The following is an 81,806-nucleotide window of genomic DNA, read 5'->3' on the forward strand; positions in this document are numbered from 1 at the left end:
GCAAGCCATCTGAAACGCCCTGGCGACAGGGAATGTGCCAGAAAGTATAGACCCGTCAGGCTGGTTAGACCTCATTAGTAAGGCCAGCGTTAAGTGTAAAAGTGTGAGCTGACAGGCAGAGTCAGGAGGCAGTTTTGCGGCGGCGCTTTTTCTCAGGCAGTAACTGCGTCACCTGGCTTTCAACCCAGCCATCATCAAGACGGGTACGGAGCAGGTCGCCGCTCTGGAGCTGTGCGGTTTTCTTCACCACCTGTCCGGCAGTGTCGGTGGTCACGCTAAAACCGCGCGCCAGCGTCGCCAGCGGGCTGACGCCTTCCAGCTGCGCCACCAACTGACCAAAGTGCTGTTTGCTGGTGCTCAGCTGTTTTGTCATGCTCTGCTGCAGGCGGTAGTGCCAGCTTTGCAGCTGTTTTTGCGCATCGAACAGCCGCTGCTGAGGCTGCTGGGCATTGAGTCGATGCGACAGGCGATCCTGCTGACGCGAGGCCTGACGCAGGCGGGTTTCCATCGCTTCTCCCAGTCGCTGCTGCAGGCGGAACAGGGCGGTCTGCTGACGGGCCAGACGCAGCTGCGGATGCTGCTGTTGCAGACGATGTTCAAGGCGGGAGTAAAGCCGCTGCTGACGTGCCAGGTAGTAATCCATCGCCATCTCCAGCCGCTGTTGCTGTGACTGCAACTGACGCAGCAACTCCAGCTGGTTACGGCTGACAATTTCAGCCGCGGCGGAAGGGGTGGGTGCACGTAAATCGGCAACGAAGTCGGCAATGGTGACATCGGTTTCATGACCCACCGCGCTGACGATGGGAATGCGGCTGGCAAAAATGGCGCGCGCCACGCGTTCATCGTTAAAGCCCCACAAATCTTCCAGCGAACCGCCGCCGCGTCCGACAATTAAGACGTCGCACTCGTTGCGCAGGTTGGCGATTTCAATTGCGCGGACGATAGCCGCTGGCGCATCGACGCCCTGAACCACGGTCGGGTAGATGACCACGGGCAGGGAGGGATCACGGCGATGCAGCACGCGTAACACATCGTGCAGCGCCGCGCCGGTGGAAGAGGTGATTACCCCGACCTGACGCGCTGGTTCCGGCAGCGGTTGCTTATGCTGCGGATCAAACAGTCCTTCGGTGGCCAGTTTTGCTTTCAGCAGTTCAAACTGCTGCTGCAGCAAGCCTTCACCCGCCGGATGCATACTTTCGGCAATCAGCTGATAGTCACCGCGTGGCTCATAGAGAGTGATGTTGGCGCGCACCAGCACCTGCTGACCATGCTGCGGACGGAAGGTGACGCGTCGGTTACTGTTGCGGAACATAGCACAGCGAACCTGAGCGCCATCATCTTTCAGCGTGAAGTACCAGTGACCGGATGCCGGTTGCGTGAAGTTGGAGATCTCGGCGCTGATCCAGACCAGGCCCATCTCTTTCTCCAGCAGCTGACGCACTGTCGTATTGAGACGGCTGACGGTAAAAATATTGGCGATGGGTGGCAGCGACATGTGACGAAGATCAAATTCCAAATCAGCAGGTTAATTCATCGATACTACAGGGCTGCCAGTGCGGATCAAGAGTTTTTCGTAAATAATGCTGGAGGCAATCGATTACGGCCTGTATAATGCCGCGGCAATATTTTATCTATTCTCAATCACCCGAGGTGGAGTATTGCCATGTTAAGAATCGCTAAAGAAGCACTCACTTTTGACGACGTTCTGCTCGTCCCTGCACACTCCACCGTCCTGCCGAATACGGCCGATCTCAGCACTCAGCTGACCAAAAATATCCGTTTAAATATTCCTATGCTCTCCGCTGCCATGGACACCGTGACCGAGTCGGGTCTGGCGATTGCGCTGGCACAGGAAGGCGGCCTTGGCTTCATCCATAAAAATATGTCAATCGAACGCCAGGCGGACGAAGTGCGCAAGGTGAAGAAACATGAAAGCGGCGTGGTGACTGAACCACAGACCGTCCTGCCAACCACCCCACTGGCTGACGTCAAAGCGCTGACCGAGCGCAACGGCTTTGCGGGCTATCCGGTGGTTAACCGCGACAACGAACTGGTGGGTATTATCACCGGTCGTGACGTGCGCTTTGTCACTGACCTTTCACAGCCTGTCTCTGCAGTCATGACCCCGAAAGATCGTCTGGTGACGGTGAAAGAGGGCGAAGCGCGCGATGTGGTGCTGCACAGGATGCATGAAAAGCGCGTTGAGAAAGCGCTGGTGGTAGATGACAGCTTCCATCTGCTGGGCATGATCACCGTTAAAGATTTCCAAAAAGCTGAACGTAAACCTAACGCCTGTAAAGATGAGCAGGGCCGTCTGCGTGTCGGTGCGGCAGTTGGCGCAGGTGCAGGTAACGAAGAGCGTATCGATGCGCTGGTTGCAGCGGGCGTTGACGTGCTGCTGATTGACTCTTCACACGGCCATTCTGAAGGCGTTCTGTCACGTATCCGTGAAACCCGTGCCAAATACCCGGACCTTGAAATCGTCGGCGGCAACGTAGCCACCGGTGCCGGCGCACTGGCGCTGGTTGCGGCAGGTGTCAGCGCCGTTAAAGTGGGTATCGGCCCGGGCTCTATCTGTACTACCCGTATCGTGACCGGCGTTGGTGTTCCGCAGATCACTGCCGTCTCTGACGCAGTCACCGCGCTGGAAGGCACCGGTATTCCGGTGATTGCTGATGGCGGTATCCGTTTCTCCGGTGACATCGCGAAAGCGATCGCCGCCGGTGCGTCCTGTGTCATGGTCGGTTCGATGCTGGCGGGGACCGAAGAGTCACCGGGCGAGATCGAACTCTATCAGGGCCGTTCGTTCAAATCCTATCGCGGTATGGGTTCACTGGGCGCGATGTCTAAAGGCTCTTCTGACCGCTACTTCCAGACCGATAACGCCGCTGACAAACTGGTGCCGGAAGGTATCGAAGGTCGCGTGGCCTATAAAGGCCGTCTGAAAGAGATCGTGCATCAGCAGATGGGCGGCCTGCGCTCGTGCATGGGCCTGACCGGTTGCCCGACCATTGATGACCTGCGCACTAAGGCGGAGTTTGTCCGCATCAGCGGCGCCGGCATCAATGAGAGCCACGTGCATGATGTGACCATCACCAAAGAGTCACCGAACTACCGCATGGGTTCATAATCCCGATTTCCCGCCCGGCTTCAGCCGGGCGCTTTTATTGATCAAGTCACCGTTCTGGAAAACCCTCAATGACGACGGAAAATATCCATAAGCATCGCATTCTGATTCTCGATTTCGGCTCACAATATACTCAGCTGGTTGCACGTCGCGTGCGCGAGCTGGGCGTTTACTGTGAACTCTGGGCATGGGATGTCACCGAAGAGCAGATTCGCCAGTTCAATCCAAGCGGCATCATCCTTTCCGGTGGCCCGGAAAGCACCACCGAACTGAACAGCCCGCGTGCGCCTGAATATGTCTTCAGCGCTGGCGTGCCGGTGCTGGGTGTCTGCTACGGTATGCAGACGATGGCGATGCAGCTGGGCGGCACCGTTGCTGGCTCAACCGAGCGTGAGTTTGGTTATGCGCAGGTTGAAGTGACGACGCCAAGCGCCCTGGTTCGCGATATTGAAGATGCGATCAGCGCCGCTGGCAAACCGCTGCTGGATGTCTGGATGAGCCATGGCGACAAAGTCACGGCGATCCCGGCTGACTTCGTGACCGTTGCCAGCACAGAAACCTGTCCGTTCGCCATCATGGCTAACGAAGAGAAGCGTTTCTACGGCGTGCAGTTCCACCCGGAAGTGACCCATACCCGCCAGGGCCTGCGGATGCTTGAGCGCTTCGTTATCGACATCTGTGAATGTGAAGCCCTGTGGACGCCAGCCAAAATTATTGAAGATGCGGTTGAACGCCTGCGTGTGCAGGTCGGCAACGACAAAGTGATCCTTGGCCTGTCAGGTGGTGTTGACTCCTCCGTGACGGCAATGCTGCTGCATCGCGCCATTGGCGACCGTCTGACCTGTGTGTTCGTAGATAACGGCCTGCTGCGCCTGAACGAAGCACAACAGGTTATGGATATGTTTGGCGACCACTTCGGCCTCAACATTATTCACGTTGAAGGCGAAGCGCGCTTCCTCGACGCGCTGGCAGGTGAGAATGAGCCGGAAGCGAAACGTAAAATTATCGGTCGCGTCTTTGTGGAAGTCTTCGACGAAGAAGCGCTGAAGCTGCAGGACGTTAAGTGGCTGGCACAGGGCACCATCTATCCGGATGTTATTGAGTCTGCGGCCTCTGCAACCGGTAAGGCGCACGTCATCAAATCGCATCACAACGTCGGCGGCCTGCCGAAAGAGATGAAGATGGGCCTGGTTGAGCCGCTGCGTGAGCTGTTCAAAGATGAAGTGCGTAAGATTGGTCTGGAGCTGGGCCTGCCTTACGACATGCTCTACCGCCATCCGTTCCCGGGTCCAGGTCTGGGCGTGCGCGTGCTGGGCGAAGTGAAGAAAGAGTATTGCGACCTGCTGCGCCGTGCCGATGCCATCTTCATTGAAGAGCTGCATAAAGCGGATCTCTATAACAAAGTCAGCCAGGCGTTCACCGTCTTCCTGCCGGTACGTTCAGTCGGCGTGATGGGTGATGGCCGTAAATATGACTGGGTTGTCTCGCTGCGTGCGGTGGAAACCATCGACTTTATGACCGCACACTGGGCGCACCTGCCATATGATTTCCTGGGTCGTGTCTCTAACCGCATCATCAATGAAGTCGACGGCATCTCCCGCGTGGTGTATGACATCAGCGGTAAGCCACCAGCGACGATTGAGTGGGAATAACCTGGCCTCAGCCAGTTAATCCCTGATAAGTCTGCAGCCCGCTCCTCAGCGGGCTTTTTTTATTGCTCTGACCGTGCGCAGACTCGCCGTTTTAACTTTTCAGCGCATCCCGCCTCGCCGCTGGCGTTTTATTATTCACTTTGCCGGAAATTACGCTATCCTCCATGCAGTAAAAGCCCGCAACTGACGTCAGTTGTGTCCCGCTTTTATCCGCCGCTTCATCGATCGTCCGTATCCCAAAGCCGCCGCTTACTGAAACCGCCTGCTGAACAGGCGTTTCGCGATTCTTACGTCACCAGGAATGTTGTCATGCTCTCACTTAAAGTGTTCAGCCTGTTTTTTGTTGCCGTACTGCTGCTATCGCTGGGAGCCAGCATCGCGCAGGCGACGCGTCACAGCGATACCACAGAGCAGGGCGGCTGGTGGTCGGCCCGGCGCGATTCAGCCGGAATAGCGCCCGACCCGCGCGCTTTATATAGCCTGGCTATTGTGCAGGTTTATGCCGCGCCGACTTACGGCTGGAAAGGGGCGGTGGCGGTGCATCCGTGGATCATCTTCAAGCGCGCCGGTGAAACGCGTTTCACTCGCTACGAAGTGATTAGCTGGGGCAGCGGCGATAAAGTCCGGCGCAACACCAACCTGCCTGATGGCTACTGGTATGGTGCAAAACCGCGGCTGCTGGTGGAACATCGCGGACCGGAAGCAGAAGCGATGATCCCGCAGATTGAAGCCGCCATTAAATCCTATCCGTGGCCGACAACCTATCGCGCCTGGCCTGGACCAAACAGCAACACCTTCCTGGCGCATATTGGCCGCGAAGTACCCGCTTTAAGGCTTGATCTGCCCGCTAACGCGCTGGGAAAAGATTACCGGCCACTGTGGCGTCCGGTCGGGCTGCCGCCATCCGGGCGCGGCCTGCAGGTGTCGATTCTGGGCGTGGCAGGAGTGACGCTGGGTGCAGAAGAGGGATTTGAAGTCAATCTGCTGGGTCTGAACATGGGAGTCGATTTCACACCGTTCCGGCTGCGTCTGCCGTTTATTGGCGGCCTGGGAAATGACAACCTTCAGCAGGATAAGCCCTGACAGTCTGGCCCCGTCAGGGGCCGTTTCACCTCAGCACACGCCAAAGTCACCCTCTTCGTGATAGAGATTGACGCTCTCTGCTTTCACTTCGATCTCTTTTCTCGCCGCATCATCAACGCGTGCACACCATAAGGTATCGCCTTCTACGCGCAGCACCTGCATTTTCGGGCCGCCGGTTTTCGACTGAACAAAATCCTCTGCTTTAAACATATTGCCTCCGTTGATTATCGTTTCGGCTACCAGATGACTTCTGGCGCTGATCGTTTTTTGTGTGACGTTTTCCAGTTTATACCCTGACTGTTTTACTGCGAGAAAAAGTCTGCGCATGCTGAGCCGCACTAAGATAATTTCATCAGGTTGTCAGTTGACAACTTATCAATTCGGCGTCAGGATAGGGAAAAACATGGCAAGGAAGCGGCATCCCAACAAAGAGATCGAAACGGCGTTACGTTACGCCGAATCCCATGGCTGGCTGGTCGTCACGGGAGGCCATCACGCCTGGGGCAAAATGTACTGTCCGAAAAATCTGTTGATGTGCCGATGCGGGGAGTTTTGTCTGACCTGTATCTGGAGCACACCAAAAAACGCACATCAGCATGCCCGCGCGCTGCGACGCGTGGTCGACAACTGTCACTATCTGAAGTCCTGATGCAGCACAAGGAGAAGCATATGGAATATTGTTTCACATTACGGTTCAGCCTGCCGGAAGGGCATGCGCCGGTGGATGAACTGCTGGAAACGCTGGCAGCGGCAGGCTGTGATGATGCGCTAATCGGACTGGGCATGCCGGGCAGAATTGCACTGGAGTTCACCCGCGAGTCCGACTCTGCAACGGATGTATTGAAGCAGGCAGAAGAGGATGTGCTGCGTGCGATACCGGGTGCCACGCTGGTGGAAGCCGCACCCGATTTTGTGGGATTGACGGATGTTGCGGAGATCATCGGCATGACGCGTCAGAATATGCGTAAGCTGATGCTCAGCCACCGCCCGCCGTTTCCGCTGCCGGTGCATGACGGTAAAACCGCCATCTGGCACTTAGCGGATGTGCTGGAGTGGCTGAGTCAGCGAGGTAACTATACGCTGCCTGCGGCGACCCGAGAGCTGGCACAGGTAACGCGGCAGCGCAATCTTAACGGGTCGCTGCAACGTTACGGTCTGCAAGCCTGACGATCAGTGCGGCAGCAGGAAGATCGTCGCCAGCCCCAGGAAAATAAAGAAGCCGCCGGTGTCAGTAAGGGCGGTGATTAATACGCTGGAGCCGACGGCGGGATCGCGATTCATTTTAGTCATGACCAGCGGCACCAGCACGCCCATCAGCGCGGCCAGCAGCAGATTAAGCGCCATAGCCAGCATCATAACGCCGCCCAGCGCCATATTGTCATACATCATCCAGGTGATGCCGCCCATGATGCCGCCCCAGAACAGGCCGTTGATCAGCGCCACGCCAAGCTCGCGGACGATCAAAAACGAAAAGTTGCCCGGTTCAACCTGGTGTAAGGCCAGCGCCCGCACAATCATGGTGATGGTCTGATTACCGGTATTGCCGCCGATACCCGCGACGATCGGCATCAGCGTGGCCAGCGCCACGATTTGCGAAATCGTCCCTTCAAACAGCCCGATAACCCGGGAGGCGACAAAGGCGGTACAAAGGTTAATGGCCAGCCAGGCCCAGCGTTTACGTACCGATTTACGCACCGGCGCGAACACATCCTCTTCCTGGCTGATACCCCCCATTTTACGAATGTTGCTTTCGTTTTCGGCATTCACCAGGTCGATGATGTCTTCAATAGTCACGCGGCCAATCAGCTTGCCCCTGGCGTCGGTGACGGCGGCTGAAATGAGGTTATAACGTTCAAAGGCGCTGGCAGCGTCTTCGGCCTTATCATTGAGCTGGAAGGTGGTAGGGCGGGCGTTCATCACGTCGCTCACCAGGGTTTTGGGTTTGTTAAGCAGGATGTCCGTCAGCAGCAGTTCGCCCAGCAGCTGATTATCTTTATTGGTGATAAAGAGTTTATCGGTACCGCCCGGCATGCTTTTGCGCTTGCGCAGAAAGCGTTGCACCGTTGCAAGCGTGACATCTTCACGCACCGTCAGGATATTGAAATCCATCACCCGGCCTACGCGGTCACGGTCAAGCTGCACCATATCGAGCATGCGGGCGCGCAGGGCGGGCTCCACCGTTGCCAGCAGGCGTCCGGTCAGGTCACGTGGCAGATAACGCGCCAGCCAGACCTGATCGTCGATATCCAGCGGCTGGATAGCGCGCAGGATATCGCGGTCGCTCATCTCTTCGGTGAGGCTGGCCCAGACCGTTTCAGACGCTTCAACCAGCACATGGCCGCGCCGCTCGTTCGGCACCAGCCGCCACAGCGCCTGACGTTCTTCTTCGGGCAGGGCTTCGAGAATATCCGCGAGGTCAGCGGCATGCAGTTGCAGAATGTCCTGCTCCAGCGCGTCACGCTGGGCCGCATTTTCACGTTGCTGTTCAGGATTGAGATCGCCCGATTTCTCCAGCAGGGCATCAACCAGATCGTGCTCGCTGAGCAGCAGCGTCAGAATGCGATGACGTATTTCACTTAAACGTTGAGAGTGAGAGGCAGACACATTGGATCCCTTAAGTCTGAAAGCACCAGCACGAAGTGTAGCGTTTCGCCTGAAAAAGGGATGCAAAAAAGAGTCCAGTTATCTGGATAACGTTTAAGTTTCAGGTGCGTTTCAGGCGAAATGTCGTTATTGGTTATTCGCTATCGCGTATCGCCTGATGTTATGGCAACCGGTTCAGGAATAGCTTTCTGTTGCTGATGATGCTCGAAGGCAGCAGGCAGGATAAAAATCAGGCGACTAAAAAGAATGATAAAACTAATCAGCAACACAATGCGGGTCATGGTGCCGGTTTTTTGACGTCTTCGGGGAGAAATAGCGCTGTTCACGCGGGGTGGTTCCTGTAATGACCCCATCTGGGGCGACTGCAATATTTAGTCACAGTCGCCTGATGAAATCAATCGCTGTTGAAAAAAACAGCAGATAAAGATCAGTAACTCGCTTTTTGCGCCAGCAGCGTCGCGAACCGACAGGCGATGCGGTTGCCATTTTCATCTGTGCGATGCAGCTGACCGGGGTGCTCGTTGTACTTCACGATGTGCCAGTTGCGGTAGTAGTGGCTGAGCTCACCTGATTTAAACGCAAAGGAGAAATCAGCCGGGCAGGGCATATCGTCCGTGTTCATCGCCGCCACGATCAGGTTAAAACCGTCTCTGACCGTACAGGCCTGCATGTCGGCAATCAGCTGCGGAATAGTCTGCGGCTGCAGGAACATCATCACCACGGTCGACAGCACAAAGTTAAAGCCGCCATTAAAGCGCGTGTTGTTCAGGTCGCGCTGCTCGGTATGTATGCCGCTGAGATTTTCCTGCGCAATAATCTCCTGCAGGCGCGCCAGGCTTTGCGGATTATGATCCCACGCCGTGACGTCAAAACCGTGCTGATTCAGAAACAGCGTATTGCGTCCCACGCCACAGCCAAGGTCAAGCGCCTTGCCGACGTTGAGCTGGGGCAGCGCCGCAACCACTTCGGAGTGGGGCGGCGTTAAACCATAGGTTTCGGCAAAATAGTTTTCGCCTGAAAGTGGTGCGGTTGGTTGTGTCATATTCATCATTTCAGTTAAACGGGCGCCAGGCGCCCGTGTTGTCAGACTTCTTCTTCGAGGATCAGTTTCCATCCCGTGACGTCATTCCAGTAAACCTGCTCCCGTTCAAGATCGAGCTGAACCAGGTTGTTCTGCGTGAAATAGCCCGCCGGGAAGGTCAGCGTCCAGTGGCCGTCATCGCATTTCAGGGTTAACGCCTCCGGACGCGTGGTGGCCTGTCGCTGATTATTCAACAGGGTACCCAGGCGAAGCAGGAAGATCAGCGGCACAAACTGCTTTTTCTTGAACAGCGTCACGCGCGGCAGCTCATCAAGCTTTATCGCTTTACGATGGAATCTGACCAGCGCCGCCAGCAGCATCTGCTGATCCTGATTGAAGCCCGGCAGGTTGGTGTTTTGCAGAATATAGGCTGAATGGCGTTGCAGGCCGCTGTGATTGATGGTCAGGCCCACTTCGTGCAGCATCGCCGCCCATTTCAACAGCGCGGCCAGTTGTGGATTCGCCAGTTTCTGATTCTGCTCGCGCCACTGCAGATAAAGCTGCTCGGTGGTGTCGAGCACGCGTCGTGCCTGATCGCTGTCGATAGCGTAATGGTTCGCCAGACTCTGTGCCGTACGGCTGCGAATATCCTGATGGCGGAAACGGCCCTCCATCTCATAGAGCACGCCTTCACGGAGCGCACCGTCGGAGAGGCGCAATTCGCGAATGGCCAGCGCATCAAATACGCCGCACAGAATCGCCAGCCCGGGTACAAACACACCTTTACGCTCTTCCGACAGACCCGGCAGGCTGAGTGCAGCAAAGGATTTGTGTTTCATCACCTCGTCATAAAGCTTTTCGAGGCGCTCAGGCGTAATCAGCTTCTCTTTTTCATCCATCGCCAGCAGCACTTCGCAGGCGGCTTTGATGGTGCCGGACGCGCCCAGCGCATATTGCCAGCCATGCAGACGATATTGCCACGCCAGCGTTTCCAGCTTCTGCGCGGCCGCTAAACGGGCGCGACGGAAGTTTTCACGGCTGATTTCACCTTTCGGGAAATAGAGCTGGGCGAAACTGACGCAACCCATGCGTCGGCTCTCAACCAGTTGCGGTTCAAAATCCTCGCCAATGACCAGCTCGGTTGATCCGCCGCCGATATCGATCACCAGCTTGCGGCCTTTCTCCGGCTGGGTATGTTCAACGCCCATAAAGATCAGGCGAGCCTCTTCATGGCCCGAAATCACCTCGATCGGATAGGGGATCACCTCGGCCGCACGTTGCAGGAAGGTTTCGGCGTTGACCGCCTCGCGCAGCGTGTGGGTACCGACAATCGTCACGTTGCTCGGACTGAACCCCTGCAGGCGCTCGGCGAACAGGGCCAGGCAGGCTAACCCTCGCTCCATCGCTTCCTCGCTGAGGTTGTGCCGGGCATCCAGCCCGTCAGCCAGATGGACGCGCTGCTTAAGGCGGCCCAGTACCTGCATCGCACCATCGACAACCCGCGCAATCACCATATGGAAACTGTTCGAGCCCAGGTCAATCGCCGCAAACTCCTGGGGTTTTGGCGTACTTTTATGAGAAATTGGCATAGGATTTATTCAGGTTGTTCCAGTTTCTTGATGTAATCATAAATGGCCAGCTGCGATCGCACTTTACGACGATTGCCGCGCTGGACGTAATGGTTACTCAACTCTTTATCGACGATGCGGGCTTTCACCGTATCACTCAACTGAATAGCAATAATGTCGAGTATGCGCTGCCGGATGTGGGGATCGAGAATCGCCACTGCCACTTCGATACGGTAATCAATGTTACGTGTCATCCAGTCAGCGGAGGAGAGGAACACCTTCTTATCGCCGCCATTCTCAAAAATATAGACGCGATCGTGTTCCAGATAACGGTCAACAATACTGATGACACGAATATTTTCACTGATCCCGGGCAAGTCAGGGATTAATGAGCACATTCCGCGCACCAGAAGATTGACCTTCACCCCTACGCTGGAGGCTGTATAAAGCCGATCAACCAGACCTTTGTCCACCAGATTGTTGATTTTCAGAGTAATGCCGCAGGGCTTATTCTGCTGCGCATTAGCAATTTCGGTGTCGATTAGCTCATACAGCATCCGGCGCGAGTTCTGCGGCGAGACCATCAGATGATCGAACGTCACGGGCCGATAGGGATTCTCAATAAAGTTGAACACCCGACGCACTTCATTGGTGATGCGCGCATCCGCGGTCAGCAACGAGTAATCCGTATAGAGACGCGCGGTTTTCTCGTTAAAGTTGCCGGTACCGATATGCGCGTAGCGCACAATCTCTTCGCCTTCGCGGCGTGAAATCAGGAACAGCTTGGCGTGGATCTTCAGGCCTGGTGCGGAGAAAATGACATGCACGCCCGCTTCAGTCAGGCGTTTCGCCCAGTAAATATTGGCTTCTTCATCAAAGCGCGCCTGCAGCTCCACCACCACCGTGACTTTTTTACCGTTATAGGCGGCATGGATCATCGCATCCATGATGCGGGAATGTTTCGCGACGCGATAGATGTTGATTTTTATCGCCAGCACGCTGGGGTCGAACGACGCCTGACGCAGCAGCTCCAGCACATGCTCAAAGGTGTGGTACGGGTAGTAGAGCAGCACGTCGCGATTGCGAATCGCATCAAAGCCGTTGCGGAAGCCATCAAAGCCGATGTGGCGAATCTGCGGCAGCGGGCGGTTCACCAGGTTATTTTTGCCGACGTTAGGGAAGCCGATAAAGTCTTTGAAGTTGTGGTAGCGGCCGCCTGGCAGGATGGAGTCCAGGTTTGAGATGGAAAGCTTGTGGCACAGCAGCGACACCATCGTGTCGGGCATATCGCGCTGGTAGACGAAACGCACCGGTTCCGCCGTCAATCGCTGCTTCAGACTGGAGGACATCAGCTCCAGCAGGCTCGACTCCATCTCCGTGACCAGGTCGTACTCGGCGTCACGCGTCATTTTCATTGAATAGGCGTTGAGCGCGTCGTAGTCGTAGAAACCTTTAAAAATGTCATCCAGGCAGTAGCGCAGAATGTTATCCAGCAGGATCATTGGCTTACGGCGGCGCGGTGGCTCAGCCGGTAAATTGATGAAACGCGGGACTTTGTCGGACGGAATTTCCAGCAGCGCATACTGAATATTGTCACCGCGAATGATCTCTACCGCCAGATAGGTGTAGTCATCTTTAAGGAATTCGGTCAGATCCGTTTCATGGGTGATCAGAATCGGCGAGATATGCTGACGCAGCTCGTGCTTGAAGTAGTGGCGCAGCCACGCCTGCTGATTGGATGAGAGCTGACGTTCGTTGATCAGGAAGATCTGGTTACGTGCCATCTCCAGCAGCAGATCGTTATATAACGCATCAAACTCCTGATCGGACTTCATTACCCGCTGCTGAATTTTCTTAAACAGATGGCGTGGCGTACTGGCGGAACCCTGCTCTTCACCAATCAGAATGCGGCGTTTGAGGTCGGCGAAACGCACTTTATAGAATTCGTCGAGATTGTTGGAGTAGATACCCAGAAAGCGCATCCGCTCAATCAGTGGATTGCTTTTGTCTGCTGCTTCCTGCAAAACCCGTTCATTAAAGGATAACCAGCTTAATTCTTTTTCAATATAAAGCTTTACCTGACCCATTCTCACTCCATTTAGCGGTTGCAGGACTGAAGATCCAGTATCCACCAACATTATGGCGAGAGTATGGCAGCGTTGTCCAACGCCAGGAGTTGTCTTATCAATCGGCTACGGGCAACATAGCGGCTTATTTTGGCCTGCTAGCGGAACCGCATGAGCGCAAACCACATTCCTGTCCAATTCAGCGATCGTAAGCGTCGTGCCGTTGACCGTCTGACACGGCGACTGGTCACCTGCTGTGGCGTGGCGATCCTGCTATTGATGCTGCTGCTCTTCTGCTGGCTGATTGGCGTGGTATTACCGCTGTTTAATGCGCCGGGCCTGCAGATTGCGGCCAGCCAGCAACTCTGGGATCGTGCGCCAGCCTTAGCGATTGGCAATCAGGGGAAGGTCGGCTGGCGCATCAGCGAGCGCGGTGCGGCGCGTTTTATTCCGCTGGATGGTCAGCCTGCGGAACCGGCACTGGCGCTGACCCCGCCGCCCGGGGAGATAGTGCGGAGTGCCGATGAGCAGACGCTACTGCTGAATATGCAGGGTGCGCTGACACTGATGCAGCCAACCGCCGACCAGCAGTGGCGTTTTCCGCTGGGCGATAAACCTTTTCATCTGCCTGATGGCGCAGTGACGAAGATGGCGCTGGCGACGCGCCATGCGGGTCAGTGGCGTATAGCCGCACTTACTGAGGCCGGACTCCGGGTGCTGACGCTCGGCACCGATCGCCAGGCCTCGGTTATCCCGCTGCCGCAACGCCAGCTGGATCTGCTGGCGCTCTCGCCGGCCGGCGATCTGCTCTACACCACCGAAGGCAATCTGCTACGAGTCTGGCAACTTGACGATGACCGTGCACTATTGCGCGAAACGCACACCCTGCCGCAGCGGCCAAAAAGTCTGCATCTGCTGGTGGGCGGCAGAAGCCTGCTGATCCAGGATGGCAGCGGCGTCACACAGTGGTTTGCTATCGCCAGCGAACAGGGGCCGCGCCTGCAGCGTATCCGTACTTTTGCCAGCAGCGACGGCGAGACCATTCTGGTGACGGAATCACAACGCCGCGTGTTTGCGACGCTCAGCAAACAGGGGATGCTGCGGCTGTTTGCCAGCAAGCAGAATGGCCCGATACTGCAGCGTCAGCTGGAACCTGGCATTGTGCAGGCGCAGTTTTCGCCACGTGGCGACAGCCTGCTGATTGAACGGGCGGGAAGCTGGCAGACCCTGCGGCTTGATAATCCGTGGCCGGACGTCACCTGGCGCAATTTCTGGCAAAAAATCTGGTATGAAAATTACCCCGGACCGGACTGGATCTGGCAATCGACCGCGGCGGGTGACAGTTATCAGGCCAAGTTCAGCCTGATGCCGATGGTGATGGGTACGCTGAAAGCGGCGAGTTTAGCGCTGCTGTTTGCCACACCGCTGGCGCTGGCGGCGGCGATGTACACCGCCTGGTTTATGGCGCCAGGCCTGCGACGCTGGGTCAAACCGGCCATTGAGATGATGGGTGCGCTGCCAAGCGTAGTGGTGGGGCTGATTGCCGGGATCTGGCTCGCGCCGCATATTGGTCAGGCGCTGGTGGGTGTGCTGCTGCTGCCGCTGACGCTGGCGGGCACGCTGCTGCTGTGCGGCGTGTTCAGCGCGCGTTTACCGCCGCGCTGGCGTCAGCCGGGTCATGAAGTGCTGATTCTGCTGCCGCTGTTGCTGCTGGTCACGCTGCTGTCGCTGTGGCTGCCCACGCTGTTGATACCGGATGCGGGCGACTGGCTGCCGCATTACGAACAGCGCAATCTGCTGGTGGCCGCGCTGGCGATGGGCTTTGCGCTGGTACCGCTGATCTTTACCCTCTCTGAGGATGCGCTGTTCAGCGTGCCTGCTGCACTGGGGCAGGGCTCGCTGGCACTGGGCGCGACGCCGTGGCAAACCCTGACCCGCGTCGTGCTGCCGGGTGCTTCCGCCGGTATTTTTGCCGCCCTGATGATTGGTCTGGGGCGTGCCGTAGGAGAAACCATGATTTTGCTGATGGCGACCGGCAACACGCCGCAAAGTGAAGGTGGCCTGTTCAGCGGCCTGCGCGCGCTGTCCGCCAATATCGCCATTGAGATGCCGGAAGCGGCGGCGGGGAGTGCCCATTATCGCGTGCTGTTTCTTAGCGCCCTGATGCTGCTGCTGTTTACGCTGGTGATCAACACGGTTGCCGAGCTGATCCGTCAGCGGCTGCGCCAGCGCTACAGCAAGCAAGAGGAGCAGGCATGAAAGCGATGCGACAGAACGATCGCTGGCGCTGGCTAACCGCCGGTGCCGTAGCCGTCTGCCTGCTGGCCTTTACGCTGCTGATTGGGTTACTGGCCTGGCAGGGCGTGCGCGCTTTCTGGCCGCAGCGCGTCGATCTCTACACGTTTAGCCAGCCTGAAGGGGGCGAGACGCGGCTGCTGGGTGAAACCCTGGAACATCAGCGGCGCTTTCCGGCCCCGGCAGATGAGCAGGGCAACAGCGGCGGACAGGTTAATCGCTATCTGATTAAAACCGGTAACCGTGACTGGGACGCACCCGATTTCCGGGTGGTTTACAGTCGCACGGCGGCGCAGGTCAGCCAGCCAGCGGACATCATGGTGCTGCAGCGCCGCAGCCACGGTCAGGCATACGGCTGGTTTGTCGGCCTGCGTGAGGATAATGAAGAGCTGACTGCGCAGGATCCCGATGCACTGCTGCATCAGCGGCTCGGACAGGTGCAGATGCTGGTGCGGCAGGCTAATCAGATTCGCCGGGTCGATATGGCGCGCCTCAACAGCCAGCGTGAGCAGCTTGATGAGCAGGCGGCCACAAACCGTGCTGCCGGGCGCTTTGATCTGCAGGCCGAGTCAGAATATCAGGCCAATCAGGCCGCTTTGCAGCGCCGGTTTAATCAGCTGAGCGAGACACTGGCTTCGCTGCAACAGCAGAGTCAGCGCGATCTGTTAATCCTGCGGGATGTGCATGGCACCGAACATGCGATCCCGCTGACCGAAATCGTTGACAGCTGGAAGCCGAACGCGATGACGCTGACCGGCAAAACGCTGCATTTTCTGCATCAGCTGTGGCGTTTCGTCAGTGATTCACCCGCTGAAGGCGAGAGTGAATCCGGGGCGTTCCCGGCGATCTTTGGCACCGTGCTGATGGTGCTGCTGATGTCGGTGGTCGTGATGCCGCTGGGTGTCATCGCCGCCATCTGGCTGCATGAATATGCCGGACGCAATGCGCTGACCAGACTGGTGCGCATCGCGGTGGTCAATCTGGCAGGCGTTCCTTCAATCGTCTATGGCGTATTTGGTCTGGGCTTCTTTGTCTGGCTGGTGGGCGGCACGATAGACCAGCTCTTCTTCGCCAGCGCGCTGCCCAATCCCACCTTCGGGACACCTGGTTTGCTGTGGGCGTCGCTGACTCTGGCGTTACTAACGCTGCCGGTGGTGATTGTGGCGACCGAAGAGGGACTATCCCGCATTCCCAACAGCCTGCGGCAGGGTTCGCTGGCGCTGGGCGCGACTCAGGCGGAAACCCTGTGGAACGTGGTGCTGCCGATGGCGGTGCCTGCCATGCTGACCGGCCTGATTCTGGCGGTGGCGCGTGCCGCTGGTGAAACCGCGCCGCTGATGCTGGTTGGCGTGGTAAAAATGGTGCCGGAACTGCCCGTCGACGCGGTGTTTCCTTATCTGCATCTGGATCGCAAATTTATGCATCTGGGCTTCCAGATTTACGATCTGGCGTTTCAGAGTCCGAATATTGAAGCTGACCGGCCGCTGGTGTTCGCCACCGCGCTGCTGCTGGTGCTGATTATTCTGTCGCTTAATCTGCTGGCGATGGGCCTGCGTCACCGTCTGCGTGAACGCTATCGCCTTATGACTCAATAACAGGCTATGACTATGACGTCCGACACGGATATCGCGCTGACCGTTAACCAGCTATCGCTGTGGTATGGCGAGCGCCAGGCGCTGCAGGCTATTTCGCTGCAGGTGCCGAAAAACAAGATTACCGCGCTGATTGGTCCCTCCGGCTGTGGCAAATCGACGCTGCTGCGCTGCTTTAATCGCATGAATGATGTGATTGATCATTGCCGGGTCGAGGGTGAGGTGTTGCTGGGATCGCAGCCGATCCTGCGACCTGAGCAGGATCTCTCGGCGCTGCGTCGTCGGGTCGGCATGGTGTTTCAGCGCCCCAATCCTTTTCCAAAATCGATCTATGAAAATGTGGTCTACGGGCTGCGTTTACAGGGTGTACGCGATCGGCGGGTGCTGAACGAAGCCTGTGAACGTGCGCTGCGCGCGGCGGCGCTGTGGAGTGAGGTCAAAGATCAGCTGTCACAGAATGCGCTGACGCTCTCTACCGGACAGCAGCAGCGGCTGGTGATTGCCCGCGCCATTGCGATTGAACCGGAAGTTCTGCTGCTGGATGAGCCGACCTCCGCGCTCGATCCCATCTCAACGCTGGTGATTGAAGAGCTGATGACTACGCTCAAGCAGCATTTCACACTGGTGCTGGTGACGCACAACATGCAGCAGGCTTCTCGCGTGTCAGATTACACCGCGTTTATGCATCAGGGCGCGTTAGTGGAGTTTGATGAGACTGACCGTATCTTTACCGCGCCAAAACAGCGACGGACCGAAGATTATATTACGGGGCGCTACGGTTAAGTCAGTAACGGGAGCAGAGCAGGTTGTTATGTCAGACGGCTCAAAGGCTCCCTGAGCCTTTACCCCGACCGCCAGCACTTCAGGGGAAGCCCCGGCTTCCCCTGTCGGGTCAGTCGTTAGCATAACCCTGCGGCGGCAGCGGTTCGCCATCCAGCCAGGCCTTGCCGTCACGCATCGCCAGACGACCCTCAACAAACCAGCCGATTACCATCGGATAGATGGCATGCTCCTGATGCTGCACCCGCTCCGTAATCTCCGCTTCGCTGTCGCCAGGAAAAACCGGGACTTTGGCCTGCAGGATCACCGGACCCCCATCCAGCTCGTCAGTGACGAAATGCACGGAGGTGCCATGTTCGCTATCACCATTTTCCAGCGCCTGACGATGCGTATGCAGACCCGGATATTTCGGCAACAGGGAAGGGTGGATATTCAGCAGGCGATCGTGAAAATGGGCCACGAACGCGCTGCTGAGAATGCGCATATATCCTGCCAGGACAATCAGGTCTGGACTGTAGGCTTCGATTTCAGCGATGAGCTGGCGATCGAAGGCTTCGCGGTCAGTGAAGTCGCTGGCGGCAAGCGAGTGGGCAGGAATACCCGCCTCCTGCGCCCGCGTCAGGCCATAAGCGGCGGCGCGGTTGCTGAACACGGCAGCCACGCTGCCGTGAATCCGCCCGCTTGCACAGGCGTCAAGGATGGACTGAAGGTTACTTCCGTTGCTGGAAATCAGTACAACCAGCTTTTTCATCCGTTGATGACCACACGCTCTTCGGCATCAGACGCTTTAATCACGCCGAGCTTCCAGGCTTTCTCGCCCGCTGCCTGCATCAGCGCAATCGCGTTGTCCGCGTCTGCCTGACTCAGGGCGATGATCATGCCGACGCCGCAGTTAAAGGTACGGTACATCTCGAAACGGCTGACGTTGCCCGCCTGCTGTAACCAGCTGAAGACGGCCGGCCACTGCCAGCTCTTCTCGTCGATGACGGCCTGAGTGTTGTCGGGCAGCACGCGCGGAATATTCTCCCAGAAGCCGCCGCCGGTCAGGTGTGCGATAGCGTGCACATCGACCTGCTCAATCAGGCTCAGGATATTTTTCACGTAGATGCGGGTCGGTTCCAGCAGATGATCGGCCAGCGGTTTGCCTTCCAGCTGTTCAGCCAGCGGATCGGTGTTGCTGAATTCCAGAATCTTACGCACCAGCGAATAGCCGTTGGAGTGCGGGCCACTGGAGCCGAGAGCGATAAGTACATCGCCATCCTGCACCTTGCTGCCATCAATGATCTCTGACTTTTCCACCACGCCAACACAGAAACCGGCCACGTCGTAATCTTCGCCGTGATACATGCCTGGCATCTCAGCGGTTTCACCGCCCACCAGCGCACAACCCGACTGCAGACAACCTTCGGCGATGCCGGTGATCACCGCAGAGGCGGTATCCACATCCAGTTTGCCGGTAGCGTAGTAGTCGAGGAAGAAGAGGGGCTCGGCGCCCTGTACTACCAGGTCGTTGACGCACATCGCCACCAGGTCAACACCAATGGCATCGTGACGTTTGAGATCCATCGCCAGACGCAGCTTGGTGCCAACGCCATCGGTGCCGGAGACCAGCACCGGTTCACGGTATTTTTGCGGCAGCGCGCAAAGCGCACCAAAACCGCCCAGTCCACCCATCACTTCCGGGCGACGCGTCTTTTTCACTACGCCTTTAATACGGTCAACCAGAGCGTTACCAGCATCAATATCAACACCGGCGTCTTTGTAACTGAGAGAGGTTTTGTCGGTCACTGCGAGGTCCCCACGCGAGTTGCGGTTGGTGGTTTAAAATAAAGCGCGGCAATTCTATCAGTGCAGGCAAACGTTTGCGAGTCCGGGATTGCGCATCGGGCGATTTTCATTAATCCTCTATTTGTCCCGGTAAAACCCGCGGCTTTGCGCAAGAGCAGGTGGCGTGGAGCGCAAAAGGCGGTATAATCCCGCGATTTTTTTTAGCTCAACTCATTCCGGGAGAACACCAATGAAGATCGTGGAAGTCAGACACCCGCTGGTCAAACATAAACTGGGCTTGATGCGTGAGCATGATATCAGTACAAAGCGTTTTCGCGAGCTGGCGTCTGAAGTGGGCAGCCTGCTGACCTACGAAGCGACCGCCGATCTGGAAACAGAGCGCGTAACCATTGAGGGCTGGAATGGCCCGGTAGAGATCGATCAGATCAAAGGCAAAAAAATCACGGTGGTGCCGATTCTGCGTGCCGGTCTTGGCATGATGGAAGGGGTGCTGGAGCACGTTCCCAGCGCCCGTATCAGCGTGGTGGGTGTTTACCGTGATGAAGAGACACTGGAGCCGGTTCCCTATTTCCAGAAGCTGGTCTCTAACATCGAAGAGCGCCTGGCGCTGGTCGTCGATCCTATGCTGGCGACTGGCGGTTCCATGATTGCCACCATCGACCTGCTGAAGAAAGCGGGCTGCACCAGCATTAAAGTGCTGGTACTGGTTGCCGCACCAGAAGGGATTGCCGCGCTGGAGAAAGCGCATCCTGACGTTGAGCTTTACACCGCGTCAGTGGATCAGGGACTGAATGAGAAGGGTTACATCATTCCCGGGCTCGGCGATGCCGGGGACAAGATTTTCGGAACCAAATAAATCGCATAGCCGACCAGAGAGTCGGCTTTTTTTTGGCAAAAAAAAGATCCCCGAACGGGTTTGGTGTGGCTGCGAGGCTCACCGGCTTGCCTGCTGCTGTGCCAGAGGCGCGCGCCCTGGGGGATAAATAACACAAGGGGATAAATGATGACTCGTCGCGCCATTGGCGTCAGTGAACGACCGCCGTTACTGCAAACCATTCCACTCAGCCTGCAACACCTGTTCGCCATGTTTGGTGCCACGGTACTGGTACCGATTCTGTTCCACATCAACCCGGCGACGGTGCTGTTATTCAACGGCGTAGGCACGCTGATCTACCTCTTTATCTGTAAAGGCAAAATTCCCGCTTACCTCGGTTCCAGTTTTGCCTTTATCTCGCCAGTACTGCTATTGCTGCCGCTGGGTTATGAGGTCGCGCTGGGCGGATTTATCCTGTGCGGCGTGCTGTTCTGTCTGGTGGCGCTGATTGTCAAACGCGCGGGCACCGGCTGGCTCGATGTGATGTTTCCCCCGGCGGCGATGGGCGCGATTGTCGCCGTCATCGGTCTGGAGCTGGCGGGTGTTGCCGCAAATATGGCAGGTCTGCTGCCCGCGGAAGGCAGTGCGCCCGACAGTACAACCGTGCTGATTTCGCTGGTCACGCTGGCAGTGACGGTATTCGGTTCCGTGCTGTTTCGTGGCTTCCTGGCGATCATCCCGATTCTGGTCGGGGTGGTGGCGGGTTATCTGCTCTCTGCATTTATGGGCATCGTTGACTGGAGCGGCGTGGTCAAAGCCCCCTGGTTTGCGCTGCCAACCTTCTATACCCCGCGCTTTGAGTGGGTGGCGATGCTGACGATCCTGCCTGCGGCGCTGGTGGTGATTGCCGAGCATATCGGTCATCTGGTGGTCACCGCCAACATCGTAAAGAAAGATCTGATTCGCGACCCTGGCCTGCATCGTTCGATGTTCGCCAACGGCTTATCAACGGTCATCTCCGGCTTCTTTGGTTCAACGCCTAACACCACCTACGGCGAAAACATCGGTGTGATGGCAATTACCCGCGTCTACAGTACCTGGGTGATTGGCGGCGCGGCGATTCTGGCAATCCTGCTCTCCTGTGTCGGCAAACTGGCGGCGGTGATCCAGGCGATCCCGGTACCGGTAATGGGCGGCGTGTCGCTGCTGCTGTATGGCGTGATCGGCGCATCCGGTATCCGGGTGTTGATCGAGTCCAAAGTCGATTACAACAAAGCGCAAAATCTGATCCTGACCTCGGTGATCCTGATCATCGGCGTCAGCGGTGCGAAGGTGCATATCGGTGCTGCGGAGCTGAAAGGCATGGCGCTGGCGACAATCGTAGGGGTTGGATTAGCGCTGATCTTCCGTGTGATCTCGCTGTTGCGTCCGGAAGAAGTGGTGCTGGAGGCTGAAGAATCGCGCGAGCCGTGATCGCAGCAAGCCTGACAGGATCGGGGCAGGGACGCCCCATTCATCTCTTTCTGAAAACTGTGTTAGACTTCCCCCGATTTTTTGCTTGTTCTCTTGCTGAGGTGCTTCTGAACACGCCGGCACAATTGTCATTGCCACTCTATTTACCTGACGATGAAACCTTCTCCAGCTTCTGGCCGGGGGAAAACCCGTCGCTGATTGCCGCGCTGAAAGGCGCTCTCAACCAACAACATGGCAGCTATCTCTACTTCTGGTCACGCGAAGGCGGAGGGCGGAGCCATTTGCTGCACGCCGCGTGCGCCGAGATGTCAGCGCGCAGCGAAGCGGTCGGTTACGTTCCGCTGGATAAACGCACCTGGTTTGTACCGGAAGTACTGGAAGGGATGGAGCAGCTGTCACTGGTCTGCATCGATAACATCGAGTGCATTGCAGGCGAGCCTGAATGGGAAATGGCGATCTTCGATCTCTATAACCGTATTCTGGAAACCGGCAATACGCGGCTGTTTATTACCGGCGATCGTCCGCCACGCCAGCTTAATCTGCAGCTGCCCGATCTCGCCTCGCGGCTGGACTGGGGGCAGATCTATCGGCTGCAGCCTCTCTCCGACGAAGACAAATTACAGGCGCTGCAACTGCGCGCCGGGTTACGCGGATTTGAGCTGCCGGAAGATGTGGGGCGCTTCCTGCTGAAGCGACTGGATCGTGAGATGCGCACCCTGTTTGATACGCTGGATCGGCTTGATCGTGCCTCGATCAGCGCCCAGCGTAAACTCACCATTCCGTTTGTGAAAGAGACACTCGGCCTTTAAAACAGGTCGAGCACCGCTTCGGGCGGACGTCCGATCCGCGCCTTGTTGCCATTAATCACTATCGGCCTTTCAATCAGCACCGGATGTTCTACCAGTGCATCCAGCAGCGCACTTTCGCTTTTGTCGCTGAGTGCCAGTTCGCTATAGATCGCCTCTTTAGTCCGCATCAACTGCTGTGCACTCTGCATTCCCAGTTTCTGTAACAGGATTTGCAGCGTCTCGCGATCGGGCGGCGTTTGCAGATAGAGCACCACTTCCGGCTCTATCCCGCGGGCGTTCAGCAGCGCCAGCGTCTCGCGGCTCTTGCTGCAGCGCGGGTTGTGGTAAATCGTCACCATCTCAGACTCTCCTCTATTCACAGCGTGAATGCTCAGCCTTTCTGATATTGCTTAAAGCGCTGTTGTAACTGGCGCAGCTGATCGATACGGGCATCGTAGCGCGCCTGTTTCAGGCTGCCGAGCGGCACCTGTGCGCTGGCGCTGCCAAGCGCGGTGATCGCCTGATCGAGCTGGCCATTCAGCGCCAGACTCTCTGCCCGCGCCGATAACTCTTCATCATTCAGTCCCTGCTGTGCAGACGCCTGGGCCAGCAAATCCCAGCCGTTGGGATCATCTTTATTAGCCCAGGTGTAGCGATTCAGAATACGGCTGGCGTTGGCATACTGTTTCGCTTCAACGTAGGCGTTGGCCAGGTTGAGCTGCACCACCGGGCTGTTTTTTGCACTGGTGGCGGCGCTGAGCAGGGCGATCGCCTGTTGTGGCTGATTCAGGCCGATATCGATGTCTGACATAAGATCCAGGAACCAGACGTTATTCGGCTGTTTCGCCAGCAGCGGCGTCATAATCCGCTTCGCATCGGCAAAGCTTTTCGCCTGCAAAAACTGTATGGCTTTGCCATATTGTGACGCCAGCTGCTCACGAGAATTGCCGCTGGCATACTGGCTCAGCAGTTCGTCGGTGAGCTGATTACGCCCGGTGGAGTACATGCCCAGTGAACGCACCTTTGCCAGATAGAAATCTTCTGTAGATTGCACTACCACCGGGCGCATCTGGTTAGCGCGGTTGCGGGCATCCGCCAGACGGCTGTCGGGCAGGGGATGCGTCAGCAGAATTTCAGGAGGCTTCGAGGAGAAACGGCTCTGATCGGCCAGCTTCTGTAAAAAATTCGGCATCGCCTGGGGATCAAACCCGGCGCGCTGCAATACCTGAATTCCGATGCGGTCGGCTTCCTGTTCATTACCCTGGGTAAAACTGATAATCCCCTGCTGAGTTCCCGCCAGGGTGCCGGTCAGTGCTGCCATGCCCGCCTGCGGATTGGCCATCGCCAGCAGAATAGAGCCCAGCGCACCGACCCATGTCAGTGGCGCATTGCGCTTCTGATCTTCCATTGCGCGCGCCAGATGGCGCTGGGTAACGTGTGAGATCTCATGCGCCATTACTGACGCCAGCTGGCTTTCATTTTCGGTATAGCGGAACAGCGCTGAGTGCAGCACCACGTTGCCACCAAAAAAGGCAAAGGCGTTGAGCTCATCGTTCTGAATCAGAAAGAAGTGGAACGGGGTTTTCACTGAGTCGGCGTGCGACACCAGTCGCTGACCCAGCTGATTAATATACTGATTAAGCAGCGGATCGTTGATCAGCGGCGCACTGGCACGCAGCTGGCGCACATAAAAGTCGCCCATCTGCAGTTCCTGATTAATCGACAGCGTCGAACCGGCCGTAGTGCCAATATCGGGAAGTGAATCACTGACATCGGCATAAGCAGGTGACAGAGTAGTGAAAATGAGCGTCGGAAGGAGCGCGGCGATCAGCGTTTTCTTTAACCGGTTCAACATGCCTTAATCCTGTAGAGAGGCCCTGAAAATGGACAGGTGCGCAGCGGGAATGTTCCATTTTTCGCAGATAACGACGGTTCGTGACTATCTTAACCAGAGCATCAAAAGAATGAAATGTCGTTTTCTGGCAAGCGACCGACGTAATTTGTGCAAGATCGCCCATTTTGACGAAAAAAACTGAACATCCTGCCAACTTAAACCGTGGTTAAACGAATAAAAACCGGCGGAGTATCGCCGGGTTTGTGAGCGGTTAAGTAACGCCTTATTCATTTATTCCCAATGCGCTTCGGCAGAATAAAGCAGAATCTGCTGCCGCGCAGATTTAGCCTGTGAGCGGATTTTTTTAAAGTTATGTAAATTCACTCAAAAAAACTGACTATGGCATGAGTTTTTCCAGGTCTACTCTGAAAAAATAGCCCTCTCTGAGCCGTGAATCTCCTCTTCGCCATTGATAAATTAAATCGTAGCTCCCGCCTTTATCCTGCTTATTCCAGCTACGCCTGGCTGTTATTTATTGCTGTTAATGTCACAGGAAGTGAAAAGAGCACAAAGAGTCAGGTCCATTCTGATTAAGACCTTTTTTTCCTCATAATGAAACTTTTCGATTAATACGGAAGGTGAATAATTTCAGCAGTTATCAGCCGCGCGCTGACCTGAATTTACGCAGGCGAGAATTATGCCTGCGCTGTGATATAGATAGCCGACCTGATTCAGTCCTGAATCTGCCAGACATTATTTGCCGGAGAGAAGTGTTATGCGTTCAGTTGTTTCATACGCGTTAATCGCCATTATTGGCGGAGTCGTTGGCGCGGCTGTCACACAGAGTGGCGAGATTTATGACAAAGTGACACGCCATTTTGCAACCGAGCCACAGGAAGCCCCGGGATTCTGGAGTACACCGGCGATTGAAGGTTACGGCAAAATTCATTATGAGCCCGACGCTGCGTTTAAACCGGTGGCAGGCCTGAGCAATAAAATTGTTTTTCAGATTACCCGAAGCGATGGCGCGATGACCGCGCCCAATCTGGGACTGGAGCGTGTGGCGCGCGTGGTGAATTTATATATCGCCTCCGGCATTCCGGCCGATCAGCTGAAGTTTGTCGTTTCGGTCACCGGCGATGCGACGCCCGCCATGCTGGATAACGCCCATTTTAAAAAGTTTTATGGCATCGAAAATCCAAACCTGAAGCTGATTAATGAGCTGAATCAGGCGGGAGTGAAAGTCTCGGTCTGCGATCAGTCCGTGGCATTCCATCACTATCCCAATAACTGGATTGATAAATCTGTAGTCCATGCGCTTTCCAGTCCGACCACCGTATCAACCCTGCAAAACCAGGGATACGCGTGGCTGGCAATGTAATTAATGTTTTAAACGATCGGGAGAAGAGTTAATGCGTCCAGCAGCTTTAGTGGTGATGGCAGCCGTAGCGGGATTTATCGGAGGCAATGTTTTACAGTTGCCGGAATTATTCGATAAGGTCAGCGGAAAAATGGCGGATAATAAATCCGAACCTGCTGATTTCTGGAGTACGCCAGCGATTGAAGGCTACGGAAAAATACATTATGTCGATACGCCTGCATTTAAACCCGGCACGACAGCGGGCCTGAGTAATAAAATAGTATTCCAGATCAACCGCAGTGAAGGGGATATTCGTAAGCCGAATCTCGGTCTGGAGCGCGTAGCGCGCGTCACCAACCTCTATTATGCGGCAGGTGTGCCACTCGACCAGCTGAAATTTGTGGTGTCAATTAACGGCGACGCGGTTTCATCAGCGCTGAATAATGACCAGTTCAGCAAAGCCTACGGCGTCGATAACCCGAACCTGAAGCTGATCAGCGAGCTGAAAAAAGCGGGCGTTCAGGTCACTATCTGCGATCAGTCAGTGGCGTTTCATCAGCTTGAGCGCAACTGGATCGACCCGATGGTCACTCACACTATCTCCAGCGGCACCACCGTTGCGACCCTGGAAAACAGCGGTTACGCCTTCCTGATGCTTTAATTCCCCCACAGCGGCGTCACTGCCGCTGTCACCTTCCCGTCAAATTGCTGTGATGTCCCTGTCATAGAACGCCGCTAGTGTTGTCGCAATGAGATCGATCTCATCGACAATAAACGAGGCAGTCATGACCGATTTAATCAGCGTAGCCAGACTGGCAGGGGTCTCCCGCGCAACCGCTGCGCGCGCCTTTTCTGACCCTCATCTGCTAAAACCGGGCACGCTGCAAAAGGTGCTTGCCGCCTCGGAACAGATCGGTTTCCGCCCGAATCATATTGCCCGTCAGCTCCGCACCCAGCACTCCACCACGCTTGGCGTCCTGTTGCCTTCACTGCTCAATCCGGTTTTTGCCATGCAGTTACAGGCGATGGAGCAGCAGGCTCGTCTGGCGGGATATGGGCTGCTGGTGGCAACCAGTGATTATCAGGCTGAGCGGGAAGCGGCAATTGTCGAACATATGCTGCACCAGCGTGTCGCCGGTCTGGTACTGACGGTGGCAGATGCCGACAGCAGTGCGCTGCTGCCGACACTGGCGGCGGCGAAGATGCCCTTCGTGCTGACCCACAACGTTCCGCAACAGCACGAATGGCCCGCGCTGTGCGTAGATAACCGCAAAGCCATTGCCGAAGCGACCGCCCATCTGGTGTCACTGGGCCACCGCCACATCGTGATGGCTGCGGGCCCTATGCAGCAATCTGACCGCGCCCGTCTGCGCTACCTTGGCTACTGCGATGCCATGCAGCGGGCCGGTCTGACGCCGCAGGCGATGATTGAGATGCCCAGCCATATCCAGTCCGATTTCCATCCGTTGCTGCCGCTGATTAATTCACCTTCGCCGCTGACGGCGGTGATTTGCAGTAACGATCTGCTGGCTATCAGCCTGCTGGGCGCCGCTGCGCGTGCCGGCGTCAGCGTTCCGAATCAGCTCTCCGTGGTCGGCTTCGATGGCATTGAGCTGGGCGAACAGCTTTCACCTTCACTGGCCAGCGTGGTGCAGCCGATTGCGCTAATGGGCGCGCGCGCCATTGACCTGCTTCTGAATCCCGTCGGCGGTAAAACCCATCTGCTGGCTCATCATTTACGTTTCGGGGAGAGTGTCGCCCCGGCATTTCATGGCTCTTTTTCAGGGGAACATCATGTCACTCACCGTTAATTTCAAACCTATCGCCAGCGCTGCGCTGCTGGCCGGATGCACGCTTGCCTCATCGTGGGTGCAGGCGGCTGAAAATGCTATCTGCTACAACTGCCCGCCAGAGTGGGCCGACTGGGCGACACAGCTCCAGGCGATCGAAAAAACGACGGGCATTCATGTGCCGCAGGACAATAAAAATTCGGGTCAGGCGCTGGCGCAGCTGGTCGCCGAGAAAAGCAATCCGGTCGCCGACGTGGTCTATTACGGCGTCAGCTTCGGCATTCAGGCAGTCAGTGCAGACGTGGTCAGCGCTTACAAACCGGCAAACTGGGATCAGATCCCGGCAGGCATGAAAGATCCTGCTGGCAAGTGGGTGGCGCTGCACTCCGGTACCATGGGCTTTATGGTCAATGTTGATGCGCTGGGTGGCGCGCCGGTGCCGCGTTCCTGGGATGAGCTGCTGAAGCCGGAATATAAAGGCATGGTGGGTTATCTTGATCCGGCCAGCGCCTTTGTGGGCTACGTTGCAGCCGTCGCGGTGAACCAGGCGAAAGGCGGCAGTCTTCATGACTTCACCCCGGCCATCAACTGGTTCAAAGCACTGCAACGCAACCAGCCGATTGTGCCTAAGCAGACCGCCTATGCCCGGCTGATTTCAGGCGAAATCCCGATTCTGATCGACTACGACTTCAACGCCTATCGCGCCCGCTACAAAGATCACGCCAATGTGGAATTTGTGATCCCCAGCGAGGGGACGGTCACGGTGCCTTACGTCATCAGCCTGGTGAAAAATGCGCCGCATCCGGCCAACGGTAAGAAAGTGATCGATTTCGTGCTGTCAGACGCCGGTCAGGCGATCTGGGCTAATGCCTGGCTGCGTCCGGTCCGGGCGGGCGCGATGTCACCCGAAGCGAAGAAATATTTTCTGCCTGACAGCGACTATGCGCGCGCTCACACGGTGGATTATCAGCAGATGGCCGACGCGCAGAAGGGCTTCTCCGCCCGTTATCTGAGCGAGATCCGCTAATGTCACTCTCAGAGATCAATCCGTTTGCCGCTGGCGACTCAGTTCGCCACCGCCTTCGGCCGCTGGGGGCAAACTGGCCGTGGATGCTGCTGCCTGCGCTGCTGTTCTTTGCTGCCTTCTGGCTGTTGCCGTTTGCTCGTCTGTTGCAGATAGGTATGACGGAAGATCGTACAACTCACCACAGCGGCTACTGGACGGTAATCAGCCAGCCGCAATATCTGCAAAGCCTGCTGAATACCGTGCTGCTCTCGGCAGCGGTCACACTGGTGACGCTGCTGATTGCTGCGGTGGTGGGCTGCTTTCTGGCACGGCAGCGCTTTACCGGGCGAGGCACGCTGCTGGCGCTGCTGACCTTTCCGCTGGCCTTTCCGGGCGTGGTGGTGGGATTTCTGATGGTCATGCTGGCGGGGCGTCAGGGTGTTCTGGCGCAACTCAGTCTCAGCCTGTTTCATGAGCGCTGGGTCCTTGCTTATTCGCTCAGCGGCTTATTTATTGGCTATCTCTATTTTTCGCTGCCGCGCGCCATCGTGACGCTGGTGGCGGCCAGTGAAAAGCTGGACCGTTCGCTGGAAGAGGCCGCCCGATCGCTGGGTGCCAGCCAGTGGCGCATCATCATTGACGTCATCATTCCTGGGCTGAAACCGGCGCTGCTCTCCTGCGGCGCGCTCTGTTTCGCCACCAGCATGGGCGCCTTTGGCACCGCATTTACCCTTGGCACAGAGCTCGCGGTGCTGCCGCTGACCATTTATGGCGAGTTCACTAATTACGCCAACTTTGCCACCGCAGCGGCGCTTTCGGTGGTGATGGGGGCGGTAGCCTGGCTGGCGCTGATGCTGGCGAACGGACTGGCTGCCCGCCGTAAGGAGAAGACATGAAACGCCGGGGGCTGTTCTGGCTGCAGGTGGTGATCACCAGCCTCACCGCGCTGTTTATGATTGTGCCGGTTGTGCTCTCGATGCTGGCGGGCGTCACGCAGAACTATTTCACTGGCCTGCGCAGCGGCCTGACGCTGAAGTGGGTGGAACAGGTGTGGCAGATGTATGCCGACACCTTCTGGCTGTCGCTGCTGATCGCTCTGAGTTGTCTGGCGGTGACGGTTATCGCTGGCGTGCCGGCCGCCTGGGGCTTACTGAAATCACCGTCACGCTGGGCCAGCCGCATTGAGGAGTGCCTGATGCTGCCAGTCGCATTGCCGGGCCTCGCCACCGCTCTGGGCATCATTCTGCTTTATGGTCAGTTCAGCGCGTTACGCGACAGCTGGCTCTTTATCCTTATCGGCCATGTACTCTTTACCTTGCCCTTTATGATCCGACCGGTGCTGTCGGTGATGCAGGCGATTGATCTGCCGCGCCTTGAAGAAGCTGCCGCCAGCCTGGGGGCGGGCTTCTGGCGCCGCTTCTTTACCGTGGTCGTCCCGAACTGCCGCAACGGCATTCTGGCGGGCGCATTTATGGTGATCACCCTGTCGGTGGGGGAGTTCAACATTACCTGGATGCTGCACACGCCACTGACCAAAACCCTGCCGGTCGGTCTGGCCGACAGCTACACCTCGATGCGGCTGGAAGTCGGGTCCGCCTATACCCTGATCTTTATTATGATGATTTTACCGCTGCTGCTGTTGCTCAACGCCTGTAATCACTGGCTGGAACGGCAATCTTCGCGGCAGCAGAGAGAGGAAACCGTATGAATGAGGCCGTCAACGTGACGCTGCGCCACTGCTCGCGTCGCTTTAATCAGCAGGTCGCGCTGCATCCGCTCGACCTGCAGGTTCACGCCGGTGAAACACTGGTATTGCTGGGGCCGTCAGGCTGTGGCAAAACCACGCTGCTGCGTATTATCAGCGGCCTGGATAGCAGCGATCCCCCGGGAGAGATCTGGTTTGACAAGCGTAACGTCACCGCGCTGCCAATTGAGAAACGCAACGTTGGCATGGTGTTTCAGAACTACGCGCTGTTCCCGACGCTCAACGTGGCGCAGAACGTCGCCTATGGTCTGAAGGTGCAGGGCGTGCCACGTGCCGAGCGCGATGCGCGGGTCGCGGAGATGCTGGCACTGGTTGACCTGACACATCTGTCCCACCGGGCGATTGATAAATTGTCCGGCGGGCAGAAGCAGCGGGTGGCGCTGGCACGTGCGCTGGCCGCCCGGCCTAAAGTTCTGTTGTTCGATGAGCCGCTGGCGGCGCTTGACGCCAGGCTGCGCGATCGACTGCGGCTGGAGATCGGCGCGCTGCTCAAGCGGCTGGCGATCACCGCGGTTTACGTCACCCACGATCAGCAGGAGGCGATGGCGCTGGGCGATCGCATCGCGGTGATGGAGCAGGGCCGTCTGGTGCAGTTGGATACTCCGCAGGGAATTTATCAGCGCCCGGCCTCCCGCTTTGTAGCGGATTTTGTGGGCGCCATAAACTGCATTGCGCACGATCCCGACGGTCATCCCCTGCGTTTTTGCCGCCCGGAAGATGTGCTGCTGGCCGACGACACCCGCTATGCCCAGCGCGGTGTGGTGGTAGGCAGTACGTTTCTTGGCGCCTCGCAGCGCTTACTAATCGATATCGGGCTGGATAACCCCATTCAGGTCGAGCGTCATGCCCGCGAAATCTGGCAGGCGGGACAGCGCATCAGCTGGTCGCTGACCCGCCAGGCCGCGCTGGAATTTAGTTGCTAAGGAGTCTGTTGTGTCTGTTCAACCCACAGTCATCGCGCAAATCAGCGATCTGCATATCAAGGCTTTTGGTCGTCTCTCTTATAAACAGGTCGATACCCATGCCGCTTTACTGCAGGTTATCGATACCCTTAACGCGCTGCAGCCGCGCCCCGATGTGGTGGTGATTACCGGCGACCTGGTCGATTTTGGCAGGCCGGAAGAGTATCAGACGCTGCGCGAAGCCCTGCAGCGCCTCCAGTTGCCCTTTTATCTGATGGCGGGCAATCACGACGATCGCGAGGCACTGCGTGCTGCCTTCCCGGATCACACCTACCTGCAGGCGGGGCCGACCCTGAACTGGCAGCTTAGCGTGGGCGGCGTCAGGCTGCTGGCCCTGGACTCCAGCGTACCGCAACAGCCGTGGGGGGAGGTGGATGAGCAGCAGTTGCAATGGCTGGATCAGGCACTGCGCGAGGCCGCGGATCAGCCCACGCTGGTGATGCTGCATCATCCCCCTTTTGCCTGTGGCATTGCGCATATGGATCGGCAACGGTTACGCCATCCTGAGGCACTTGAGGCGATCATTGCCCGCCATCCGCAGGTTGAGCGGGTGCTCTGTGGTCATCTGCATCGCAGCCTGCAGACCCGCTTTGCCGGAACCCTGGCCTGTGTCGCACCCGGCGTGTCGCATCAGGTGGCTCTGGATCTGCACCCGGAGGGGCCGGCTCACTTTATTCTGGAGCCGCCCGGCTTTTTGCTCCATTGCTGGCAGCCAGTGCAGGGAATGGTCACGCATCATTGCGCGATTGGCCACTTTTCGGGACCCTGGCCATTTTACGATAGTCAGGGGTTAATCGATTAGTGCCAGCTAAATCTGTATTAAGCGGGGTGATATTTGTCTTAATGCTGCTCAAAAATGCCGACACAGTGTAGACTTAAGCCCGGCTATCAGGGCTTCTGGCACACATTAAAAAAATAATCAGGCATTCACGACATGACACTCTTCTCCGGGGCGGCGACGCCATGTTAAAGCTCTTTCGGCCCAAGGCCGACTTGCGCAATCTGATCGCCCTGCTGGTGATTGTCAGCATTGTTATCACGCTCGCAAATACGCTCTATGCTACCTGGCGGGTGCAGCGCCAGGTGCTGATTGACACCACGCTTGAGGCTAACCGGGCCTATGCCGCCAAGCTGGCTTCAACCAGTGAAATCTTTTTTCAGCTGGCGCAGTCACAGTTGCACTACAGCGCCAATCAGCTAAGCCGTGACTTTAATAATGAAGGGCTGCTGAATAGCGAAGTCAATCGTCTGCGTGAGCAGACTACCAGTTTTAACTCGGTGGCCGTGGTGGATGAGCAGGGCGCGATCAAAGCGATCTCGCCCGAATCCCTGACGCTGAAAGGGATGCGTGTCACCAGCGACGCCTCCCGCGAAGCGCTGACGCTGCGGCAGCCGATCATCAGTAAACCGACCCTTTCTGCAGCCAATAATCTGCTGGTGTTTGTCTCCTGGCCAATCTGGAGTCCCGATGGCGACTATCTGGGCTACATCGGCGGCACGATCTATCTGAAGAAAAAAAGCATTCTGAATGCGCTACTGGGTGAACAATTCTACCGTGATGGCACTACGGTCTATGTGCTCGACAGTAATAATGAGGTGTTGTATCACCAGAATCGTCAGCTGATTGGTAAAGTTCTGCCCGCCATCGTCAGTCCGCGTGACGAGCAGACCAATGGCTCGCTGATGCTTGCGGGTGCAGGTGAGTCCACGCAGCTGGCGGGCTATGCCGTCGTGCCGACCACCGGCTGGACGGTGGTGGCGCTGAAGCCGATTAACGTCACGCTGAATCCGCTTTCAGGCCTGTTAATGAAAGTCCTGAAAAACTCGGTGCCGTTCGCACTGCTGACCCTGTTGGTTGCGTTAGGGCTGGCACGGCTGATTGCCCGACCACTGTTCCAGCTGGCCCGCAAAGCCAGCCGGATGGATGCGCAGGGCGTATCAAAAGAGATTGGCGGCATCAGTGCCTGGTATTTTGAGGCGGCGCAGGTCAAGCGCGCGCTGCTCACCGGCATCGGACTGGTGCAGGACAAAATCGGTCGTCTGAGTTCTGAAGCCCAGACCGACCCCCTGACTCAGTTGCTGAATCGGCGTGGTCTTAATGCGGTACTGGAGTACTACCGCACGCTACGCCAGCCTTTCTCGGTGCTGGCGCTGGATATCGATCACTTTAAAAACGTCAACGATAGCTGGGGCCACGATGTGGGCGACCGGGTGATTCAGCAGGTGGCGAGCACGCTGCGTGCCAGCGCCCGTCAGTCTGATGTGGTGTGCCGCAACGGCGGAGAGGAGTTTCTGATGCTGCTGCCGGGAACGGCGCTGGATGAGGCGCAGATTATCGCCGAGCGCGTGCGACTGGGTATTGCAGAAGCCTGGCTCACCGACGTGGGACGCATTACCTTGTCTATCGGCGTCGCGGCCTGGAATGGTTCGCAGGATGTCGGGCTGGAAGGCAGTTTAAAACAGGCGGATGCGGCACTCTATGAGGCGAAAAATGCCGGGCGCAACTGCGTTATCGTGGCCGCCGCGTAATCGCGTTAACTCACAGTGTTTCGCAACGGCAGGATAAAAATGGGTGGGGAAGGGGAAGTTAAGCAGGGCGCGGCGTTAAGGCTACCGCGCCCCTCAACATCAGGCTGACTTGACGTAATCCAGCACCATGTCGTGGTGATTCGAGGTCTTGAAGTTATCAAACACTTTTTCGATCCTGCCCTCAGCATCTATCAGGAAGCTGATGCGATGAATGCCGTCATAGGTTTTCCCCATAAACGTTTTTTCACCCCAGACGCCAAACGCCTGGCAGACTTCATGGTTTTCATCGGAGAGCAGGGTAAAGTTCAGCAGCTCTTTTTCGACAAACTTTGACAGTTTTTCCGGTTTGTCGGTGCTGATGCCCAGCACTTCCACGCCCGCTTTTTTCAACTCATCCATGTTGTCACGCAGACCGCACGCCTGCACGGTGCAGCCTGGTGTCATCGCTTTCGGGTAAAAGTACACCAGAACGCGCTGTCCCTGGAAGTCGGTCAGATTCACGTGTTCGCCGTCCTGATCGGGCAGGCTAAATGCGGGTGCAGTATCTCCGGCTTTCAGTGGATTCATTACATCTCTCCATTTTCTTATTCAGGCTGTGGGTAATACACCATCCGGTCAGAAACGGCCAGAGGGAAAATTACCATCAGGGGGTATTTCACCACATAGCCGGTCACCTTTCAGTGGCAGTAATGTGGAGAAATAACTCCGGTTAATTGACCAAAGCTTAGCGTACCGCGCTGACAGATTCGCTGCTGTCGGCATCTGACACACTGTAAAGACGCAGCGTTCCCTGGGCATTCAGCTCCTGACACAGGGTATTAAACGCCTGCTCAAACGGGGTGCCACTGGTTCGCGTCGGACTGTGAGCGGTCATTTGAATATAGAGCGTAGGGGGCAAATTGTGTTTCGCTGGCGTAATGCGCGAAACCAGTTCGGCCACATTCATCTGATGCTTATCGATAAGATCGGTAAAGCGTTCAATAATATGCGGCGAATCAGCCACCTCAACCTGAATGAACGCGGTATCGGGCATCGGCGGACGGAGCCGGGCATTGGTGCGCTTCATGACGATCAGCAGTTCGAGTTCTGCCCCTTTCAGTGGCAGGGTCGATTCAATCAGTGTGATCGCGTTCCAGCTGCCCGACAGCAGCATGATAAAGGTGAACTCATCCCCAAGCATGGCAAGACGGCTATCTTCAATATTGCAACCGCAGCTGCTGACGTGTCGGGTAATGGTGTTGACGATACCCGGACGGTCAACACCGAGCGCGGTGATCACCAGATGATGGGGCTGAGATTGCGGCAAAATGGCTTTTCCTCTGCTTTCGCTAATAACCATAAGGTAAACATAAAAAAAACTGCTGACAAGCGCGGGAATGGCGTGGCTGGCTTGCTTTTCCCTAAGTGTAAAACGTACCATGAAGCACTTGTTTGTCGAGGGGATCGCCAATGTTTACGGGAAGTATTGTTGCACTCGTTACGCCAATGGATGACAGCGGTAATGTCTGCCGGTCGAGTCTGAAAAAACTGATTGATTATCACGTCGCCAGCGGCACCGCGGCGATCGTTTCCGTCGGCACCACAGGCGAATCTGCTACCCTGAGCCATGAAGAACATGGTGATGTGGTGATGCTGACCCTGGAGCTGGCCGATGGCCGTATTCCGGTGATTGCCGGAACCGGGGCAAACGCCACCGCTGAAGGCATCTCTCTGACTAAGCGTTTTGAAAATTCCGGCGTTGTGGGTTGCCTGACCGTGACCCCGTATTACAACCGTCCGACGCAGGAAGGGCTGTTCCAGCACTTTAAAGCGATTGCGAATAGCACCAGCCTGCCACAGATGCTGTATAACGTTCCCTCGCGTACCGGTTGTGACATGCTGCCAGAAACCGTTGCCCGCCTGGCCGAAATCAAAAATATTATCGGAATCAAAGAGGCAACCGGGAACTTATCGCGGGTTAGTCAGATCCAAGAGCTGGTTAATGAAGATTTCATTCTGGTGAGTGGCGATGACGCGACTGCGCTGGACTTTATGCAACTGGGCGGTAAAGGCGTCATTTCGGTGACGGCCAACGTGGCTGCGCGCGAAATGGTCGAACTGTGTCAACTCGCACAGCAGGGCAATTTCGTCGAGGCACGCCGCCTGAATCAGCGTCTGATGCATCTGCACCAGACGCTTTTCTGTGAACCCAATCCTATCCCGGTGAAATGGGCTGCGAAACAGCTAGGATTAATCGCTAACGACACGCTGCGTCTGCCAATGACGCCACTGACTGCAGCCGGCCAGCCGAAAGTGGAGCAGGCGCTGGTGAAAGCGGGTTTGCGATAATTTAGGGAGTTTGAATGAATTACTCAGTAAAGCGGTCAACAGTAGCCACAGTGGTGGGGCTTTCTACCCTGATGCTGTTGTCGGCCTGTTCAAGCGATCAGCGTTATAAGCGCCAGGTCAGCGGTGACGAATCTTATCTTGAAGCCAGTCAGTTAAATGAACTGAAAGCGCCTGCCGGAATGATCCTGCCGGTGCAGCGTGGTGATTTCGACGTGCCGCGCACGACCAGTCAGGCACCCACCGGCAAGCAGCTCGACATCCGTCCGCCAGCCCAGCCGCTGGCGCTGATGAACGGCACCCGCGCACAGTTCAGCAACAATACCGGCGCGCTGATGATTGATAACAGCCGCGGTTCAGTCTGGTCGCAGGTCGTCAACGTGGTGCAGTCTTACAAATTCCCGATTGCTTCCCGTAATGACGCAGGCCAGCAGCTGACGACGGACTGGGTGCAGTGGAACCGTGCTGATGAAGATCAGCAGTATCGTGGCCGCTACCAGATCAGCGTGCAGTCGCAGAGCTATCAGCAGCAGTTAACCGTTCGTCTGCTGGAGCTGCAGCAGGATGGTAAAACCATTACCTCACCTGTGCAGATCCAGCGTTACACCGCGCAGATGCTGAATGACATCAGCACCGGTATGGACAAGATTGATACGGCGAGTGAAAACGCGGCCTCTGGTCGGGTGAATGGGGCCATTGATGTGCAGAGCGGTGCAGATGATACCGGCCTGCCACTGCTGATCCTGCGTACGCCATACAACGTGGCATGGCAGCGTCTGCCTGATGCAATGAAACGCGTCGGGATGGAAGTGACCGACACGACCCGCTCAACCGGCAGCATGAAGGTGACCTACAAGTCACTGAGCAGCAGCGACTGGGATTCAGTCGGTGCGAAAGATCCGGAATTACCAAACGGTGATTACAAAGTGCAGGTCGGCGATCTCGACAACCGCACCAGTCTGCAATTCATCGACCCGAAAGGGCATGTGCTGACCCAGTCGCAGAACGATGCGCTGGTGGCCGTGTTCCAGGCGGCGCTGAACAAATAAAGTTGCCCCAGGCCGGAGATTCTCCGGCCTTTTTATTTTGTTTTTGGCATAATAGCGCGCGGCGAAGTAAACGATTGCGTCAAGGCAATCGCCGCAGCGGCACTGGCCGCTGAACACCCGTTATTTCAAGTCTGGAGTGAACAAGATGCAAAAGCGAGCTGAGTTGTATCGCGGTAAAGCGAAAACCGTATACAGCACCGATAACCCGGATCTGCTGATACTCGAATTCCGCAACGATACGTCAGCAGGTGATGGCGCCCGAATCGAGCAATTTGATCGCAAGGGAATGGTTAACAACAAGTTTAACCATTTTATCATGACTAAATTGCAGGAAGCGGGTATCCCGACCCAGATGGAAGCGCTGCTGTCAGATACTGAAGCGCTGGTGAAGAAGCTGGAGATGGTGCCGGTAGAGTGCGTGGTACGTAACCGCGCCGCAGGCTCGCTGGTAAAACGTCTGGGCGTGGAAGAGGGCATTGTGCTCAATCCGCCGCTGTTTGATCTTTTCCTGAAAGATGATGCAAAGCATGACCCGATGGTCAATGAATCCTACTGCGAAACCTTTGGCTGGGTCAGCAAACAGAACCTGGCGCGGATGCAGGAGCTGACCTTTAAAGCCAACGAGGTGCTGAGCAAACTGTTCGACGATGCGGGTCTGATTCTGGTCGACTTCAAACTGGAGTTTGGTCTGTTTAACGGCGAAGTGACGCTGGGCGATGAGTTTTCGCCAGACGGTGCGCGCCTGTGGGACAAAGAGACGCTGGATAAAATGGATAAAGACCGTTTCCGCCAGAGCCTCGGCGGCGTGGTGGAAGCCTATGAAGCGGTTGCACAGCGGCTGGGCGTGAAGCTCGACTGAGTTTGCCTGCCGCGCAGAAAGAAAAAGGAGAGCCCCGGCTCTCCTTTTTTCATTTCAGGGTAAAGCTGGTGATTGCTGCCTCACACAACTAAAATCATGCCATCTGAAAAAATGACTGAGGGAATACAGCATGCGCTGGCAAGGGCGTCGCGAAAGCGACAATGTAGAAGACCGTCGCGATCAATCGTCCGGTTTAGGCGGCGGAGGCCGCCAGATTCGTCTGCCGCGCGGTAAAGGCGGTATTGTGCTGCTGATTGTTGTGGCCATCGCGGGTTATTACGGTTACGACCTGACCGCACTGCTGACAGGCGGCGAAGTTGCACCGACCAGCCAGCAGCAACAGCGCAGCGTCAGCGTCAATGATGATGAGGCTGCGAAATTCACGAAGGTGATTCTGGCCACCACGGAAGATACCTGGGGCAAACTGTTCCAGCAGATGAACAAACAGTATGTGGCACCGAAGCTGGTGATGTATCGCGGCGCAACCCGCACCGGCTGTGGTACCGGACAGTCAGTCATGGGGCCGTTCTACTGTCCTGCCGATCAGACCGTCTACATCGACCTCTCTTTTTATGACGAGATGAAAACCAAACTTGGCGCGGACGGTGACTTCGCCCAGGGCTACGTCGTCGCGCATGAAGTTGGCCACCATGTCCAGAAACTACTGGGTATTGAACCGAAAGTGCGTGAAATGCAGCAGGGTGCCAGCCAGACGCAGGTCAATCAGCTCTCCGTCAAAATGGAACTGCAGGCGGACTGTTTTGCCGGTGTCTGGGGACACTATATGCAGCAGGAAAATATCCTTGAAGCGGGCGATCTGCAGGAAGCGCTGAATGCCGCCGAGGCAATTGGCGATGACCGCCTGCAGCAGAAAGGTCAGGGCCGCGTAGTGCCGGACAGCTTCACCCACGGCACGTCTGAGCAGCGCTACACCTGGTTCAAGCGCGGGTTTGATGGTGGCAATCCAGGACAGTGCAACACCTTCGCCAGCAACTAATGAGTCTGCAGCCTCTTACGCAGCTTATGCAGCAGGCCGGTGTGCGTCGTCTGGCGGTGATCAGCGGCGACCCGGCCTGGTGTTTACTACGGGCTGCGGCGTGGCGTGAAACGCTGACCGGCGACTGGCTGGCGTTGAGCCCGGAACCGCTGTTCTCTGCTTCGGATAAAGGGCCGGGTCAGTATAAAACGCCGGTCCTGCACAAACAGCCTGCTGCGGTGCGCACGCTGCTTGGCCGTGAATTTCGTCATGCTCTGTTTGACGCCCGTCAGGGCTTTCATGCCGACGCTTTCGCTGCGCTGGCTGGCACGCTCACCGCCGGTAGCTGGCTGTTACTGCTGGTGCCGCCCTGGGAACAGTGGGCGCAGCAGCCTGACAGCGACAGCCTGCGCTGGGCCGATGTCGCTGAACCCATCGCCACCCCTTATTTTGTTCACCACCTGCAACAGCTGATATTAGCGGATGACCAGGTGCTGCTGGAGCGGCAGCATCAGCCATGCCGGTTTCCGGCGCAGCCGGACTGGCCGCAGTGGCACTGTCAGGCACCGCAGCAGCAGCAGGCGATACTCGATCAGCTGATGAGGCTGCCATCGGGGGTTGCCGTGCTGACCGCGCCCCGCGGACGCGGTAAATCGGCGCTGGCGGGTATGCTGGCGCGATTGAACGGACATTGTCTGGTGACGGCTCCGGCCAAAGCCTCAACGGAGGTGCTGAGCACCTTCGCCGCTGACGCTTTTCACTTTATGGCACCCGATGCGCTGCTGGCGCTGGAGACGCCGCCGCAGGCGGAATGGCTGATTGTGGATGAAGCGGCGGCGATCCCGGCACCGCTGCTTCAGGCGCTGGTCAGTCGATATCCCCGCGTATTGCTCACCACCACCGTACAGGGCTACGAAGGAAGCGGGCGCGGGTTTATCCTTAAATTCTGCGCCGGGCTTCCTGATGCACACTATTTTACGCTCGATGAGCCGCTGCGCTGGTCGCGTTTCGATCCGCTGGAGCAGTGGCTGAACCAGGCGCTGCTGTTTGACGATGCCGCCGCGACCGCACCCGATTCTCCTGTAACGCCTCATCATGTTGAGCGCCACGATTTCAGCGCGCTGGAGGCCGCGTATCGTCTGCTGACCAGTGCACACTATCGTACCTCGCCACTTGATCTGCGCCGCCTGCTGGATGCTCCGGGCATGCAGCTGTGGCGGGCCGGCGACGCGCCGGCGTTACAGGGCGCGCTCTGGCTGGTGGAAGAGGGCGGTCTTGAACCTGCACTGGCACAGGCGGTCTGGGCGGGCACCCGGCGACCCCGCGGGAATCTGGTGGCGCAGTCGCTGGCAGCCCACGCTGGTCTGGCTGAGGCGGCGACATTGCGCTCGCTGCGCATCAGCCGTATTGCCGTGGCGGCGGAGCGGCGTCGTCTGGGAACCGGACAGCAGCTGGTTGCGGCAGCGGCCAGTGCGGCAGCCGGATATGACTACCTCTCCGTCAGCTTCGGCTACACTGAATCTCTCTGGGCGTTCTGGCGCGCCTGTGGCTTTAGCCTGGTGCGGATTGGCAGTCAGCGCGAAGCCAGCAGCGGCTGCTACGCGGCGATGGCCATGTTGCCCTGTTCTGCTGCGGGTGAGGCATTGCAGCACCGCGCGGCAGAACAGCTGGCGCGAGACTGGCCGCTGTTGCGCCAGCATATCGCACTGGAACTGCAGTTTGATCAGGTTACTGACGACGGATTGACCGCGCAGGATATTCGTCTGGCGGCGGGTTTTGCCTGGGCGGAGCGGCCACTGGAAGCGAGCCTGCCGGTGTTGCAGCGTCTGGTGCAGGCCAGTTCAGCCTCTTTACCGCTGCTGGCTGCGGCGGTGGCCACACCCACAGCACTGGGCGAACTGGCCCAGCAGGCTGGAGTGAGCGGGCGCAAAGCGCTAGTCGCAGCGCTGCGTCAGCAGGCGGCAGCGGCCCTCCAGACACTGGGCGTTGATGCAGCCTTGCTGCACCTGCCGTTGAAATAATTCGACCAGCTGGTTCAAATTATCCTCATATGATTTTATGCCAGGCGGCGTAGAGTGAACACAGGAGGTCAACATGACACTGAAATATGTAATCGTTCAACAGCCTGCCACCACAGCACAGCTGTTTCTGCTCTACCATGGCGTTGGCGATAACCCGGATTCAATGGGCGAGATTGGCAACTGGTTTGCCCGAACGTTTCCCGACGCGCTGGTGGTGTCCGTCGGCTCGCCTGGTGCGAGTCGTCAGTGGTTCGGCGAAACCGACCTGCACGATCAGACCGTCCAGCAGCGGGTTGATGCGGCCATGCCGCAGTTTGTTGGATCTGTGCGTCACTGGCAAAAAAAGAGCGGTGTGCGGCCGGAAGCGACAGCGTTAATCGGCTTTTCGCAGGGCGGCAGTATGGTGCTGGAAGGGGTTAAGGCGCATCCGGATCTGGCGGGCCGCGCGGTGGTGTTTAATGGCCGGTTTATTACCCTGCCGGAGAAGGCCAGTACCCGCACCACCATCCACCTGATCCACGGTGATTATGATGAGCAGGTCCCGCTGCACCATGCGCAGCAGGCGGAGCATCGGCTGACCGCCTGCGGTGGCGACGTTACCCTGGATATCGTTGACGATCTGGAGCACGCCATCGATCACCGCAGCATGGAGCTGGCGCTGAATCATCTGCGTTATACGGTGCCAAAACGCTACTTTGATGAGGCGTTAAGCGGCGCAAAACCGGGTGACGATGATGTTATCGTGATGATGTAAAAAAGCCCCTGCGCAAGCTCGATCTTAACGCTGATGAGAGCTGACTTTGTGAAGAACCATAAAAAAGCCCCTGCATAGCAGGGGCTTTTTCGTTTACTTCTTCTTCGGCCAGTTGTCGTCGTCATCCCATTTATCGTTAAAATCACGATGCGGCGGCAGGTCAGGTTTGTTATCCATAAATTTTTTATGATCGATGCGTTTCAGATCTTTATAAACGTTCATCAGCACGCCAACCATCAGCAGGATCACCAGGATCCACCAGTAATCTTTAATAAATTCCATTTGCTGCTCCTTAAAACCGCCGTCAGGCGATCAGTTGTTCCATGATGCGTTGGTACATCCGGCTCAGCATCTGCAGGTCGGAGGCTTTCACACACTCATTGATTTTATGAATGGTGGCATTCACTGGCCCCAGTTCCACCACCTGTGCACCCATCCGGGCAATAAAGCGGCCATCGGAGGTTCCGCCCGTGGTCAGCAGCTGCGGCTTAATTTCATTATAGTGCGCTACAGCTTTCACGACGGCATCAACCAGCTTACCGCGCGTGGTCAGGAAGGGCTGGCCAGAGAGTTTCCACTCAATGGTGTAACGCAACTGGTGACGATCCAGCAGCTCTGCGACCCGCTGACGAATCATCTCATCGGTGAGTTCGGTGCTGAAGCGGAAGTTAAACTGCACCAACAGCTCGCCGGGGATCACATTGTTACTGCCGGTGCCCGCCTGGACGTTGGCAATCTGCATGCTGGTCGCCGGAAAGAACTCATTTCCCTGATCCCACTCGGTCGCGACCAGCTCGTTCAGCGCGGGCATCGCCCGGTGAACCGGGTTATCCGCCAGATGCGGATAGGCGACGTGGCCCTGCACGCCATGCACCATCAGGTTAGCAGTGATTGAGCCGCGACGGCCATTTTTCACCACATCACCCACCACTTCTGTGCTGGAGGGCTCGCCGACCAGGCAATAGTCGAGCCGTTCGCGGCGCGCCATCAGCCGCTCAACCACTTTAACCGTGCCGTTGGCCCCGCTGGCCTCTTCATCAGAGGTAATCATAAAGGCGAGTCGCCCTCGGTGATTGGGACGCACCGCAACAAAACGTTCGGCAGCCACCACCATTGCCGCCAGAGATCCTTTCATGTCGGCCGCGCCGCGGCCAAACAGCATGCCGTCGCGGATGGTGGGTTCAAATGGCGGATTAATCCAGCGGCTGGCATCGCCAGGCGGCACCACATCGGTGTGACCGGCAAACGCCAGCGTTTCACCTTCGCCACGGGTGGCCCAGAAATTCAGGGTGTCGTCGATGTTCATCGTTTCAATCTTAAAGCCAATGGCTTCAAGACGGGCGATCAGCAGAGCCTGACATCCGGCATCATCGGGGCTGAGAGAGGGGCGACGAATAAGCTGCTGCGTCAGCTCAATGACCGGGCAAAACATATTATGACTTCTCCTGGATAGCATTCTGATAGGTGGCTTCGCTGAAACCGGCGAGCAGGGAGCCATCCGGGGCGCGCAACAGCGGACGCTTAATCATGGCGGGATGCGCCAGCATCAGCGCTTTGGCGCTGCTGGCATCGGTAACCGCGTCGCGATCACTCTCAGGCAATTTACGCCAGGTGGTGCCCCGGGTGTTAAGCAAAGCCTGATAACCCAGTGCATCGATAAACTCCTGCAGCAGGACATCGTTCAGGCCATCCGCACGGTAGTCGTGGAAGTGATAGTCAACGCCTGCGTCTGTTAAAAAGCGCCGGGCTTTTTTTATGGTGTCGCAATTTTTAATCCCGAACATCACCCACTGCGTGCTCATTGCCCGATCCTTATTGTCCTGTGAGAAGTGAAAGCTGAAAAAAGCAGCCAAAGTGCGAGTTTACCATAGTGTGATCCGTTGCGGCATCTGCACAGGCGCGGGAATCGGGCCACAGAGCACGGCAGCAAGGTCATCGTCCGGCATCGGGTAAACGCTATCAATTTCGCAGCTAACCATTACCCTGCTTATCAATAAGAGCTTAGGAATTTCGCCATGTTGATAAAATAGTCTACCGCTGGGTTTAAAATAAATTATTTTCAACGGGGTTAAGGAGTTGCTGAAGTGTGCGTCAGCTTGCAAAACCAGCAACATTCATGTTTTTATGGCGTATGCCGATAGATATAACAGGTGTAAACGTATTCACCTGTATAAAAAAAGAGCGTAACATTGCCAGCACAATAAGAGAGGGCATTATGATTGACACCGAAATGGGAACCTGGAAAGAATTTATCGAAGCGATGTTACGCAACAAGTAACGCGCGAAGAAAAAAGCAGGTTAATCCCGCTTGCTGGAATTCTTACCACACACAGAAATAAGGCGGCCACTGATATCAGTGACCGCTTTTTATTTGCGCCTCTACTTAGTCGAGCGGCTTCTCTTTGAGCGGGAAGCGGCGGCGTACCAGCACAAAGAACAGCGGCACAAAAAAGATCGCCAGCAGTGTGGCAGAGATCATTCCGCCCATCACACCGGTTCCTACGGCATGCTGGCTGCCGGAGCCTGCACCGCTGCTGATCGCCATGGGCAGTACACCAAAGATAAAGGCCAGTGAGGTCATCAGAATCGGCCGCAGGCGCTGACGCGATGCCTCCAGCGTAGATTCCACCAGCTCGCGTCCACGGCTGTTGATCTCATTAGCAAATTCTACAATCAGGATGGCGTTTTTGGCGGATAACCCCACTACTGTCAGCAGGCCAACCTGGAAATAGACGTCATTTTCCAGCCCACGCATCCAGGTGGCGATTAGCGCGCCGACCACGCCCAGCGGCACTACCAGCATCACCGAGAACGGGATCGACCAGCTTTCATACAGCGCGGCAAGGCAGAGAAAGACCACCAGCAGCGAAATCGCATAAAGTGCCGGCGCCTGCGAACCGGAGAGCCGCTCCTGATAAGAGGCACCGGTCCACTGGAACCCGACGCCCAGGGGCAGGGCATTAACCAGTTTTTCCATCTCATCCATCGCCGTGCCGCTGCTGACGCCACTGGCCGCTTCGCCGACAATCTCCAGCGACGAATAGCCGTTGTAGCGTTCAAGACGTGGGGAACCGGTCTCCCAGCGGCTGGTGGCAAACGCGGAGAAGGGCACCATTTTGCCGCTGCTATTGCGCACGTACCATTTGTTGATGTCGTCTGGCAGCATGCGGAATTCAGCGGCAGCCTGTACATAGACCTTCTTCACCCGGCCACGATCCAGGAAGTCATTCACGTAGCTGGAACCCCACGCGGTGGTCAGAGTGTCGTTGATGGTATCCAGCGACACGCCCAGCGCCTGCGCTTTACGTGCATCAACATCGATCTGCAGCTGCGGGCTGTCATCCAGTCCATTGTGCCGTACCCGCGACAGCGCGTTGTCATTGCCCGCCATCTCCAGCAGTTTGTCACGCATCGCCATCAGTTGGGTATGACCGACGCCCGCGTGATCCTGCAGTTGCAGGTCAAAGCCGGAGCTGCTGCCCATGCCGGTGATGGCTGGCGGACTGCTGGCAATCACCCGACCCTCTTTGATCTTCTGGAATGCCTTCGTCGCGCGCTCGATAATCGCGAACGAGGTGCGATCGGCACCGGGCCGCGCTTCCCAGTCTTTGAGCCGCACAAACAGACGCGCCACGTTTTGTCCATTGCCGCCCGGACCTGCGCCGATGGTGGAGAAGACCGACAGCACGTTGGCCTTCTCCTCGGTGAGATAATAGTTTTCAACTTTGGCGACGACGCTGGCAGTTTGCTCAAGCGTCGCGCCTGCCGGAAGCTGAACCTGCGTCAGGAATACGCCGCGATCTTCCAGCGGCAGAAACGACGTCGGCAGACGCAGAAACAGAAAGGCCATCAGGCCGATGATGCCGAGATAGAGCAGCAGCCAGCGACCGCCCTTGCGCAGGATACCCGCGACCCCGCGCTCGTAGCGGTCAGCATTGCGATTAAAGTGACGATTGAACCAGCCGAAGAAGCCGCGACGCTCAGGCTGCTCGCCCTGCGCCACGGGTTTGAGCAGCGTGGCACAGAGCGCCGGTGTCAGGATCATCGCCACCAGTACCGACAGCACCATCGCCGACACAATGGTAATTGAGAACTGGCGGTAAATGGCGCCGACGGTGCCGCCGAAAAACGCCATCGGCACAAACACCGCAGAGAGCACCAGCGCGATACCCACCAGCGCGCCCTGAATCTGGCCCATCGATTTTCGAGTGGCGGCACGCGGCGAGAGTCCCTCTTCATGCATGATACGTTCAACGTTTTCCACCACCACGATGGCATCATCCACCAGCAGCCCGATTGCCAGCACCATGGCAAACATGGTCAGGGTATTGATGCTGAACCCGCAGGCATAGAGCACGCTGAAGGTGCCGAACAGTACCACCGGCACTGCAATAGTAGGAATTAAGGTGGCGCGGAAGTTCTGCATAAACAGGTACATCACGCCAAATACCAGCACAATCGCCTCCAGCAACGTCTTCACCACATCGGTGATTGACGCTTTAACGAAAGGGGAGGTTTCATAGGCGATTTTTGCTTCCAGACCGTGCGGGAAGTAGTGGGACAGCTCCTCAATGCGCGCCCGCACCAGCTTATCGGTGTTCATCTCGTTAGCACCGGATGCCAGCTTCACCCCCAGGCCTGACGCGGGCTGGCCGTTGTAACGACTCAGATAATCATACTTCTCAGCGCCCAGCGCCACGCTGGCGACATCGCCCAGCGTCACCACCGAACCATCGGGATTGTTCTTCAGGGTAATCGCCCGGAACTGCTCAGGGGTCTGCAGCATCGACTGGGCGTTGACCGTAGCGTTAAGCGCCTGTTTCTCTACCGACGGCAGGCCACCCACCTGACCCACGGCAACCTGTGTGTTCTGCGACTGGATCGCACTGACCACATCTTCCGTGGTCAGCGAATAGGCGATCAGTTTATTGGGATCGAGCCAGATACGCATCGCATATTGCGAGCCGTAAGCGTCAACCTGGCCGACGCCATCAATACGGCTTAGCGGATCCTGAATATTACTGGCGACATAGTCTGAAATATCCTGCTTATCCATGCTGCCGTCGGTTGAAACGAATGCCACCATCAGAATATTACTGTCACCGGTTTTATTGACGGTCACACCCTGCGACTGCACCGCCTGTGGCAATTTGCGCAGTGCGGATTGCAGCTGGTTCTGTACCTGCTGACGGGCTTCATCGGGATTGGTCCCGGCGGTAAAGGTGAGGGTGATCTGTGCCTGGCCGGTGTTGCTGCTGTTAGAGGACATGTACATCAGATTATCGATGCCGGTCATGTTCTGCTCGATCACCTGGGTAACGGTGTTTTCCAGCGTCTGGGCGGATGCGCCCGGATAGTTAGCGGTGATGCGCACGTTGGGCGGTGCCAGATCGGGGTACTGTTCAATAGGCAGCGAAATAATCGAAAGCGTGCCACACAGGCACAGCAGAATCGCCAGAACCCAGGCAAAGATAGGGCGGTCGATAAAGAAATTCGACATTAAATCGACACTCCTCACTACTTTTATCGTTGGTCAGGCCCACCAGCAACGGGCGCTCTGGCAGGAAACTCGGCGGGTCTTTGCCATGATTCTCCGCCGCCGTTTACTCTACGTGCGGCAGCGGGGGAAATCGTGGAGAAATTGAGGAGAAAATGTAAATTCGTTGGCTATTTGCGGCTTTCAAGCCACATCACCGTGGCGGCGACGCGTGAGCGGACATCCAGTTTCCGCAGCAGGTTACGAATGTGCACTTTTACCGTCTCTTCAGAGATATGCAGAATAGCGGCAACCTCTTTATTCGACAGGCCACGCGCCACTTCCTGCAGCACATCCCGTTCGCGCTCTGTGAGCTGACGCAGAGGATCGGCACTGTGCTGGCGATTAGCCAGATAGCGGGTGACGCCCTCGCTGAAGACCTTTTCGCCTCGTGATGCCTGCAGGATATGCGCCAGCAGGACCTCCGGCTCGCTGTCCTTGAGCAGATAGCCGTCAGCACCGGCATCCACCATGGCAAAAATATCGCTGCGGGCGTCAGAAACGGTCAGTACCAGAATGCGAGAACTGATCCCTTCATGGCGCAGCGCCTTCAGCGTATCCAGTCCGGACATGCCTTTCATATTCAGGTCGAGCAGAATGATGTCCGGTTCCTGATGGCGGGCCTCCGCCAGCGCTTCAGTGCCGTTGCTGGCTTCGGCGATCACCTCCAGCCGGGGATCCAGCGCCAGCAGCTGACGGACACCGCGGCGCATCAGCGGGTGGTCATCCACAATCATCAATGTTAATGCGGGCTGTTGCATATTTTCTCCGTTTCATAGGTTTCAGACTGCGGCAGATCAGACGGTATTGTTCAGGGACAACACCCTGTTCTGTATCGAATAGCCCGCGGTCGCAAACCGATAGATTATTTTAATAAATTAATACCCGCTCTGGCCTGCTATTCCAGCGGGCGCGCCGGTTGCGGTGGAAAGCGCAACTCCACCCTGGTACCCCGTGGCTGTGCGTGGAGGGTCAGATGGCCGCTCAGGCGCTGAGCGCGCTCCGCCATAATAGTCAGGCCGTAATGGCCCGGCGGTTCGTCTGTGCTGTTCATCCCCACGCCATCATCCGTAATCGTCAGTAAGTGCTCACCTTTTTCACTGTGCTGATAATCCACCCGGATAACCTGCGCACTGGCGTGACGAATCGCATTCAGCAGCGCCTCACGGACGATCTGCAACACGTGCACCTGCTGTTGTGCTTCCAGACTCTGCAGGCCGGTCTGATAGTTAAAGTGTATCTCTGCGCTGCTCTTCTCCTGCAGCGAGGCGATCATCGCCTGCATGGCCGCCACCAGATCCGCCTGCTCAATGGTCAGACGGAAGGTGGTCAGCAGCTCACGCAGCTGACGATAGGCCTCGGCCAGCGCCTGATCGAAGTCCGCGATAATGGTATGGGCGGCGCTATCGTCTTTATCAACGGCGCGGCGCAGCAGGGTCAGCTGAATGCGTAAAAACGAGAGCGACTGCGCCAGCGAGTCATGTAATTCCCGGGCAATGGTCGTGCGCTCTTCAATCAGCAGCATCTGCTGATACTGCTGCTGTGCCTGCCAGATCCAGATAGCCCGTCCCAGCATCGCCGCCAGGCTGCGCATCAGTTCATCCGGAGGCGAGGCACCAGCTGTCTGCCAGCGCAGCTCGCCAATCTGCTGCTCGTCCTGCTGTAACGGCAGACGTTGCCACTGACCGGCAGCCTGATCATCACCGGCGCGAAACTGAAACTGGTCACTGTCGAGCCGGATCGCCGTCAGTTTCTCGCGCGTCAGTACATTGGTTAACACGGCTTCAAACAGTGCCGGATGCAGCGGGCTGGCGGTCAGCATTTGTGAGCTGTCATAGAGTAGCGACAGCGTGCGATTAGCCTGGGTTAAATCTTCTGTTTTGGCGCGCACCGTGCTTTCCAGCAGCTGGTAGTGCGAATGCAGCCGTGCCGCCATGCCGCTGAAGGCATGCGACAGCACCCGCAGTTCATTCTGCTGCTCAACATGCAGCGGCGGAAAAGCAAAGTTGCCGCTCTCTACGTAGCGACTGGCGGTGACCAGCGCATTAAGCGGGCGCACCACCTGCAGTCGGGTAAAACGAATCGTCATCAGTGCCAGCGCCACAATCGCAATGACCCCCACCAGGCTGCTGGCGGCCACCAGATGCATTTTCAACTCGGTATAGCGTTGCAGACCCAGCACAAAGCGATCGATTTCACCGACGTAGATCGGCACCTGCTGCTGATAAGCCACGGTATCGCCCTGTTGCAACTGTTGCTGCAGCGAGGGCCAGGCGGCACGCAGCCGTTGATAGCGAACACTTACTTCACGGGGTACCCAGGGCCGATCAAGTTTCTGCAGCACCGGGGCATCCAGCGTTTGCTGATAGCGCGCCAGATGATGAGCCAGATTTTGCGGCTGACGGCTGGCATCCCAGGCCATGCGATAGCTCTGCATGCGCAGTGAACCCGCCAGATTGATCGCCTCCGCGTCGCGCTGGCTGCTCAGGAGCGTGACTAATGCCAGACCGGTGGTGAGCAGCGACAGCAGGACAATGGCGCTGAGCGCCTGAGCGATGCTTTGAGTTACGGAACGTTTAACAATCACATGAATGGCCCTGTTGAAAGTGCGGGAATTATAAGAGCGCATTAACGTAACGCAAATGATCCATTCCCTGTTTATCGCACAGGACGTTACACATCGCACATAAAATGACCGCAACTGACAGTTCCCAGGACGTGCTGCTGTTCAACGCTTAAAAAAGGAACAGGTTTACATCGTCCCGATGTTGCTTTTCATTGCAGCGCTAATAATTCATCCAGTCATCAACTCAACCCCGATCACAGATTAAGGAGCATCCAATGAAAAAGCTGAATGCTGTCCTGGCGGGCGCATTACTGGCTACCGCCTCATTTGCCACTTTCGCCGCCGCGCCGGTCGATCAGTCGCAGGCGCAGAGTATGCAGAGCATCGGTAGCGTTTCGGTCTCCGGTGTTCGCGGCTCGCTGGACGATGCGAATCGCCAGCTGTCGCAAAAAGCGGAAGAGATGGGCGCCAGCCATTACCGCGTTATCGGTGTCGATAACCCAGGCGACTCCAGCCTGTGGAGCGGCACCGCAGAGATTTATCGCTAACCCAACCCTCCTGTTTCCATCCCTGTAGCTTTTACCGGCCTGAAAATGGCCGGTTTTTTTGTTTTTGTGCATCAGGATGGATTCTTACAAATCAGCCTGTGCATCTGCCCGGTATATTTTGCTTCGTTCTTGCAGAACGGGTAGGATTCATCGCCGTAAATTCCCGCGCTGCCTGGCACTCACTCACAGGCAAACGCACAGAGGAAAATACCCCATTTCACAGGGCATTACGCCTGAAATGGGGGCGACGACTGATAGTCAGGACAAACAGGAATGCTATGAAATCTAAAAACAAAACCCCAGGCGAGATGCGCGCTGCGAAACGACGCTGGCTCAACTCTCATGACGCCGGCTACCAGAAGGCGATGGGTAACCGTCACGTACAGATGATTGCGATCGGCGGTGCCATCGGTACCGGTTTGTTCCTGGGCGCAGGTGGCCGTTTGCAGGCTGCTGGCCCCGCCTTAGCCATCATCTATCTGGTGTGTGGCATCTTCTCCTTCTTTATTCTGCGTGCGCTGGGCGAACTGGTGTTACACCGTCCCAGCAGCGGCAGCTTCGTCTCCTACGCCCGTGAATTTCTGGGTGAGAAAGCCTCCTACGTGGCGGGCTGGATGTACTTCGTCAACTGGGCAATGACCGGCATCGTCGATATCACCGCCGTCGCGCTCTACATGCACTACTGGGGCGCATTTGGTGATGTGCCACAGTGGGTGTTCGCCCTGGGCGCGCTGGCGATTGTCGGCACCATGAACATGATCGGCGTAAAGTGGTTTGCCGAGATGGAGTTCTGGTTCGCGCTGGTGAAAGTGCTGGCAATTGTGATCTTCCTGGTGGTGGGCGTGGTGTTCCTTGGCACCGGCAAACCGCTGGATGGCAACAGCACCGGCTTCCATCTGATCACCGATAACGGTGGCATGTTCCCGCACGGCTTACTGCCTGCGCTGGTGCTGATTCAGGGTGTGGTGTTCGCCTTTGCCTCTATCGAACTGGTAGGTACGGCGGCCGGCGAATGTAAAGACCCGAAAACCATGCTGCCGAAAGCGATCAACAGCGTGATCTGGCGTATCGGCCTGTTCTACGTTGGCTCCGTGGTCCTGCTGGTGCTGCTGCTGCCGTGGAACGCCTATCAGGCGGGTCAGAGTCCGTTTGTTACCTTCTTCTCGAAGCTGGGCGTGCCTTACGTTGGCAGCATCATGAATATCGTGGTGCTGAGTGCGGCGCTCTCCAGCCTGAACTCGGGCCTCTACTCAACCGGGCGTATTCTGCGCTCCATGTCGATGGGTGGCTCTGCACCGAAATTCATGTCTAAGATGAACGGTCAGCAGGTGCCTTATGCCGGTATTCTGGTGACCATCGCCGTCTATGTGATTGGTGTGGTGCTTAACTACTATGTGCCTTCTCAGGTGTTTGAGATCGTCCTGAACGTCGCCTCGCTGGGGATTATCTCCTCCTGGGCCTTTATCGTGGTTTGTCAGCTGCGTCTGCGCAAAGCGATTAAAGAGGGCAAGGCGGATGATGTCAGCTTCAAGCTGCCAGGCGCGCCGTTTACCTCATGGCTGACGCTGCTGTTCCTGTTCAGCGTGCTGGTGCTGATGGCGTTTGACTACCCGAACGGGACTTACACCATCGCCTCCATTCCGCTTATCGCGGTATTGCTGGTGCTGGGATGGTTTGGCGTGCGTAAACGTGTTCACGCCATAGCTGAGACCGAACAGGATCATCACGAAGAGGAGCCTCAGCCGACCCGACTGGCTGACGACACCTCACGCTGATTAGCGCTGCAGCAATCAGGCCAGCCTTCGGGCTGGTTTTTTTTTGGCGTAAACCGCCTCATTCACCGCGAGAATTAAGATAGTTTTCCCGCAAGCTTGCCCCTATGATGAAAGGCTCCCTTTATGCGGTAGCGGAGTCCTCATGTCGTTTAAGATCAACATCATCAAAGATAAGCTCCTGTCCGAAAACTGGTTTGTGCTGCGTAACTACACCTATGAGATTACCGATCATCGTGGCGAGGTTATCCGCCATAAACGCGAAGTCTACGATCGTGGAAACGGGGCGACCATCCTGCTCTATAACCGCGAAAAGAACAGCGTGGTCCTGACGCGCCAGTTCCGTATCGCCACTTACGTCAACGGTAACGAGGGCGGCATGTTAATTGAAGCCTGTGCCGGCTTGCTGGACGACGACTCTCCGGAAGATTGCATTCGCAAAGAGGCGATTGAAGAGACCGGTTATGCGGTGGGCGAGGTGGAGAAACTCTATTCCTGCTATATGTCGCCGGGCGGCGTCACTGAATTGATCCACTTTTTCGCGGCGGAATATAATGAATCGCTGCGCGACAATGCGGGCGGCGGCGTTGAAGATGAGTCGATCGACGTGCTGGAACTGCCTTTCCCTGATGCACTGGCAATGGTCGCCGATGGCCGCATTCGCGACGGCAAAACCGTCATGCTGTTGCAGCATGCGCAGATTGCTGGCTGGCTGATACCATAAAAAATCATGCAGTTAGCCTGTTGCAGCGTGACGGCGTTGAGCGTGGAAAGTGAAGCATAATCCACTTTTCATGCACGCTTTTTAAGCAGTTAACTGCGCTTTTTGCACAGGTTCACAGAATGGGAACCCTGGCAGGCCCGTTGATGCGCTATCCTCTCCACTCTGGGTATTCGGGGATCGATTTTCTTAATGTCGTATTGGATGAAATCGCTGTGGCTGTTGCCGTCTCTGTGGGTTGCCTGTGTTCAGGCGGAACCGTTGCAAAAGTCATTCAACGACTGGCAAATCACCTGCAACAATGAAGCCTTTTGCGTGGCGCGCAATATTCCGGGCGACAAAGGGTTAGTGATGACGATTTCGCGGCATGCGGGCGTCAACGATCGCCCCTTGCTGCGAATCGACTACGGCAGTGCCTACAGTGGCGCGCTGCCTGGCGGTTCGCTTCAGGATAACCTGCTACTGGATCAGCGCCGTCTGAAACCCGACCTCAAACACTGGACGGTTGAACCGCATCATCTCGCCACCAGCAATGCCATCGCAATTGATGAGTTTCTTGATCTGGTGATGGAGGCGAAAACCCTTCAGCTCACTTTCGATCCCAATGCGCTGATCTCCCTGCGCGGTATGAAGGCCGCGCTGTTGCTGATGGATGACACCCAGGGGCGGGTCAACAGCATGAGCGCATGGGTTAAACGTGGCGATCGCGCCAGCTGGGATGTTCCGCCGCCGCCTGCGCTGCCGCCACTGCCGCCTGCTGTCGAGCCACCCGCGGCATTGACGCGCGATGAGACCAGCGGATTAATTGATTACGGCACCTGGCGGGTCAATACCGACTCCTGCTCACTCGATCCACTGCGCCGTGAAGTCAGCGTGGCGCCACTCACCGATCAGCGCGCGCTGCTGCTGGTGAGTTGTGAAATGGGGGCTTATAACGTGATCGATCTGGCGTTTGAAGTGACGCGCAGCCAGCCGTATGTCGCGCGCGGCATCACCTTAACTCTGCCGTTTACCCCACCAGGTGCCAGTGACCGACAGCTTGAGCTGATTAACGCCGAATATGATGCGGCCAGCGGCCAGCTCTACACCTTTGGTAAAGGACGTGGGTTGGGTGACTGCGGCAGTGCCACTCGCTGGCAGTTTGATGGCACGCGTTTTGTGTTAGCGGAGTATGCGGAGGAGTCGACCTGTGACGCCTGGCACAGCAGTGATGACTGGCCAACCCTGTGGGTCAGCCAGTCTGACGGTGGCGTACAGCAGCGTTAACGAATCGCCTGCACCATCATCGGTGAGCCAAGCTGATTGCCGACCAGTTCGGCCAGCATATTATTCACGCCGTCGCTCATTGGCGTAAAGCGGGTCAGCGGCGAGCGGGTCACCACCACAAATACCCCCACGTTATGCTGCGGCACCATCGCCATATAGGTGATGAAACCGCCGCCGCCGCCGGTTTTCTGAATAATGCCAGGGCGACCATTTTTCGGCCCCATAAAGACCCAGCCCATCCCCAGCGCATCCGCTTTACCCGGCACATCCATGCCTTCTACTTTGCTCAGCTGATCGCGACGATAGATCAGCGTCTGCAGTCGATCGATCTGCGGCGTGCGGTGGTTAACCGAAGAGTTAAGGAACTGCTGCATCCAGCGGCCCATATCATCCGGCGTGGAGTAAACGCCGCCGCTGCCAATCGCCGCCAGGGTGTTATTGCACGGACTGGCCCCTTTTTCCGCCACCATCAGGCGTCCGCACTGCTCTGGCGAAGGCGTAAACGTCGTGTCCTTCATGCCGAGCGGGCGGGTAATCAGCTGCTGAAACAGCGCCGGATAGGGTTTGCCGGTGGCGCGCGACAGTGCATCACCCAGCAGATCGTAGCCCAGGTTAGAGTAGGCGGCACTGCTGCCCGGTGCTGCTTTGAGGTTAGCGCGCGACAGCCACGCCCAGCGTTCACCACGGGTCGGCCAGACAAATACCGGACGCTGCGCTTTGCCGCCTGGCTGTTCGCGCGGCAGTCCGCTGGTGTGGGTCGAGAGATTGATCAGGCGAATGGGCTGGCCATTGTAGGTGGGCACGCGTGAACCCGGCGGCGCATATTTACTCAGGGGATCGTCGAGGCGGATCTGTCCGCGCTCAGCCAGCTTCACCATCACTTCACTGGTCATCAGCTTACTCAGCGAGGCGATGCGAATCAGCGAATCTTTCTGCGGACGGACATTGTTGCCGGGACGGGTTTCACCAAAGCTGGCGAACACCCGCTGATTACCATCAATCGCCACCAGTGCCATGCCGGTTGCACCGCTGCCGTAAAAGATATGTTCCGCATAGCGATCAACAATCTGAGAGGCCAGCAGCGGATCGGGCGCGACCTGCGCCATGCTTTTTAATGGAAGCAGTGAAACCATCAGGGCCAGTAAATAGGGTGTGCGCATGTTCAACGGAAGTGGCTTCGCTATAAAATCGGAGGAAATCTGCCTTCACTCATCGGGATGCATCAGGACAGAACCGCGTTATCCCGGCAGAACAACAGCAGGAACAGACGGACAGCCAGCGCACAGGCAGCATTAAGTATGACGGCTCTATAGTAATGAGTTTGCGCAGGGCGGGAAGAGGGGAATGGAGTTTTTTTTATGTATCAGGCTATAAGTGGAAATGGCCCTTCCCGGTGAGCCGGGAAGGGCATAAGCATTAAACTGACTTGAGTAATGCTTCAGCGTGGCTGACGATATTCTCGACCGTGAAGCCAAACTCCGGGAACAGCTGACTGGCCGGGGCCGATTCACCAAAGGTGGTCATACCGACAATCGCACCGTCCAGACCGACATACTTGAACCAGTAGTCAGCAATACCCGCTTCTACCGCCACACGCGCTTTCACGCCGCTCGGCAGTACGGATTCGCGGTAAGCGGCATCCTGCGCATCAAACAGGTCAGTAGAAGGCAGTGAAACCACCCGCACCTTGTGACCGCCTGAAGTGAGCTTATCCGCTGCACCCAGGGTGATCTCAATCTCTGAACCGGTCGCGATCAGAATCACTTCTGGTGTGCCGTCGCAATCCTTCAGCACGTAGCCGCCGCGTTTGATGTTTTCGATCTGCTCCGGGGTACGTTCCGGCTGCAGCAGATTCTGACGCGAAAGGATCAGCGCAGTCGGGCCGTGATGACGTTCGACGGCGGCTTTCCACGCTACGGCCGTTTCGACCTGATCGCACGGACGCCATACGCTCATATTTGGCGTCAGACGCAGGCTGGCGATCTGCTCTACCGGCTGGTGCGTCGGGCCATCTTCGCCCAGACCGATGGAGTCATGGGTGTAGACCAGAATCTGTCGTGCCTTCATCAGCGCAGCCATACGCGCGGCGTTTCGCGCATATTCGACAAACATCAGGAAGGTTGCGGTGTAGGGAACGAAACCGCCATGGTGCGCGATACCGTTACCAATCGCCGTCATACCAAATTCACGCACGCCGTAGTGAATATAGTTACCGGCCGGATCCTCTTTGATCGATTTAGAACCTGACCAGATGGTGAGGTTACTCGGTGCCAGGTCAGCAGAACCGCCGAGGAACTCCGGCAGCATTTTGCCGTAGGCTTCCAGCGAGTTTTGTGACGCTTTACGGCTGGCGATTTTCTGCGGGTTAGCCTGCAACTCCTGAATGAACCGGGTCGCTTCGGTTTCCCAGTTGGCGGGCATTTCGCCATTCATCCGGCGCTCATACTCTTTCGCCAGCTCTGGATGGGCTTCTTTGTAAGCCGCAAATTTTGCATCCCAGGCTTTTTCACGTTCAGCACCCGCCGCTTTGGCATCCCACTGCTGGTAGATTTCAGCCGGGATCTCAAACGCCGGATAGTTCCAGCCGAGCTGTTTGCGGGTCAGGGCAACTTCTGCCTCACCCAGCGCCGCGCCGTGCGACTCCTCTTTACCGGCTTTGTTCGGCGAACCGAAACCGATAATGGTGCGGCAGATAATCAGTGAAGGCTTATCGGTGACACTCTGCGCTTCTTTGATCGCCTCACGAATGGCATCAGCGTCATGGCCGTCGATATCGCCAATCACATGCCAGTTGTAGGACTCAAAACGTTTATGGGTGTCGTCAGTAAACCAGCCTTCGGTCTCGCCATCGATCGAGATACCGTTATGGTCATAGAAGCCGATCAGTTTGCCGAGACCCAGGGTCCCCGCCAGTGAACAGACTTCGTGCGAGATGCCTTCCATCAGACAGCCATCGCCCATAAACACATAGGTGTGGTGATCGACAATCTCATGATCCGGACGGTTAAACTGCGCGGCCAGCGTGCGTTCTGCAATGGCTAAGCCCACGGCGTTAGCCAGTCCCTGACCCAGCGGGCCGGTGGTGGTTTCAACGCCTGGGGTGTAGCCGATTTCCGGGTGACCTGGCGTTTTAGAGTGCAGCTGACGGAAATTTTTCAACTCTTCAATCGGCAGGTCATAACCGCTCAGGTGCAGCAGGCTATAGAGCAGCATCGAGCCGTGGCCGTTGGAGAGGATAAAGCGGTCGCGATCAAGCCAGGCGGGATTGGTCGGATTATGCTGGAGGAAGTCGCGCCACAACACTTCGGCGATATCGGCCATTCCCATTGGCGCTCCGGGGTGGCCTGAATTTGCCTTCTGTACCGCATCCATGCTCAGTGCACGAATCGCGTTTGCCAACTCTCTGCGTGAGGACATAAAGTTCTCCCTTGTTATGCATCAGGGCGGGAAAGTCCCGCCCGACTAAAATAAAGACTACAGGCGTGCGGCGAGCACATCTTCCAGCTTCTGCTGGTCAACCGCGAACTGGCGGATGCCGTCAGAGAGTTTTTCAACTGCCATTGGATCCTGATTATGTTCCCAACGGAACTCCGCCTCGGAGAGCGGCGACGGCTGGTGGAAACCTTCAGTTGAAGGCTCCAGTTTGCGCTCAAGCGGCGCATCACTGTTCTGCAACTCTTCCAGCAGGTTAGGTGACAGGGTCAGGCGGTCGCAGCCTGCCAGCGCGATAATCTGCTCCACTTTACGGAAGCTGGCGCCCATGATGATGGTGCTGTAACGATGCTTTTTGTAGTAATCGTAGATGCGACGCACGGATTTCACGCCCGGATCTTCATCTGCCACGTAGGGGTCCATGGGTTTGCGCGAGTTATACCAGTCGTAGATGCGTCCAACGAACGGGGAGATCAGGAACACGCCCGCTTCGGCACAGGCACGCGCCTGAGCAAAGGAGAAGAGCAGTGTCAGGTTGCACTGAATGCCGTTTTTCTCCAGCTCTTCCGCTGCGCGGATGCCTTCCCAGGTCGAGGCCAGCTTAATCAGTACGCGTGAGCGATCGATACCGTGCTCTTCATACATCCGAATCAGTTTTTCTGCTTTGGTCACACACATGCCACGATCGAAGGAGAGGCGCGCATCCACTTCGGTCGAAACACGGCCCGGTATGCTTTTCAGGATTTCCATACCAAGGTTGATCGCCACTTTGTCGCTGGCGTTGATAATCTGCGTCTCTTTGCTGCCGCCCTGTTTTTTGGCGTACTCAATCGCGTCATCCATCAGGTGCTTATACCCTTCGAGACCGGACGCTTTCAGAATGAGTGAGGGGTTGGTGGTGGCGTCTTCCGGATGGTAATTACGAATCGATTCGATATCACCACTGTCCGCCACCACGGTGGTGAACTGTTTTAGGGCTTCTAGCTGGTTCATCTCTAAACTCCTTGAAAAGAAAAATGAAAGCGAACAGGGGGCACCTCAGGCCTCGCAGCCGGTCTGTGGCATGTTCTGCTACCGGGAACGCGAACCCATAACATTGCAACAGAGAGTTTCTGATGAACATGCGGTTTCTCTGATTGTTGCGCTGCGAGGCGGTGCGAAGGAGCCGTCATGCGGTGTTAACCGTGGGGTGCGCCATATTCCACCCATAAGCATAGCAGTCAGGAGGAATGACGCAGGCCACACTGTAGCAATCTGTGCCCTGTAAAAAAGAAGAGGCCGATCAGGCGAGAGGTAAGCGCAGCGCGGGTTGAGACCCGCGCTGCAGCGGCAGAAACGATCAGACTGGCAGGTTCAGCCAGTTCTTCACCGGCAGGAAATCGCGATAGAGGGCGGCTTCAGGCGAGTCGGCATCGGGCTGATAATCATATTCCCAGCGCACCAGCGGGGGCATCGACATCAGGATCGATTCAGTGCGACCGCCGGTCTGCAGACCAAACAGCGTGCCGCGGTCCCACACCAGATTAAACTCCACGTAGCGACCACGGCGATAGAGCTGGAACTGGCGCTCACGATCGCCCCACGGGTGCGCTTTACGGCGCGCCACAATCGGCCGATAGGCATCCATAAAGCCGCGGCCAACCGCCTGCATAAAGCTGAAGCTCTGCTCAAAGTCGGGCGTATTGAGATCGTCAAAAAACAGGCCGCCAATGCCGCGCTGCTCATCACGATGCTTCAGATAGAAATAGTCATCACACCACTTTTTATAGCGCGGATAGACATCCTCGCCAAAAGGCTGGCAGAGGTCAGCGGCGGTCTGGTGCCAGTGCAGCGCATCTTCTTCGAAGCCATAAAAAGGGGTCAGGTCAAATCCGCCACCAAACCACCAGACGGGATCGGCACCCGGTTTTTCCGCGATAAAAAAGCGCACGTTGGCGTGGCTGGTAGGTACATAAGGGTTGTTCGGGTGGATCACCAGCGACACGCCCATTGCTTCAAAGCTGCGACCCGCCAGCTCCGGCCGGTGTGCAGTGGCGGATGCCGGCATCTGATCGCCATGCACGTGCGAAAAGTTGACGCCCGCCTGCTCAAACACCGCGCCGTTGCGCAGGACGCGGCTCTGACCGCCGCCGCCGGCAGGACGCTGCCAGCTATCTTCGGCAAACGCTGCGCCGCCATCTTCAGCCGCCAGCTGGTTACAAATCTCATCCTGCAATGCGAGCAGGAACGCTTTTACGCGGGAAATATCAGCCATTTTTTCGCTTATGGTTTGTCAAAGTCTGACGCGATTATACGCAAAACCGCGCCGCTTGCATGAGTGCGGCGAGTCGCACGGCCTGAACCGGCGACACGCATCAGGCGTTGCGCCGATCAAACTCATCAAAGTAATTGACGATGCCGCTGGCAATAGCCGAGGCGATTTTCTGGCGAAACGCGGTGGTGCCGAGCAGCTGCTCTTCACGCGGATTAGTAATAAAGGAGGTCTCGACCAGCACCGAGGGGATCGACGGTGACTTGAGTACCGCAAAGGCAGCCTGCTCGGTGTGCTGGCTGTGAAGATGATGAACCGGGCGGATCTGATCCAGTACATGCTTGCCCAGCGTCAGGCTGTTTTTGATGGTGTCCGTCTGCACCAGATCGAACAGGATCTGCTGCAGATAGTGATCCTGCTGCTGCGCTTTCACGCCACCCAGCTTATCCGCATCGTTCTCCCGCTGTGACAGATAACGCGCCATCGAGCTACTGGCACCGCGATTAGAGAGCGCAAACACCGAGGCACCGCTGGCATCGGGACTGGTAAAACCGTCGGCATGAATCGACATAAAGAGATCTGCGCCGTGCTGGTGGGCGATCTCCACCCGCTGATAGAGCGGAATAAAGTGGTCGCTGTCGCGGGTCAGACGCACTTCTATGCGCGGATGGCTCTGTAGCTGACGTTGCACGTTACCGGCAATCTCCAGCACGATGTGTTTCTCTTCGGAACCCTCTTCGCCAACGGCGCCGGAGTCGATGCCGCCGTGACCGGGGTCGATCATCACGATACGTTTCCCGTTCTTTGCGGGCGGGGCAGGGCGCGAGTGACGATTTGCAACGGTAAGGGCTGACTGCTCTTTAGCCTGAACCGCGCGCGGCGATAGAATGGCCAGAGCCAGTCCGGAAAGCAGTAACTGACGGCGATGAATCAAACGTTTAAGCAGGTGCATGTGCGGGTCCGGTAACAGGAATCTTGCCGGTGTTATAGCCTAAGGGGCTGCTGCCTGCGATCACAGAACCATTTCAGGGCATTACTTTGTATTGCAGGTCGCGAACAGTAAATTTGCGCTTTTTTATTTGTCGCCCGTCATGGAGGGTTGCGTGCGGCAGAGAATGCGTGATAATCAGCAAATTGTGCTTATTTGCAGGTAATGAAGATGGAAATCCGCGCCTTCCGCCAGGAAGATTTTGAAGAAGTGATCACCTTATGGGAACGTTGCGATTTGTTACGGCCATGGAACGATCCTGAGCTGGATATCGAACGCAAAATGAATCACGACCCCGATCTCTTTCTGGTCGCTGAAGTGGGCGGCGTGGTCGTGGGCACACTGATGGGCGGCTATGATGGCCATCGCGGCGCGGCTTACTATCTGGCCGTGCATCCCGACTATCAGGGACGCGGCTTTGCGAATGCGCTGATGAACCGTCTGGAGAAGAAGCTTATCGCGCGCGGCTGTCCGAAACTGCATCTGATGATCCGCGAAGAGAATGATCAGGTAGTGGCGTTCTATGAGAAGCTCGATTATGAGCCGGTTGATGCGCTGCTGTTTGGTAAACGTTTGATCGAAGATCGTGAATACTAAGCCGTCACCAGGCTATCTGCCGGACGAGTATGACGCCAGAGGGCAGCTGCGGCTGCCGTTTCTTTTTTGGCTGATCCTGTTACTCCAGGCACGGACCTGGCTGCTGCTGGTAATGGCCGGTGCGTCTCGGCAGCAGGGCAACGATCTGCTGGCGCTGTTCTATCCGGATCGTCAGGCGTTCTGGATCGGTCTTGCGCTGGGTTTACCGGCGCTGGCGGGCCTGCTGCTGACCGGGTATCGCACCCGCCTGCCGCGACTCTGGCAGCACTGGCGCAGCGTGCTGGCGCTGTCGCTGCTGGTGAATCTGCTCTGGCAGGGAATGCAGTTTGTGCAGGGCGATCTGCTCACCTCACCGCTGCCATTGCTGCTGACGTTGTTTGACCTGCTGGCGCTGATCTGGCTGCAATCCAGTCGCCGCTGTCGCGACTGCTTTCTGCCCGAACATCATCTTCACTAAACTTTTTGTCGCTTTGCGACTCCAATCAGTTCCGCCTTTCCGGCATCGCATTTACAGGAGTTCTCATGAAAGCTGTTCGTTCCACGCTACTGATCGCCGCCGTTGTACTGAGCGGCTGTGCCAGTTCGGGTTCCGGCGCTGACAGCAGCCAGCAGGCAAGCTGGTGGAATCCGCTGACGTATCACTGGTCTTCGGCGCTGCCGTGGAACTGGTTCGGTTCCTCGCTGACCGCGACAGAACAGGGTGTGGGTGGGTTAACTGCCTCGACCGCCATGAAAGAGGACGCGATTAATGCCGGACTGAACGGTGACTATAGCCTGCGTCAGGGCATGCGCAGCCAGAACGGTCAGGTGGTCTCTTTCTGGCAGGCGCTGGATGATGGCAACGTTAAGCTGGTGATTTACGGGCAGTCTCAGGTCGAACGTATTGAGGTCATGGACAGCGCAATCGCCAGCAGCGATGGCAGCAAAGTAGGTGATGTCTTCAGTAATAAGTTCAGCAAAGCCTTCGACAACTGCACCTTAGCCAGCGGCACCGATGCGCGTGACGTGGCGTGCCGTGCGCCTGGCAGTCAGCATCTGACCTATGTTTATCAGGGTGACTGGCATGGACCAGAGGGATTAATGCCCTCGGACGATACGCTGAAAAGCTGGAAAATCAGCAAGATTGTCTGGCAGCGTTAATCCCTCGTGTTCAGCGCGCCGCCCGTCAGGCGGCCGCTGAGCCTCTCAAAACCTTTACCGGCGCGCACGGCACGGGGTTCCTCCTCCCCCTCGGCTTTTGCTGATTTCTGCATAAACACTGCCGTCGTCTTATGCTTTTTTCGACTTTGAAATCATCAAACGATATATAAAACCGTTACTGGTTTTCACTGAGTTATAAATAAACTGGTGCCTCAGCGGGTGAGATCCGCATCAAACTTTTTCAGGGTGCCAAATGACATTACAAGCGATGAAAAAAATCGTGAGCGGTATCGCGTTGTCGCTGAGCCTGGCCGGCGCAGCCAATGCCACTGAACTTCTTAATAGCTCTTACGATGTTTCGCGGGAGCTGTTTGTCGCCCTGAATGCTCCCTTCGTTAAACAGTGGGATGCCAGCCATCCCGGCGATCCACTGACCATTAAGATGTCGCACGCCGGTTCATCAAAGCAGGCGCTGGCTATCCTGCAGGGACTGCGCGCGGATGTCGTCACGTACAATCAGGTTACGGATGTGCAGGTGCTGCACGATAAAGGCAACCTGATTGCCGCAGACTGGAAAAGCCGTCTGCCGAATAACAGCTCGCCTTTCTACTCCACCATGGCGTTTCTGGTGCGCAAAGGGAATCCAAAACAGATTCACGACTGGTCAGATTTGACCCGCAGTGATGTGAAGCTGATTTTCCCGAATCCGAAAACCTCAGGTAATGGCCGCTACACCTATCTGGCCGCCTGGGGCGCAGCGGAGAAAGCGGACGGGGGCGATCAGGCCAAAACCCGTGCCTTTATGACGCAATTCCTGAAAAACGTTGAAGTGTTCGACACCGGCGGTCGCGGTGCGACCACGACCTTTGCTGAGCGTGGCCTGGGCGACGTATTAATTAGCTTTGAGTCCGAAGTGAATAACATCCGCAACCAGTACGGCAAAGATGAGTATGAAGTGGTGGTGCCGAAAACCAACATTCTGGCGGAGTTTCCGGTGGCATGGGTGGATAAAAACGTCGCCACCAATAAAACCGCTGATGCGGCCAGCGCTTATCTGAACTATCTCTACACGCCTGAAGCGCAGAATATTATTACTCACTACTACTATCGCGTGAACAATGCACAGCTGATGGCGGAGCAGAAAGATCGCTTCCCGCAGACCAACCTGTTCCGGGTAGAAGAGGCGTTTGGCGGCTGGGATAAGGTGATGAAGACGCACTTCGTCAGCGGCGGTGAGCTCGATAAGTTGTTAGCGGCGGGGCGCGGATAATGTTTGCAGCCAGCCAGAAACGCGTGTTGCCCGGCTTTGGTCTCAGCCTCGGCACCAGCCTGCTCTTTACCTGTCTGATTCTGCTGCTGCCTATCAGCGCGGTGATCATGCAGCTGTCGCAGATGACGCTGCAACAGTACTGGGATGTGGTGACCAATCCGCAGCTGATTGCCGCCTATAAAGTAACGCTGCTCTCTGCAGGCGTCGCCTCACTGTTTAATGCGGTGTTCGGCATGCTGATGGCATGGATCCTGACCCGTTACCGTTTTCCGGGCCGGACGCTGCTGGATGGCCTGATGGATCTGCCGTTTGCACTGCCTACGGCGGTGGCGGGTCTGACCCTGGCCGGACTCTTTTCGGTCAACGGCTGGTATGGACAGTGGTTCGCTCAGTTCGACATCAAAATTTCCTATACCTGGATTGGTATCGCCATCGCCATGGCCTTTACCAGCATTCCGTTTGTGGTGCGTACCGTACAGCCGGTGCTGGAAGAGTTAGGCCCGGAGTATGAAGAGGCGGCCGAAACGCTGGGTGCTACGCCGTGGCAGAGCTTCCGCCGCGTCGTGTTGCCGGAAGTGGCACCGGCGCTGCTGGCCGGAACGGCGCTCTCCTTTACCCGCAGCCTGGGTGAATTTGGTGCGGTGATCTTTATTGCCGGTAACATCGCCTGGAAAACGGAAGTCACCTCGCTGATGATTTTTGTCCGGCTGCAGGAGTTCGACTATCCGGCGGCCAGCGCCATCGCCTCGGTGATCCTGGCGGCATCGCTGATTCTGTTATTTGCGATTAACACATTACAGAGCCGCTTTGGCCGTCGTCTGGGAGGTCACTAATGGCTGAGGTTTCACAGATTAATCACGCTGCACGTCAGCCAGTGAACTGGGGCAAGTGGCTGCTGATTAGTATCGGCGCGCTGATCTCGATTCTGCTGCTGGTGGTGCCGATGGCCTCCATCTTCTGGGAAGCGCTGAATCAGGGGCTCATTGTCGCTCTCAGCAATCTGGCGGATCCGGACATGCTGCACGCCATCTGGCTGACCGTAATGGTGGCGCTGATCACCGTACCGGTTAACCTGGTGTTCGGCACGCTGCTCGCCTGGCTGGTGACGCGCTTTACCTTTCCGGGGCGTCAGTTGCTGCTGACCCTGTTCGATATTCCTTTTGCCGTGTCGCCGGTCGTGGCCGGTCTGATGTATCTGCTGTTCTGGGGCGTTAATGGCCCGGCAGGCGGCTGGCTGGATGCGCATAACATCCAGATTATGTTTGCCTGGCCTGGCATGGTGCTGGCGACGGTGTTTGTGACCTGTCCGTTTGTGGTGCGCGAACTGGTGCCGGTGATGCTGAGTCAGGGCAGTCACGAAGATGAAGCGGCGGTGCTGCTGGGCGCCTCTGGCTGGCAGATGTTCCGCCGCGTAACGCTGCCGAACATTCGCTGGGCGCTGCTGTATGGCATCGTGCTGACCAACGCCCGTGCGATTGGTGAATTTGGTGCGGTCTCGGTGGTATCGGGATCGATTCGCGGTGAGACCTACACGTTACCGCTTCAGGTTGAATTATTGCATCAGGACTACAACACCGTTGGCGCGTTTACCGCGGCTGCCCTGTTAACCCTGATGGCAATTGTGACGCTGTTTCTGAAAAGCATTGTGCAGTGGCGTTTAGAGCAACAGCACAAACGCCTGCAACAGGAGGGAAATCATGAGCATTGAGATTAACAAGATCAACAAATCCTTTGGTCGCACATCGGTGCTGAACGATATCTCTCTGGATATTGCCTCGGGTGAAATGGTGGCGCTGCTTGGCCCATCAGGCTCGGGTAAAACCACGCTGCTGCGCATTATTGCCGGGCTGGAGCATCAGAACAGCGGTCATATCCGTTTTCATGGCAACGATGTCAGCCGCCTGCATGCGCGCGATCGTCAGGTCGGTTTTGTCTTCCAGCACTACGCGCTGTTCCGTCATATGACGGTATTCGACAACATCGCCTTTGGCCTGACCGTGCTGCCACGTCGTGAGCGTCCTTCAACGGCGGAGATCAAACAGCGTGTTACCCGTCTGCTGGAGATGGTGCAGCTGGCTCATCTGGCGAATCGCTTCCCGGCACAGCTGTCGGGCGGTCAGAAACAGCGTGTGGCGCTGGCGCGTGCGTTAGCGGTTGAACCACAGATTCTGCTGCTGGACGAACCCTTTGGCGCGCTGGATGCTCAGGTGCGTAAAGAGCTGCGCCGCTGGCTGCGTCAGCTGCATGAAGAGCTGAAATTCACCAGCGTGTTTGTCACCCACGACCAGGAAGAGGCGATGGAAGTGGCGGATCGCGTGGTGGTGATGAGCCAGGGCAACATTGAACAGGTTGGCACGCCAGATGATGTGTGGCGCGATCCGGCGACCCGTTTTGTGCTGGAATTCCTGGGTGAAGTGAACCGCTTTGATGGCGAGATTCAGGGATCACAGTTCCACGTCGGCGCGCACCACTGGCCGCTGGGCTATACCTCGGCACATCAGGGTGCGGTTGAGCTGTTCCTGCGTCCGTGGGAAATCGACGTATCACGCCGCAGCAGTCTGGAAACCCCGCTGCCGGTACAGGTACTTGAAGTGAGCCCGCGTGGACACTTCTGGCAGCTGGTCGTCCAGCCTGCCGGCTGGCAAAGCGAGCCGGTTTCGGTGGTGTTTGAAGGTGAGCAGACAGCGCCGATTCGCGGCGAGCGTCTGTTTGTTGGCTTACAGCAGGCGCGTCTCTATAAGGGCGATACGCCACTGCGCGCAGTTGCCTTTGCACAAAGCGCCTGATATTTTCTCTTCAATACCGGGCGGGAGTGTCACTCCCGCCTTTTTTTCGCATCTGGTTTGTAAGATGCCAGGAACCGCACCGTGACGACTCTCGAAAATACCATCGGCAATACCCCGCTGATTAAGTTGCAGCGCCTGACGCCCGCCAACGGCAGCGAGGTCTGGCTCAAGCTGGAAGGCAATAATCCGGCAGGTTCGGTAAAAGATCGCGCGGCCTGGTCGATGATCAATCAGGCAGAGCTGCGTGGTGATATTGCACCTGGCGATCAGCTGATTGAAGCCACCAGCGGCAATACCGGGATTGCGCTGGCGATGATTGCGGCGATGAAAGGCTACCGACTTCGCCTGCTGATGCCCGACAACATGAGTCAGGAGCGGCAGGACGCGATGCGCGCCTATGGCGCAGAGTTAATCCTGGTGCCCCGTGAACAGGGCATGGAGGGCGCACGGGATCTGGCGCAGGCGATGGCGGCGCGCGGTGAAGGCCGGGTGCTGGACCAGTTTAATAATCCCGATAATCCGCTGGGCCACTATCAGACCACCGGCCCGGAATTGTGGCAGCAGTCGAACCAGCGCATGACCCATTTTGTCTCCAGCATGGGCACCACCGGCACCATTACCGGCGTGGGGCGTTATCTGAAAGAGCTTAATACGGGCGTGCAGGTGATCGGTTTGCAGCCCAGCGAAGGCAGCAGTATTCCAGGCATTCGTCGCTGGCCGCTGGCCTATCTGCCGGGGATCTATCGTCCCGATCTGGTGGATGATGTGATGGATATGACGCAAAAGGAAGCGGAAGAGACGATGCGGGCGCTGGCACGCCGTGAAGGCATTTTCTGTGGCGTCAGTTCAGGCGGCGCGGTGGCGGGTGCGCTGCGCATTGCGCAGGCCAATCCTGGCAGCGTGGTGGTGGCGATCGCCTGCGATCGCGGTGACCGTTATCTCTCTACCGGACTCTATCATCAGTAACCTCTGCTGATGCGGAATCAGGCCTGTGCGCGCATTAACTGCCCACAGGCCTTTTTTAACCCCAATTTTCGGTGCCAGACAGACTGAATCTGTAAGGATCGCGTAAATCAGGCTGCGCGAATGTTCAGCACAGGACAAAATAGCGGCAATTCTCCAGAGAGATAACCATGAAAATTTTGCTTGTTGATGATGATGTCGAATTAGGCACGATGTTAAGCCAGTACCTGATCACCGAAGGGTTTGATGCCCAGCTGGTTCTGACCGGTAGCGCCGGCGTGCAGGGCGCGTTATCGGGAGAGTTCACCGCCATGATTCTGGACATCATGTTGCCCGACATGAGCGGCATCGATGTGTTGCGTCAGGTGCGCCAGAACAGCCGGATACCGGTCATTATGCTGACCGCCAAAGGCGATAATATTGATCGCGTGATCGGTCTGGAGATGGGCGCGGATGACTATATGCCCAAGCCCTGCTATCCCCGAGAGCTGGTGGCGCGACTGCGCGCCGTATTGCGCCGTTTCGAAGAGCAGGCGCCGCAGCCAGATGCCAGAGAGCCGCTGCGCTGGGGAGAGCTGATGCTTAATCCCGCCACCCGCATCAGCGAATGGCAGGGTAAAACCTTTGATTTGACGGCGTCGGAATTTAATCTGCTGGATCTGCTGCTGCGTGCGCCGGACAGAGTGGTGTCAAAAGATGAGCTCTCCGAAAAGGGACTCGGTCGTCCGCGTGAAGCCTATGACCGCAGCGTCGATGTGCATATCAGTAACATTCGTCAGAAGCTCAGTGCATTAACCGCTGACAGCATCAACATCGAAACCGTTCGCAGCATCGGCTACCGTATTCGATGAAGCAGAGTTACCGTGGACGCATGTTCTGGAAGATCTTTATCGGCTTCTGGATCGTTTTCGTCATTATGAGCCAGCTTATCTGGCTCGGCTTTACGCTCTCCGGTAAACGGCATGAACCGCCTGAACTCGTAGCTATCCGTCGTATTGTGGATCTGCAGATGACCTCCGCCGCGTCCGTGCTGGAGCGGGGCGGGCCTGATGCGCTGAATGCGATGCTCTCGGACTGGGATAACAGCGATCGGCAGTTCTTCCACGTCACCCAACAGACAAAGCCGTCCCAATCAGAAAACAGCGGCAACCTGGATATCAGAGGGCGCTTTCCTGAAGAGGTGGTGCGCTGGGTTCGCGGCGCGGATGGCAAAGCCTATCAGCTGCGCTACGACCTGGATGGCATGCGTAAAGACAGCACGCTGAACATGATGCCGCGCAAATTTCTGAATATTCCTGAGCCGATGTTTGTCTTCGCTGGCTCGGTGGGGTTGCTGTTCAGTCTGCTTCTGGCCTGGAATCTGACGCGACCTATGCGTCAGCTGCGGGAAGGATTTTCCCGCGTGGCTGAGGGCGATTTAAGCGTGCGGCTGTTTCCGATCATGCGTAAGCGGCACGACGAGATCTCAAACGTCGCTGAAGCCTTTGACGCCATGGTCGAGCGGCTCGATACCCTGGTGCGCGCCCGTGAAGAACTGTTGCATGATATCTCACATGAGCTTCGTTCACCGCTGGCGCGACTGCAGCTGGCGACCGGGCTGGCCAGACAGACGCCAGAAAGTGTGAACAGTTCGCTTGATCGCATTGATGAAGAGGCGCGTCGGCTGGACAAGATGATCGGTGAACTGCTGACACTGTCGCGGGCTGAGCATGAAAGCATCCCGGATGAGCAATATTTTGATCTGACCGGCTTGCTGCAGGCGGTTATTACCGATGTCCGTTATGAAGCGCAGATCCCAGGCGTGCAGGTAGAGTTGCAGGTCGACGATCGGGCTGATTACACCGTGCGAGGCAATGCAGAGCTGATACGGCGCGGAGCAGAGAATGTATTACGCAATGCGCTGCGCTTCTCTCAGCCAGGGCAGCGGATTGATGTTCATCTGCGCGCAGAACAGCAGTGGCTGGTGATTCAGGTGCGCGATCAGGGGCCGGGTGTCGATGAGGATAAGCTCTCCAGCATCTTTGACCCGTTTGTGCGGGTGAATTCGCCGCTGATGGGCAAAGGTTATGGTCTGGGACTGGCTATCGTGCGCAAGGTGGTGCTGGCGCATCATGGTGAGGTCGAGGCAAGAAACCGGCCAGAAGGCGGACTGGAACTGACGCTGCGTCTGCCGCACTGGCAGCCCTGAACAGGCATACAGCAGAAACGATAACGGCACCCGCGGGTGCCGTTATGTTATGAACGAATGCTTACTTTCTGATGCGAATCACCGGCGTTTCGCCGACGGTGACCTGGCCAGTCAGCTTAATCAATTCCTTGATTTCATCCATGTTGGAGATGACAACCGGTGTCAGGGTTGATTTCGCTTTCTCTTCCAGCAACGGCAGGTCAAACTCGATAACCACGTCGCCTTTTTTGACCTTCTGGCCTTCTTCAGCGATGCGTTTGAAGCCTTCACCTTTCAGTTCTACCGTATCGATACCGAAGTGGACGAACAGCTCAATGCCATTGTCTGATTCGATCGAAAAAGCGTGATTGGTTTCAAAAATCTTACCGATAGTGCCATCAACAGGAGCAACCATTTTGTTGCCGCTGGGCTTGATCGCAATACCGTCGCCCACGATTTTTTCTGCAAACACCACATCTGGTACGTCTTCAATGTTCACGATTTCGCCTGACAGAGGCGCTACGATGTCAATTGTCCCAGCGCTATCCGTTTTTTCGCCAAAAAGTTTAGAAAACAAACCCATGATCTTCTCCTAAGCAGTAATTTGGGGCCAGCATCATGCGGATTAGCAGAGCGTTTTTTCCTTAATGAACTTGTTTACCAGGTTCATTAAATCTTCCGCTGTCGGTTGAGCCAGTGCCTGCTCCGCCAATGCCTTCGCATCTTCAAAATTAGTATTACGAATGATTTTCTTGATGCCAGGGATAGAAATGGCACTCATGCTGAACTCGTCCAGCCCCATTCCCAGTAACAGTAGTGTAGCACGTTCATCACCTGCCAGCTCACCACACATGCCGGTCCATTTACCTTCAGCGTGAGATGCATCAATGACTTGCTTGATTAAGTTAAGCACAGACGGCGCCATTGGGTTGTACAGGTGCGAGATCAAATCATTACCACGATCGACCGCCAGAGTATACTGCGTCAGATCGTTTGTCCCAATACTGAAGAAGTCGACTTCCTTCGCCAGATGATGAGCAATCACGGCTGAAGCCGGGGTTTCCACCATGATGCCGACTTCGATGCTCTCATCAAAGGCTTTACCTTCTTCACGCAACTGCGCTTTCAGCAGTTCCAGTTCCGCTTTCAGGCTGCGTACTTCTTCAACCGAAATAATCATCGGGAACATGATGCGCAGTTTACCGAAAGAGGAGGCGCGCAGAATGGCACGCAGCTGCGCATGCAGAATCTCTTTGCGGTCCATGGCGATACGGATAGCGCGCCAGCCGAGGAACGGGTTCTCTTCTTTTGGCAGGTTCATGTAAGGCAGGTCTTTGTCGCCGCCGATGTCCATGGTACGCACGATAACGGCCTGTGAACCCATGGCTTCAGCGACGGCTTTGTACGCCTGGAACTGCTCTTCTTCGCTTGGCAGTGAGTCACGATCCATAAACAGGAATTCGGTGCGGTAGAGACCCACGCCTTCAGCGCCGTTACGTTCAGCACCGGCGATATCGCGCACAGTACCGATGTTGGCGCAGACTTCAACCTGATGACCATCCAGCGTAACGGCTGGCAGATCTTTCAGCTTAGCTAATTCATGTTTTTCCGACAGATACTGGTTCTGTACGGCTTTCAGCTCTTCCTGAATCGCTTCTGAAGGATTGACGTGAATCGCATTGTTAACGCCATCCAGAATCAGGAAATCGCCATTTTTAACCGTGACGGTCACATTGCCGGTACCGACAATGGCTGGGATCTCCAGCGAGCGCGCCATGATTGAGGTATGTGAGGTACGGCCACCCAGATCGGTGATAAAGCCCAGCACCTTCTTCAGGTTCAGCTGTGCGGTTTCTGACGGCGTTAAATCTTTTGCCACCAGAATGGATTCGTCCGGAATAGCGCTCAGGTCAACGATATGCAGACCGAGGATGTTTTGCAGCAGACGCTTACCGATGTCACGTACGTCAGCCGCACGCTCTTTCAGATATTCGTCATCTAACTCCTCCAGTGCTTTCGCCTGGCCATCGATGACCGAGTAAGCAGCAGCATCGGCAGAAGCGTGATCTTTTTTGATCAGGTCGATGATTTCCTGCTCCAGCTCTTCATCTTCCAGCAACATAATGTGGCCTTCGAAGATTGCTGCTTTCTCTTCACCGAGGGTTTCACCCGCTTTGACGCGAATCGCTTCCAGTTGTAATGCCGCTTTGCTGCGGCCATCGAGGAAGCGCTGAACTTCCTGCTCAACCTGGTCATCAGAAATTTTCTTGCGGTTGATGACGATCTCGTCTTCTTTCAGCAGCAGTGCTTTGCCGAAAGCGATACCTGGTGATGCTAAAATGCCTGAAATCATAACGCTACCTTTTAATCACGATGGCTGATGGGACTCTGTGCGGTGCCATTGTCGCGGGACACGTACTCTACGAAAGCAATAACGCGGACAGGTTGTCCGCGATCAAGATGTTTGCACTCAATGGCGCAGAGGAGTCGATTTGCTGGAGAGCTGAGCGGAGATTACTCCAGTTCAGCCATCAGTTTGACCAGATGCTCAACTGCTTTCTGCTCGTCTTCACCTTCCGCGGAAAGGGTCACAACCGTTCCCTGGGTTAAACCCAGTGTCTGCAGCTTGAACAGGCTCTTCGCGCTCGCTGATTTACCGTTAGAGGTCACGGTAATTTCTGACTGGAAAGCTTTGGCTTCTTTAACGAATTGCGCAGCTGGGCGAGTGTGCAGACCGTTTGGTGCAGTAATGGTAACTTCTTGCTGGAACATTCTATTTCCCCAACGTTATCAGGATGAGTGTTATGGATCTAAAGTCTAGCCTGGAGCCTTTACTTTAGCCTGTGTAGGTGCGCGGGTATAGCTTCATGCTGACCAAAGACGCGCATGCGTCAAATCTACAGTCCGTTGCGTCTCAAAACCGATTCTACACGTCACCGGTTAATTATGCCGTGATTCGCCGTTTCACTGAATCCGTAAATCGATTCAGCTTGATCCACTTCAAACGCGGATTAATTTCAGGCATCGAAATAATTGGCAGTCTAAATACCAGAGCGGCGTCACTGAAATCAATCTGCCGGGTGATGAAAGTGAGATCTGCACCACAAAAAAGCACCCGATTGGGTGCTTTTTTCTCCATTTTCGGACTATCGGCCTCTGCTACTGAAGCTCTTTTTCAGTGAAGAGATCGGCAAACAGGGCGGTACTCAGATAGCGTTCACCGGAGGAGGGGAGGATCACCACAATATTTTTGTTGGCGAAGGCTTCATCTTCCTGCAGCTTCAGCGCCGCGGCAACGGCAGCACCGGATGAGATACCGGCCAGAATACCTTCCTCTTCCATCAGCCGACGCGCCGTACTGATCGCCTCTTCATTGGTGATGGCCACGACGCGGTCCACCAGATTCAGCTCAAGGTTACCCGGGATAAAGCCTGCGCCGATACCCTGAATTTTGTGTGGGCCGGGCTTGATCTCATCGCCCGCCAGCGCCTGAGCAATCACCGGGGAATCGGTCGGCTCAACCGCAACGGTAATCAGATCTTTTTTGCCTTTGGTGTTTTTGATGTAGCGGCTCACGCCGGTCAGCGTACCGCCGGTGCCGACACCGGCAATAAAGACATCCACTTCGCCGTCGGTGTCTTCCCAGATTTCCGGGCCGGTGGTCTTTTCATGGATTTCCGGGTTGGCCGGGTTGCTGAACTGCTGCAGCAGCACATATTTATCCGGATTGCTGGCAACAACCTCTTCAGCTTTGCTGATGGCACCTTTCATGCCTTTGGTGCCTTCGGTCAGTATCAGCGTCGCGCCCAGCGCCTTCAGCAACTTACGGCGCTCCACTGACATGGTTTCTGGCATCGTCAGCGTTAATTTATAACCGCGCGCTGCGGCGACATAGGCCAGAGCAATACCGGTGTTGCCGCTGGTCGGTTCAACCAGTTCAACACCCGGTTTCAGAATACCGCGTTTTTCTGCGTCCCAAATCATATTGGCACCGATACGGCATTTTACGCTGAAGCTCGGGTTACGGGATTCAACTTTCGCAAGGATGCGGCCGTTACCGATGCGGTTCAGTCGAACCAATGGCGTATGACCAATTGTCAAAGAGTTGTCTTCATAGATCTTACTCATAGCCTGTCCTTAACTGTATGAATTATTGGGAACCCTATGAGCATACCTTTTCTGCCTGGTGGCGGAAGGAAAGAAATCGTATATCTATATGTCGCCCGGCAATAAGCCCTGCTAAAAAGAGCATAAGGCGCACTGATGAATTTAGCGCAACTCATCACGTGCCAGCGTTGGCCGGTAGCGATCGACCCACATGGCGGTGGCACCGCAGACGGCAACCGGCATGATCACCAGGTTCAGAACCGGGATCATGGTGAACAGACTGATTAGCGCGCCAAACTGCATATTGGCCGTTTTGTGCTGACGCAGGGCGTTGCGCATCTGCTGAAACGGCACTTTGTGGTTATCGAACGGATAGTCGCAATACTGGATGGACAACATCCAGGCGCTGAACAGGAACCACAGCACTGGCGCAACGGTCTGGCCAAAGCCAGGAATAAAGTAGAGCAGCAGCAGTCCCAACGCGCGGGGCAGGTAATAACCCAGTTTTTGCATCTCGCGCTTCATAATGCGCGGCACATCCTTGATCATTCCAGCCCAGCCGCTGTCCGGCAGAGGCTTGCCTGTCAGGCGGCCTTCCAGCTGCTCGGCCAGCAGGCCGCAAAACGGAGCGGCAATTAAGTTTGCCAGGGTCGAAAAGAAGTAGCTAAACACCAGCACAATCGCAATCACCGACAGCGGCCATAACAGATAGCTCAGCCACTGCAGCCAGTCCGGAATATGGGCCATCAGACGCGGGATCCAGTCACCGAGACGATAGAAAAGCCAGATGAAAGCGCCACCCAGCATCACGATATTGATCAGCAACGGCATCACCACAAAGCGGCGAATGCCAGGCAGACGTACCAGTTTCCAGCCCTGGCTAAAGTAGTGCATGCCGTTAAAATTTGAGACGGAATTCTCAAGGGCCATAAAGCCAGTTCTCCTGAAGATGTTAAGGCGCGCCCACTATAACCTGGCTTTTTCTCCAGGCCAGGTGCCGTTTGGGTAAAAAAACAGCGAAAAAGCGTGGGTTGCCTATCTTATTTGTCAGAAAATAGTGCACAGACTTGCACTTGTGTAGCAGGGCAAATACAGTTAGAGGATAAAGTTTGCCGCGGTGGCAAGGTATTGGAACAACAGAGAATACAATGATGCAGGATTTGCGTCTGATATTAATCGTTGTTGGCGCGATCGCCATTATAGCGCTCCTTCTTCACGGGCTGTGGACCAGCCGTAAAGAGCGTTCGTCAGTGTTCCGCGATCGCCCGCACAAACGTCTAAAACAACGTGATGAAAATGATGAGCAGGACCTGATTGACGACGAGGATGATGGCGTCGGCGAGGTTCGCGTTCGTTCTGATCGCAACGTACATCAGGAACCGCGTTTCGATGAGATTCGCGAGCCACAGCCAGAAGCGCCGCGTAAGCCTGCGCCCGCTGAGCCTGTGCGTCAGCCTGCGCCACGACCCGCACCGCAACCCGAACCTGAAAGCGACCCGCTTTTTAACACGGCACCGCAGCCTGCTCCGCAGTCGCGCCCTGAACCGGTTCGTCAGCAGCCCGCACCCACTTTTGTCGCGCCGCCCGTTCAGGCCGACCCACTGCTGGATCTCGACCCGCTGGAATCTGTACAGCCTGCACCGCAGTACCAGGCAGAACCTGAGCCGCAGCCTGAAGTGACACCGGCGCCCGCGCCGGCACAGCCTGCTGCTAAAGCGCCAGCGGAAAAACCGAAAGAAGCGGTACTGGTGCTGCATGTTGCCGCACACTCGGGCGGTGAACTGAACGGTGAGGCACTACTGCAGGGTATTCTTCAGGCGGGCTTCCAGTTTGGTGAAATGAACATTTTCCATCGTCATCTCAGTCCGGCTGGCAGCGGCCCGGTATTGTTCAGTCTGGCCAATATGGTTAAGCCGGGCTCGTTCAATCCTGACCTGATGACCGATTTCAGCACGCCTGGCATCTCTATCTTTATGATGGTGCCTTCTTATGGCGATGCGAATCAGAACTTCAAGCTGATGCTGCAGTCGGCTCAGCGTATCGCTGATGATGTAGGTGGCGTGGTGCTGGATGATGAGCGTCGCATGATGACGCCACAGAAGCTGGAAACTTACAAAGCGCGTATCCGCGATGTGGTTGGCGTCTGAGACCTGCGCTAAACGCTATCTGAATTGTTAAAAACAAACCCCCGCCTGTCGGGGGTTTTTTATCTGATGGGGCTTTATGAAATCCGTCCAGGATCACATCACCGAACTGCGCACCACGTTGCGCCATCATGAATATCTCTATCACGTTATGGATGCGCCGGAAGTGCCGGATGCTGAATACGATCGTCTGATGCGTGAACTGCGTCAGCTGGAGGAGGAGCACCCGGATCTCATTACGCCAGACTCGCCGACACAACGCGTGGGTGCCGCGCCGCTGACGGTCTTCGAGCAGGTGCGCCATGAAGTCCCGATGCTGTCGCTTGATAACGCCTTTGATGAAGCCACGTTTATGGCTTTCAACAAGCGGGTGCAGGATCGCCTGAAAAGCAGTGACGACATAACCTACTGCTGTGAACTCAAGCTCGATGGCGCTGCGGTCAGCCTGATGTATGAAAATGGTCTGCTGGTCCAGGCCGCAACGCGCGGTGACGGCACAACCGGCGAGAACATTACCGCCAATGTCCGCACCATTCGCGCTATCCCGCTGCGGCTTAAAGGCGACAACATTCCGGCACGGCTGGAAGTGCGTGGCGAAATATTTATGACGCAGCGCGGCTTTGAAAAGCTGAATGAGGAAGCACGCCGGACTGATGGCAAAGTCTTTGCTAATCCGCGCAATGCAGCAGCCGGTTCTCTGCGTCAGCTGGATCCGCGCATTACCGCCAAACGTCCGCTGACCTTCTTCTGCTACGGTTTTGGCCTGCTGGAAGGCGGTGAGATGCCGCACAGTCACATGGGGCGTCTGCAACAGTTTAAAGCCTGGGGCCTGCCGGTCAGCGACCGCATTAAGCTGGTGCACAACGCAGAAGAAGCCCTGGGCTTCTATCGTGATATTGAGCAACAGCGTCCGAATCTGGGTTTTGATATTGATGGCGTAGTGATCAAAGTCGATTCACAGGAACTGCAGGAAAAGCTGGGCTTTGTGGCGCGCGCGCCGCGCTGGGCGATTGCCTTTAAATTCCCGGCACAGGAACAACTGACCTGGGTGCGGGACGTCGAATTTCAGGTTGGCCGCACCGGGGCTATCACACCGGTGGCTCGCCTTGAGCCGGTGCAGGTCGCGGGCGTGATTGTCAGCAATGCCACGCTGCATAATGCGGATGAAATCGAGCGGCTGGGATTACGCATCGGCGATCGGGTCGTTATTCGCCGCGCCGGTGATGTGATCCCGCAGGTGGTCAACGTGGTGATGGCCGAGCGCCCTGAACAGACGCGTGAAGTCCTGTTCCCGGCACACTGTCCGGTCTGTGGTTCCGAGGTTGAACGGGTCGAAGGGGAATCGGTCACGCGCTGCACGGGCGGTTTAATCTGCGGTGCTCAGCGCAAAGAGGCGCTGAAGCATTTTGTCTCGCGACGGGCACTGGATGTTGATGGCATGGGCGATAAGATTATCGACCAGCTGGTGGAGAAAGAGTACGTCAACACGCCAGCGGATCTGTTCCGTCTCACGGCGGGCAAACTGACCGGACTGGATCGCATGGGGCCGAAATCGGCGCAAAACGTTGTCGACGCGCTGGAGAAAGCGAAATCGACTACGCTGGCGCGTTTCCTCTATGCATTGGGCATTCGTGAAGTGGGTGAAGCCACCGCTGCCAATCTGGCTAACCATTTTGGTGAGTTGCAGAAGGTCATGGATGCCGATCTTGAGGCGCTGATTGCGGTGCCGGATGTCGGCAAAGTCGTTGCGGCACACGTGCGCAACTTCATGGAAGAGGAAAGCAACCGTGAGGTTATCCGCCAGCTGGTCGAGGATATCGGTATTCACTGGCCGCAGGTGGTGGTGGTGAGAGCCGAAGAGATCGACAGTCCGTTCGCGGGTAAAACGGTGGTGCTGACTGGCTCACTGTCGCAGATGAACCGCGATGATGCCAAAGCGCAGCTGATCGCGCTGGGCGCAAAAGTCAGCGGCAGTGTCTCAAAGAAAACTGATTTGCTGATTGCCGGTGAAGCGGCCGGTTCAAAGCTGGCGAAAGCAGCGGAGCTTGGCATTGAAGTGATTGATGAAGCGGAAATGATCCGCCTGCTGGGAGCCTCAGATGGATGAACATCAGCTGGTGGCGATAGCCAATACGCCTATGCCGTTTGGCAAATATAAGGGGCGGATGCTGATCGATCTGCCTGAGCCTTATCTGCTGTGGTTTGCCCGCAGTGGGGACTTTCCGTCTGGTCTGCTGGGTGATCTCATGCAACTCACCCTGACAATAAAAATTGAGGGTCTGGAAGGGTTAGTTAAACCGCTTCAGACCCGTAAGTAACGCTGCCCGCACTGGCGGGCAGCCGATCTATTTCTGAGACTCCATTACCGAATCCTTGACCTGCACAGCTTGCTGCTGCTTCTCATTGGTCTTCTTATAACGTCCGGCAATAAATGAGCAGACCATCAGCTGTACCTGATGGAAAATCATCAGCGGCAGCACAATAATCCCCACGGTACTGGCCGGGAACAGGATATTCGCCATCGGCACGCCATTCGCCAGACTCTTCTTCGAACCACAAAACAGCACCACAATCTCATCGGCGCGTTTAAACCGGAACAGGCGCGAGGCCAGCAGGTTGATAATCAGCACGGCGGTCAGCAGGATGATTGAGCCTGCCACAATCCACAGCAGCGTAATCAACCCAACGCGATGCCAGATGCCGTTAACCACCGCTTCACTGAAGGCGGAGTAGACCACCAGCAGAATGGAGGTCTGGTCGGTTTTGCCAATCAGGCTGCGGTGCTTTTCAACCCAGCCCCCGATCCAGCGCCGTGAGAGGTGTCCCAGCACGAAAGGCACCATCAGTTGCAGCATAATCTTCCCGATCTGCTCCAGTCCATCGCTGGGCGCGCTGCTGTGAATATCCATCACCAGGTTCACCAGCAACGGCGAAATAAACACACCCAGCAGGCTTGATGCAGAGGCGCTGCATACCGCTGCCGCAACATTACCGCCCGCCATGGAGGTAAACGCGATAGCGGATTGCACGGTCGCAGGCAGGATACAGAGGTAGATAAAGCCGGTATAAATTTCCGGGCCGACATTAACCGGATGCCACCAGACCAGCAACAGACCCAGCACCGGAAACAGCACAAAGGTGCTGAACATAATCCACAGATGCAACCGCCAGTGACTGCTGCCTGAGATGATCTTTTCACGAGACAGCTTGGCACCATGCATAAAGAACAGCAGTGCTATCGCTGCCGTCGCGAGATAGCTGAATATATCAACGTAGATCCCTCTGGCTGGCAGGAAAGAGGCCAGCAGCACGGTGATGATAAGTTTAACCATCATCGGATCGAGTTTTAAAAATCCCATTGTTAAATTCCGGTAAATTTTTCAATAGCGCGATTGTGCGTGAAACCTGTTTAGAAATAAAATTGATTTATTGAATTAATCTATGAGCAGAATCGATGAATTACACCCTGCGTCAGCTACGAACCTTTATTGCGGTGGCTCACTATGGCGGATTCAGCCAGGCGGGGCAGGCGATAGGTCTGAGTCAGTCGGCGGTCAGCCACAGTATTAAAGAGCTGGAAGCGGAAACCGGCGTGCGATTGCTGGATCGAACCACCCGGGAGGTGATGCTGACTGAAGCGGGAAAACAGCTGGCGTCACGCATGGAGCGCCTGCTGGAGGAGATTCATACCACGCTGCTGGATATCCGCAGTTTTGGCGAACAGCGCAGTGGTACCGTCAGGGTGGCAGCCAGCCAGACCATTTCCGCTCATCTGATGCCGCAATGTCTGGCTGCCAGCCAGCAACACTTTCCTGACATCAAAGTGATACTGCACGATCGCGCCCAGCAGTGGGTGCTGCAAAGTGTGCGTAACGCCGAAGTCGATTTCGGGATTGTGATTGGGCCACTCAGCGACAGCGATTTTGACAGCATCGCGATTCTTGATGAGCCTTTCCTGCTGCTATGCCGTGATGATGATCCGCTGGCGCAGGTGGAAAGGGCAGAATGGTCAATGCTGGATGGCCGCACCATGGTGCTTCAGGACTATGCTTCCGGCAGTCGGGTCCTCATTGATGCGGCGATGCAGCAGCAGAATATCAGGGCTGAAGTCGTTCAGGAGATTGGTCATCCCGCTACGCTGTTTCCGATGGTACAGGTGGGGATCGGCATCAGTATTCTGCCCGCGCTGGCGTTACCGTTACCGGCGGATCGCGCATTAACGGTGCGGCGTCTATATCCTGAAATCAATCGCAGCCTTACGCTGATCAAGCGTAAAAACCGCTCGCTGACGCCTGCTGCCGAAGCGATCTGGCAGGAGGTGCGCCAGCAGGCGACGCTGCTGGCGCAACAACGCGAGGCCAGGCCCGCATTTTAGATGTAGACATCAATTTTGTTGGTGTCGGTAGGGCGGTTAATCCCGTCTGCTTTGCTCTCACTGACGGACGAGCTGTCACTCTTTGGCTGATCCTGCTCGGCCTGCTTCTGTTCCAGCTGAGCAATCTGTGCCTGCAGCATGGTGATTTGTGACTGATACATCTGCTGCATTTCAGACTTCTGTTCGTCAGTCAGTTCTTTGTTGTCGGCCAGCTCTTTGACTTGCGTTAAGACGTTCTGAATCTGTTTATTCAGCGCCGCGACCTGAGAGGCAACACTGCCGCCACCGCTGTCACCGCCACTGACTGCACTGCTTAGAATTCCGGAAATTGAAGACATCATTTTTCTCCCTGTAAGTTGTCAGATACGTTATCGGCACGCTGTGAAACGACTTGAGAGCTGAAATTGTTAAGGTTGCGAAAAGGTGAGAGCTTATCTGTTAAGCCAATGTCAGTGCAGCAGAAAAAAAACAGGCACCAAAAAGGGCTAAAAGACAGCAGATAAACTTAAAGCGAGGGGATCACAGGCCTGTAGCAAAGCATCGCGGGACAGGGACAAAAACGCCGGGAGCGTTTTTGAACAACGCAAAGCGTTGGCCCGTCTGCGGGCGCACCTCAGGGATGAGGTGCGTAATCGCCCGCGCTGAGCCTGCCATGGATGGCGATTTTGCGTCTTTGCGAAAGGCCTGTGCTCCCTGAGCCAGCACTTTGTTTAAAGTCTGAAATAGCTGGAAAAAGCAGTTTTACCCTGAAGCGCAGGAAATCTCTCAATAGCAGAAACGAAAAAAGCGCCTTAAAGGCGCTTTATTCTGAATTGGTGGGTCGTGCAGGATAGCCTCGGCCCGTCGTGGGCCTCGCCCTGCGGGTGATGCTGTCGCATCAGCCTGAATCGCTCCCGGCGATTCAGTCGAACCTGCAGCAGGTTCTCATCCTGCACGGTAAAGTCCGTGCCCCGGAAACGAAAAAAGCGCCTTAAAGGCGCTTTATTCTGAATTGGTGGGTCGTGCAGGATAGCCTCGGCCCGTCGTGGGCCTCGCCCTGCGGGTGATGCTGTCGCATCAGCCTGAATCGCTCCCGGCGATTCAGTCGAACCTGCAGCAGGTTCTCATCCTGCACGGTAAAGTCCGTGCCCCGGAAACGAAAAAAGCGCCTTAAAGGCGCTTTATTCTGAATTGGTGGGTCGTGCAGGATAGCCTCGGCCCGTCGTAAGCCTCGCCCTGCGGGTGATGCTGTAGCATCAGCCTGAATCGCTCCGGGCGATTCAGTCGAACCTGCAGCAGCCCCTCATCTTGTAAGGG

Annotated in this window: 76 protein-coding genes and 2 other RNA genes; 45 read left to right on the forward strand and 33 right to left on the reverse strand. The window is 56.4% G+C overall.

Annotated features, from left to right (window positions below):
* Nucleotides 1–121: 121 nt before the first annotated feature.
* Nucleotides 122–1,495, reverse strand: coding sequence for an exodeoxyribonuclease VII large subunit (xseA, locus tag AFL22_RS16715; protein WP_052271788.1), 1,374 nt, complete (start codon nt 1,493–1,495; stop codon nt 122–124).
* A 168-nt stretch (nt 1,496–1,663) separates the two neighbouring features.
* On the opposite strand from xseA, the gene guaB reads away from it, so the two are divergent.
* From guaB to AFL22_RS16730, 3 genes are all read left to right on the forward strand, one after another.
* The gene (guaB, locus tag AFL22_RS16720) at nt 1,664–3,130 is read left to right on the forward strand and encodes an IMP dehydrogenase (protein ID WP_010671324.1); all 1,467 of its coding nucleotides are present in this window, start codon (nt 1,664–1,666) and stop codon (nt 3,128–3,130) included.
* Nucleotides 3,131–3,198: 68 nt separating this feature from the next.
* On the forward strand, nt 3,199–4,779 hold the full coding sequence (gene guaA, locus AFL22_RS16725) for a glutamine-hydrolyzing GMP synthase (RefSeq protein ID WP_010671325.1): 1,581 nt from the start codon (nt 3,199–3,201) through the stop codon (nt 4,777–4,779).
* 309 nt (nt 4,780–5,088) lie between these two features.
* A complete protein-coding gene (locus AFL22_RS16730) occupies nt 5,089–5,862 on the forward strand; it encodes a DUF3750 domain-containing protein (RefSeq protein ID WP_033778668.1) in 774 nt (257 codons plus the stop codon).
* 30 nt (nt 5,863–5,892) lie between these two features.
* Here AFL22_RS16730 and AFL22_RS16735 read toward each other — a convergent pair whose 3' ends face one another.
* On the reverse strand, nt 5,893–6,072 hold the full coding sequence (locus AFL22_RS16735) for a hypothetical protein (RefSeq protein WP_029519437.1): 180 nt from the start codon (nt 6,070–6,072) through the stop codon (nt 5,893–5,895).
* A gap of 193 nt (nt 6,073–6,265) precedes the next feature.
* Here AFL22_RS16735 and AFL22_RS16740 point away from each other — a divergent pair, with 193 nt between their 5' ends.
* Nucleotides 6,266–6,511: a hypothetical protein gene (locus AFL22_RS16740; RefSeq protein ID WP_010671328.1), complete on the forward strand. Its 246-nt coding sequence runs from the start codon at nt 6,266–6,268 to the stop codon at nt 6,509–6,511.
* Nucleotides 6,512–6,531: 20 nt separating this feature from the next.
* The gene (locus tag AFL22_RS16745) at nt 6,532–7,029 is read left to right on the forward strand and encodes a hypothetical protein (RefSeq protein ID WP_022624132.1); all 498 of its coding nucleotides are present in this window, start codon (nt 6,532–6,534) and stop codon (nt 7,027–7,029) included.
* A gap of 3 nt (nt 7,030–7,032) precedes the next feature.
* On the opposite strand, the gene mgtE is transcribed toward AFL22_RS16745, so the two are convergent.
* From mgtE to ppk1, 5 genes are all read right to left on the reverse strand, one after another.
* On the reverse strand, nt 7,033–8,466 hold the full coding sequence (mgtE, locus tag AFL22_RS16750) for a magnesium transporter (protein WP_033758614.1): 1,434 nt from the start codon (nt 8,464–8,466) through the stop codon (nt 7,033–7,035).
* A 140-nt stretch (nt 8,467–8,606) separates the two neighbouring features.
* Nucleotides 8,607–8,792, reverse strand: coding sequence for a YfgG family protein (locus tag AFL22_RS23525; RefSeq protein WP_010671331.1), 186 nt, complete (start codon nt 8,790–8,792; stop codon nt 8,607–8,609).
* A 101-nt stretch (nt 8,793–8,893) separates the two neighbouring features.
* The gene (tehB, locus tag AFL22_RS16755) at nt 8,894–9,508 is read right to left on the reverse strand and encodes a tellurite resistance methyltransferase TehB (RefSeq protein ID WP_052271789.1); all 615 of its coding nucleotides are present in this window, start codon (nt 9,506–9,508) and stop codon (nt 8,894–8,896) included.
* A gap of 41 nt (nt 9,509–9,549) precedes the next feature.
* A complete protein-coding gene (gene ppx, locus AFL22_RS16760; RefSeq protein WP_010260078.1) occupies nt 9,550–11,076 on the reverse strand; it encodes an exopolyphosphatase in 1,527 nt (508 codons plus the stop codon).
* A 5-nt stretch (nt 11,077–11,081) separates the two neighbouring features.
* On the reverse strand, nt 11,082–13,142 hold the full coding sequence (ppk1, locus tag AFL22_RS16765) for a polyphosphate kinase 1 (RefSeq protein WP_010260075.1): 2,061 nt from the start codon (nt 13,140–13,142) through the stop codon (nt 11,082–11,084).
* A 150-nt stretch (nt 13,143–13,292) separates the two neighbouring features.
* Here ppk1 and AFL22_RS16770 point away from each other — a divergent pair, with 150 nt between their 5' ends.
* From AFL22_RS16770 to pstB, 3 genes are read left to right on the forward strand one after another with little or no spacing between them, the layout of a single operon-like run.
* The gene (locus tag AFL22_RS16770; protein ID WP_052271790.1) at nt 13,293–15,380 is read left to right on the forward strand and encodes an ABC transporter permease subunit; all 2,088 of its coding nucleotides are present in this window, start codon (nt 13,293–13,295) and stop codon (nt 15,378–15,380) included.
* The gene (gene pstA / locus AFL22_RS16775) at nt 15,377–17,011 is read left to right on the forward strand and encodes a phosphate ABC transporter permease PstA (RefSeq protein ID WP_010671335.1); all 1,635 of its coding nucleotides are present in this window, start codon (nt 15,377–15,379) and stop codon (nt 17,009–17,011) included. The genes AFL22_RS16770 and pstA overlap by 4 nt, the downstream gene beginning before the upstream one ends.
* A 6-nt stretch (nt 17,012–17,017) precedes the next feature.
* Complete coding sequence (gene pstB / locus AFL22_RS16780; protein WP_022624137.1) at nt 17,018–17,791, forward strand: phosphate ABC transporter ATP-binding protein PstB; 774 nt, start codon at nt 17,018–17,020, stop codon at nt 17,789–17,791.
* A 109-nt stretch (nt 17,792–17,900) separates the two neighbouring features.
* On the opposite strand, the gene purN is transcribed toward pstB, so the two are convergent.
* Both purN and purM read right to left on the reverse strand, forming a co-directional pair.
* Complete coding sequence (gene purN / locus AFL22_RS16785; protein WP_052271791.1) at nt 17,901–18,539, reverse strand: phosphoribosylglycinamide formyltransferase; 639 nt, start codon at nt 18,537–18,539, stop codon at nt 17,901–17,903.
* The gene (purM, locus tag AFL22_RS16790) at nt 18,536–19,576 is read right to left on the reverse strand and encodes a phosphoribosylformylglycinamidine cyclo-ligase (protein ID WP_052271792.1); all 1,041 of its coding nucleotides are present in this window, start codon (nt 19,574–19,576) and stop codon (nt 18,536–18,538) included. Before purM ends, purN begins: the two co-directional genes overlap by 4 nt.
* A 229-nt stretch (nt 19,577–19,805) precedes the next feature.
* On the opposite strand from purM, the gene upp reads away from it, so the two are divergent.
* The 3 genes from upp to hda all read left to right on the forward strand — a co-directional run bounded on the left by upp (nt 19,806) and on the right by hda (nt 22,672).
* Nucleotides 19,806–20,432 (forward strand): uracil phosphoribosyltransferase, encoded by a 627-nt coding sequence (gene upp / locus AFL22_RS16795; protein WP_009088774.1) that lies wholly within the window; start codon nt 19,806–19,808, stop codon nt 20,430–20,432.
* A gap of 147 nt (nt 20,433–20,579) precedes the next feature.
* Complete coding sequence (gene uraA / locus AFL22_RS16800) at nt 20,580–21,863, forward strand: uracil permease (RefSeq protein ID WP_010671338.1); 1,284 nt, start codon at nt 20,580–20,582, stop codon at nt 21,861–21,863.
* Between the two features lie 107 nt (nt 21,864–21,970).
* Nucleotides 21,971–22,672 carry a DnaA inactivator Hda gene (gene hda, locus AFL22_RS16805; RefSeq protein ID WP_195719715.1) on the forward strand — a complete coding sequence of 234 codons (702 nt, stop codon included), beginning with the start codon at nt 21,971–21,973 and terminating at the stop codon, nt 22,670–22,672.
* On the opposite strand, the gene arsC is transcribed toward hda, so the two are convergent.
* Nucleotides 22,669–23,010 carry an arsenate reductase (glutaredoxin) gene (gene arsC, locus AFL22_RS16810; protein WP_052271793.1) on the reverse strand — a complete coding sequence of 114 codons (342 nt, stop codon included), beginning with the start codon at nt 23,008–23,010 and terminating at the stop codon, nt 22,669–22,671. The genes hda and arsC overlap by 4 nt on opposite strands.
* 32 nt (nt 23,011–23,042) lie before the next feature.
* Nucleotides 23,043–24,506, reverse strand: coding sequence for a M48 family metallopeptidase (locus AFL22_RS16815; protein WP_010260049.1), 1,464 nt, complete (start codon nt 24,504–24,506; stop codon nt 23,043–23,045).
* Between the two features lie 754 nt (nt 24,507–25,260).
* On the opposite strand from AFL22_RS16815, the gene AFL22_RS16820 reads away from it, so the two are divergent.
* The 9 genes from AFL22_RS16820 to AFL22_RS16860 all read left to right on the forward strand — a co-directional run bounded on the left by AFL22_RS16820 (nt 25,261) and on the right by AFL22_RS16860 (nt 33,897).
* The gene (locus tag AFL22_RS16820) at nt 25,261–25,866 is read left to right on the forward strand and encodes a DsrE family protein (protein ID WP_010671340.1); all 606 of its coding nucleotides are present in this window, start codon (nt 25,261–25,263) and stop codon (nt 25,864–25,866) included.
* Between the two features lie 31 nt (nt 25,867–25,897).
* Nucleotides 25,898–26,506, forward strand: coding sequence for a DsrE family protein (locus AFL22_RS16825; protein ID WP_010671341.1), 609 nt, complete (start codon nt 25,898–25,900; stop codon nt 26,504–26,506).
* A gap of 124 nt (nt 26,507–26,630) precedes the next feature.
* The gene (locus AFL22_RS16830) at nt 26,631–27,656 is read left to right on the forward strand and encodes a substrate-binding domain-containing protein (protein WP_052271794.1); all 1,026 of its coding nucleotides are present in this window, start codon (nt 26,631–26,633) and stop codon (nt 27,654–27,656) included.
* Nucleotides 27,640–28,662: an ABC transporter substrate-binding protein gene (locus AFL22_RS16835; RefSeq protein ID WP_052271795.1), complete on the forward strand. Its 1,023-nt coding sequence runs from the start codon at nt 27,640–27,642 to the stop codon at nt 28,660–28,662. The genes AFL22_RS16830 and AFL22_RS16835 overlap by 17 nt, the downstream gene beginning before the upstream one ends.
* Entirely contained in the window at nt 28,662–29,537 is an 876-nt protein-coding gene (locus AFL22_RS16840; RefSeq protein WP_045139763.1) for an ABC transporter permease, read from the forward strand. The genes AFL22_RS16835 and AFL22_RS16840 overlap by 1 nt, the downstream gene beginning before the upstream one ends.
* Nucleotides 29,534–30,349, forward strand: coding sequence for an ABC transporter permease (locus AFL22_RS16845; protein WP_022624145.1), 816 nt, complete (start codon nt 29,534–29,536; stop codon nt 30,347–30,349). The genes AFL22_RS16840 and AFL22_RS16845 overlap by 4 nt, the downstream gene beginning before the upstream one ends.
* Nucleotides 30,346–31,329 (forward strand): ABC transporter ATP-binding protein, encoded by a 984-nt coding sequence (locus tag AFL22_RS16850; protein WP_010260026.1) that lies wholly within the window; start codon nt 30,346–30,348, stop codon nt 31,327–31,329. Before AFL22_RS16845 ends, AFL22_RS16850 begins: the two co-directional genes overlap by 4 nt.
* A gap of 10 nt (nt 31,330–31,339) precedes the next feature.
* Nucleotides 31,340–32,170: a phosphodiesterase gene (locus AFL22_RS16855; RefSeq protein WP_052271796.1), complete on the forward strand. Its 831-nt coding sequence runs from the start codon at nt 31,340–31,342 to the stop codon at nt 32,168–32,170.
* A 161-nt stretch (nt 32,171–32,331) separates the two neighbouring features.
* Complete coding sequence (locus AFL22_RS16860) at nt 32,332–33,897, forward strand: sensor domain-containing diguanylate cyclase (RefSeq protein WP_010260020.1); 1,566 nt, start codon at nt 32,332–32,334, stop codon at nt 33,895–33,897.
* Nucleotides 33,898–33,996: 99 nt separating this feature from the next.
* On the opposite strand, the gene bcp is transcribed toward AFL22_RS16860, so the two are convergent.
* Both bcp and AFL22_RS16870 read right to left on the reverse strand, forming a co-directional pair.
* Nucleotides 33,997–34,464 (reverse strand): thioredoxin-dependent thiol peroxidase, encoded by a 468-nt coding sequence (gene bcp, locus AFL22_RS16865; RefSeq protein WP_010260016.1) that lies wholly within the window; start codon nt 34,462–34,464, stop codon nt 33,997–33,999.
* Nucleotides 34,465–34,621: 157 nt separating this feature from the next.
* Nucleotides 34,622–35,203 carry a glycine cleavage system transcriptional repressor gene (locus tag AFL22_RS16870; RefSeq protein WP_052271797.1) on the reverse strand — a complete coding sequence of 194 codons (582 nt, stop codon included), beginning with the start codon at nt 35,201–35,203 and terminating at the stop codon, nt 34,622–34,624.
* 143 nt (nt 35,204–35,346) lie between these two features.
* Here AFL22_RS16870 and dapA point away from each other — a divergent pair, with 143 nt between their 5' ends.
* The 6 genes from dapA (at nt 35,347) to ypfH (ending at nt 41,881) form a co-directional block, all read left to right on the forward strand.
* Nucleotides 35,347–36,225 (forward strand): 4-hydroxy-tetrahydrodipicolinate synthase, encoded by an 879-nt coding sequence (gene dapA, locus AFL22_RS16875; RefSeq protein ID WP_010260008.1) that lies wholly within the window; start codon nt 35,347–35,349, stop codon nt 36,223–36,225.
* A gap of 14 nt (nt 36,226–36,239) precedes the next feature.
* Nucleotides 36,240–37,271, forward strand: a complete 1,032-nt coding sequence (gene bamC, locus AFL22_RS16880; protein ID WP_010260005.1) for an outer membrane protein assembly factor BamC — start codon at nt 36,240–36,242, stop codon at nt 37,269–37,271.
* A gap of 145 nt (nt 37,272–37,416) precedes the next feature.
* Complete coding sequence (gene purC / locus AFL22_RS16885) at nt 37,417–38,130, forward strand: phosphoribosylaminoimidazolesuccinocarboxamide synthase (RefSeq protein WP_010260002.1); 714 nt, start codon at nt 37,417–37,419, stop codon at nt 38,128–38,130.
* A 130-nt stretch (nt 38,131–38,260) separates the two neighbouring features.
* Nucleotides 38,261–39,127 (forward strand): neutral zinc metallopeptidase, encoded by an 867-nt coding sequence (locus AFL22_RS16890; protein WP_033769714.1) that lies wholly within the window; start codon nt 38,261–38,263, stop codon nt 39,125–39,127.
* Nucleotides 39,127–41,127, forward strand: coding sequence for a GNAT family N-acetyltransferase (locus AFL22_RS16895; protein WP_052271798.1), 2,001 nt, complete (start codon nt 39,127–39,129; stop codon nt 41,125–41,127). The genes AFL22_RS16890 and AFL22_RS16895 overlap by 1 nt, the downstream gene beginning before the upstream one ends.
* A 73-nt stretch (nt 41,128–41,200) precedes the next feature.
* Nucleotides 41,201–41,881, forward strand: coding sequence for an esterase (gene ypfH, locus AFL22_RS16900; RefSeq protein WP_010671350.1), 681 nt, complete (start codon nt 41,201–41,203; stop codon nt 41,879–41,881).
* Nucleotides 41,882–41,974: 93 nt separating this feature from the next.
* On the opposite strand, the gene AFL22_RS16905 is transcribed toward ypfH, so the two are convergent.
* Genes AFL22_RS16905 through AFL22_RS16915 form a run of 3 tightly spaced genes read right to left on the reverse strand, consistent with a single transcriptional unit; the run spans nt 41,975 to nt 43,683 of the window.
* Nucleotides 41,975–42,163 (reverse strand): YpfN family protein, encoded by a 189-nt coding sequence (locus AFL22_RS16905; RefSeq protein WP_003848800.1) that lies wholly within the window; start codon nt 42,161–42,163, stop codon nt 41,975–41,977.
* Nucleotides 42,164–42,185: 22 nt separating this feature from the next.
* Complete coding sequence (dapE, locus tag AFL22_RS16910) at nt 42,186–43,313, reverse strand: succinyl-diaminopimelate desuccinylase (protein WP_052271799.1); 1,128 nt, start codon at nt 43,311–43,313, stop codon at nt 42,186–42,188.
* A 1-nt stretch (nt 43,314) separates the two neighbouring features.
* A complete protein-coding gene (locus AFL22_RS16915) occupies nt 43,315–43,683 on the reverse strand; it encodes an ArsC family reductase (protein ID WP_052271800.1) in 369 nt (122 codons plus the stop codon).
* Nucleotides 43,684–43,967: 284 nt separating this feature from the next.
* Between AFL22_RS16915 and AFL22_RS24075 the strand changes: the two genes are divergently transcribed.
* Nucleotides 43,968–44,159, forward strand: coding sequence for a hypothetical protein (locus tag AFL22_RS24075; protein ID WP_010259981.1), 192 nt, complete (start codon nt 43,968–43,970; stop codon nt 44,157–44,159).
* A 105-nt stretch (nt 44,160–44,264) separates the two neighbouring features.
* Here AFL22_RS24075 and acrD read toward each other — a convergent pair whose 3' ends face one another.
* The 3 genes from acrD to narQ form a co-directional block, all read right to left on the reverse strand.
* Nucleotides 44,265–47,381 (reverse strand): multidrug efflux RND transporter permease AcrD, encoded by a 3,117-nt coding sequence (gene acrD, locus AFL22_RS16925; RefSeq protein ID WP_010259979.1) that lies wholly within the window; start codon nt 47,379–47,381, stop codon nt 44,265–44,267.
* A 167-nt stretch (nt 47,382–47,548) separates the two neighbouring features.
* Nucleotides 47,549–48,178 (reverse strand): two-component system response regulator NarL, encoded by a 630-nt coding sequence (gene narL / locus AFL22_RS16930; RefSeq protein ID WP_010259976.1) that lies wholly within the window; start codon nt 48,176–48,178, stop codon nt 47,549–47,551.
* Between the two features lie 137 nt (nt 48,179–48,315).
* Nucleotides 48,316–50,004 carry a nitrate/nitrite two-component system sensor histidine kinase NarQ gene (gene narQ / locus AFL22_RS16935; RefSeq protein ID WP_029519734.1) on the reverse strand — a complete coding sequence of 563 codons (1,689 nt, stop codon included), beginning with the start codon at nt 50,002–50,004 and terminating at the stop codon, nt 48,316–48,318.
* Between the two features lie 254 nt (nt 50,005–50,258).
* Here narQ and AFL22_RS16940 point away from each other — a divergent pair, with 254 nt between their 5' ends.
* The 4 genes from AFL22_RS16940 (at nt 50,259) to AFL22_RS16955 (ending at nt 54,290) form a co-directional block, all read left to right on the forward strand.
* A complete protein-coding gene (locus tag AFL22_RS16940) occupies nt 50,259–50,531 on the forward strand; it encodes a DUF1471 domain-containing protein (protein WP_010671356.1) in 273 nt (90 codons plus the stop codon).
* A gap of 278 nt (nt 50,532–50,809) precedes the next feature.
* The gene (gene ansP / locus AFL22_RS16945; RefSeq protein ID WP_010259970.1) at nt 50,810–52,306 is read left to right on the forward strand and encodes an L-asparagine permease; all 1,497 of its coding nucleotides are present in this window, start codon (nt 50,810–50,812) and stop codon (nt 52,304–52,306) included.
* A 142-nt stretch (nt 52,307–52,448) separates the two neighbouring features.
* The gene (gene nudK / locus AFL22_RS16950) at nt 52,449–53,027 is read left to right on the forward strand and encodes a GDP-mannose pyrophosphatase NudK (protein WP_033788107.1); all 579 of its coding nucleotides are present in this window, start codon (nt 52,449–52,451) and stop codon (nt 53,025–53,027) included.
* Nucleotides 53,028–53,216: 189 nt separating this feature from the next.
* Nucleotides 53,217–54,290, forward strand: a complete 1,074-nt coding sequence (locus AFL22_RS16955) for a DUF1176 domain-containing protein (RefSeq protein ID WP_010259965.1) — start codon at nt 53,217–53,219, stop codon at nt 54,288–54,290.
* Here the strand turns inward: AFL22_RS16955 and ampH are convergent.
* The 5 genes from ampH to amiA form a co-directional block, all read right to left on the reverse strand.
* Nucleotides 54,287–55,450, reverse strand: a complete 1,164-nt coding sequence (ampH, locus tag AFL22_RS16960; protein WP_010259962.1) for a D-alanyl-D-alanine-carboxypeptidase/endopeptidase AmpH — start codon at nt 55,448–55,450, stop codon at nt 54,287–54,289. The two genes, AFL22_RS16955 and ampH, sit on opposite strands and share 4 nt — an antisense overlap.
* 256 nt (nt 55,451–55,706) lie before the next feature.
* Complete coding sequence (tkt, locus tag AFL22_RS16965; RefSeq protein ID WP_052271801.1) at nt 55,707–57,707, reverse strand: transketolase; 2,001 nt, start codon at nt 57,705–57,707, stop codon at nt 55,707–55,709.
* Between the two features lie 57 nt (nt 57,708–57,764).
* Nucleotides 57,765–58,715, reverse strand: a complete 951-nt coding sequence (tal, locus tag AFL22_RS16970; protein ID WP_010259954.1) for a transaldolase — start codon at nt 58,713–58,715, stop codon at nt 57,765–57,767.
* Nucleotides 58,716–59,061: 346 nt separating this feature from the next.
* Complete coding sequence (gene hemF, locus AFL22_RS16975; RefSeq protein ID WP_052271802.1) at nt 59,062–59,976, reverse strand: oxygen-dependent coproporphyrinogen oxidase; 915 nt, start codon at nt 59,974–59,976, stop codon at nt 59,062–59,064.
* A gap of 100 nt (nt 59,977–60,076) precedes the next feature.
* The gene (gene amiA / locus AFL22_RS16980) at nt 60,077–60,925 is read right to left on the reverse strand and encodes an N-acetylmuramoyl-L-alanine amidase AmiA (protein WP_052271803.1); all 849 of its coding nucleotides are present in this window, start codon (nt 60,923–60,925) and stop codon (nt 60,077–60,079) included.
* Nucleotides 60,926–61,132: 207 nt separating this feature from the next.
* On the opposite strand from amiA, the gene AFL22_RS16985 reads away from it, so the two are divergent.
* The 10 genes from AFL22_RS16985 to AFL22_RS17030 all read left to right on the forward strand — a co-directional run bounded on the left by AFL22_RS16985 (nt 61,133) and on the right by AFL22_RS17030 (nt 69,905).
* The gene (locus AFL22_RS16985; protein WP_003848834.1) at nt 61,133–61,558 is read left to right on the forward strand and encodes a GNAT family acetyltransferase; all 426 of its coding nucleotides are present in this window, start codon (nt 61,133–61,135) and stop codon (nt 61,556–61,558) included.
* Nucleotides 61,548–62,015, forward strand: coding sequence for a DUF2919 family protein (locus AFL22_RS16990; RefSeq protein ID WP_010259942.1), 468 nt, complete (start codon nt 61,548–61,550; stop codon nt 62,013–62,015). Before AFL22_RS16985 ends, AFL22_RS16990 begins: the two co-directional genes overlap by 11 nt.
* 65 nt (nt 62,016–62,080) lie before the next feature.
* The gene (locus AFL22_RS16995) at nt 62,081–62,698 is read left to right on the forward strand and encodes an RpoE-regulated lipoprotein (protein ID WP_010671361.1); all 618 of its coding nucleotides are present in this window, start codon (nt 62,081–62,083) and stop codon (nt 62,696–62,698) included.
* A gap of 253 nt (nt 62,699–62,951) precedes the next feature.
* Entirely contained in the window at nt 62,952–63,968 is a 1,017-nt protein-coding gene (locus tag AFL22_RS17000) for a sulfate ABC transporter substrate-binding protein (protein WP_052271804.1), read from the forward strand.
* Complete coding sequence (gene cysT, locus AFL22_RS17005) at nt 63,968–64,801, forward strand: sulfate/thiosulfate ABC transporter permease CysT (protein ID WP_010259932.1); 834 nt, start codon at nt 63,968–63,970, stop codon at nt 64,799–64,801. The genes AFL22_RS17000 and cysT overlap by 1 nt, the downstream gene beginning before the upstream one ends.
* Nucleotides 64,801–65,676, forward strand: a complete 876-nt coding sequence (gene cysW / locus AFL22_RS17010; RefSeq protein WP_010259929.1) for a sulfate/thiosulfate ABC transporter permease CysW — start codon at nt 64,801–64,803, stop codon at nt 65,674–65,676. Before cysT ends, cysW begins: the two co-directional genes overlap by 1 nt.
* Nucleotides 65,666–66,754: a sulfate/thiosulfate ABC transporter ATP-binding protein CysA gene (gene cysA / locus AFL22_RS17015; RefSeq protein WP_010259925.1), complete on the forward strand. Its 1,089-nt coding sequence runs from the start codon at nt 65,666–65,668 to the stop codon at nt 66,752–66,754. Before cysW ends, cysA begins: the two co-directional genes overlap by 11 nt.
* A gap of 81 nt (nt 66,755–66,835) precedes the next feature.
* A complete protein-coding gene (cysM, locus tag AFL22_RS17020; RefSeq protein WP_010259921.1) occupies nt 66,836–67,720 on the forward strand; it encodes a cysteine synthase CysM in 885 nt (294 codons plus the stop codon).
* Between the two features lie 167 nt (nt 67,721–67,887).
* On the forward strand, nt 67,888–68,568 hold the full coding sequence (locus AFL22_RS17025; RefSeq protein WP_033769729.1) for a response regulator transcription factor: 681 nt from the start codon (nt 67,888–67,890) through the stop codon (nt 68,566–68,568).
* Nucleotides 68,565–69,905, forward strand: coding sequence for an ATP-binding protein (locus AFL22_RS17030; RefSeq protein WP_010259915.1), 1,341 nt, complete (start codon nt 68,565–68,567; stop codon nt 69,903–69,905). Before AFL22_RS17025 ends, AFL22_RS17030 begins: the two co-directional genes overlap by 4 nt.
* 61 nt (nt 69,906–69,966) lie before the next feature.
* Here AFL22_RS17030 and crr read toward each other — a convergent pair whose 3' ends face one another.
* The 5 genes from crr to cysZ form a co-directional block, all read right to left on the reverse strand.
* Entirely contained in the window at nt 69,967–70,467 is a 501-nt protein-coding gene (gene crr / locus AFL22_RS17035) for a PTS glucose transporter subunit IIA (protein WP_010259911.1), read from the reverse strand.
* A gap of 42 nt (nt 70,468–70,509) precedes the next feature.
* On the reverse strand, nt 70,510–72,237 hold the full coding sequence (gene ptsI / locus AFL22_RS17040; RefSeq protein ID WP_010259908.1) for a phosphoenolpyruvate-protein phosphotransferase PtsI: 1,728 nt from the start codon (nt 72,235–72,237) through the stop codon (nt 70,510–70,512).
* Between the two features lie 161 nt (nt 72,238–72,398).
* Complete coding sequence (gene ptsH, locus AFL22_RS17045) at nt 72,399–72,656, reverse strand: phosphocarrier protein Hpr (RefSeq protein WP_003848868.1); 258 nt, start codon at nt 72,654–72,656, stop codon at nt 72,399–72,401.
* Between the two features lie 387 nt (nt 72,657–73,043).
* Entirely contained in the window at nt 73,044–74,012 is a 969-nt protein-coding gene (gene cysK, locus AFL22_RS17055; RefSeq protein ID WP_010671366.1) for a cysteine synthase A, read from the reverse strand.
* Nucleotides 74,013–74,153: 141 nt separating this feature from the next.
* Nucleotides 74,154–74,921 (reverse strand): sulfate transporter CysZ, encoded by a 768-nt coding sequence (gene cysZ, locus AFL22_RS17060; protein ID WP_052271805.1) that lies wholly within the window; start codon nt 74,919–74,921, stop codon nt 74,154–74,156.
* A gap of 218 nt (nt 74,922–75,139) precedes the next feature.
* Between cysZ and zipA the strand changes: the two genes are divergently transcribed.
* The 3 genes from zipA to AFL22_RS17075 all read left to right on the forward strand — a co-directional run bounded on the left by zipA (nt 75,140) and on the right by AFL22_RS17075 (nt 78,453).
* Nucleotides 75,140–76,138, forward strand: coding sequence for a cell division protein ZipA (zipA, locus tag AFL22_RS17065; protein WP_022624162.1), 999 nt, complete (start codon nt 75,140–75,142; stop codon nt 76,136–76,138).
* A gap of 76 nt (nt 76,139–76,214) precedes the next feature.
* Complete coding sequence (gene ligA / locus AFL22_RS17070) at nt 76,215–78,242, forward strand: NAD-dependent DNA ligase LigA (RefSeq protein WP_052271806.1); 2,028 nt, start codon at nt 76,215–76,217, stop codon at nt 78,240–78,242.
* Entirely contained in the window at nt 78,235–78,453 is a 219-nt protein-coding gene (locus tag AFL22_RS17075) for a DUF3820 family protein (RefSeq protein ID WP_003848878.1), read from the forward strand. Before ligA ends, AFL22_RS17075 begins: the two co-directional genes overlap by 8 nt.
* A gap of 27 nt (nt 78,454–78,480) precedes the next feature.
* Here the strand turns inward: AFL22_RS17075 and AFL22_RS17080 are convergent, their stop codons facing one another.
* Complete coding sequence (locus tag AFL22_RS17080) at nt 78,481–79,494, reverse strand: bile acid:sodium symporter family protein (RefSeq protein WP_010671370.1); 1,014 nt, start codon at nt 79,492–79,494, stop codon at nt 78,481–78,483.
* 95 nt (nt 79,495–79,589) lie between these two features.
* Here AFL22_RS17080 and AFL22_RS17085 point away from each other — a divergent pair, with 95 nt between their 5' ends.
* Nucleotides 79,590–80,510, forward strand: a complete 921-nt coding sequence (locus AFL22_RS17085; RefSeq protein ID WP_010259882.1) for a LysR family transcriptional regulator — start codon at nt 79,590–79,592, stop codon at nt 80,508–80,510.
* Here AFL22_RS17085 and AFL22_RS17090 read toward each other — a convergent pair.
* The 3 genes from AFL22_RS17090 to AFL22_RS23535 all read right to left on the reverse strand — a co-directional run bounded on the left by AFL22_RS17090 (nt 80,507) and on the right by AFL22_RS23535 (nt 81,638).
* On the reverse strand, nt 80,507–80,848 hold the full coding sequence (locus tag AFL22_RS17090) for a FlxA-like family protein (protein ID WP_010259880.1): 342 nt from the start codon (nt 80,846–80,848) through the stop codon (nt 80,507–80,509). The genes AFL22_RS17085 and AFL22_RS17090 overlap by 4 nt on opposite strands.
* 475 nt (nt 80,849–81,323) lie before the next feature.
* Nucleotides 81,324–81,459, reverse strand: a non-coding RNA gene (locus AFL22_RS23530) — RtT sRNA.
* A 43-nt stretch (nt 81,460–81,502) separates the two neighbouring features.
* A non-coding RNA gene (locus AFL22_RS23535) (RtT sRNA) lies at nt 81,503–81,638 on the reverse strand.
* Nucleotides 81,639–81,806: the final 168 nt, after the last annotated feature.

This window comes from Pantoea sp. CFSAN033090 (assembly GCF_001264395.1).
GTDB classification, from domain to species: domain Bacteria; phylum Pseudomonadota; class Gammaproteobacteria; order Enterobacterales; family Enterobacteriaceae; genus Pantoea; species Pantoea agglomerans.

What these genes read in the sequence shown, in the direction of transcription:
- narL (WP_010259976.1), bottom strand. Translation starts at nt 48,178, where the DNA reads ATGCAACAGCCCGCATTAACATTGATGATTGTGGATGACCACCCGCTG.
- AFL22_RS16850 (WP_010260026.1), top strand. Translation starts at nt 30,346, where the DNA reads ATGAATGAGGCCGTCAACGTGACGCTGCGCCACTGCTCGCGTCGCTTT.
- AFL22_RS17030 (WP_010259915.1), top strand. Translation starts at nt 68,565, where the DNA reads ATGAAGCAGAGTTACCGTGGACGCATGTTCTGGAAGATCTTTATCGGC.
- ppk1 (WP_010260075.1), bottom strand. Translation starts at nt 13,142, where the DNA reads ATGGGTCAGGTAAAGCTTTATATTGAAAAAGAATTAAGCTGGTTATCC.
- AFL22_RS17080 (WP_010671370.1), bottom strand. Translation starts at nt 79,494, where the DNA reads ATGGGATTTTTAAAACTCGATCCGATGATGGTTAAACTTATCATCACC.
- ypfH (WP_010671350.1), top strand. Translation starts at nt 41,201, where the DNA reads ATGACACTGAAATATGTAATCGTTCAACAGCCTGCCACCACAGCACAG.
- AFL22_RS16815 (WP_010260049.1), bottom strand. Translation starts at nt 24,506, where the DNA reads ATGTTGAACCGGTTAAAGAAAACGCTGATCGCCGCGCTCCTTCCGACG.
- pstA (WP_010671335.1), top strand. Translation starts at nt 15,377, where the DNA reads ATGAAAGCGATGCGACAGAACGATCGCTGGCGCTGGCTAACCGCCGGT.
- arsC (WP_052271793.1), bottom strand. Translation starts at nt 23,010, where the DNA reads ATGGTGACGATTTACCACAACCCGCGCTGCAGCAAGAGCCGCGAGACG.
- AFL22_RS16955 (WP_010259965.1), top strand. Translation starts at nt 53,217, where the DNA reads ATGTCGTATTGGATGAAATCGCTGTGGCTGTTGCCGTCTCTGTGGGTT.
- bcp (WP_010260016.1), bottom strand. Translation starts at nt 34,464, where the DNA reads ATGAATCCACTGAAAGCCGGAGATACTGCACCCGCATTTAGCCTGCCC.
- AFL22_RS16745 (WP_022624132.1), top strand. Translation starts at nt 6,532, where the DNA reads ATGGAATATTGTTTCACATTACGGTTCAGCCTGCCGGAAGGGCATGCG.
- guaA (WP_010671325.1), top strand. Translation starts at nt 3,199, where the DNA reads ATGACGACGGAAAATATCCATAAGCATCGCATTCTGATTCTCGATTTC.
- ligA (WP_052271806.1), top strand. Translation starts at nt 76,215, where the DNA reads ATGAAATCCGTCCAGGATCACATCACCGAACTGCGCACCACGTTGCGC.
- ptsI (WP_010259908.1), bottom strand. Translation starts at nt 72,237, where the DNA reads ATGATTTCAGGCATTTTAGCATCACCAGGTATCGCTTTCGGCAAAGCA.
- AFL22_RS16915 (WP_052271800.1), bottom strand. Translation starts at nt 43,683, where the DNA reads ATGAGCACGCAGTGGGTGATGTTCGGGATTAAAAATTGCGACACCATA.
- AFL22_RS17090 (WP_010259880.1), bottom strand. Translation starts at nt 80,848, where the DNA reads ATGTCTTCAATTTCCGGAATTCTAAGCAGTGCAGTCAGTGGCGGTGAC.
- tal (WP_010259954.1), bottom strand. Translation starts at nt 58,715, where the DNA reads ATGAACCAGCTAGAAGCCCTAAAACAGTTCACCACCGTGGTGGCGGAC.
- AFL22_RS16995 (WP_010671361.1), top strand. Translation starts at nt 62,081, where the DNA reads ATGAAAGCTGTTCGTTCCACGCTACTGATCGCCGCCGTTGTACTGAGC.
- bamC (WP_010260005.1), top strand. Translation starts at nt 36,240, where the DNA reads ATGAATTACTCAGTAAAGCGGTCAACAGTAGCCACAGTGGTGGGGCTT.
- ampH (WP_010259962.1), bottom strand. Translation starts at nt 55,450, where the DNA reads ATGCGCACACCCTATTTACTGGCCCTGATGGTTTCACTGCTTCCATTA.
- AFL22_RS17085 (WP_010259882.1), top strand. Translation starts at nt 79,590, where the DNA reads ATGAATTACACCCTGCGTCAGCTACGAACCTTTATTGCGGTGGCTCAC.
- cysW (WP_010259929.1), top strand. Translation starts at nt 64,801, where the DNA reads ATGGCTGAGGTTTCACAGATTAATCACGCTGCACGTCAGCCAGTGAAC.
- cysZ (WP_052271805.1), bottom strand. Translation starts at nt 74,921, where the DNA reads ATGGCCCTTGAGAATTCCGTCTCAAATTTTAACGGCATGCACTACTTT.
- AFL22_RS16860 (WP_010260020.1), top strand. Translation starts at nt 32,332, where the DNA reads ATGTTAAAGCTCTTTCGGCCCAAGGCCGACTTGCGCAATCTGATCGCC.
- cysA (WP_010259925.1), top strand. Translation starts at nt 65,666, where the DNA reads ATGAGCATTGAGATTAACAAGATCAACAAATCCTTTGGTCGCACATCG.
- AFL22_RS16825 (WP_010671341.1), top strand. Translation starts at nt 25,898, where the DNA reads ATGCGTCCAGCAGCTTTAGTGGTGATGGCAGCCGTAGCGGGATTTATC.
- AFL22_RS16985 (WP_003848834.1), top strand. Translation starts at nt 61,133, where the DNA reads ATGGAAATCCGCGCCTTCCGCCAGGAAGATTTTGAAGAAGTGATCACC.
- acrD (WP_010259979.1), bottom strand. Translation starts at nt 47,381, where the DNA reads ATGTCGAATTTCTTTATCGACCGCCCTATCTTTGCCTGGGTTCTGGCG.
- cysT (WP_010259932.1), top strand. Translation starts at nt 63,968, where the DNA reads ATGTTTGCAGCCAGCCAGAAACGCGTGTTGCCCGGCTTTGGTCTCAGC.
- AFL22_RS16835 (WP_052271795.1), top strand. Translation starts at nt 27,640, where the DNA reads ATGTCACTCACCGTTAATTTCAAACCTATCGCCAGCGCTGCGCTGCTG.
- tkt (WP_052271801.1), bottom strand. Translation starts at nt 57,707, where the DNA reads ATGTCCTCACGCAGAGAGTTGGCAAACGCGATTCGTGCACTGAGCATG.
- dapA (WP_010260008.1), top strand. Translation starts at nt 35,347, where the DNA reads ATGTTTACGGGAAGTATTGTTGCACTCGTTACGCCAATGGATGACAGC.
- AFL22_RS16890 (WP_033769714.1), top strand. Translation starts at nt 38,261, where the DNA reads ATGCGCTGGCAAGGGCGTCGCGAAAGCGACAATGTAGAAGACCGTCGC.
- amiA (WP_052271803.1), bottom strand. Translation starts at nt 60,925, where the DNA reads ATGCACCTGCTTAAACGTTTGATTCATCGCCGTCAGTTACTGCTTTCC.
- nudK (WP_033788107.1), top strand. Translation starts at nt 52,449, where the DNA reads ATGTCGTTTAAGATCAACATCATCAAAGATAAGCTCCTGTCCGAAAAC.
- AFL22_RS16840 (WP_045139763.1), top strand. Translation starts at nt 28,662, where the DNA reads ATGTCACTCTCAGAGATCAATCCGTTTGCCGCTGGCGACTCAGTTCGC.
- AFL22_RS16940 (WP_010671356.1), top strand. Translation starts at nt 50,259, where the DNA reads ATGAAAAAGCTGAATGCTGTCCTGGCGGGCGCATTACTGGCTACCGCC.
- ansP (WP_010259970.1), top strand. Translation starts at nt 50,810, where the DNA reads ATGAAATCTAAAAACAAAACCCCAGGCGAGATGCGCGCTGCGAAACGA.
- AFL22_RS17025 (WP_033769729.1), top strand. Translation starts at nt 67,888, where the DNA reads ATGAAAATTTTGCTTGTTGATGATGATGTCGAATTAGGCACGATGTTA.
- AFL22_RS16820 (WP_010671340.1), top strand. Translation starts at nt 25,261, where the DNA reads ATGCGTTCAGTTGTTTCATACGCGTTAATCGCCATTATTGGCGGAGTC.
- purC (WP_010260002.1), top strand. Translation starts at nt 37,417, where the DNA reads ATGCAAAAGCGAGCTGAGTTGTATCGCGGTAAAGCGAAAACCGTATAC.
- zipA (WP_022624162.1), top strand. Translation starts at nt 75,140, where the DNA reads ATGATGCAGGATTTGCGTCTGATATTAATCGTTGTTGGCGCGATCGCC.
- AFL22_RS16830 (WP_052271794.1), top strand. Translation starts at nt 26,631, where the DNA reads ATGACCGATTTAATCAGCGTAGCCAGACTGGCAGGGGTCTCCCGCGCA.
- AFL22_RS16905 (WP_003848800.1), bottom strand. Translation starts at nt 42,163, where the DNA reads ATGGAATTTATTAAAGATTACTGGTGGATCCTGGTGATCCTGCTGATG.
- AFL22_RS16730 (WP_033778668.1), top strand. Translation starts at nt 5,089, where the DNA reads ATGCTCTCACTTAAAGTGTTCAGCCTGTTTTTTGTTGCCGTACTGCTG.
- cysK (WP_010671366.1), bottom strand. Translation starts at nt 74,012, where the DNA reads ATGAGTAAGATCTATGAAGACAACTCTTTGACAATTGGTCATACGCCA.
- AFL22_RS17075 (WP_003848878.1), top strand. Translation starts at nt 78,235, where the DNA reads ATGGATGAACATCAGCTGGTGGCGATAGCCAATACGCCTATGCCGTTT.
- upp (WP_009088774.1), top strand. Translation starts at nt 19,806, where the DNA reads ATGAAGATCGTGGAAGTCAGACACCCGCTGGTCAAACATAAACTGGGC.
- ppx (WP_010260078.1), bottom strand. Translation starts at nt 11,076, where the DNA reads ATGCCAATTTCTCATAAAAGTACGCCAAAACCCCAGGAGTTTGCGGCG.
- pstB (WP_022624137.1), top strand. Translation starts at nt 17,018, where the DNA reads ATGACTATGACGTCCGACACGGATATCGCGCTGACCGTTAACCAGCTA.
- ptsH (WP_003848868.1), bottom strand. Translation starts at nt 72,656, where the DNA reads ATGTTCCAGCAAGAAGTTACCATTACTGCACCAAACGGTCTGCACACT.
- AFL22_RS17000 (WP_052271804.1), top strand. Translation starts at nt 62,952, where the DNA reads ATGACATTACAAGCGATGAAAAAAATCGTGAGCGGTATCGCGTTGTCG.
- uraA (WP_010671338.1), top strand. Translation starts at nt 20,580, where the DNA reads ATGACTCGTCGCGCCATTGGCGTCAGTGAACGACCGCCGTTACTGCAA.
- crr (WP_010259911.1), bottom strand. Translation starts at nt 70,467, where the DNA reads ATGGGTTTGTTTTCTAAACTTTTTGGCGAAAAAACGGATAGCGCTGGG.
- tehB (WP_052271789.1), bottom strand. Translation starts at nt 9,508, where the DNA reads ATGACACAACCAACCGCACCACTTTCAGGCGAAAACTATTTTGCCGAA.
- AFL22_RS16740 (WP_010671328.1), top strand. Translation starts at nt 6,266, where the DNA reads ATGGCAAGGAAGCGGCATCCCAACAAAGAGATCGAAACGGCGTTACGT.
- hemF (WP_052271802.1), bottom strand. Translation starts at nt 59,976, where the DNA reads ATGGCTGATATTTCCCGCGTAAAAGCGTTCCTGCTCGCATTGCAGGAT.
- dapE (WP_052271799.1), bottom strand. Translation starts at nt 43,313, where the DNA reads ATGTTTTGCCCGGTCATTGAGCTGACGCAGCAGCTTATTCGTCGCCCC.
- AFL22_RS16770 (WP_052271790.1), top strand. Translation starts at nt 13,293, where the DNA reads ATGAGCGCAAACCACATTCCTGTCCAATTCAGCGATCGTAAGCGTCGT.
- AFL22_RS16895 (WP_052271798.1), top strand. Translation starts at nt 39,127, where the DNA reads ATGAGTCTGCAGCCTCTTACGCAGCTTATGCAGCAGGCCGGTGTGCGT.
- xseA (WP_052271788.1), bottom strand. Translation starts at nt 1,495, where the DNA reads ATGTCGCTGCCACCCATCGCCAATATTTTTACCGTCAGCCGTCTCAAT.
- purN (WP_052271791.1), bottom strand. Translation starts at nt 18,539, where the DNA reads ATGAAAAAGCTGGTTGTACTGATTTCCAGCAACGGAAGTAACCTTCAG.
- guaB (WP_010671324.1), top strand. Translation starts at nt 1,664, where the DNA reads ATGTTAAGAATCGCTAAAGAAGCACTCACTTTTGACGACGTTCTGCTC.
- AFL22_RS16845 (WP_022624145.1), top strand. Translation starts at nt 29,534, where the DNA reads ATGAAACGCCGGGGGCTGTTCTGGCTGCAGGTGGTGATCACCAGCCTC.
- AFL22_RS16735 (WP_029519437.1), bottom strand. Translation starts at nt 6,072, where the DNA reads ATGTTTAAAGCAGAGGATTTTGTTCAGTCGAAAACCGGCGGCCCGAAA.